The organism is Aureimonas sp. Leaf427, from assembly GCF_001425485.1.
Lineage (GTDB): Bacteria > Pseudomonadota > Alphaproteobacteria > Rhizobiales > Rhizobiaceae > Plantimonas.
The window spans coordinates 54,926-165,705 of record NZ_LMQW01000007.1 but is presented as its reverse complement, the minus strand read 5'-3'; the positions used below and the strand labels follow the sequence as shown (position 1 = coordinate 165,705).

At 68.2% G+C, this 110,780-nt stretch carries 108 protein-coding genes and 1 tRNA gene (1 of these 109 cut by a window edge); 66 read left to right on the top strand and 43 right to left on the bottom strand.

The features are described from left to right. Nucleotides 1–166 precede the first annotated feature (166 nt). Complete coding sequence (locus ASG62_RS07085) at nt 167–1,345, bottom strand: NAD-dependent epimerase/dehydratase family protein (protein WP_056695614.1); 1,179 nt, start codon at nt 1,343–1,345, stop codon at nt 167–169. 116 nt (nt 1,346–1,461) lie between these two features. On the opposite strand from ASG62_RS07085, the gene ASG62_RS07080 reads away from it, so the two are divergent. After that, nucleotides 1,462–2,481 (top strand): glycosyltransferase family 4 protein, encoded by a 1,020-nt coding sequence (locus ASG62_RS07080; RefSeq protein ID WP_056695612.1) that lies wholly within the window; start codon nt 1,462–1,464, stop codon nt 2,479–2,481. Between the two features lie 368 nt (nt 2,482–2,849). Then, nucleotides 2,850–4,496 (top strand): malate dehydrogenase (quinone), encoded by a 1,647-nt coding sequence (gene mqo / locus ASG62_RS07075; protein ID WP_056695610.1) that lies wholly within the window; start codon nt 2,850–2,852, stop codon nt 4,494–4,496. A 124-nt stretch (nt 4,497–4,620) separates the two neighbouring features. Here mqo and ASG62_RS07070 read toward each other — a convergent pair whose 3' ends face one another. Both ASG62_RS07070 and ASG62_RS07065 read right to left on the bottom strand, forming a co-directional pair. Continuing rightward, complete coding sequence (locus tag ASG62_RS07070) at nt 4,621–5,517, bottom strand: DMT family transporter (protein ID WP_056695608.1); 897 nt, start codon at nt 5,515–5,517, stop codon at nt 4,621–4,623. Then, nucleotides 5,514–7,163, bottom strand: coding sequence for an ABC-F family ATP-binding cassette domain-containing protein (locus tag ASG62_RS07065; protein WP_056695606.1), 1,650 nt, complete (start codon nt 7,161–7,163; stop codon nt 5,514–5,516). The genes ASG62_RS07070 and ASG62_RS07065 overlap by 4 nt, the downstream gene beginning before the upstream one ends. 289 nt (nt 7,164–7,452) lie before the next feature. Here ASG62_RS07065 and ASG62_RS07060 point away from each other — a divergent pair, with 289 nt between their 5' ends. From ASG62_RS07060 to ASG62_RS06995, 16 genes are all read left to right on the top strand, one after another. Beyond that, on the top strand, nt 7,453–8,310 hold the full coding sequence (locus ASG62_RS07060) for a fumarylacetoacetate hydrolase family protein (protein ID WP_056695604.1): 858 nt from the start codon (nt 7,453–7,455) through the stop codon (nt 8,308–8,310). Beyond that, nucleotides 8,307–9,044, top strand: coding sequence for an SDR family NAD(P)-dependent oxidoreductase (locus tag ASG62_RS07055; protein WP_056695603.1), 738 nt, complete (start codon nt 8,307–8,309; stop codon nt 9,042–9,044). The genes ASG62_RS07060 and ASG62_RS07055 overlap by 4 nt, the downstream gene beginning before the upstream one ends. Nucleotides 9,045–9,154: 110 nt before the next feature. Then, nucleotides 9,155–9,931, top strand: coding sequence for an SDR family oxidoreductase (locus ASG62_RS07050; protein WP_056695600.1), 777 nt, complete (start codon nt 9,155–9,157; stop codon nt 9,929–9,931). Between the two features lie 115 nt (nt 9,932–10,046). Next, on the top strand, nt 10,047–11,111 hold the full coding sequence (locus ASG62_RS07045; protein WP_056695598.1) for an ABC transporter ATP-binding protein: 1,065 nt from the start codon (nt 10,047–10,049) through the stop codon (nt 11,109–11,111). Between the two features lie 88 nt (nt 11,112–11,199). Further along, entirely contained in the window at nt 11,200–12,513 is a 1,314-nt protein-coding gene (locus ASG62_RS07040) for an ABC transporter substrate-binding protein (RefSeq protein ID WP_056695596.1), read from the top strand. A 203-nt stretch (nt 12,514–12,716) separates the two neighbouring features. Further along, the gene (locus ASG62_RS07035) at nt 12,717–13,664 is read left to right on the top strand and encodes a carbohydrate ABC transporter permease (RefSeq protein WP_056695594.1); all 948 of its coding nucleotides are present in this window, start codon (nt 12,717–12,719) and stop codon (nt 13,662–13,664) included. Next, nucleotides 13,664–14,170: a hypothetical protein gene (locus tag ASG62_RS26260; RefSeq protein WP_156381998.1), complete on the top strand. Its 507-nt coding sequence runs from the start codon at nt 13,664–13,666 to the stop codon at nt 14,168–14,170. Before ASG62_RS07035 ends, ASG62_RS26260 begins: the two co-directional genes overlap by 1 nt. After that, the gene (locus tag ASG62_RS07030; protein ID WP_056695592.1) at nt 14,167–15,066 is read left to right on the top strand and encodes a carbohydrate ABC transporter permease; all 900 of its coding nucleotides are present in this window, start codon (nt 14,167–14,169) and stop codon (nt 15,064–15,066) included. The genes ASG62_RS26260 and ASG62_RS07030 overlap by 4 nt, the downstream gene beginning before the upstream one ends. Before the next feature lie 89 nt (nt 15,067–15,155). Next, the gene (locus ASG62_RS27810; protein ID WP_274532607.1) at nt 15,156–15,284 is read left to right on the top strand and encodes a hypothetical protein; all 129 of its coding nucleotides are present in this window, start codon (nt 15,156–15,158) and stop codon (nt 15,282–15,284) included. A 94-nt stretch (nt 15,285–15,378) separates the two neighbouring features. Next, the gene (gene leuC / locus ASG62_RS07025) at nt 15,379–16,797 is read left to right on the top strand and encodes a 3-isopropylmalate dehydratase large subunit (RefSeq protein WP_056695589.1); all 1,419 of its coding nucleotides are present in this window, start codon (nt 15,379–15,381) and stop codon (nt 16,795–16,797) included. 137 nt (nt 16,798–16,934) lie between these two features. Beyond that, a complete protein-coding gene (locus ASG62_RS07020; RefSeq protein WP_056695587.1) occupies nt 16,935–17,414 on the top strand; it encodes a GNAT family N-acetyltransferase in 480 nt (159 codons plus the stop codon). 215 nt (nt 17,415–17,629) lie between these two features. Then, nucleotides 17,630–18,013 (top strand): succinate dehydrogenase, cytochrome b556 subunit, encoded by a 384-nt coding sequence (gene sdhC / locus ASG62_RS07015; protein ID WP_056695694.1) that lies wholly within the window; start codon nt 17,630–17,632, stop codon nt 18,011–18,013. 14 nt (nt 18,014–18,027) lie between these two features. Next, nucleotides 18,028–18,405 (top strand): succinate dehydrogenase, hydrophobic membrane anchor protein, encoded by a 378-nt coding sequence (gene sdhD, locus ASG62_RS07010; RefSeq protein WP_056695586.1) that lies wholly within the window; start codon nt 18,028–18,030, stop codon nt 18,403–18,405. Nucleotides 18,406–18,410: 5 nt separating this feature from the next. Further along, entirely contained in the window at nt 18,411–20,261 is a 1,851-nt protein-coding gene (gene sdhA / locus ASG62_RS07005) for a succinate dehydrogenase flavoprotein subunit (protein WP_056695584.1), read from the top strand. A 73-nt stretch (nt 20,262–20,334) separates the two neighbouring features. Beyond that, a complete protein-coding gene (locus ASG62_RS07000) occupies nt 20,335–20,661 on the top strand; it encodes a virulence factor (RefSeq protein ID WP_056695580.1) in 327 nt (108 codons plus the stop codon). Between the two features lie 212 nt (nt 20,662–20,873). Beyond that, nucleotides 20,874–21,431, top strand: coding sequence for a hypothetical protein (locus ASG62_RS06995; protein WP_056695578.1), 558 nt, complete (start codon nt 20,874–20,876; stop codon nt 21,429–21,431). 243 nt (nt 21,432–21,674) lie between these two features. Here the strand turns inward: ASG62_RS06995 and ASG62_RS06990 are convergent, their stop codons facing one another. Next, complete coding sequence (locus ASG62_RS06990; protein ID WP_056695576.1) at nt 21,675–22,982, bottom strand: PQQ-dependent sugar dehydrogenase; 1,308 nt, start codon at nt 22,980–22,982, stop codon at nt 21,675–21,677. A gap of 269 nt (nt 22,983–23,251) precedes the next feature. Here ASG62_RS06990 and ASG62_RS06985 point away from each other — a divergent pair, with 269 nt between their 5' ends. The 10 genes from ASG62_RS06985 to ASG62_RS06940 all read left to right on the top strand — a co-directional run bounded on the left by ASG62_RS06985 (nt 23,252) and on the right by ASG62_RS06940 (nt 33,192). Further along, entirely contained in the window at nt 23,252–24,031 is a 780-nt protein-coding gene (locus ASG62_RS06985; RefSeq protein WP_056695574.1) for a succinate dehydrogenase iron-sulfur subunit, read from the top strand. Between the two features lie 211 nt (nt 24,032–24,242). Then, nucleotides 24,243–24,776 carry a DNA starvation/stationary phase protection protein Dps gene (gene dps / locus ASG62_RS06980; RefSeq protein WP_056695572.1) on the top strand — a complete coding sequence of 178 codons (534 nt, stop codon included), beginning with the start codon at nt 24,243–24,245 and terminating at the stop codon, nt 24,774–24,776. A gap of 364 nt (nt 24,777–25,140) precedes the next feature. Next, nucleotides 25,141–27,372, top strand: coding sequence for a primosomal protein N' (locus ASG62_RS06975; protein ID WP_082537279.1), 2,232 nt, complete (start codon nt 25,141–25,143; stop codon nt 27,370–27,372). A 115-nt stretch (nt 27,373–27,487) separates the two neighbouring features. After that, entirely contained in the window at nt 27,488–27,883 is a 396-nt protein-coding gene (locus ASG62_RS06970) for a DUF4345 family protein (protein ID WP_056695570.1), read from the top strand. Nucleotides 27,884–28,103: 220 nt separating this feature from the next. Continuing rightward, nucleotides 28,104–28,664 carry a F0F1 ATP synthase subunit delta gene (locus tag ASG62_RS06965; RefSeq protein WP_056695569.1) on the top strand — a complete coding sequence of 187 codons (561 nt, stop codon included), beginning with the start codon at nt 28,104–28,106 and terminating at the stop codon, nt 28,662–28,664. Continuing rightward, nucleotides 28,664–30,193, top strand: a complete 1,530-nt coding sequence (gene atpA / locus ASG62_RS06960; RefSeq protein ID WP_056695567.1) for a F0F1 ATP synthase subunit alpha — start codon at nt 28,664–28,666, stop codon at nt 30,191–30,193. Before ASG62_RS06965 ends, atpA begins: the two co-directional genes overlap by 1 nt. A 47-nt stretch (nt 30,194–30,240) precedes the next feature. Further along, on the top strand, nt 30,241–31,116 hold the full coding sequence (locus tag ASG62_RS06955; protein ID WP_056695565.1) for a F0F1 ATP synthase subunit gamma: 876 nt from the start codon (nt 30,241–30,243) through the stop codon (nt 31,114–31,116). Nucleotides 31,117–31,137: 21 nt separating this feature from the next. Beyond that, a complete protein-coding gene (gene atpD / locus ASG62_RS06950; RefSeq protein ID WP_056695563.1) occupies nt 31,138–32,592 on the top strand; it encodes a F0F1 ATP synthase subunit beta in 1,455 nt (484 codons plus the stop codon). Between the two features lie 2 nt (nt 32,593–32,594). Then, nucleotides 32,595–32,795 carry a hypothetical protein gene (locus tag ASG62_RS06945; protein WP_056695561.1) on the top strand — a complete coding sequence of 67 codons (201 nt, stop codon included), beginning with the start codon at nt 32,595–32,597 and terminating at the stop codon, nt 32,793–32,795. Then, the gene (locus ASG62_RS06940; RefSeq protein WP_056695559.1) at nt 32,788–33,192 is read left to right on the top strand and encodes a F0F1 ATP synthase subunit epsilon; all 405 of its coding nucleotides are present in this window, start codon (nt 32,788–32,790) and stop codon (nt 33,190–33,192) included. Before ASG62_RS06945 ends, ASG62_RS06940 begins: the two co-directional genes overlap by 8 nt. 100 nt (nt 33,193–33,292) lie before the next feature. On the opposite strand, the gene ASG62_RS06935 is transcribed toward ASG62_RS06940, so the two are convergent. From ASG62_RS06935 to rplU, 15 genes are all read right to left on the bottom strand, one after another. Then, complete coding sequence (locus tag ASG62_RS06935; RefSeq protein WP_056695558.1) at nt 33,293–34,663, bottom strand: DUF2793 domain-containing protein; 1,371 nt, start codon at nt 34,661–34,663, stop codon at nt 33,293–33,295. Between the two features lie 83 nt (nt 34,664–34,746). Continuing rightward, a complete protein-coding gene (locus tag ASG62_RS06930) occupies nt 34,747–35,274 on the bottom strand; it encodes an RNA pyrophosphohydrolase (RefSeq protein WP_244487600.1) in 528 nt (175 codons plus the stop codon). Between the two features lie 78 nt (nt 35,275–35,352). Beyond that, complete coding sequence (locus tag ASG62_RS06925) at nt 35,353–36,534, bottom strand: divergent polysaccharide deacetylase family protein (protein WP_056695554.1); 1,182 nt, start codon at nt 36,532–36,534, stop codon at nt 35,353–35,355. Between the two features lie 126 nt (nt 36,535–36,660). After that, nucleotides 36,661–38,004 (bottom strand): S41 family peptidase, encoded by a 1,344-nt coding sequence (locus ASG62_RS06920; protein WP_056695553.1) that lies wholly within the window; start codon nt 38,002–38,004, stop codon nt 36,661–36,663. Then, nucleotides 37,994–39,559 carry a murein hydrolase activator EnvC family protein gene (locus tag ASG62_RS06915; RefSeq protein WP_056695550.1) on the bottom strand — a complete coding sequence of 522 codons (1,566 nt, stop codon included), beginning with the start codon at nt 39,557–39,559 and terminating at the stop codon, nt 37,994–37,996. The genes ASG62_RS06920 and ASG62_RS06915 overlap by 11 nt, the downstream gene beginning before the upstream one ends. A 220-nt stretch (nt 39,560–39,779) precedes the next feature. After that, on the bottom strand, nt 39,780–40,262 hold the full coding sequence (gene rlmH, locus ASG62_RS06910; RefSeq protein WP_056695548.1) for a 23S rRNA (pseudouridine(1915)-N(3))-methyltransferase RlmH: 483 nt from the start codon (nt 40,260–40,262) through the stop codon (nt 39,780–39,782). A gap of 87 nt (nt 40,263–40,349) precedes the next feature. After that, the gene (rsfS, locus tag ASG62_RS06905) at nt 40,350–40,679 is read right to left on the bottom strand and encodes a ribosome silencing factor (protein WP_413814182.1); all 330 of its coding nucleotides are present in this window, start codon (nt 40,677–40,679) and stop codon (nt 40,350–40,352) included. A gap of 167 nt (nt 40,680–40,846) precedes the next feature. Next, nucleotides 40,847–41,500 (bottom strand): nicotinate-nucleotide adenylyltransferase, encoded by a 654-nt coding sequence (locus ASG62_RS06900; RefSeq protein ID WP_056695547.1) that lies wholly within the window; start codon nt 41,498–41,500, stop codon nt 40,847–40,849. Beyond that, a complete protein-coding gene (locus ASG62_RS06895; RefSeq protein WP_056695544.1) occupies nt 41,497–42,780 on the bottom strand; it encodes a glutamate-5-semialdehyde dehydrogenase in 1,284 nt (427 codons plus the stop codon). Before ASG62_RS06895 ends, ASG62_RS06900 begins: the two co-directional genes overlap by 4 nt. Next, nucleotides 42,770–43,954 (bottom strand): glutamate 5-kinase, encoded by a 1,185-nt coding sequence (gene proB / locus ASG62_RS06890; protein WP_056695543.1) that lies wholly within the window; start codon nt 43,952–43,954, stop codon nt 42,770–42,772. Before proB ends, ASG62_RS06895 begins: the two co-directional genes overlap by 11 nt. Then, nucleotides 43,951–45,042 carry a GTPase ObgE gene (gene obgE / locus ASG62_RS06885; protein ID WP_056695540.1) on the bottom strand — a complete coding sequence of 364 codons (1,092 nt, stop codon included), beginning with the start codon at nt 45,040–45,042 and terminating at the stop codon, nt 43,951–43,953. Before obgE ends, proB begins: the two co-directional genes overlap by 4 nt. A gap of 184 nt (nt 45,043–45,226) precedes the next feature. Further along, nucleotides 45,227–45,766, bottom strand: a complete 540-nt coding sequence (locus ASG62_RS06880; RefSeq protein ID WP_056695538.1) for a DUF3833 family protein — start codon at nt 45,764–45,766, stop codon at nt 45,227–45,229. Then, the gene (locus ASG62_RS06875; protein WP_056695536.1) at nt 45,766–46,338 is read right to left on the bottom strand and encodes a GNAT family N-acetyltransferase; all 573 of its coding nucleotides are present in this window, start codon (nt 46,336–46,338) and stop codon (nt 45,766–45,768) included. The genes ASG62_RS06880 and ASG62_RS06875 overlap by 1 nt, the downstream gene beginning before the upstream one ends. A gap of 131 nt (nt 46,339–46,469) precedes the next feature. Then, nucleotides 46,470–46,739: a 50S ribosomal protein L27 gene (rpmA, locus tag ASG62_RS06870; RefSeq protein WP_056506592.1), complete on the bottom strand. Its 270-nt coding sequence runs from the start codon at nt 46,737–46,739 to the stop codon at nt 46,470–46,472. A gap of 51 nt (nt 46,740–46,790) precedes the next feature. Further along, nucleotides 46,791–47,279 (bottom strand): 50S ribosomal protein L21, encoded by a 489-nt coding sequence (gene rplU / locus ASG62_RS06865; RefSeq protein WP_056695534.1) that lies wholly within the window; start codon nt 47,277–47,279, stop codon nt 46,791–46,793. 417 nt (nt 47,280–47,696) lie between these two features. Here rplU and ASG62_RS06860 point away from each other — a divergent pair. From ASG62_RS06860 to ASG62_RS06850, 3 genes are all read left to right on the top strand, one after another. Then, nucleotides 47,697–47,786: transfer RNA gene (locus ASG62_RS06860), tRNA-Ser, on the top strand. 225 nt (nt 47,787–48,011) lie between these two features. Further along, nucleotides 48,012–48,959 carry an agmatinase gene (gene speB / locus ASG62_RS06855; protein ID WP_056695533.1) on the top strand — a complete coding sequence of 316 codons (948 nt, stop codon included), beginning with the start codon at nt 48,012–48,014 and terminating at the stop codon, nt 48,957–48,959. Between the two features lie 219 nt (nt 48,960–49,178). Continuing rightward, nucleotides 49,179–49,526, top strand: a complete 348-nt coding sequence (locus ASG62_RS06850; protein WP_056695531.1) for a hypothetical protein — start codon at nt 49,179–49,181, stop codon at nt 49,524–49,526. A 25-nt stretch (nt 49,527–49,551) separates the two neighbouring features. Here the strand turns inward: ASG62_RS06850 and ASG62_RS06845 are convergent, their stop codons facing one another. After that, on the bottom strand, nt 49,552–50,265 hold the full coding sequence (locus ASG62_RS06845) for a response regulator transcription factor (protein WP_056695529.1): 714 nt from the start codon (nt 50,263–50,265) through the stop codon (nt 49,552–49,554). Next, on the bottom strand, nt 50,262–51,563 hold the full coding sequence (locus ASG62_RS06840; RefSeq protein WP_082537278.1) for a GAF domain-containing sensor histidine kinase: 1,302 nt from the start codon (nt 51,561–51,563) through the stop codon (nt 50,262–50,264). The genes ASG62_RS06845 and ASG62_RS06840 overlap by 4 nt, the downstream gene beginning before the upstream one ends. A gap of 328 nt (nt 51,564–51,891) precedes the next feature. Here ASG62_RS06840 and ASG62_RS06835 point away from each other — a divergent pair, with 328 nt between their 5' ends. The 4 genes from ASG62_RS06835 (at nt 51,892) to ASG62_RS06820 (ending at nt 56,375) form a co-directional block, all read left to right on the top strand. After that, nucleotides 51,892–52,890 carry an ABC transporter substrate-binding protein gene (locus ASG62_RS06835; RefSeq protein ID WP_413814184.1) on the top strand — a complete coding sequence of 333 codons (999 nt, stop codon included), beginning with the start codon at nt 51,892–51,894 and terminating at the stop codon, nt 52,888–52,890. A gap of 76 nt (nt 52,891–52,966) precedes the next feature. Continuing rightward, entirely contained in the window at nt 52,967–54,469 is a 1,503-nt protein-coding gene (locus tag ASG62_RS06830; protein WP_056695524.1) for a sugar ABC transporter ATP-binding protein, read from the top strand. After that, the gene (locus ASG62_RS06825) at nt 54,469–55,410 is read left to right on the top strand and encodes an ABC transporter permease (protein ID WP_056695523.1); all 942 of its coding nucleotides are present in this window, start codon (nt 54,469–54,471) and stop codon (nt 55,408–55,410) included. The genes ASG62_RS06830 and ASG62_RS06825 overlap by 1 nt, the downstream gene beginning before the upstream one ends. Next, complete coding sequence (locus tag ASG62_RS06820) at nt 55,407–56,375, top strand: ABC transporter permease (protein ID WP_056695521.1); 969 nt, start codon at nt 55,407–55,409, stop codon at nt 56,373–56,375. Before ASG62_RS06825 ends, ASG62_RS06820 begins: the two co-directional genes overlap by 4 nt. Nucleotides 56,376–56,503: 128 nt before the next feature. On the opposite strand, the gene ASG62_RS06815 is transcribed toward ASG62_RS06820, so the two are convergent. Further along, nucleotides 56,504–57,733, bottom strand: coding sequence for an MFS transporter (locus ASG62_RS06815; protein WP_056695518.1), 1,230 nt, complete (start codon nt 57,731–57,733; stop codon nt 56,504–56,506). 79 nt (nt 57,734–57,812) lie between these two features. On the opposite strand from ASG62_RS06815, the gene ASG62_RS06810 reads away from it, so the two are divergent. Then, entirely contained in the window at nt 57,813–58,781 is a 969-nt protein-coding gene (locus ASG62_RS06810; protein ID WP_056695515.1) for an AraC family transcriptional regulator, read from the top strand. Between the two features lie 30 nt (nt 58,782–58,811). Here the strand turns inward: ASG62_RS06810 and phnF are convergent, their stop codons facing one another. Further along, entirely contained in the window at nt 58,812–59,549 is a 738-nt protein-coding gene (gene phnF / locus ASG62_RS06805; protein WP_056695514.1) for a phosphonate metabolism transcriptional regulator PhnF, read from the bottom strand. A gap of 103 nt (nt 59,550–59,652) precedes the next feature. Here phnF and phnG point away from each other — a divergent pair, with 103 nt between their 5' ends. The 15 genes from phnG (at nt 59,653) to ASG62_RS06730 (ending at nt 72,467) form a co-directional block, all read left to right on the top strand. Beyond that, nucleotides 59,653–60,120: a phosphonate C-P lyase system protein PhnG gene (gene phnG, locus ASG62_RS06800; RefSeq protein ID WP_056695685.1), complete on the top strand. Its 468-nt coding sequence runs from the start codon at nt 59,653–59,655 to the stop codon at nt 60,118–60,120. 5 nt (nt 60,121–60,125) lie between these two features. Continuing rightward, on the top strand, nt 60,126–60,728 hold the full coding sequence (gene phnH / locus ASG62_RS06795; RefSeq protein ID WP_056695683.1) for a phosphonate C-P lyase system protein PhnH: 603 nt from the start codon (nt 60,126–60,128) through the stop codon (nt 60,726–60,728). A 3-nt stretch (nt 60,729–60,731) separates the two neighbouring features. Then, nucleotides 60,732–61,835 carry a carbon-phosphorus lyase complex subunit PhnI gene (locus ASG62_RS06790; protein WP_056695512.1) on the top strand — a complete coding sequence of 368 codons (1,104 nt, stop codon included), beginning with the start codon at nt 60,732–60,734 and terminating at the stop codon, nt 61,833–61,835. Further along, nucleotides 61,832–62,737 (top strand): alpha-D-ribose 1-methylphosphonate 5-phosphate C-P-lyase PhnJ, encoded by a 906-nt coding sequence (locus tag ASG62_RS06785; protein WP_056695509.1) that lies wholly within the window; start codon nt 61,832–61,834, stop codon nt 62,735–62,737. Before ASG62_RS06790 ends, ASG62_RS06785 begins: the two co-directional genes overlap by 4 nt. Further along, complete coding sequence (gene phnK / locus ASG62_RS06780) at nt 62,734–63,513, top strand: phosphonate C-P lyase system protein PhnK (protein ID WP_056695507.1); 780 nt, start codon at nt 62,734–62,736, stop codon at nt 63,511–63,513. Before ASG62_RS06785 ends, phnK begins: the two co-directional genes overlap by 4 nt. Before the next feature lie 2 nt (nt 63,514–63,515). Beyond that, nucleotides 63,516–64,262: a phosphonate C-P lyase system protein PhnL gene (gene phnL / locus ASG62_RS06775; protein WP_056695506.1), complete on the top strand. Its 747-nt coding sequence runs from the start codon at nt 63,516–63,518 to the stop codon at nt 64,260–64,262. Next, nucleotides 64,259–64,933 (top strand): DapH/DapD/GlmU-related protein, encoded by a 675-nt coding sequence (locus ASG62_RS06770; protein WP_056695679.1) that lies wholly within the window; start codon nt 64,259–64,261, stop codon nt 64,931–64,933. Before phnL ends, ASG62_RS06770 begins: the two co-directional genes overlap by 4 nt. 156 nt (nt 64,934–65,089) lie before the next feature. Beyond that, entirely contained in the window at nt 65,090–65,962 is an 873-nt protein-coding gene (phnC, locus tag ASG62_RS06765) for a phosphonate ABC transporter ATP-binding protein (RefSeq protein WP_082537277.1), read from the top strand. A 25-nt stretch (nt 65,963–65,987) separates the two neighbouring features. Next, nucleotides 65,988–66,989, top strand: a complete 1,002-nt coding sequence (phnD, locus tag ASG62_RS06760) for a phosphonate ABC transporter substrate-binding protein (protein WP_056695504.1) — start codon at nt 65,988–65,990, stop codon at nt 66,987–66,989. An 82-nt stretch (nt 66,990–67,071) separates the two neighbouring features. Next, entirely contained in the window at nt 67,072–67,878 is an 807-nt protein-coding gene (phnE, locus tag ASG62_RS06755) for a phosphonate ABC transporter, permease protein PhnE (protein WP_056695502.1), read from the top strand. A 42-nt stretch (nt 67,879–67,920) separates the two neighbouring features. Continuing rightward, nucleotides 67,921–69,084 (top strand): alpha-D-ribose 1-methylphosphonate 5-triphosphate diphosphatase, encoded by a 1,164-nt coding sequence (locus tag ASG62_RS06750; protein WP_082537276.1) that lies wholly within the window; start codon nt 67,921–67,923, stop codon nt 69,082–69,084. Next, nucleotides 69,074–69,748 carry a phosphonate metabolism protein/1,5-bisphosphokinase (PRPP-forming) PhnN gene (gene phnN / locus ASG62_RS06745; protein WP_056695499.1) on the top strand — a complete coding sequence of 225 codons (675 nt, stop codon included), beginning with the start codon at nt 69,074–69,076 and terminating at the stop codon, nt 69,746–69,748. The genes ASG62_RS06750 and phnN overlap by 11 nt, the downstream gene beginning before the upstream one ends. Before the next feature lie 162 nt (nt 69,749–69,910). Next, nucleotides 69,911–70,816 carry a cation diffusion facilitator family transporter gene (locus ASG62_RS06740; protein ID WP_056695498.1) on the top strand — a complete coding sequence of 302 codons (906 nt, stop codon included), beginning with the start codon at nt 69,911–69,913 and terminating at the stop codon, nt 70,814–70,816. A 218-nt stretch (nt 70,817–71,034) separates the two neighbouring features. Next, a complete protein-coding gene (locus ASG62_RS06735; protein WP_056695496.1) occupies nt 71,035–71,547 on the top strand; it encodes a MarR family winged helix-turn-helix transcriptional regulator in 513 nt (170 codons plus the stop codon). Nucleotides 71,548–71,558: 11 nt separating this feature from the next. Further along, nucleotides 71,559–72,467: a DMT family transporter gene (locus ASG62_RS06730; RefSeq protein ID WP_082537282.1), complete on the top strand. Its 909-nt coding sequence runs from the start codon at nt 71,559–71,561 to the stop codon at nt 72,465–72,467. 58 nt (nt 72,468–72,525) lie between these two features. Here the strand turns inward: ASG62_RS06730 and ASG62_RS06725 are convergent, their stop codons facing one another. The 4 genes from ASG62_RS06725 to ASG62_RS06710 form a co-directional block, all read right to left on the bottom strand. Then, nucleotides 72,526–73,800 carry an NADH:flavin oxidoreductase/NADH oxidase family protein gene (locus ASG62_RS06725; RefSeq protein WP_200944710.1) on the bottom strand — a complete coding sequence of 425 codons (1,275 nt, stop codon included), beginning with the start codon at nt 73,798–73,800 and terminating at the stop codon, nt 72,526–72,528. Between the two features lie 91 nt (nt 73,801–73,891). Further along, nucleotides 73,892–74,548 carry a winged helix-turn-helix transcriptional regulator gene (locus ASG62_RS06720; RefSeq protein ID WP_200944708.1) on the bottom strand — a complete coding sequence of 219 codons (657 nt, stop codon included), beginning with the start codon at nt 74,546–74,548 and terminating at the stop codon, nt 73,892–73,894. Beyond that, complete coding sequence (locus ASG62_RS06715; RefSeq protein ID WP_056695669.1) at nt 74,545–74,955, bottom strand: hypothetical protein; 411 nt, start codon at nt 74,953–74,955, stop codon at nt 74,545–74,547. Before ASG62_RS06715 ends, ASG62_RS06720 begins: the two co-directional genes overlap by 4 nt. 41 nt (nt 74,956–74,996) lie before the next feature. After that, on the bottom strand, nt 74,997–75,842 hold the full coding sequence (locus ASG62_RS06710; RefSeq protein ID WP_056695494.1) for an alpha/beta fold hydrolase: 846 nt from the start codon (nt 75,840–75,842) through the stop codon (nt 74,997–74,999). Nucleotides 75,843–76,109: 267 nt separating this feature from the next. Between ASG62_RS06710 and ASG62_RS06705 the strand changes: the two genes are divergently transcribed. Further along, nucleotides 76,110–76,541, top strand: coding sequence for an Rrf2 family transcriptional regulator (locus ASG62_RS06705; protein ID WP_056695491.1), 432 nt, complete (start codon nt 76,110–76,112; stop codon nt 76,539–76,541). A gap of 87 nt (nt 76,542–76,628) precedes the next feature. Next, on the top strand, nt 76,629–77,492 hold the full coding sequence (locus ASG62_RS06700) for a nuclear transport factor 2 family protein (RefSeq protein WP_082537275.1): 864 nt from the start codon (nt 76,629–76,631) through the stop codon (nt 77,490–77,492). A gap of 16 nt (nt 77,493–77,508) precedes the next feature. On the opposite strand, the gene ASG62_RS06695 is transcribed toward ASG62_RS06700, so the two are convergent. The 4 genes from ASG62_RS06695 to ASG62_RS06680 all read right to left on the bottom strand — a co-directional run bounded on the left by ASG62_RS06695 (nt 77,509) and on the right by ASG62_RS06680 (nt 80,899). Further along, nucleotides 77,509–77,979 carry a PaaI family thioesterase gene (locus ASG62_RS06695; protein ID WP_056695663.1) on the bottom strand — a complete coding sequence of 157 codons (471 nt, stop codon included), beginning with the start codon at nt 77,977–77,979 and terminating at the stop codon, nt 77,509–77,511. Nucleotides 77,980–78,047: 68 nt separating this feature from the next. Further along, nucleotides 78,048–78,908 carry an alpha/beta fold hydrolase gene (locus ASG62_RS06690; protein WP_056695489.1) on the bottom strand — a complete coding sequence of 287 codons (861 nt, stop codon included), beginning with the start codon at nt 78,906–78,908 and terminating at the stop codon, nt 78,048–78,050. A 78-nt stretch (nt 78,909–78,986) separates the two neighbouring features. Continuing rightward, a complete protein-coding gene (locus tag ASG62_RS06685; RefSeq protein ID WP_056695487.1) occupies nt 78,987–79,988 on the bottom strand; it encodes an NADP-dependent oxidoreductase in 1,002 nt (333 codons plus the stop codon). A 128-nt stretch (nt 79,989–80,116) separates the two neighbouring features. Beyond that, on the bottom strand, nt 80,117–80,899 hold the full coding sequence (locus ASG62_RS06680) for an SDR family NAD(P)-dependent oxidoreductase (protein ID WP_056695486.1): 783 nt from the start codon (nt 80,897–80,899) through the stop codon (nt 80,117–80,119). Nucleotides 80,900–81,005: 106 nt separating this feature from the next. On the opposite strand from ASG62_RS06680, the gene ASG62_RS06675 reads away from it, so the two are divergent. The 4 genes from ASG62_RS06675 (at nt 81,006) to ASG62_RS06660 (ending at nt 82,855) form a co-directional block, all read left to right on the top strand. Next, nucleotides 81,006–81,569, top strand: coding sequence for a TetR/AcrR family transcriptional regulator (locus ASG62_RS06675; protein ID WP_056695660.1), 564 nt, complete (start codon nt 81,006–81,008; stop codon nt 81,567–81,569). Nucleotides 81,570–81,757: 188 nt separating this feature from the next. Continuing rightward, entirely contained in the window at nt 81,758–81,955 is a 198-nt protein-coding gene (locus ASG62_RS06670) for a hypothetical protein (protein WP_056695484.1), read from the top strand. A 123-nt stretch (nt 81,956–82,078) separates the two neighbouring features. Beyond that, nucleotides 82,079–82,282, top strand: coding sequence for a hypothetical protein (locus ASG62_RS06665; protein WP_056695482.1), 204 nt, complete (start codon nt 82,079–82,081; stop codon nt 82,280–82,282). Nucleotides 82,283–82,435: 153 nt separating this feature from the next. Beyond that, nucleotides 82,436–82,855 (top strand): thermonuclease family protein, encoded by a 420-nt coding sequence (locus tag ASG62_RS06660; protein WP_056695480.1) that lies wholly within the window; start codon nt 82,436–82,438, stop codon nt 82,853–82,855. A 452-nt stretch (nt 82,856–83,307) separates the two neighbouring features. On the opposite strand, the gene ASG62_RS06655 is transcribed toward ASG62_RS06660, so the two are convergent. Continuing rightward, entirely contained in the window at nt 83,308–84,357 is a 1,050-nt protein-coding gene (locus tag ASG62_RS06655) for an HD-GYP domain-containing protein (RefSeq protein ID WP_274532606.1), read from the bottom strand. 290 nt (nt 84,358–84,647) lie between these two features. Beyond that, entirely contained in the window at nt 84,648–85,901 is a 1,254-nt protein-coding gene (locus tag ASG62_RS06650) for a PAN domain-containing protein (protein ID WP_244487599.1), read from the bottom strand. A 338-nt stretch (nt 85,902–86,239) separates the two neighbouring features. Between ASG62_RS06650 and ASG62_RS06645 the strand changes: the two genes are divergently transcribed. The 3 genes from ASG62_RS06645 (at nt 86,240) to ASG62_RS06635 (ending at nt 88,548) form a co-directional block, all read left to right on the top strand. Beyond that, the gene (locus ASG62_RS06645) at nt 86,240–87,001 is read left to right on the top strand and encodes an amino acid ABC transporter substrate-binding protein (protein WP_056695656.1); all 762 of its coding nucleotides are present in this window, start codon (nt 86,240–86,242) and stop codon (nt 86,999–87,001) included. Between the two features lie 123 nt (nt 87,002–87,124). Continuing rightward, on the top strand, nt 87,125–87,784 hold the full coding sequence (locus ASG62_RS06640; RefSeq protein WP_056695476.1) for an ABC transporter permease subunit: 660 nt from the start codon (nt 87,125–87,127) through the stop codon (nt 87,782–87,784). Continuing rightward, on the top strand, nt 87,781–88,548 hold the full coding sequence (locus ASG62_RS06635) for an amino acid ABC transporter ATP-binding protein (RefSeq protein ID WP_056695475.1): 768 nt from the start codon (nt 87,781–87,783) through the stop codon (nt 88,546–88,548). Before ASG62_RS06640 ends, ASG62_RS06635 begins: the two co-directional genes overlap by 4 nt. Nucleotides 88,549–88,571: 23 nt before the next feature. On the opposite strand, the gene rsgA is transcribed toward ASG62_RS06635, so the two are convergent. The 6 genes from rsgA to ASG62_RS06605 all read right to left on the bottom strand — a co-directional run bounded on the left by rsgA (nt 88,572) and on the right by ASG62_RS06605 (nt 98,583). Then, a complete protein-coding gene (gene rsgA, locus ASG62_RS06630; RefSeq protein WP_056695473.1) occupies nt 88,572–89,585 on the bottom strand; it encodes a ribosome small subunit-dependent GTPase A in 1,014 nt (337 codons plus the stop codon). Nucleotides 89,586–89,754: 169 nt separating this feature from the next. Continuing rightward, nucleotides 89,755–90,657, bottom strand: a complete 903-nt coding sequence (iolE, locus tag ASG62_RS06625; RefSeq protein ID WP_056695471.1) for a myo-inosose-2 dehydratase — start codon at nt 90,655–90,657, stop codon at nt 89,755–89,757. 202 nt (nt 90,658–90,859) lie between these two features. Next, nucleotides 90,860–92,713 carry a 3D-(3,5/4)-trihydroxycyclohexane-1,2-dione acylhydrolase (decyclizing) gene (gene iolD / locus ASG62_RS06620; protein WP_056695654.1) on the bottom strand — a complete coding sequence of 618 codons (1,854 nt, stop codon included), beginning with the start codon at nt 92,711–92,713 and terminating at the stop codon, nt 90,860–90,862. Between the two features lie 119 nt (nt 92,714–92,832). Next, on the bottom strand, nt 92,833–94,755 hold the full coding sequence (locus ASG62_RS06615; RefSeq protein WP_056695651.1) for a bifunctional 5-dehydro-2-deoxygluconokinase/5-dehydro-2-deoxyphosphogluconate aldolase: 1,923 nt from the start codon (nt 94,753–94,755) through the stop codon (nt 92,833–92,835). Between the two features lie 105 nt (nt 94,756–94,860). After that, entirely contained in the window at nt 94,861–95,730 is an 870-nt protein-coding gene (locus ASG62_RS06610) for a MurR/RpiR family transcriptional regulator (protein WP_056695649.1), read from the bottom strand. A gap of 177 nt (nt 95,731–95,907) precedes the next feature. After that, nucleotides 95,908–98,583, bottom strand: a complete 2,676-nt coding sequence (locus ASG62_RS06605; RefSeq protein ID WP_056695469.1) for an MGH1-like glycoside hydrolase domain-containing protein — start codon at nt 98,581–98,583, stop codon at nt 95,908–95,910. Between the two features lie 448 nt (nt 98,584–99,031). On the opposite strand from ASG62_RS06605, the gene ASG62_RS06600 reads away from it, so the two are divergent. The 3 genes from ASG62_RS06600 to ASG62_RS06595 all read left to right on the top strand — a co-directional run bounded on the left by ASG62_RS06600 (nt 99,032) and on the right by ASG62_RS06595 (nt 102,240). Further along, the gene (locus ASG62_RS06600; RefSeq protein WP_056695467.1) at nt 99,032–100,330 is read left to right on the top strand and encodes a porin; all 1,299 of its coding nucleotides are present in this window, start codon (nt 99,032–99,034) and stop codon (nt 100,328–100,330) included. Nucleotides 100,331–100,584: 254 nt separating this feature from the next. Continuing rightward, nucleotides 100,585–100,734 carry a DUF2934 domain-containing protein gene (locus ASG62_RS25365; protein ID WP_320409364.1) on the top strand — a complete coding sequence of 50 codons (150 nt, stop codon included), beginning with the start codon at nt 100,585–100,587 and terminating at the stop codon, nt 100,732–100,734. Between the two features lie 243 nt (nt 100,735–100,977). Beyond that, a complete protein-coding gene (locus tag ASG62_RS06595; RefSeq protein WP_244487598.1) occupies nt 100,978–102,240 on the top strand; it encodes a hypothetical protein in 1,263 nt (420 codons plus the stop codon). A gap of 226 nt (nt 102,241–102,466) precedes the next feature. Here the strand turns inward: ASG62_RS06595 and chvE are convergent, their stop codons facing one another. From chvE to ASG62_RS06575, 4 genes are all read right to left on the bottom strand, one after another. Then, complete coding sequence (chvE, locus tag ASG62_RS06590; protein ID WP_056695465.1) at nt 102,467–103,531, bottom strand: multiple monosaccharide ABC transporter substrate-binding protein; 1,065 nt, start codon at nt 103,529–103,531, stop codon at nt 102,467–102,469. A gap of 180 nt (nt 103,532–103,711) precedes the next feature. Continuing rightward, nucleotides 103,712–105,028, bottom strand: coding sequence for a xylose isomerase (gene xylA, locus ASG62_RS06585; RefSeq protein ID WP_056695463.1), 1,317 nt, complete (start codon nt 105,026–105,028; stop codon nt 103,712–103,714). A gap of 93 nt (nt 105,029–105,121) precedes the next feature. After that, a complete protein-coding gene (locus ASG62_RS06580; RefSeq protein WP_056695461.1) occupies nt 105,122–106,162 on the bottom strand; it encodes a LacI family DNA-binding transcriptional regulator in 1,041 nt (346 codons plus the stop codon). Nucleotides 106,163–106,283: 121 nt separating this feature from the next. Next, nucleotides 106,284–106,529: a helix-turn-helix transcriptional regulator gene (locus tag ASG62_RS06575; RefSeq protein ID WP_056695459.1), complete on the bottom strand. Its 246-nt coding sequence runs from the start codon at nt 106,527–106,529 to the stop codon at nt 106,284–106,286. A gap of 103 nt (nt 106,530–106,632) precedes the next feature. Here ASG62_RS06575 and ASG62_RS06570 point away from each other — a divergent pair, with 103 nt between their 5' ends. The 3 genes in view from ASG62_RS06570 to ASG62_RS06560 are tightly spaced (each overlapping or abutting the next) and all read left to right on the top strand, a layout consistent with a single transcriptional unit that may run on beyond the window. Beyond that, nucleotides 106,633–109,563, top strand: coding sequence for a monovalent cation/H+ antiporter subunit A (locus ASG62_RS06570; protein WP_056695458.1), 2,931 nt, complete (start codon nt 106,633–106,635; stop codon nt 109,561–109,563). Beyond that, nucleotides 109,563–109,913, top strand: coding sequence for a Na+/H+ antiporter subunit C (locus ASG62_RS06565; protein WP_056695456.1), 351 nt, complete (start codon nt 109,563–109,565; stop codon nt 109,911–109,913). The genes ASG62_RS06570 and ASG62_RS06565 overlap by 1 nt, the downstream gene beginning before the upstream one ends. Continuing rightward, nucleotides 109,910–110,780: the 5' portion of a monovalent cation/H+ antiporter subunit D gene (locus tag ASG62_RS06560; RefSeq protein WP_156381992.1), read on the top strand. It continues 830 nt past the right edge of the window; 871 of the gene's 1,701 nt are visible here — the first part of the coding sequence; the start codon lies at nt 109,910–109,912; its stop codon lies beyond the right edge, outside the window. Before ASG62_RS06565 ends, ASG62_RS06560 begins: the two co-directional genes overlap by 4 nt.

Below are 110,780 nucleotides of genomic sequence, written 5' to 3'. Positions count from 1 at the left end.
TGCTGCACCGCGATGCAAGGGTCGAAGCCGGACAATGCGCCCAAAGAGCGCGACCATTGTCCGCTCCGCAGGCGGGACCAAGCTGGTGCGGGCGGCCCCTCTTCCGGCTGCCGTCACCGTCGCCTCGGACGGGAGAAGACCCTTCGTCTGGAACGGTCCCCTTGCTTCAGGCATCTTCGGGCGGCCGCACCCAGCGGCTCGTGGAGACGATGCGGCTTTGGTCGATCCGGTCGGCGTGACGGCGCGCGACGTCGACGACCTCCGTCAGGAGCCCGTCGGACAGGCGCGTCGGCCGGAGGCCGAGATGGAGGAGCGTGTCGTTGACGACGACGAGATCGTTTTCCGGCGCTTCCTTGCGCGGATTGTCGCGGAACTCGACGGGAACGCCGGAGAGGTCGGAGACGAGCCGGGCGAGATCGCGGACCCGGTGCGTCTCCGTCATCTGGTTGACGATGCGCACGCGCGATCCCCACTCCGGCGGTGTTGCCGCCGCCGCCTCGATGCAGCGCACGGTGTCGCGGATGTGGATGAAGGCGCGGGTCTGCCCGCCCGTGCCGTGGACGGTCAGCGGATGGCCGATGGCGGCCTGGCAGAGGAAGCGGTTCAGCACCGTGCCGTAGTCGCCGTCATAGTCGAACCGGTTGACGAGCCGCTCGTCGAGCAGCGTCTGCGGCGTCGCGGTGCCCCAGACGATGCCCTGGTGGAGATCGGTGATCGCGAGCCCGTCGTTCTTGGCGTAGAAGAGGAAGAGCAGCTGATCCAGCGTCTTCGTCATGTGGTAGATCGAGCCGGGATCGACGGGATAGAGAATGTCGGCATCGGCCGTCGCGCCGCCCGAGCGGAGCGTGGCGTCGATATAGCCTTCCGGGATCGGCATGCCCTTGGTCTTGCCGTAGCCGTAGACGCCCATCGTGCCGAGATGGACGAGATGGGCGCCCGGGCAGGCCTCGACCATGGCGCAGAGGACGGCATGGGTCGCGTTGACGTTGTTGTCGACCGTGTAGCGCTTGTGGCGCGGCGACTTCATCGAATAGGGCGCGGCGCGCTGCTCGGCGAAATGGACGATCGTATCGGGCCGGATGCTCCGAAAGAGCGCCTCCAGCGCATCGTAGTCCTCGGCGACGTCGATCTCGGCAAAGCCGATGGCGGGATGGCCGGTCGCGCTCCAGGCCTCCAGACGCTCGCCCAGCGGCCGGATCGGGGTCAGGCTCCCCGCGCCGAGCTCCTCGTCGGTTCTCCGGCGCACGAAATTGTCGACGATCGTCACCTCATGGCCGAGCGCCGAGAGATGCAGCGCGGTGGGCCAGCCGCAGAACCCGTCGCCGCCGAGCACGATGATCTTCATGGACGAACGCTCCAGCACTGCGAGACACCGCGGAATAAGGCGCCGCACGTCTTGTGGTTGCCGGACCGCTATGTAGAACGCATGACACCAGATCGTCAGCAGGTCTTTCCGATATCATGCGCATTCTGATCGCAAGCGACGCGGCGGCGCCGCAGGTGAACGGCGTCGTGCGCGTCTTCGAGACGACGCGGCGCCATCTGGAGGCGGACGGCCATGTCGTGCGCCTCGTCGGCCCCGCCGATTTCGCGCGCACCATCCCCGCGCCGGGCTATCCGGAGGTTCGCCTCGCGCTTCCCTTCGGCGGGGTGATCGAGGCCGCGATCGAGGATTTCGCGCCCGACGCGATCCACATTCCGGTGGAAGGGCCGATCGGCCTCGCCGCGCGCCATGTCTGCCGGCGCCGCAAGCTGCCCTTCACCAGTTCCTTCCACACCCGCTTCGGCGACTATCTCGCCTCGCGCATCGGCTTTGGAACGGGCCTCGCCTACGCCGCGCAGCGCTGGTTCCACAATGGCGGCGACGGCTTCATGGTGCAGACGCCGACGCTGGAGCGCCAGCTCGCCGCGCGCGGCTTTCGCAACATCCGCCGCTGGGGCCGCGCCGTGGACACGGCCGCCTTCCGGCCCCATCGCGACGATCCCGCCTTCGACGCGGATTTCCTCGGCCTGCCCCGGCCGATCCATCTCTATGTCGGCCGCGTCTCGGCGGAGAAGACCCTGGAGCGCTTCTTCGAGCTGGACCTGCCGGGCTCGAAACTCGTCGTCGGCGACGGACCCGCGCGGGCGAAGCTGGAAGCGGCTTTCCCCGCCGTCCATTTCCTCGGCTACAAGCATGGCGACGACCTCGCCCGGCACATCTCGGCCGCCGACGTCTTCGTCTTCCCCTCGCGCTTCGAGACCTTCGGGCTGGTCGTTCTGGAATCGCTCGCCTGCGGCACGCCCGTCGCGGCCTATCCCGTGCCGGGGCCGGCCGACATCCTGGGCGGCCAGCCGCACGGCGTCCTTTCGCAGGATCTGCGCGCCGCCGCTCTGAGCGCGCTCGAGATCGACCGCGCGGGCTGCCGCGCCTTCGCCGAGACCTTCTCCTGGGCGGACTGCACCCGCCAGTTCGCCGGCAACCTCGTGCCGATCCGCTGAAGCGGAACCCGGACCGTCACGGGCGCTGTACGCGCGCCGCCAGCACGCCGGATGCGCCGCCCAGAACAGCCCAGCGGAACTCAGCCTTCCTGCGTGTCTATGGCGCGACACGCGGCCGGCAAGAGCAGTCTTTTGAAGGTGGTAAACACTATTCCCGTTCCAAACCGAGCGGCCCGATCTTCGATCGACTGCCCAATCGCCCAGCGAGAACAGAAGGATGACACCGAATTCCTCGATCGACTGCGATGGACAAATTGTCCTAGCTATGTCGCCCGGAGATGGGAGACATGCTCGGAGCGCATGCTGATCGCGTTGTCATGCAGCAGATGCACGCGATAGAGCCTTGCGTCTGCAACGGAGAGCCGAACATGGCCCAGACGATCGACGAACATGCCAGTGCCAAGTCCGGCCTTCTGACCATCAACCGCCGCCAGGTGCTCGGCGGCGTCTTCGCCGGCGCGGCGGTCACGACGCTTCCGGCCTGTTCGGCGCCCGTCATCACCGCCGACCGCACGGTGGACGTCGTCCTCATCGGCGGCGGCATCATGAGCGCCACGATGGGCGTGCTCCTGCGCCAGCTCGAACCCGGCTGGACGATCGAGATGTTCGAGCGGCTCGATGGCGTGGCCAAGGAAAGCTCCAACGCCTGGAACAATGCCGGCACCGGCCATTCCGCGCTCTGCGAGCTGAACTACACGTCGGAGGGCGAAGGCGGGAAGATCGAGGTCTCGCGCGCCGTGAAGGTGAACGAGGCCTTCCAGGTCTCGCGCCAGTTCTGGACCGCCATGGTCGAGCGCGGCGTCCTGAAGGACCCGACGAGCTTCATCAACCCGACGCCGCACATGAGCTTCGTCTGGGGCGAGGAGAATGTCGACTTCCTGCGCCGCCGCCACGCCGCGCTGATCGAGCAGCCGCTCTTCACCGGCATGGAATTCTCGACCGATCCCGAGAAGATCAAGGAATGGGCGCCGCTCCTCATCGAGGGCCGCGATCTCTCCCAGCCGATCGCCGCGACCTGGTCGTCGCTCGGAACGGACGTCGATTTCGGCTCGATCACCCGCCAATATGTCGAGAACCTGAAGAGCGGCGACCATTTCGCCCTCAACCTCTCCAGCGAGGTCGAGGCGCTCGAGCGCCAGTCGGACGGCACCTGGCTCGTCACCTACCGCAATCTCGCCGACGGCACGCCGAGCCGCGCGGTGAAGTCGCGCTTCGTCTTCATCGGCGGCGGCGGCGCCTCGATCCTGCTCCTGCAGGAGAGCGAGATCGCGGAGGCCGAGACCTATGGCGGCTTCCCCGTCGGCGGCTCGTTCCTGGTGAACCGCAACCCAGCGGTCGCCGCGACCCATCTCGCCAAGGCCTACGGCAAGGCCGCCTCGGGCGCCCCGCCCATGTCCGTGCCCCATCTCGACGCGCGCATGATCGACGGCAAGCGCGTCCTCCTCTTCGGCCCCTTCGCGACCTTCTCGACCAACTTCCTGATGGAGGGCTCGAACTTCGATCTCTTCTCGTCGATCCAGACGACGAACATCAAGTCGATCCTCGACGTCGGCCTCGACGAGTTCGGACTCGTCCAGTATCTCGTCGGGCAGGTTCTCCAGTCCGACGAGGACCGGATCGCGGCGCTGCGCGAGTACTATCCCCAGGCAGCCGCCGAGGAATGGGAGCTCATCCAGGCCGGGCAGCGCGTCCAGATCATCAAGCAGGACAAGGACGGACGGGGCGACCTCCAGTTCGGCACCGAGATCGTCGTCTCGCACGACGGCTCGATCGCCGCTCTCCTCGGCGCCTCGCCGGGCGGCTCCACCTCCCCCGCGATCATGCTGGAGGCGCTGGAAGACATCTTCCCCGAGAAGTTCAAGACGCCGGAATGGCAGGCGCGGCTGCGCGAGTTCGTGCCGAGCATCGGCACCAAGCTGAACGACGATCCGGCCCGTCTCGCCGAGATTTGGGCGAAGACGAGCACCGTCCTCAACCTCGCCCCGCCGCCGGTGGCCGCTCAGACCCCGGCCTGATCCAAAACCGTCCCGACCGCGAACGCGAGACGCACCCTTCATCGACGATGGAGGGTGCGTTTTTCGTTTGGGGGATGCCGGTCGGGCCGGCGGCCGCGGGGAGCCCTTGCGAAGGCCGACGCCCTCAGCGGCGGCGCAGGCTCGACAGGAGGTGCCAGACGATCGTGCCGAAGATCAGCGCCCCGCCGAGGAAGGACGAGACGCCCGGCACCTCGCCGAAGGCGATCCAGACCCAGAGGGGCGCCAGCACGATTTCCAGCGTGATGATGAGCCCGCTCTCCGCCGCCGGGATCAGCCGCGAACCCTTGAGGAAGATGAAATAGGCGATGACGAAATTGGTGAAGCCGAAGGCCGCCAAGAGAAGCCAGTCCCGCATCTCGATCGAGGCGGGCGAGGCGAAGGGCAGGAAGAGCGCGAAGGTCGCATAGCCGCCCATCATCGAGACGGTCAGGATGTCGATATGCGGCCAGACGCGCGGCACGACGATGACGGCCGCGAAGGCCACCGTCATCGCCAGGGCCAGGAGATCGCCGACGAGCCGCCCCTCCCCCGCCGAGCCCGACACGACGACGAGGACGCCGAGGAGCACGATGGCGCTCGCCAGAAGCGTTCGCCCGTTCACCCGCTCGCCGAGGAGCCACCAAGCGAAGGCGCCCGCCAGGAAGGGCGAGGACGAGTAGATCACCGTGACGTTGGCGACGCTGGTCAAATACAGCGCGCCCACCGTCGCGGCCATGGTGACGACCTGCAGCGCGACGACGACGACGCCCGGCCAGCCCATTTCCGTGACGCGCCGCAGGCCGCTGCGGCCATGGATCCAGAGAAAGGCCGGCAGGAGGAAGGTCGCGCCGAAGAAGCAGCGAAACGCGATGGCCGAATAGATGTCGGTGCCGAGAGAGCGCGTGTAGAGCCCGCTGAAGCTCCAGGCGATCGTCGCCGCGAGCACCATGGCGATGCCGCGCGCGCGGTCGGAAAAGCGCGGCGCGGCAGGCGCCTCCCCCACGACGCCCGGCCCGCTCATCCCCGGGCGCGCTTCTTGTTGGAGCGCCGGTTCTCCTGGGCGCCGTCGCCGCGATCCTGCGCCGGGGCGCGCTGCCCGTTGCGGGCGCGGTCGAGCACGAACTTGGCGTAGTCGTCCATATCCCCGTCGAAGGGCTTCACCTTGCCGTCGGCGGCGAGCCACAGGCGGTCCGCGACGAGCTCCATCAGCGAGCGATCGTGCGTGATGAGGATGACGGCGCCCTCGTATTCGTTCAGCGCGTCGAGCAGCGCCCGGCGGGAATCGATGTCGAGATGGTTCGTCGGCTCGTCGAGGATGAGGATGTGGGGCGCGGCCATCGCGACCTGATTCAGGAGGAGGCGCGCCCGCTCGCCGCCGGAGAGCGAATCGACGATCGTCTCCTGCTTGTCGAAGTTGAAGCCGAACTGCGCGAGCTTAGAGCGCCGCTGCGCCTCGGAGCTCTCCGGCATGGTGCGCCGGATGATCTCCATCGGCGTCTCGTTCGGGTCGAGCGCCTCGATCTGGTGCTGGTGGAACCAGCCGACCTCGACGCGCCGGTCGCGCTGCATCTGACCCTTGAGCGGCTGGAGCGCCCCGGCGGCGAGCTTGGCGAAGGTCGACTTGCCCGCGCCGTTGACGCCGAGAAGCCCGATGCGATCGTCGACATCGAGGCGAAGGTTCAGATCGCGCAGGACCGCGACGCCGTCGGCATAGCCGACATCGACGCCTTCGAGCTGCATCAGCGGCGGCGCCAGCGGGCGCTTGGGTGAGGGCAGCGTGAACGGGGCGACGCGCGCCTCGATCGTCATGTGCACCGGCTCCATCTTGGCCAGCCGCTTCATGCGCGACTGCGCCTGCGCGGCCTTGGAGGCCTTGGCCTTGAAGCGGTCGACGAAGGACTGGAGATGGGCGCGCTCGGCATCCTGCTTGGACTTCGCCGAGGCCTGGAGCCGCTGCGCCTCGGCGCGCCGCTTCTCGAACTCGTCGTAGCCGCCAGTATAGAGTTCGAGCTTGCGCTCGGCGACGAGAAGGATGTGATCGACCGAATTGTTCAGGAGTTCCCGGTCGTGGCTGATGACGAGCGCGGAATGGGGATACTTCTTCAGCTTCTGCTCCAGCCAGAGCGCGCCTTCCAGATCGAGATAGTTCGTCGGCTCGTCGAGAAGCAGCATGTCGGGCGCCGAGAAGAGCGCGGCGGCGAGCGCGACGCGCATGCGCCAGCCGCCGGAGAACTCGGCCATCGGGCGCTGCAGGTCCTGCGTGGAAAAGCCGAGGCCGCCGAGGATTTCTGCCGCGCGGGAGGGCGCGCCCTCCGCGTCGATGTCGATCAGCCGGCCCCAGATCTCGCCGATCCGCTCGGGCTCCGCCGTCTCCAGCTCCGCCATCAGGCTATGGCGCTCGAGATCGGCTTCGAGGATCGTCTCGATCAGGCTGACCGGGGTCGCGGGATGCTCCTGGTCGACCGAGCCGATGCGGGCCGCCTTCGGCAGCGAGATGTCGCCGCCGTCAGGCGTGAGATGGCCGAGGATCAGCTTGAACAGCGTCGACTTGCCGATGCCGTTGCGCCCGACGAGGCCGACCTTGGCACCGACCGGCAGCAGGACGCTCGCATCGTCGAAGAACTTGCGGCCCCATCCGTTGAAGACGAGGTTGTTGATCTGGAGCATGGTCGGGTCCGGCGGACGAGAGGGGCGGCCGAACCGAGAGCGGCTCTGGCGGCGAACAAGGGCGTGGGAGGTCGGGTCGTGAAAGGTCGGGCTTCGAGAAGCGCAAGGGATTGCTGCATTGCAGCGTAGGCTTCGCGTAGCACGAAAGGGGTGCCGCTGGCGAGAGCGGGGCCTCGGGCGCCATCCGGCGGCAAAGAGGTTTGGAAACCGGACCAGACGTCTTGACCATCTGGTATATTAGGATAAGCCAGAGGAAACGCATCGGACGCCCGAGGGGAGAACCGTCGCCATGAAGCTTCTACGTCACGGGCCTGCCGGCCAGGAAAAGCCCGGCCTCATGGCCGCCGACGGGACCATCCGCGACCTTTCGGGCCACGTCGCCGACATCGGCCCCGAGGCGCTGTCGCCGGAAGGCCTCGCCAAGCTCGCCGCCATCGACGCGACCTCGCTGCCGGTCGTCGCGGAGGGAACGCGCCTCGGCTGCCCCGTCTCCCACGTCAGCAAGTTCATCGCGATCGGCCTGAACTTCTCCGACCATGCCGCGGAATCGAACCTGCCCGTGCCGGCGGAGCCGGTCGTCTTCACCAAGGCGGTCAGCTGCATCCAGGGCCCGAACGACGATGTGATGATCCCCAAGGGCTCGGTGAAGACCGACTGGGAGGTCGAACTCGGCATCGTTATCGGCTCGACCGTGCGCAACGTCTCCGAGGACAAGGCGCTGGATCATGTGGCGGGCTACGTCCTCATCCACGACGTCTCCGAGCGCGAGTTCCAGATCGAGCGCGGCGGCACCTGGGACAAGGGCAAGGGCTGCGACACGTTCGGCCCGATCGGACCCTACGTCCTCACATCCGACGAGGCGGACGAGGCCAAGTCGCTCGGCATGTGGCTCGACGTGAACGGCGTGCGAAAGCAGACCGGTACGACCGACACGATGATCTTCTCCTGCGCCCACATCGTCTCCTATCTCAGCCGCTTCATGACGCTGGTTCCCGGCGACATCATCACCACGGGCACGCCGCCCGGCGTCGGCATGGGCAAGAAGCCCCAGGAATTCCTGAAGGCCGGCGACGTGGTGGAACTCGGCATCGACAAGCTCGGCACCCAGCGCCAGCGCGTCGTCTCCTACGAGAGCGTCTACGGATGACCGCCCGCTTCGAGGGCCGGCGCGCCATCGTCACGGGCGGCGCCTCCGGCATCGGCCTGACGGTCGCGCGCCGGCTCGCGGCGGAGGGCGCCAAGGTCGCGATCTTCGACCGCGACGCGGCCAAGGCCGAGGAGGCGGCGGCCTCCGTCGGCGGGCTGGCCGTGCCGCTCGACATCACGGACTGGCCGGCCGTCGAAGCCGGCGCGAAGACGGTGGCGGAAGCCTTCGGCGGCATCGACATCCTCGTCGCCAGCGCCGGCATCACCGGCCCGAACACGACGCTCGCCGACTATCCGCCCGACGCCTGGCGGCAGGTCTTCGACGTCAACGTCCACGGTCTCTTCCACTGCAACAAGGCGGTGGTGCCATTCATGGTGTCGGGCGCCTACGGGCGCATCGTCAACATCGCGTCGGTGGCGGGCAAGGAGGGCAACCCCAACGCGTCGGCCTACTCCGCCTCCAAGGCGGCCGTCATCGGGCTCACCAAGTCGCTCGGCAAGGAACTCGCCAAGACCGGCATCACCGTGAACTGCGTGACGCCGGCGGCGGTGAAGACGGCGATCTTCGATCAGATGCAGCAGTCGCATATCGACTTCATGCTCTCCAAGATCCCGATGGGCCGCTTCGGCACGGTGGACGAGGTGACGAGCCTCGTCACCTGGCTCGCCAGCGAGGAATGCTCCTTCACGACCTCGGCCGTCTTCGACATTTCGGGCGGCCGGGCGACCTACTGACGGCGGAAGAGCTGCGCGGCGACGAGGGGGAGGCCTCGGCCTCGGCTCATCCGAAAGGCTGATATGTCAGTCTTGATTATCATGCTCTGGTGGAGAGGGAGCGGCGGATCATGGCGAACGAAAGCGGGACGGCGGCCAAGGTGGCGGTGGTGACCGGCGGCGGAACGGGCATCGGCAAGGCCATGACGCGCGCGCTGGCCGTGGCCGGCTGGACCGTCGCGATCACCGGGCGCCGACGGGAGGTGCTGGAGGCGACCGCGTCCGAGCTCTCCGCCGAGACGGGCAGAACCATCGCGGCGATATCAGCCGACATCGGCGACGACGCCTCCGTCGAGGCGCTCTTCGCAGGCGTGATCGAGCGCTTCGGGCGGCTCGATCTTCTCGTCAACAATGCCGGCGTGAACGCGCCGCCCAAGCCCCTCGAAGAGGTGACGGCGGCGGAGTGGAACACGGTCGTCGCGGCCAACCTCACCGGCGTCTTCCTCTGCACCAAGGAAGCCGTGAAGCTCTTCAAGCGCCAGTCGCCTCAGGGTGGGCGCATCATCAACAACGGCTCGATCTCGGCGACGACGCCGCGCCCGAACTCGGCGCCCTATGCGGCGACGAAGCACGGCGTCTCCGGCCTCACCAAGGCGACCTCGCTCGAGGGGCGCCGCTTCGACATCGCCTGCGGCCAGATCGACATCGGCAATGCCGCCAGCGAGATGACGACCACGATCCAGAAGGGCGTTCTCCAGGCCGACGGCTCGACCATCGCGCCGGAGGCGACCATCGATCCGAAGATCGTCGCGGACGCGGTCGTCTACATGGCCGGCCTGCCGCTGGACGCGAATGTTTTGACCATGACGGTCATGGCGAACAAGATGCCCTTCGTCGGGCGCGGATAAAGACGGCGGACGACGCGAGGGAGACCGCTCCGGGAGGAGCGCCTTCGCGGGACTTGGACAGCAGGGAGCGGGACGCGGCCAGGAGAGCCGGCGCCCGATCGGGAGGACGTGCAGCATGGCTTCGGTCGATATCGTCGATGTCCGGAAATCCTTCGGCGCCCATCCCGTCATCAAGGGGGTGAACGTCGCGATCGAGGATGGCGAGTTCGTCATCCTCGTCGGCCCGTCCGGCTGCGGAAAGTCGACGCTGCTGCGCATGCTGGCGGGGCTGGAGCACATTTCCGGCGGCGAGATCCGCATCGGCGACCGCGTCGTCAACGACCTGCCGCCGAAGGACCGGGACATCGCCATGGTGTTCCAGAACTACGCGCTCTATCCGCACATGACGGTGGCCGACAACATGGCCTTCTCGCTGAAGCTGAAGAACGCCTCGCGCGACGAGATCGAGAAGCGCGTGAAGCCGGCGGCCGAGATCCTCGGTCTGTCCGCCTATCTCGACCGCTTCCCGCGCCAGCTCTCGGGCGGCCAGCGCCAGCGCGTCGCCATGGGCCGCGCCATCGTCCGGGATCCGCAGGTCTTCCTCTTCGACGAGCCGCTGTCCAACCTCGACGCCAAGCTGCGCGTCTCCATGCGCACCGAGATCAAGAACCTCCACCAGCGCCTGACCACGACCACCGTCTACGTCACGCACGACCAGATCGAGGCCATGACCATGGCCGACAAGATCGTCGTGATGCAGGACGGGCTCGTCGAGCAGATCGGCGCGCCGCTGGAGCTCTACGACCGGCCGAACAATCTCTTCGTCGCCGGCTTCATCGGCTCGCCCGCCATGAACATGCTGCACGGCAAGCTCGACACGGGCGACGCCACGCGCTTCGTGACGGGCGACGGGCTCGTCCTGCCCGTTTCCGGCTCGCGGCCCGAGGCGCTCGGGCGCGACCTCGTCTACGGCGCGCGGCCCGAGGCCATCCACATCGGCGGCACGATCCCGCTGGAGGTGATCGTGATCGAGCCGACCGGCTCGGAAAGCCAGGTTCTCGGCCGGATCGGCAAGACCGCCGTCACCTGCGTCTTCCGCGAGCGCGTGACGGCGCGCCCGGGCGAGACGATCCACGTCTCGATCGATCCGAACGCCGTCCATCTCTTCGACGCCAAGAGCGGCCAACGCCTGTCGAACTAAGAGTCTCAACGGCCGGCAGCCTCGGGAAGGGCCCGGCCCGCGATCGCATCGCAGGATCATCATCGACCATCTCTGGGAGGAGACAGCCATGACCATCGACCGCAGAACACTGCTCGCCGGCTCCGCCGGCCTCATCGCCAGCGCGACGCTCGGCCGCTTCACCGGCCAGGCCTTCGCGCAAGCGGCGATCCCGACCTACAAGCCCGAAGAGGGCGCGACGCTCCGCCTCCTGCGCTGGGTGCCCTTCGTGCCCGCCGAAGAGGCCGCCTGGCTCGCCAACACGCAGAAGTTCACGGATGCGACGGGCGTTTCGGTCCGCATCGACAAGGAAAGCTGGGAGGACGTGCGCCCGAAGGCCGCCGTCGCCGCCAATGTCGGCTCGGGACCGGACATGGTCATGAGCTGGTTCGACGATCCGCAGCAATATCCGGACAAGCTCGTCGACCTCACCGAACTCGGCACCGCCATCGGCGCGGCGAACGGCGGCTGGTATCCGGGCCTCGAAGGCTATGCCAAGCGCGACGACAAGTTCATCGCCCTGCCCGTCTGCGCCATCGGCAACGCGATCGTCTATCGCGACAGCCACATGAAGGCCGCCGGCTTCCAGGAATTTCCCAAGGACACCGCGGGCTTCCTGGAGCTCTGCAAGGCGCTGAAGGCCAAGGGCACGCCCGCCGGCTTCCCGCACGGCAAGGCGGTCGGCGACGGCAACAACTATGCCCATTGGCTGCTCTGGAGCCATGGCGGCCAGATGGTGGACGAGAGCGGCAAGGTCGTCCTCAACAGCCCGGAGACGCTGGCGGCCGTCACTTACGCGATGGAGCTCTACAAGACCTTCATCCCCGGCACCGAGAGCTGGCAGGACGTGAACAACAACCGCGCCTTCCTGGCCGGGCAGGTCTCGCTGACCGCCAACGGCGTCTCGGTCTACTACGCCGCCAAGAAGGACCCGGCGATGAAGGAGATCATGGACGACATGCGCTCCGTCAACCTGCCGATCGGCCCCGTCGGCCAGTCGGTCGAGCTGCATCAGGCGTCCACGCTCTCGGTCTTCGCGCACACGAAATATCCCGAAGCGGCCAAGGCCTATCTCGCCTTCATGTACCAGCCCGAGAACATGAACGCCTGGATCGAGGGCGCCAGCGCCTATTGCTGCCAGCCGCTGAAGGCCTTCGAGAACAACCCGGTCTGGACCTCGAACCCGATCCACGCCGCCTATGCCCGCGCCTCCTCGACGCTGCGCCCGAACGGCTATGCCGGCCCGCTGGGCGCGGCCTCGGCCGGCGCCATGGCCGACTACGTTCTGGTCGACATGTTCGCGGAAGCGGTGACCGGCCAATCCTCGCCGGAGGACGCCATCGCCAATGCCGAGCGCCGCGCGAACCGGTATTACCGGGTTTAAGTCGAGCCGTCGGCGGGCAGGCGCCATTCTTCTCCCCTTCGGGGAGAAGGTGGCCCGAAGGGCCGGATGAGGGGCTGCCGGGCGCCGACGCTTGCGGCACGCCCCCTCATCCCCTGCCGGACCTTCTCCCCCTTGGGGAGAAGAAACGAGACCTTTGACGCTGGCGCCAGAAGGCAGGCGTGACGGAAGGGGCGAGAGGCACCATGTCCACCACCACGATCAGACGCTCCGCACCGCCGCCGCGGGTCTCCGCCTTCGAGCGGCTGTCGCAGAGCCGGAACGGGCTCGGCCTCCTCTTCATGGCGCCGGCGGCGCTGTTTCTCCTGGTCTTCCTCACCTATCCGCTCGGCCTCGGCGTCTGGCTCGGTTTCACCGACACCACGACCGGCCGGCCCGGCATCTTCATCGGGCTGGAGAACTACGAGTTCCTGATGCGCGACCGCGTCTTCTGGATGTCGGTCTTCAACACCGTCCTCTACACGTTCATCGCCTCGATCCTGAAGTTCGCGCTCGGCCTCTGGCTCGCGATCATCCTGAACGAGAACCTGCCGATGAAGAGCTTCTTCCGCGCCGTGATCCTGCTTCCCTGGGTCGTGCCGACCGTTCTCTCGGCGCTGGCCTTCTGGTGGATCTACGACAGCCAGTTCTCGATCATCTCCTGGGTCCTCATGAAATGGGGCCTCATCTCCGCGCCGATCAACTTCCTCGGCGATCCCTGGAACGCGCGCGCCTCCGTCATCGCGGCCAATGTCTGGCGCGGCATTCCCTTCGTCGCGATCTCGCTGCTCGCCGGCCTCCAGACGATCCCGGTCTCGCTGCACGAAGCGGCCGCGCTCGACGGCGCCACCTCCTGGCAGCGCTTCCGCAACATCACCCTGCCGCTGCTGACCCCGATCATCGCCGTCGTCATGACCTTCTCGGTGCTCTTCACCTTCACCGACTTCCAGCTGATCTACGTCCTGACAAAGGGCGGGCCGGTCAACGCCACGCATCTCATGGCGACGCTCTCCTTCCAGCGCGGCATCAGCGGCGGCGCGCTCGGCGAGGGCGCGGCCATCGCGGTCGCCATGATCCCCTTCCTGCTCGCCGCCATCCTGTTCAGCTTCTTCGGTCTGCAACGCCGCAAATGGCAGCAGGGAGGGTCAGATTGATGAAACAGTCAGTATATTTTGTTCATTTGATCCCTACTGGCGGCAAGTACACGGATGACGCCAACTGTATTTTCGAATTTTGCATTTCCAATAGCCTAATTGGAGTCGGATGGGCGGTTGGCGATGACTTCAAAACAACATCCGATTTTGCGGCTTACGAAAGCCAGTATCCCAAGTTTCACAGCGCATCGCTGGACTCGAGCATCCGAACAATTCGCGATATGAAAAAGGGGGATCTTGTCTGGACCCGGGACGCCGATCGCCAGTTTTATTTATCAGAAGTAAGGGGAAAATGGTTTTACCGAAACAGCGCCCTGGGAAGGGCGTTTGATATTGTGAATGTTCGCAAGGTTGAAACCTGGAAGATCGACAATAGTAATCTGCCGGTTGAGCTATCTCGGACCGCATATCGCAAGGCGGCCCAGGAGATACATGATGAGAGCATCATCGCGCATACAAAAACGATGTGGTCCCATCTCTATACGGAAGAGGCGCTGACGTCATGACCCTCACAAGCAGCGATCAGCACGGCACGCTCACCGACGACATCGTCGGCATGTCCCACCACGACACCAAGCTGCGCCGGTTCCTCGTGATCTGGCTGCCGCTGGTGGTCTTCATGTTCGTGCTGCTCTTCCCGTTCTACTGGATGGCCATCACGGCGGTGAAGCCGAACAACCAACTGACGAACTACGACGCCAACAGCCCGTTCTGGGTGGTCGGCGCGACGCTCGACCACGTCAAGTATCTGCTCTTCGAGACCTCCTATCCCGGCTGGCTCTGGAACACGGTGGTCGTGGCGACCTGCTCCACGGTCATCGCGCTCTTCGCCTCGGTCTTCGCCGCCTATGCGATCGAGCGCATCCGCTTCACCGGAGCGCGGCTGACGGGGCTCCTGATCTTCCTCGCCTATCTCGTGCCGCCCTCGATCCTCTTCATCCCCCTCGCCTATATCGTCCAGACCGTCGGCATCTTCGATTCCAAGCTCGCGCTGATCCTGACCTATCCGACCTTCCTCATCCCCTTCTGCACCTGGCTGCTGATGGGCTACTTCCGCTCCATCCCCTACGAGCTGGAGGAGAGCGCGCTCGTCGACGGCGCGACGCGCTGGCAGATCCTGACGAAGATCATCCTGCCGCTGGCCGTGCCCGGCCTCATCTCGGCCGGCATCTTCGCCTTCACGCTCGCCTGGAACGAGTTCATCTACGCGCTGACCTTCATCCAGTCCTCGGAGAACAAGACCGTCCCGGTCGGCGTCCTCACCGAACTGGTGCGCGGCGACGTCTACGAATGGGGCTCGCTCATGGCCGGTGCGCTGCTCGGCTCCCTGCCCGTCGTCATCCTCTATTCCTTCTTCGTCGACTACTACGTGTCCTCGATGACCGGCGCCGTGAAGGAATAACCCCTCCCCTTCACGCCGCGTCCCGCCTGCCCCTCCCGCCGGCCGGCCCCTCCATTGTGCGAAGGGCCGGCCGCTGCTATTTTAGAACCATGCAAGCGCTCTCGACCTCGTCCGCATCCCTGCCGACGACGCTCGGCTTCACGCCGATCGACGATCGCACGCGGCTGCCCTGGCGCTTCTTCTACCGGCTGATCGCAGGTCTCGGCCGCCTCGGCTGAGCCGATGCCGATCTTCGAGACCCCCATTTCCAGATAGCCAAGGCGATCCCGGCACCAGCGGCCGGTCGATCGCCCATACCGGGACGATCCCTCCATGACCGCCGAAACCGCCAAACCCCGCACCGTCTACGACAAGATCTGGGACGACCATCTGATCGAGGAGAAGGACGGCTCCTCCCTCCTCTATATCGACCGCCATCTCGTCCACGAGGTGACGAGCCCGCAGGCCTTCGAGGGCCTGCGCGTCGCCGGGCGCCGGGTGCGCCATCCCGAGCGCACGCTCGCCGTCGTCGATCACAACGTGCCGACCTCGCCCGACCGGGTGAACGGCATCCGCAACGACGAGAGCCGCCTCCAGGTCGAGACGCTGGAAAAGAACGTCGCCGAGTTCGGCATCGACTACTACTCCGCCGCCGACCGCCGGCAGGGCATCGTCCACATCATCGGCCCCGAGCAGGGCTTTACGCTGCCCGGCACGACGATCGTCTGCGGCGACAGCCACACCTCCACGCACGGCGCCTTCGGCGCGCTGGCGCACGGCATCGGCACGTCCGAGGTCGAGCACGTCCTCGCCACCCAGACGCTGATCCAGGCCAAGGCCAAGAACATGCTGGTCGAGGTGAACGGCACGCTTGGGCAGGGCGTCACCGCCAAGGACATCGTGCTCGCCATCATCGGCGAGATCGGCACGGCGGGCGGCACGGGCTACGTCATCGAATATGCCGGCGAGGCGATCCGCGCCCTTTCGATGGAAGGGCGCATGACGATCTGCAACATGTCGATCGAAGGCGGTGCGCGCGCCGGCCTGATCGCCGCCGACGAGACGACCTTCGCCTATGTGAAGGACCGCCCGCGCGCGCCCAAGGGCGAGGACTGGGAGAAGGCCGTCGCTTATTGGCGCACGCTCCAGACCGACGAGGGCGCCCATTTCGACAAGATCGTGCGCCTCGACGCGGCGAACCTGCCCCCGATCGTCTCCTGGGGCTCCTCGCCCGAGGACGTCGTCTCGGTCGCCAGCACCGTTCCCGACCCCGATGCGATCGAAGACGAGAACAAGCGCGCCTCCAAGAAGCGGGCCCTCGACTATATGGGCCTCGTCCCCGGCACGAAGATGACCGACATCACGATCGACCGCGTCTTCATCGGCTCTTGCACGAACGGGCGCATCGAGGACCTCCGGGCCGCCGCCAAGATCGTCGAGGGGCGGAAGGTGGCCTCCAGCGTCTCCGCCATGATCGTGCCCGGCTCCGGCCTCGTGAAGGCGGAAGCCGAAGCGGAAGGTCTCGACCGGATCTTCATCGAGGCCGGCTTCGACTGGCGCGAGCCCGGCTGCTCCATGTGCCTCGGCATGAACGAGGACAGGCTCTCGCCTTACGAGCGCTGCGCCTCCACCTCGAACCGCAATTTCGAGGGCCGCCAGGGCCACAAGGGCCGCACCCACCTCGTCTCCCCCGCCATGGCGGCCGCCGCCGCCATCGCCGGCCGCTTCGTCGACATCCGCGACTGGAAGTAGGACATCCGCCGCCGCGCCGCCCGACGGCGCGGCGGCGACGACCGAGACCGGGGTCTCGATACGCCCCGCCTCCGCTCACGTCTTCGTGGCCCGGCGGTGGCGTTGACAGGGCGCGCGTTCCATCCGACACCACGGCCATGGAACCCCACCCGCTTCCGCATCCCGATATCGACATCTCGCTGCTGCGACTGCGCGATGCACGCGATCTGGCGCCGCTGCTATCGGCCTACAATCAGGCGGTGTTTCGCGGCGCGCCCGGCGCGCCCGACAAGGTCTATGCCGAGCAGCTTCTGCAGGATCGCAGCGCCGAAATCCTCGGCGCGCGGCTGGACGGGATGCTCGTCGGCTTCCTCATCTTTTACGACCTGCCCGATCCCTGGACCGGCATGCGATCGGGCCTCGCCGACCACATCTTCGTCCACCACCAGCACCGCCGGAAGGGAATCGGCCGCGCGATGGTCGATCTTCTGGCCGACGAATCCGACACGCGCGGCTGGTCGAAGCTCGTGCTGCACGCGCCGCGCAATCCCGAGAACGGGCGCCAGCTCTACGATCGAATCGCCGAGCCGGCCGATTGGGCGAGCTATGTGCTCCGCTTCTCCGACCGCCAGCCCTGAGCCGGCGCCGGACGGCTCGTCCGGGCCGGGAGGCGCAGGCTTCCGGCGTGCGAATCGATTGGGATCAGCGGCTGATGGACGCCGGGGCTCAACACCCCTTGCTTTCGCATGTGCGATACGCCTTCTAGCCGTTTAGAACATGTCCAGACGGAGCGTGGGTTCTCCGCCTGGATCAAGATGGACAGGAGGCACCGTTGTCCGACGCCAAGACCGCCATGCGCATGAAGGAGCGGCCCCTTTCGCCGCATCTGTCGATCTATCGGTTCCGGCCGACCATGGCGATGTCGATCCTCCATCGCATCACCGGCTCCGCCCTCTATGTCGGCACGCTCCTCGTCGTCTGGTGGCTGGTCGCCGCCGCGAGCGGGCCGGAGGCCTTCTCCACCGCCTCCTGGTTCTTCGGCTCCTTCCTCGGCCGCCTCATTCTCTTCGGCTATTCCTGGGCGCTCCTGCACCACATGCTGGGCGGCATCCGCCATTTCATCTGGGACACCGGCAACGGGCTCGCCAAGGAGACCTCGACGAAGTTCGCCGTGGCGACGCTGGTCGGCTCGCTCGGGCTGACCGTCCTGCTCTGGCTCGTCGTCATCGTGCTCTAAAGGGAGATGAAACCATGAAGATGCGCACCGATCTCTCCCGCGTCCGCGGTCTCGGCTCCGCCCGCGAGGGCACCGAGCATTTCTGGAAGCAGCGCCTGTCCGGCGTCTCCAACCTCATTCTGATCACGGCCTTCGTCGTCATGCTGATCGCTTTCCACGACGACAGCTATGCCGAGATCCGCCTCGCCTTCACCCATCCGCTGGTCGGCCTCGTCATGGCGCTCACCGTCGTCTCCGCGACGATCCACATGCGCCTCGGCATGCAGACGATCATCGAGGACTACGTGCATGGCGAGCTTCGCGTGCCCCTGCAGATCCTCAACACCTTCTTCGCGATCCTCGTCGCAGCGGCCAGCGTGCTCGCGGTCGTCAAGCTGACTTTGGGAGCCTGACCGACATGGCACAGACCGAAACGCAGAACGGCCAGCCGCACCGCAGCGCGCCCGGCATCAACGGCAAGGCCTACACGTTCACCGACCACGTCTTCGACGTCGTCGTGGTGGGCGCCGGCGGCGCCGGCCTCCGCGCCACGCTCGGCGCCGCCCAGGCCGGCCTGAAGACCGCCTGCATCACCAAGGTCTTCCCCACCCGCTCGCACACGGTCGCGGCGCAGGGCGGCGTCGCCGCCTCGCTCGGCAATATGGGCGAGGACAACTGGCGCTGGCACATGTACGACACCGTCAAGGGGTCGGACTGGCTGGGCGACCAGGACGCCATCGAATATCTCGTGCGCGAGGCTCCGAAGGCCGTCTACGAGCTCGAGCATTTCGGCGTGCCCTTCAGCCGCACCGAGGACGGGCGCATCTACCAGCGGCCCTTCGGCGGCATGACCACCGATTTCGGCAACGGCCCGCCGGCCCAGCGCACCTGCGCGGCCGCCGACCGGACCGGCCACGCCATCCTGCACACGCTCTACGGCCAGTCGCTCCGCTACTCCTCGGAATTCTTCATCGAGTATTTCGCGATCGACCTCATCATGGACGAGGAAGGCGCCTGCCGCGGCGTCGTGGCGCTCTGCCTCGACGACGGCACGCTGCATCGCTTCCAGGCCAAGAAGACGATCCTCGCCACCGGCGGCTACGGCCGCGCCTATTTCTCCGCCACCTCCGCCCACACCTGCACCGGCGACGGCAACGCCATGGTGCTGCGCGCCGGCCTGCCGCTGCAGGACATGGAGTTCGTGCAGTTCCACCCGACCGGCATCTACGGCGCGGGCTGCCTCATCACGGAAGGGGCGCGCGGCGAAGGCGGCTATCTGACCAATTCGGAAGGCGAGCGCTTCATGGAGCGCTACGCCCCTTCGGCCAAGGATCTGGCCTCCCGCGACGTCGTCTCGCGCTCCATGACCATGGAGATCCGGGACGGACGCGGCGTCGGCAAGAACAAGGACCACATCTTCCTGCATCTGGATCACCTCGATCCCGCGATCCTGCACGAGCGCCTGCCCGGCATCTCGGAATCGGCGCGGATCTTCGCGGGCGTCGATGTGACGCGCGAGCCGATCCCGGTCCTGCCGACCGTCCACTACAACATGGGCGGCATCCCGACGAACTATCACGGCGAGGTCCTGACCAAGAAGAACGGCGATCCCGACAGCGTCGTGCCCGGCCTGATGGCGGTCGGCGAGGCGGCCTGCGTCTCCGTCCACGGCGCGAACCGTCTCGGCTCCAACTCGCTGATCGATCTCGTCGTCTTCGGCCGCGCCGCGGCGCTGCGCTGCGCCGAGACCGTGACGCCCGGCGAGGGCCACCAGCCGCTGCCGGAGAACGCCGGCGACAACTCGCTCTCGCGCCTCGACCGCTTCCGCTACGCCAAGGGCTCGACCTCGACGGCCGAGCTTCGCAATTCCATGCAGCAGACCATGCAGTCCAACTGCGCCGTCTTCCGCACGGGCGACGTGCTGGAGGAGGGCCACGTCAAGATCCACGACGTCTGGCGCGCCTCCGACGACGTCTCCGTGACCGACCGCTCGCTGATCTGGAACACCGATCTCATCGAGACGCTGGAATACGACAACCTGATCAGCCAGGCCGTCGTCACCATGGACTCCGCGAGGGCCCGCCTGGAGTCGCGCGGCGCCCATGCCCGCGAGGACTATCCGGACCGCGACGACCAGAACTGGATGAAGCACACGCTGAGCTTCTGCGACACGGTCGGCAAGACGGTCAGCCTGGAGGACCGCCCGGTCCACACCTACACGCTGTCGAACCAGATCGAGTACATTCAGCCGAAGAAGCGGGTGTATTGATCGCAGTTGCGAGGAAACGACATTGAGTCTTTCCCCATCCATTGGACATAACAGACCGCCGGGTGGGGGACGCGTGTACGCCATCGCCTTCGATTTCGACACGGAACTGCTGGAGCAGCTCTACCCGAACTCCTCCTCGAGAAACGCCTACGCCGATGTGCGAACGTTTCTCGAGGAAAACGGGTTCGAGCACCGGCAGGTATCGGTCTATTTCGGGGAGCCGAATCTCACGGCGACCGAATGTATCGCGATCGTCGAGGACATGGCGGACGAGTTCTCCTGGTTCACGCCGTCGTTGAAGGACATACGGATGCTGAGGATCGAGGAGAACAACGATCTGATGGTCGTCCTCGACCGAAAGCGCCGGCGTGCTCGAAGGCGCTCGCGAACAGGCAACTGATACCCGGCGGAGTCGGCGCTCATGCGGCAATGGTGACGGAGCTTTGATGCTCGTCGCAGCGCGGTGTCCGTGAGATCGGAAAGTCCTGCCGGCTACGGTTCGAGCGCCACCGCATCGCGCGAAGCCTGCCATATTGTGGCCCAGGCGCTAGGTGCTCTACTCGGGCACGGCGACCGCCCGGGAAACGGGCTGCGCCACAGCGGAGGAAATTCATGAGACAGATCACGCGGACCGGACTGGCCGGACTTCTCGCTCTTGCTTTGGCCGGTTCCGCCATGGCGCAGACCGCGCCCGCAGCGCCCGCCGGCGCTCCGACCGCGACCGAACCCGCCGCCACCGAAACGCCGAAGGCGCCGGCCGCCGCGGGCGGCGATGCCAGCGATGCGACCGCGTCGGGCCAGCCGGCCGGGTCGGCACCCCCGACGGACGCATCCGGCACGGCACCGGCGACCGGGGCTGCCGCCGAGAAGACGTTTCCCATTCCGAAAGCCGGCGACAAGGCCAATCAGGTCGAGCTGATCACCGGCCTCTGCGGCGTGCAGATGAAGGACATGAAGCCGGAAAGCTGCAAGTGCCTCGCCGAGCAGGCGCTGACCAACCTCAGCGATCCCCAGCGCGACTACCTCATCGCCACCGTCGTCTCGCCCCCCGTCGCGGACCGCATGCTCGGCGACGGCCGCGTCGGACAGCCGGACCAGCAGGTCATCGCGAGTTTCATCGACAAGACGACGGATGCCTGCGCGACGGGCACGTTCAAGCCGACGAAGTAGACGAGACCGGGCCGGCCTTACCAGACCAGGTTCTTCTCCCCTTGCGGGGAGAAGGTCCCGGCAGGGGGATAAGGGGCCTCTGTACCCTGACGGCCAATCGATCGATGTGCCGTCGTGCTTCGATGCGTTGGCGGGCGGCACCCCTCATCCGGCTGCCGCCACCTTCTCCCCATGAGGGGAGAAGAACATCTTCTGGAATCCTCGGTGCTTCTGACAGCACTGAGGATTCTCGTTTCGTCGCTGTCACTCCTTCGCAGGCACCACACGCCAGACGATCCCGCCGGCATCGTCCGCGACGAGCAGCGCGCCATCCGCCGCCGAGAGCACGCCGACCGGGCGGCCATAGGTCTCGCCCTTGGCAGGGTCCGGCATGAAGCCGGTCAGGAAGTCCTCGATCGCGCCGGAGGGCTTGCCGCCCTCGAAGGGCACGAAGGCGACGCGATAGCCCGAGAAGTCCGAGCGGTTCCAGGAGCCGCGCTGGCCGACGAAGGCGCCGCCACGATACTTTTCCGGAAAGCTCGTGCCCTCGTAAAAAGCGAGCCCCAGCGAGGCCGTGTGGGCGCCGACCGCGAAGTCCGGCGTGATCGACGTGTCGATCAGGCCGGGTTTAGCCTTGTCCGCGATACGCGGGTCCGGCGTCTTGCCGTAATAGCTATAGGGCCAGCCGTAGAATCCGTCCTGCTTCACCGAGGTGATGTAGTCGGGCACGAGGGCGTCGCCGATCATGTCGCGCTCGTTGACGGCGGTCCAGAGCGTCGAGGTTCCCGGCAGGAAGTCCATGCCGACGGGGTTGCGAAGGCCCGCGGCATAGATGCGCTCGTTCTTCCCGTCGGGATCGACGGCGAGGATGTTGGCGCGGCGCGTCTCCTCCGCCAGCCCGTATTCGGCGACGTTGCTGGCCGAGCCGACGGAGACGAAAAGGGTCGAGCCGTCCTCCGAGGCGAGGAGATTGCGCGTCCAGTGGTTGTTGTAGCCGCCGGCCGGGAGGTCGAGGATCTTCTCCCCGGCCTCGGTGATCTCGGTCGCGCCGGTCTTGTAGGGGAAGGCCATCACGCCGTCGGTGTTGGCGACGTAGAGCCGCTCGCCGATGAGCGCCATGCCGAAGGGCTGGTTCAGGTCCTTCAGGAGGACGGACTTCGTTTCCGGCGTGCCGTCGCCGTCGGTGTCGCGCAGGAGCGTGATGCGGTTGGCGCTCTCCTTCACGGTGCCCGACTGTTTCTGGAGCTCCTGCTTCTTGCGCTCCTCCTCGTCCTTCGGGGGCTTGGGCGCCGTCGCGGCTTCGGCCACGAGCACGTCGCCGTTCGGCAGCTGATAGAGCCAGCGCGGGCCGTCCAGCTCTTCGGCGAAGCGCGTGACCGTGAAACCGGCCGGCGCGGTCGGCGCGGCGCCGTCCGGCCAGCCCACCTGCGTGTTGTAGTTCTGGACCTCGTGGGAGAGGTCGGGCGCGGGCAGGTCGAGCTTGGCGGGAGCGCCGGAGCCGGAGGTGACGGCCACCTGCGCCGCTGCGGGAAGCGCGACGAGCGCGGTGGAGAGGCAGAGAAGGGAAAGCATTCGCAAGGCGGGTTCGCTCCGGACAGGATCAGGGTTCTGGGAGGACGAATGCGGAGCTTCGAATCTCCGTTCCGCTTTTCCGGCTCACCGCGACCCAACACTTCCGTCAGACGGGCGAGAGGGCGCTGCAGGAAGCCGATCGGCACCACGCCGGAAACGATCCGGTTTTCAACCGATTCGCGCCGCTTTGCGTGCTCATTCGCCGCTGGCGTTTCGCACCGCACGCTTCTATGTTTCGAGCCGTTCCAAACAGGCACCGGACATTCGCAATGGTCGAACTGACGCTTCCCAAGAACTCCCGAATCGAGAAGGGCAAGGTCTGGCCGAAGCCGTCCGGGGCGAAATCGGTCCGCGAGTTCGGCATCTATCGCTGGTCGCCCGACGACGACCGCAACCCGCGGCTCGACACCTATTACGTCGACACCGACGATTGCGGCCCGATGGTGCTCGACGCGCTGCTCTGGATCAAGAACAAGGTCGACGCGACGCTGACGCTGCGCCGCTCCTGCCGCGAGGGCATCTGCGGCTCCTGCGCGATGAACATCGACGGCTCCAACACGCTGGCCTGCACCAAGGGCATGGACGAGGTGAAGGGCGCCATCAAGGTCTATCCCCTGCCCCACATGCCGGTGATCAAGGACCTTGTGCCCGATCTCTCGGTGCCCTACGCCCAGCTTCGCTCGATCGAGCCCTGGCTCCAGACCGAGACGCCCGAGCCCGAGAAGGAATGGCGCCAGAGCCACGACGACCGCGCCAAGCTCGACGGTCTCTACGAGTGCATCCTCTGCTTCTGCTGCCAGACCTCCTGCCCCTCCTATTGGTGGAACGGCGAGCGCTATCTCGGCCCCGCCGTGCTGCTCCAGGCCTATCGCTGGCTGATCGACAGCCGCGACGAGGCGACGGGCAACCGGCTGGACGAGCTGGAAGATCCGTTCAAGCTCTATCGCTGCCACACGATCATGAACTGCACGCAGGCCTGCCCCAAGGGGCTGAACCCCGCCAAGGCCATCGCCGAGATCAAGAAGATGATGGTCGAGCGCCGCGTCTGAGCGAAAGCCCCACGCCCGCCGCGGCGCGGCTCCCGTTCGAAGCCTGAAAAGGGCTCGGCCGTTTCCGGACGGCCGGGCCCTTTGTCGTTGGGATACCGACCGCCCGGGAACCGGAGGCGCGGTGGTCGATTAGGGATGCGAGATCGAGACGTGGAGGACGGGCGGATCGCCGCCACCCCGCGCTCGACCGCACTTCCTGAAGGAACGGACCATGGCCAAGACCCCGGAAAAGAAGAACCCCGACGTCCTGCTGCACGCGACCAAGAACCCGCAGAAGGAGAACGTGCGCGGCGCGATGGTGCCCCTGCTCCAGAAGCATCTGGGCACGGCGATCGACCTCTCCTATCAGGCCAAGCAGGCCCATTGGAACGTCAAGGGCATGAACTTCATCGCCGTTCACAAGCTCTTCGACGAGCTGCACGAACAGGCGGAAGGCTATGTCGATCTCATCGCCGAGCGCCTGACGGGCATGGGCGGACAGGCGCAGGGCACCGTGCAGGCCTCCGCCGCCAACTCCATCCTCCAGCCCTATGCGCTCGACATCGTGCATGCCGAAGATCACCTGCGCCGCCTCTCCGACAGCTACGCCGCCTGGAGCGAGGCCCTGATGGAAGGCATCGAGGAAGCCGACGACGCGGGCGACGACCTGACCGCCGATCTCCTCACCGAAGTCGGCCGCGGCATCAACACCAGCCTCTACTTCCTGGAAAGCCACTTCCAGGTCAAGCCGGGCCGCGCGATCTGATCGACTCGCGTTGAGGGGGGGCGCTTTCATAGAAAGTTCGGTACGGCAGACGTTTGCGTGGACTGATCGCGGACGGCAGACGTTCGCGGAAAGCCACCTGTGACGTCAAGCATCTGCGGGAGGCACCCCCCTCTGGCCTGCCGGCCATCTCCCCCGCAAGGAGGGAGATCGGCAGCGTCGGTGGTCGATCGAAATCTGAACCGTCTGCGACAAGCCTGATCTCCCTCCTTGCGGGGGAGATGCCGGCAGGCAGAGGGGGGTGCCTCCCGCCCGCATGACAGATATCCCCTTCCAGATCGCGATCGCGACGCACCTCGCGCCACCCCGCTTGCGGCAGCGCCCCCGGCCCGCGATATGAAGCGGCATGACGCGGACGCCCGGCCTTCTTGACCACCTCTTTCCCGATGAAGGCCAGCCGCAAGCCCAAAGCGGTCCGGCCGTCGTGCCGGTTCTCGTGCCCCTCCCGGCGGCCCGCCCCTATTCCTACGCCGTGCCCGAGGGCATGGTCGTTTCGCCCGGCTCGATCGTGCAGGTTCCGCTCGGGCCTCGGCAGGTCGCCGGCATCGTCTGGGACGGCGAGACCGACGGCGTCGATCCGAAGAAGCTGCGCCCGATCACCAAGGCCTTCGACTGCCCGCCGATCGACGCCGGCATGCGCCGCTTCATCGACTGGGTCGCCGACTACACGCTCTCGCCGCCCGGCCTCGTCGCGCGCATGGCGCTTCGCGCACCCGCCGCCTTCGATCCCGAACCCTTCATCGACGGGCTCAGGCGGACCGCCCACGAGCCGGACCGGCTCACCGGCGCGCGCCGCCGCGTGCTGGATGCGGCGGCGGATTCGCCGGCCTGGTCGCGCTCGGGCCTCGCCCATGCCGCCGGCGTCTCGGTCTCGGTGGTGGATGGGCTGGTGAAGCTCGGCGCCTTCGAAACGGTGCGCCTGCCGCCCGTTCCGGTCGTCGCCGCGCCCGACCCGGCCTTCGGCCGCGCCGATCTCAGCCCGGATCAGCGCGGCGTCGGCGAAGAGCTGGCCGAGAAGGTGCGCGAGGGCGTCTTCTCCGCGACGCTTCTCGAAGGCGTCACGGGCTCCGGCAAGACGGAGGTCTATTTCGAGGCGGTCGCGGCGGCGCTGGAAGCGGGCGGTCAGGTCCTCATCCTCCTGCCCGAGATCGCGCTGACGCAGGCCTTCATCGATCGCTTCCATGCCCGGTTCGGCGCGCCGCCTGCCGAGTGGCATTCCGATCTCGCGCCCCGCATCCGCGAAAAGGTCTGGCGGCAGGTGGCAGAGGGCGGTGTGCGGGTCGTGGCCGGCGCGCGCTCGGCCCTCTTCCTGCCCTTTCCCGATCTGAAGCTCGTCATCGTCGACGAGGAACACGACCCCGCCTACAAGCAGGAGGACCGCACCTTCTACCACGCCCGCGACATGGCGGTGGTGCGCGCCTCGCTCGGCGGCTTTCCCGCCATCCTCGCCTCCGCCACGCCCTCGATCGAAAGCCGCGTCAACGCCTCCGCCGGGCGCTACGGCCATGTCCGGCTGGCCGGGCGCTATGCCGAGGCCGCCATGCCGAGCCTCGGCCTCGTCGATCTCCGGCGCCATCCGCCGGCGCGCGGCCGCTTCATCTCGCCCATTCTGCAGACCGCCATCGCCGAAACCGTGGCGCGCGGCGAACAGGCGCTGCTCTTTCTCAACCGGCGCGGCTACGCTCCGCTGACGCTCTGCCGCGTCTGCGGCCATCGCTTCCAGTGCTCGGAATGCTCGACCTGGCTGGTGGACCACCGGCTGCGCGGCCAGCTCCAGTGCCACCATTGCGGCTTCTCCATGCGCCGCCCCGAATACTGCCCGGATTGCGGCACGTTCGATCATCTCGTCGCCTGCGGCCCGGGCGTCGAGCGAATCGCCGAGGAGATGCTGGAAACCTTCCCGGAGGCGCGCACGATCCTCCTCTCCTCCGACATGGCGGGCGGACCGCGCCGCCTGCGCCGGGAGCTCGAAGCCATTGCGGATGGCGAGGCCGACATCGTCATCGGCACGCAGCTCGTCGCCAAGGGGCACCATTTCCCCCTGATGACGCTCGTCGGCGCGGTCGACGCCGATCTCGGCCTCTCCAACGGCGATCCGCGCGCGGCCGAGCGCACCTTCCAGCTCCTCCATCAGGTGACGGGCCGGGCCGGGCGCACGGGCCTTGCCAGCCGCGGTCTCATCCAGACCTTCCAGCCCGAGCATCCCGTGATGCAGGCCATCGCCAGCGGCGAGCCCGAGCGATTCTACGACCGGGAGATCGCCGAGCGCGAGCGGGCGGGCCTGCCGCCCTTCGGCCGCCTCGCCGCCATCGTCGTCTCGGCCGCGACACGCAAGGAGGCCGAAGACCATGCGCGGGCGCTGAAGGGCGCAGCGGCCGAGGACGGCGCGATCGAGGTGCTCGGCCCCGCCGAGGCGCCGCTCGCGGTGCTGCGCGGCCGCCACCGGTTCCGCCTTCTCTTCCAGGGCCATCGGCGCGCGCCGATGCAGGCCTATCTGCGCGCCACCATCGCCGCGGCCCCCCGCCCGCGCGGCACGGTCGAGGTGCAGATCGACATCGATCCGCAGAGCTTTCTCTGACGCGATACCGCGCGGGTGACACGCCGCCGAATCTGCCGAACATGAAGTGATATCCGGGCGGGCCTGTGATACCGGCTGCGCGTCGACGAGGACCGCGAAGGACGAGAGACGCCCGATGGAGATCCAGCTCCCCCAGACGACCGCCGAGCTCCTGCCCTTCTCGGCGGCGGCCGCGACGCTTCTCTTCGGCCTCTTCGCCATGTTCACGCCGCGCCTCATGCTGCGGGCCTTCACGATCCACGCGATGAACCAGCAGCCGCAGGGCGTCGCCGAAATGCGCGCCACGCTCGGCGGCTTCTATGTCGGGATCGGGCTCCTCTCGCTGCTTCTCTTCGACCAGCAGAACATCCAGCTTCTGCTCGGCGGCGCCTGGACCTTCGCCACCTTCGGCCGCCTCGTCGCGCTTCTGTCGGACGGCGTGTCGCGCTGGGCGAACACGGTTCTGCTCTTTCTCAGCCTCGCCATCGCGGCCGCATCGCTCGCCAGCGGCTTCGGCATGGTCCATTCCTGAACGGCGACCGGCAAAAACGGCGAGACCGAGGCGAAATCCTTTCCCATCCGGCGTTGTGGCGGGGAAACCGCTATGCTAGAGGGACCTTGCCTCTCGCTCGAGAGCCTCTCGACCGAGAGGGTCCAGCGGAAAATAATCTGAACGGCTTCAAGGCGTTGGCACGACCCACAAGGGGACGGACCGGGTGCTTGACCATCAAGGAAGAGAGAAGCGGTCGTCCGTGGCAACATCATCCTCTCCCGTCTCGGGAGTCGCAGAACGCTACGCTCTGTCCCTGTTCGAACTCGCACGCGATGAGGGTTCGGTCGACGCCGTCGAATCCGAACTCGCCGCGTTCGGGGGCCTTATCGAAGACAATGCCGATTTCCGGCGCCTCGTCCTCAGTCCCTCCTTCACCTCCGAGGAGCAGCTCGCCGCCATCACCGGCGTCGTGGCGGAGACGCGGCCGGGCGCCCTCACCGGCAATTTCCTGAAGGTGATCGCAGCCAATCGGCGCCTCTTCGCGCTGCCGGCGATGATCCGCTCCTTCAAGGCCATGGCATCGGCCCATCGCGGCGAGATCCAGGCCGACGTGACGAGCGCCCAGGCGCTGAACGACGCGCAGCGGACGGAATTGCGCGAGGCGCTCGGCGCCTATGCCGGCAAGTCCGTGACGATGCACGAAAGCGTCGATCCCTCCATTCTCGGCGGTCTCGTCGTCAAGATCGGCTCGCGCCAGATCGACACGTCGCTCCGCACAAAACTGAATTCGCTCAAGCTTGCGCTGAAAGAGGTCGGCTGATGGACATCCGGGCCGCGGAAATTTCCGCAATTCTGAAGAACCAGATCAAGAACTTCGGCAACGAGGCCGAAGTTTCCGAGGTCGGACAGGTGCTCTCGGTCGGTGACGGCATCGCGCGCGTCTACGGCCTCGACAACTGCCAGGCCGGCGAGATGGTCGAGTTCCCCGGCGGCATCCGCGGCATGGCGCTGAACCTCGAGTCGGACAATGTCGGCGTCGTCATCTTCGGCTCCGACCGCGACATCAAGGAAGGCGACACCGTCAAGCGCACGGGCTCGATCGTGGACGTGCCGGTCGGCATGGGCCTGCTCGGCCGCGTGGTCGACGGTCTCGGCAATCCGATCGACGGCAAGGGTCCGATCGAGAACGCCGTGCGCCGCCGCGTCGACGTCAAGGCGCCCGGCATCATCCCGCGCAAGTCCGTGCACGAGCCGATGTCCACGGGCATCAAGGCCATCGACGCGCTGATCCCGATCGGCCGCGGCCAGCGCGAGCTGGTCATCGGCGATCGCCAGACCGGCAAGACCGCCATCCTGCTCGACACGTTCCTCAATCAGAAGCCGGCGCACGACGCGGGCAACGACAAGGAAAAGCTCTACTGCGTCTACGTTGCGATCGGGCAGAAGCGCTCGACCGTCGCGCAGTTCGTCCGCACACTCGAAGAGCGCGGCGCGATGCAGTATTCCATCGTCGTCGCCGCCACCGCCTCGGACCCCGCGCCGATGCAGTACATCGCGCCCTTCGCCGGCTGCGCCATGGGCGAGTACTTCCGCGACAACGGCATGCACGCCGTGATCGCCTATGACGATCTGTCCAAGCAGGCCGTCTCCTACCGCCAGATGTCGCTTCTCCTGCGCCGTCCGCCGGGCCGCGAAGCCTATCCCGGCGACGTCTTCTACCTGCACTCGCGTCTCCTCGAGCGCGCCGCCAAGCTGAACGACTCGCTCGGCGCCGGCTCGCTGACCGCGCTTCCCGTCATCGAGACGCAGGCGAACGACGTGTCCGCCTACATCCCGACCAACGTGATCTCGATCACCGACGGCCAGATCTTCCTCGAGACCAACCTCTTCTACCAGGGCATCCGCCCGGCGGTGAACGTCGGCCTCTCGGTCAGCCGCGTCGGCTCGGCCGCGCAGATCAAGGCGATGAAGCAGGTCGCCGGCTCGATCAAGGGCGAGCTCGCCCAGTATCGCGAGATGGCCGCCTTCGCGCAGTTCGGCTCCGATCTCGACGCCTCGACCCAGCGTCTCCTCAACCGCGGCGCGCGCCTGACCGAACTCCTGAAGCAGCCGCAGTTCTCGCCGCTGAAGACGGAAGAGCAGGTCGCGGTCATCTTCGCGGGAACGCAGGGCTATCTCGACAAGCTGAAGGTCTCCGACGTCGGACCGTTCGAGCAGGGGCTCCTGTCCTCGCTCCGCACCGAGCACAAGGATCTTCTGGAGACGATCGCCCGCGAGAAGGCTCTCTCGGACGACAGCCGCGCCAAGCTCAAGTCGGCTCTCGACAGCTTCGCCAAGTCCTTCGCCTGAACCCGCCTCGCGGCTCACGACACTATTGCCGGAGATGATGCGGCCCTATGGCTTCGCTTAAGGATCTCAGAAACCGCATCGCCTCCGTCAAGGCGACGCAGAAGATCACCAAGGCCATGCAGATGGTCGCGGCGGCCAAGCTCCGTCGCGCCCAGGAAGCAGCCGAGGCCGCACGCCCCTATTCGGAGCGCATGGCCGCGGTTCTCGCCAACATCGCCGGTGCGATGGAGGGCGATGCGCCTGCTCTCATGACCGGAACCGGCAAGGACGACGTGCATCTGCTCGTCGTCTTCTCGTCCGACCGCGGCCTCGCCGGCGGCTTCAACGCGCAGATCGTGCGTCTGGTGCGCGAACATGCCCGCAAGCTCGTTGCCTCCGGCAAGACGGTCAAGATCATGTCCGTCGGCCGCAAGGGCACGGACATGATGCGCCGCGATCTCGGCGACCGGATCGTCGAGCGCCGCGAGCTTCGCGACGTGAAGAAGATCGGCTTCGTCAACGCCGACGAGATCGGCTCGAAGGTCATTTCGATGTTCGAGGCTGGCGAGTTCGACGTCGCCACGATCTTCTTCTCCGAATTCCGGAACGTGATCACGCAGATCCCGACCGCCCGGCAGATCATTCCCTCCTCGATCGAGGGCGCGGGCGCAGCGGCTTCCGAAGGCGGCGCGGTCTACGAATACGAGCCCGACCCGGCCGAGATCCTCGCCGATCTCATCCCCCGGAACATCAAGATCCAGGTCTTCCGCGCGCTTCTCGAGAACGCGGCTTCCGAACAGGGCGCCCGCATGAGCGCCATGGACAACGCCACGCGCAATGCCGGCGACATGATCAAGAAGCTGTCGATCTCCTACAACCGGCAGCGTCAGGCGCAGATCACCACCGAACTCATCGAAATCATCGCAGGCGCCGAGGCGCTCTGACGTTTGCGAAAGGAGGCCGTGATGGCTGACACGAACTTTAACGGAGCGGCGACCGGCCGCGTTGCTCAGGTCATCGGACCCGTCGTCGACGTCCAGTTCGACGGCGAACTGCCCGCGATCCTGAACGCGCTCGAGACGACGAACAACGGCAGCCGCCTCGTCCTCGAGGTCGCCCAGCATCTCGGCGAGAACACCGTGCGCACGATCGCCATGGATCTCACCGAAGGCCTCGTGCGCGGCCAGCCCGTGACCGACACCGGCGAGCCGATCCAGGTTCCCGTCGGCGACGGCACGCTCGGCCGCATCATGAACGTCATCGGCGAGCCGATCGACGAGGTCGGCCCGATCCAGTACGAATCCAAGCGCGGCATCCACCAGCTCGCGCCTCCCTATGTCGAGCAGTCCCCCGAGAGCCAGATCCTGGTCACCGGCATCAAGGTCATCGACCTCCTCGCGCCCTATGCGCGCGGCGGCAAGATCGGCCTCTTCGGCGGCGCCGGCGTCGGCAAGACCGTTCTGATCCAGGAACTGATCAACAACGTCGCCAAGGCGCACGGCGGCTACTCCGTCTTCGCCGGTGTCGGCGAGCGCACCCGCGAAGGCAACGATCTCTACTACGAGATGATCGAGTCCGGCGTGAACAAGGACCCCCACGAGAACGGCGGCTCGACCGCCGGCTCGAAGGCGGCACTCGTCTACGGCCAGATGAACGAGCCGCCGGGCGCCCGTGCCCGCGTCGCGCTGACCGGCCTCACCATCGCCGAGCACTTCCGCGACCAGGGCCAGGACGTTCTGTTCTTCGTCGACAACATCTTCCGCTTCACGCAGGCGGGTTCGGAAGTGTCGGCTCTCCTCGGCCGCATCCCGTCCGCCGTGGGCTATCAGCCGACGCTCGCGACCGACATGGGCATGATGCAGGAGCGCATAACGACCACGACCAAGGGTTCGATCACTTCGGTGCAGGCCATCTACGTGCCTGCCGACGATCTGACCGACCCGGCGCCTGCCACCTCCTTCGCGCACTTGGACGCGACGACGGTTCTGAACCGCGCGATCTCCGAGAAGGGCATCTACCCGGCGGTGGATCCGCTCGACTCGACCTCGCGCATGCTCTCCCCGATGATTCTGGGCGAAGAGCACTACACGGTCGCCCGTAAGGTGCAGGAGACGCTGCAGCGCTACAAGTCGCTACAGGACATCATCGCCATTCTCGGCATGGACGAGCTCTCCGAAGAGGACAAGCTGACGGTCGCCCGCGCCCGCAAGGTCGAGCGCTTCCTGTCCCAGCCCTTCTTCGTCGCGGAGGTCTTCACCGGCTCGCCCGGCCAGCTCGTTCCGCTGGAAGACACGATCAAGAGCTTCAAGGGCCTCGTCAACGGCGAGTACGACCACCTGCCCGAGGCCGCCTTCTACATGGTCGGCGGCATCGACATGGCCGTCGCCAAGGCGCAGAAGCTCGCGGCCGAGGCCGCCTGAGCATGAACGGGGACGGCGCGCTTCGCTTCGAGGATGCCGTCAACGACACATGCCCTTGGTCGGGGAAGCCGGTTTCGCCGGACTCCCTGACGCTCTACAACGGCGCGGTGGTGGGGTTCTGCAATCCCGGCTGCCGCGACAAGTTCCAGACGGCCGTCGAGCATTTCGAGGCCGCACGAAACGGGTCGACCCACCATGGCTGAGAGCTTCCAGTTCGAACTCGTGTCGCCCGAGCGGCTCCTCGTTTCCGAGGCCGTGACGGCGGTGCTGGCGCCCGGCACCGAAGGCTACATGACCGTCATGGCGCGCCACGCGCCGCTCATGACGACGCTGAAGGCCGGCGTCGTGGTCGCCACGCTCGCCAGCGGCCAGGAGCGTCGCTTCTTCGTTCGCGGCGGTTTCGCCGACGTCTCCAATGCCGGCTTCACGCTGCTCGCCGAGCGCGCCGTTCCGGTCGAGGAGCTGAACGCCGCCGACCTCGACGCCCAGATCCGCGACGCGGAAGAGGACGTGACGGACGCCAAGACGCCCGAGAGCAAGACGCGCGCGGAAAACCTTCTCGCCGAGCTGCGCGATTCCCGGGCCGCCGTCGGTCTCTGAGATCGCAGGCATTTCAAGACGGATCGACGAGCGGCCGCCCCTTCCCGGGCGGCCGTTTTCGTTCGTGCGCCGAAGTGTGATCCCCCGCCGCATATCGGTATCAGAGTGCCGGCGCCTGCTCGGCTCCACCGGCCTTCAACGCCGCAAGCTCCCGCCTCGTCTCCCGCAGGGCCTCCCACAGGAGCGGGATCATCTGATCCGGTCGCAGCCACTGCCGACTTGCCGCATCGGCCCCGTCGTCCAGTCCCCAGACGCCGAGTTCAGTCCCAGCCGCATCGAGCGCGGCGCGCACCTCCTGCGCTAGGAAGCCAGCATGGCGCCCGGCCGCATGGGGCGCCGTCACGACCTTTGCCTCGTCCCCCTCGCCCCGTCCGCCACGGTCATCCCTCTCCTCCGGCTCCCTCCAGCGGAACGTGACCGGCTCGATCGCATCGAGAAGCGCCAGAGCCAGCTTGGGCCCGACAGGCGCGACGTCCACCTTGTCCCGCCGGTCGGAGGTCTGGATCGTCCCGGTCGTCGCATAGACCGCCGAGAAGCGCTTTCCGGCCTCGCCGAGCGTCACGGCGTTGTCGGCACCGGGCAGGATGTTGCCGGTGGGGCCGACGACGAGCCGCGCTCCGCTGGTCTGATCGGCAATGGAGAAGGCACCCGCGCCGGACGCCGAGAGGAGATAGCCGCCATGCGCCCCGCTCTGCGTGTTGGAAAGATGCAGGCCGACGCCGACGGCCGAAGCGGCCTCCACCGTCATCCGGTCCGCCGACACGCGCACCTGCCCGTTCAGCTGGATAGGCTGCGCCAGGGCGGTGTCGACCGCTCCTCTCAGCGCGACCTTGCCGCCGGGATCGGCTGCCAGAACCGGCGAATAGGCGCTGCCGTCCGGCGAGACCCGCAGCGTGAAGGCATCGGAGCCGAAGGTGCCGAGAAGCGCGCGGGTGGAATAGCCGGTCTGGAAGGCGATCCCCCCATCGCGCGCGGATGCGCTCTTGTTGAGCGTGACCCGCAGATGGCCAGTCCCCGGCGTCACGTCGTCATGAGAGAGAAGCACGGCGTCCGATTTGACGGCCAGCCGGTTCGCAGCGTCCGGCGCCGTTCCGACTCCGAGGGCCGCCACCTGGACCTCGGAGTCGGCATCGAGGTTGATCGGCGTCCAGGCGCCGCCGGTGTGGACGAGAAGCCGCCCCTCGTCGGCGACCCAGCAGCGCCATCCCTCGTCCGGCGCGTGAAAGCGCCAGGCCCCGCCGTCGAAGGCCGCGATCGCGCCGGCCCGGCCGAGAAAGTCGCCGCTGGGATGGGCCGCGACGAGATAGCGCGCGCCTTCCGCGGGGGCCGGCGGCGGGGATGCCAGCTGGCGCGTCGCCACGCCGAGATGGACCAGCGCATCCGCGGCCAGCAGCGCCTCGTTGTGCGTCACATGCTTCTGCGCCTGCGCCGCCATGATGAAGGGCAGCTTCAATCGGGTCGTCTCGCTCATGCCGCATCTCCGTTCGGATCAAACCGGCGGCGAGTATGGCGAGAGCGGACGGCGCGGGGATAAGCCCGCGCCCGTCCGAAGCCTCAGACGAGTTCGTGAGCGCGGAAGTTGGCGACGACCTGCTCGTAGACCCCGCGCTTGAAGGGCACGACGGAGGCGAGGACCTCGTCCATCGGCTTCCAGCCCCAGTCGTCGAACTCCGCGCTGTGGCCGCCCGGCGGCGGGGCGATCTGGACCTCGCTCTCCTCGCCCTCGAAGCGGAAGGCGAACCACTTCTGCCGCTGGCCGCGGAACCGTCCCTTCAGCGCGATGCCGACGAGGTGCGGCGGCAGGTCGTAGGTGATCCAGTCGGGGCTTTCGCCGAGCAGCGTGACCGAGCGGATGCCGGTCTCCTCGTAGAGCTCGCGGCGCGCGGCCTCGAGCGGGTCCTCGCCCTCGTCGATCCCGCCCTGCGGCATCTGCCAGAGCGCAGTTGCGCCCTCCATCTCGCCCTTCTCTCCCACGAGGCGGCGGCCGACCCAGACGAGCCCCTTCGCGTTCAGCACCATGATGCCGACGCAGGGACGGTAGGGCAGGACTTCGAAGTCGATCGGCTTCGTCATGGGGCGCATCCAAGCTGTGGCGGTCGCCCGATGTCTATCGCAAAGCGCCGCGCGCCGGAACGCCTTTCGCCGTCGCTTCCATCGGCTTCAGCGCGCTTCGGGATCGAAGGCGAGAGCGGAGATCGGAACGACCGTGATGCCGCGCTGCTCGGCGGCCTTGACCCAGGTCGAGATCGTGGCGACCGAGACGTCGAAGGCCGAGGCCGTGCCGATCGCCGTGCCGTTGGCGCGCGCCGCGCGCTCGAGCGTGTCGAGCTTGGCTGTGATCGAGCCCGCGTCCTGCTCGCCGTCGAGAAGGACATCGGCGCGGGCATGGACGGTGCCGGCCGAGCGCGCGGCATTGTCGGAGACGCTGCGCACGGAACTGCCGTCGTCGAGGAACATGAGGCCGCGTCGCGACAGCTCGCTCATGAAGGCGGTCATGGCGGCGGGATCGGCGGTCAGCCGCGCGCCCATGAAATTGGCGACGCCGACATAGTTGGTGAGCCGTCCCAGCGAACGCGACAGCGCGCCGAAATAGCCGGCGGAGATCTCGGCCGTCGTCACCGTGTCGTCGCCGGGCGAGGTCGCGGGATAGCCGAAGGGCTCCATCGGGACCTGCAGCAGCAGCTCGTGGCCGCTCCGCCGCGCCTCCTTCATCCAGCGATCGAGACTGTTGCCCATGGGCGCGAAGCCGAGCGTGACGCCGGACGGAAGAGCCTCGATCGCGGCCTGCGTGCCGGTCTGGCTGATGCCGAGCCCACCGACGACGATCGCGATCCGCGCGCCGGCCTCGCTGGCCGGGGCCATGGAATAGACGTCGAAGGGCCGGCGCCCGTCGGCCGCGCGGATCGGCAGGGGCCCGTCGTCGGAAACCTCGATCAGCGCATCGTCCGGCCGGTCGGCGAAGCTCGGCGCCTGCCGGATCGAGCCGGGATCGCTGACATCGACCACCGCACCGGAAAGGCCCGCGGTGCCCGGCGGATAGGTGACGGTCGGCAGCGAGGGATCGGCAAGCGCCGCCCGCTCGACGCGGGTCGCCGGCGGCAGCGGCTGAAGCGGCGCGGCCGCGATCTCCGCCTTGGCGGCCGCTGCGGCCTTTTGCGCCGCGAGATCGGCGATGAGATCGCCCTGCCGGAATTCGGGCTGCAGGAGAACGGTCGCGGCTGAGCCTGCCAGAAGCGCGACGAAGACGCCCGCGCCGAGAATCTGGCGGGAGGTCGGCCCTTTGCGCCGGGCGGGCGCCCGCGTGAGATCGCGGCCAAGAGGGCGTCGGAGATCGTCGAGCATGGCTCCTGCTAGCAGGCCAAGCTGGACCGGGCCTCACCCGCCGAAAGACCCGCCGTGCCGACGAAAAGGGCCCCGGCTCCCATGGGAGCCGAGGCCTCGATCGAACGGTCGGTGACGACGCGCCGGTTAGTTGGCGGCGCGCTTGTCGGCCTTGGGCGGGAAGGACGCATCGGTCTTCACGCCGCGCAGGAGATCCATCGCGTAGATCAGCTGAAGGTCGTCCTTCTGCTCCGGGGGAACGTAATCGAGCGAGCCGGAGCCCTCGTCGTTCTCCTCGTTGCCGGTGATGTGGCCGCGCAGCGACGACTCGCCGCGCACGACCTCGTCCTCGCTGTCGAGACCCATCTGCTTCTTGATGTCGTCCGGCAGCGGCTGCTCGACCTTCACGTCGGGATCGATGCCGCGGCCCTGGATGGAGCGGCCCGACGGCGTGTAGTAGAGCGCGGTCGTCAGGCGCAGGGCGCCGTTCGCGCCGAGCGGGATGATGGTCTGCACCGAGCCCTTGCCGAAGGAGCGCGAACCGACGACGGTCGCGCGGCGCTGGTCCTGCAGCGCGCCGGCGACGATCTCGGAGGCCGAGGCCGAACCGCCGTTGACGAGCACGACCAGCGGCTTGCCCTGGATGTCGTCGCCCGAACGGGCGTTGTAACGGCGCGTCTCCTCGGCATTGCGGCCGCGCGTGGAGACGATCTCGCCCGATTCCAGGAAGGCGTCGGAAACGCTGACCGCTTCGTCGAGCAGGCCGCCGGGATTGCGGCGCAGGTCGAGGACGAAGCCCTTCAGCTTGTCGGCCGGGATCTTCTTCTCGATGTCGGCGATCGCCTCTTCGAGGCCGACCGTCGTCTGCTCGTTAAACTTCAGGAGCTTGATGTAGCCGACATCGTTTTCGACCGAGTGGCGGACGGAGGGAACCTTGATCTCGTCGCGCTTCAGCGTGAGCTTGACGGGCTTGGTTGCGCCCTCGCGCACGATGGTCAGCGTGACGGAGGTGCCGATGTCGCCCTTCATCTTCTCCACGGCTTCGCCGAGGGTGAGGCCGCGCACCTGATCGCCGTTGATCTCCGCGATCAGGTCGCCGGCCAGAACGCCCGCCTTGTCGGCCGGGGTGCCTTCGAAGGGCGAGATGACCTTGACGAGCTCGTTCTCCATCGTGACCTCGATGCCGAGGCCGCCGAACTGGCCGCGCGTCTCCGTGCGCATGTCCGCCGCTTCCTTGGCGTTCATGTAGCTGGAATGCGGGTCGAGCTGGGTGAGCATGCCGTTGATGGCGGTCTCGATCAGCTTCTGGTCGTCCGGCTTCTCGACATACTGGGCGCGCACGCGCTCGAACACGTCGCCGAAGATCGCGAGCTGGCGATAGGTGTCGGACCCGGCGGCGTTGGCGACGCCGGCCTGCTGTCCGACGACGACGGTCATCGCGGTCGCTCCCATGAGCGCTCCGGCGAAGAGTATCGAGAGCTTACGAATCATTCCTCGTCCTTCCAGAAGGTCTGGCCGCCCACCAGGGAGACGGATCGACCGGTTTCCCGTCCTTACGAAATTCGACGTAGAGCGAAGTTTCGACCGGAGCCACGTCCGCCGCTGCGGCACTGGCCACCCTCTGCGCTCCCATCACGGCGACGGGCTCTCCCGAAAGCACGAACTGTCCGACGGCGACGTCGATCTCGCTCATACCTGCAAGCACGACATGATAGCCGTCGCCCGCATTCAGGATCAAGAGCTGTCCGTAGGACCGAAACGGTCCCGAGTACAAGACCTGACCATCCGCCGGGGCCGTCACGACATCGCCGGGCCGGGCCTCCAGCGTCACGCCGGACGACGGCCGCCCTATGCCGTCGCTCTGCCCGTACCCGACGCGAAGCGCGCCGGCCACCGGTTTCGACAGACGGCCTTTCATTGTCGAAAATGGGGCGCCGGGTTCGAGCCGATTCATGTCACGGCGAAGTGACGCGATATCGTAGGTGTCCTCGGCGGGTGCGGAGGCTTCGGGGGGCGGCGTCAGCGCGGCCACCTGCGGCTCCGCCGCGGGCGGTGTCGGCGCTGCCGCATCCGGCCCCGGCTGGCCTGCGGCGGCGATCCGCGCGTCCTCCTCGGCTTTCTTGGCTGCCGCCTGCTCGCGCTCGGCCTCGGCCTTGATCGCGGCCTCCCGGCGCTGCGCCGCTTCCTTCGCCTCGGCGGCCTCCGCGATGCGCGCTTTGGCCGCTTCGCCTTCCAGTGTCTCGATGAGGTCCTGCAGGCTCGTCGCCTTGGCCGCGAGATCGGCGACGCGGCGGGCCTCCGCCGCGCGGCGCTCGCGATGGTCGGCCTCGAGCGTCTCCTTCTCGGCGAAGAGGCGGGCGAGGCGCGCCTCCTCCTCCCGCTGGCGGGTCAGCCCCTCGACGAAGCGGGTCTTCTCGGCGACGATGTCCTGGCGCACCTTGGACAGCCGGGCGAGATCGGCCACCAGCGTCTCGGTCTCCTTGCGGATGCCGGGCACGACGGCGCCGAGCAGGATGGCGCTGCGCACCGAGCCCAGCGCGTCGTCGGGCCGCACGAGCAGCGCCGGCGGCGGCTTGCGGCCCATGCGCTCGAGCGCGCCGATGACCTCGGCGAGGAGCCCGCGCCGCTCGCGCAGCGAGGCCTTGATGCCGGCTTCGTCGTCGCCGAGCTTGCCGATGCGCGTCTCGGTCGCCGCGATCTCCTCGGAAGCCTGCTTCTGGCGCGCGGCCGCCTCGATCATCGCCGTGCGGATGCCCTCGCGGTCGGATTTCAGCGTTCCGATCTCGGTGTCGAGATTGCGGATCGCCTCCTCGGTCAGTTGGATCTGGTCGGCGAGATTGGCGAGATCGAGCGCGGTCTTCTGCCGTTCGGCGTCGAGCGTCACGACGCGATCGACGCTGCCGACCGTTTCCAGCGAAACCGGCGGCTCTGGCTCGGCGCGCGCGGACGGGGCGGCATGAAGGAGAAGGCCGAGGCCCCCGGCAAGGAGCGCAGCCTTCGCGCGGCAGGGAAGGCCCCGCCGGTCTCGTGCGGCTCGAAATGCCACGGTGCCCTGTCCCTGCCTGCTCGCCCCCGCCGCATCCGCGCCTTACGGCGGAGGCGGCCTCCAGAATCAGGATTTTAATCTGCCAAACCTTAACAAGGCATCAACCATATCGAAGCGGCGTCAAGATGGCGGGCGCCTAAAAGCGCACGAGACACGCCCGTTCGAGCGTCCCAGGGGCGACGCGAGAGCCACTTTGGCGACGTCCTGCGGCAGGGCGACATTACACGCGGTGATAGGGGTGGCCGGAGAGGATCGTCGTCGCCCGGTAGAGCTGCTCGGCGAGAAGGATCCGGGCGATCTGGTGCGGCCAGGTCATGCGGCCGAGCGAGAGAACCAGCCGCGCCCGTCCGCGAAGCTCGGGCTCGATGCCGTCGGGCCCGCCGATCAGAAGCGCCAGATCGCGCAGGCCTTCGTCGCGCAGACGCCCGATCGTCTCGGCGAAATCTTCGGAAGAGAGGATCTTGCCGGTCTCGTCGAGCACGACGAAGGCGGTCTTGTCGGGAAGGCCGGCGGTCAGCCGCGCCGCCTCGTCCCGCTTGCGCTCGGGCGCGGTTCCGGCGCGCGATTCCGGCTGCTCGATCAGCCCGGCATAGTCGAGCCCGAGAGGACCGCCGGATTTCGCCAGACGGTCGAGGTAGCGCGCGGCCAGATCACGCTCGGGACCGGCCTTCATGCGGCCGATCGCGGCGATGGTCAGGCGCATGGGTGCCCACCCCGCACGATGGGCGAAGGTCGGGCAATCGACAGCGGCCGGGCCCGGCCCGGCCGAAGAGAAGGCTGCGTCACGCGGTCAGTGGACCGTCGTGTCGCTGGCCTCCGCGACGGACCACATCTTCTCGATGTTGTAGAAGGTGCGGACCTCCGGGCGGAAGATGTGCACGATGACGTCGCCGGCATCGATCAGCACCCAGTCGCCGTTCTGAAGGCCCTCGACCTTGCAGGACCCGAAGCCACCTTCCTTGATGTCGCTGAGGAGATGTTCGGCGACGGCGGTGACGTGACGGTTGGAACGGCCCGAGACGATCACCATGTGATCGGCGAGCGCCGACTTTCCGCGAAGGTCGATCGAGAAGATGTCCTCGCCCTTGGAGTCGTCGACGCTGGCGAGGACGATATCCACGAGGTCCCGGCCCGACGCAGGCGTCTTGGCGGGCGCATCGGTAGGAGCTGCGATGATCGCGTCCTCCGGCTGTGTGGCATTTCTCAGTTTCGTCGTTCCTTGTTGTGGTGCTGCCCTGGCGGAAAGCTTGGGCGCACCTTGAAGATAGGCACCGATCGGTGTCGGTTTCAAGACGTCGGTCGAAGCCCCGCCCGCAGCGCGGACGAGGAAAAAGATGAACGCGGCCCGTGCAGAAACACCCAGGCCGGCGGTTTTCGGTGCTTCAGGCGGCCCGCTTCGCTTTCGCGAATCCGGCTTCGCGCAAGCGTCAGGGCCGCTGGCGAGGAAAGAAGCGAGAGCGTCGCACCCGGCCTGTCCACCACCGCGATCGGGGTCGTCGCGGCGATGCCGCGCCAATCCTGCCAGCGATGGAAGCTCGCCAGACTGTCCGCGCCCATGATCCAGACGAAGGTGACATCCGGCCGAAGGCGATGAAGCAGCGCCAACGTGTCGGCCGTGTAGCGGACCCTATAGCGCGCTTCGAAGGCCGTGACAAATATGCGCGGGTCCTTCGCGATCACCCGCGACGCCGCCACCCGTTCGGCGAGCGGCCGGAGCGACCCGTGGTCCTTCAGCGGATTGCCGGGCGTCACCATCCACCAGACCTGGTCGAGCTCCAGGCGTCGGAGCGCGAGCTCGGCGACGAGGCGGTGCCCGGGATGGGGCGGATTGAACGAGCCGCCGAGCAGCCCGACCGCCATGCCGGGTTCGACATGGGGAAGAACGAGGGCGGCGCGGTCGAGATCCTCCGCCCCCGATCCCGGAACGAGCCGGGATGTCACGGCCTGATCTGGCCGGTCCCGCGGACCCGGTAGTTGAAGCTCGTCAGCTGTTCGACGCCGACCGGCCCGCGCGCGTGCATCTTGCCGGTCGCGATGCCGATCTCGCCGCCGAAGCCGAACTCACCGCCGTCGGCGAACTGCGTCGAGGCGTTGTGGAGCAGGATCGCCGAATCGATCGAGCCGAGGAAGGTCTCCGCCGTCCCGGCATCCTCGGTCACGATCGCCTCCGTGTGATGCGAGGAGTAGCGCTCGATATGGGCGATCGCGCCCTCGACGCCGGACACCGCCGCGACGGAGACGATCGCGTCGAGATACTCGGTCTCCCAGTCCTCCGCGCTCGCCGGCAGGGCCGCCGGCCAGACGGCGCGCACCCGCTCGTCGCCCCGGATCTCGCAGCCGGCGGCAGCGAGCGCGTCGAGGATGGGCGCAAGATGCGTGCCGAGCACCGCTTCGTCCACGAGCAGCGTCTCCGCCGAGCCGCAGACGCCGGTGCGCCGCATCTTGGCGTTGACCGCGATCCGGACGGCCATATCGAGATCGGCGGCCTTGTCGATGTAGAGATGGCAGAGGCCTTCCAGATGCGCGAAGACCGGCACGCGCGCCTCCTCCTGCACCCGGGCGACGAGCGAGCGCCCGCCCCGCGGCACGATCACGTCGATCGCCCCATTGAGCCCGGTCAGCATCGCGCCCACCGCCGCCCGGTCCGGCACCGGCACGAACTGCACGGCCTCGGCGGGAAGCCCGGCCGCCTCCAGCCCCTCGACCAACGCCGCGTGGATCGCGCCCGAGGAGGCCGAAGAGTCCGACCCGCCGCGCAGGATCACCGCATTGCCCGCCTTGAGGCAGAGGACCGCCGCATCCGCCGTCACGTTCGGCCGGCTCTCGTAGATGACGCCGATCACGCCGAGCGGCGTGCGGACGCGCGAGATCACGAGCCCGTTCGGCCGCTCCCATTGCGACACGAGCGAGCCGACGGGATCGGCGAGCGCCGCCACCTCCCGGATCGCCGAGGCGATGCCGGCGACGCGCGCCTCGTCGAGAAGCAGCCGGTCGAGGAGAGCGGGCGAGAGCCCCGCGGCCCGCGCGCGCTCCATGTCCGAAGCGTTAGCGGAGAGGATCGCGGGCGCCGCCCGTTCCACCGCGTCGGCCATGGCGCGGAGCGCGCGGTCCTTCACCTCGGTCGGCGCGAGCGCCAGCCGGCGCGCCGCGACCTTCGCCTTGGCGCCCATGGCCTTCATCAGGGCGGCGGTGTCGTCCGCCTCGGCCGTCTTATCCAGCATGGGTGCTCTCCTGCGCGACGGTGCCCGCCGTCTCCTCGGCCCCGCTCCACCGGTGCCGCTCCATCACGAGATCGTCGCGGTGGATCATCGCCGCGCGCGGCTCGTAGCCGAGCGCGGCCTCGATCGCCGCCGAGCGCAGCCCCGCCACGATGCGCGCTTCGGAAGCGTCGTAGGCGACGAGGCCGCGCGCGACCTCCCGCCCCGACTCGTCGGCGACGACGATCGTATCGCCCCGGCCGAACTCGCCATGCACGGCCCGGACGCCGGCCGGCAGCAGGCTCTTGCCCGATTGCAGCGCGCGCACGGCGCCCGCATCGACCACGAGCCGGCCGGCGGCGTTCAGATGCCCGGCGATCCAGCGCTTGCGCGCGGTCACGGGATTGGCCGTCGCGTGAAACAGCGTCGCCCGCTCGCCCGCCTCGATGGCCGAGAGCGGAGACAGCCGGTCGCCGCGCGTGATGATCATCTCCGCGCCCGCGGCGGTCGCGATCTTGCCGGCGTCGATCTTGGTCTTCATGCCGCCGCGCGAGAAGATGGAGGCCGCGCCCCCTGCCATCGCCTCGATCTCCGGCGTGATCGCCGGCACGGTCTCGATATGGCGCGCGTTCGGATCGCTCGCGGGCGGCGCCGTGTAGAGCCCGTCGATATCGGAGAGAAGCACGAGAAGATCGGCCGACATCATCGTCGCCACCCGCGCCGCCAGCCGGTCGTTGTCGCCGTAGCGGATCTCCGTCGTTGCAACCGTGTCGTTCTCGTTGATCACCGGGATCGCGCCGAAGGAGAGAAGCGTGCCGACCGTGGCGCGCGCGTTCAGGTAGCGCCGCCGCTCCTCCGTGTCGCCGAGCGTCAGGAGGATCTGCCCGGCCTTCAGGCCGTGGGCGCCGAGAAGCTCGCCATAGGCATGGGCGAGCGCGATCTGCCCGACCGCCGCCGCCGCCTGGCTTTCCTCGAGCTTCAGAGCCCCATGCGGCAGGTTCAGGATCTTGCGCCCGAGCGCGATGGCGCCGGAGGAGACGACGAGAACGTCCTTGCCGGCGGCGCTGAGGCGCGCGACGTCGGCGACGAGCGTCTCCAGCCACTCCCGGCGAAGGCCGCTCGCGCGGTCGACGAGCAGCGCCGAGCCGATCTTGACGACGATGCGGCTGGCGCGGCCGAGGGTCCGGGCGGCGCTCACCCTCGCCGGCCTCCGCGCTCCGCGTCCGGGTTCTCGTCGGAAGGCGGGTTCGCCCAGCGCTTGGCCTCGATCTCCTCGGCCTGCGCCGCCTCTTCGCTCCCCATGCCGGCGATCTGGCGGCGCAGCTGGCGCAGCACCTCCGTCATGCCCTCGCGGCTGACGGCGGAGATCGCGAGCGGGCGCTGGCCGGAGGCCTTGGCAAGCGCCTTCAGCTTCTTGGCCTTCTCGTCGGCGTCGAGCGTGTCGATCTTGGAGAGCGCGACGATCTCGGGCTTCTCGCCGAGCAACTCGTCATAGGCCTCGAGCTCGGCCCTGACGATGCGATAGGCCTCCGCCACGTCCTCCTCGGTCGCGGAGACGAGGTGGAGCAGCACCCGCGTGCGCTCGACATGGCCGAGGAAGCGGTCGCCGATGCCGACGCCCTCATGCGCGCCTTCGATGAGGCCGGGAATGTCGGCCAGCACGAATTCGTGGCTGTCGACCGTGGCGACGCCGAGATTGGGATGAAGCGTCGTGAAGGGATAATCCGCGATCTTCGGCCGGGCCGCCGTGACCGAGGCGAGGAAGGTGGACTTGCCGGCATTGGGCAGGCCGACGACGCCGGCATCGGCGATCAGCTTCAGCCGCAGCCAGATCGTCATCTCCTCGCCTTCGAGGCCGGCATTGGCGCGCCGGGGCGCCTGGTTCACCGAGGTCTTGAAATAATGGTTGCCGAAGCCGCCATTGCCGCCCGCCGCGATCCGGTGGCGCTGGCCGATCTCGGTGAAGTCGAAGAGCAGCGTCTCGTTGTCCTCGGCATAGACCTGCGTTCCCGCCGGCACCTTCAGGACGACGTCCTCGCCCTTGGCGCCCGTCCGGTTGCGGCCCATCCCGTGCGTGCCGGTCTTGCCGCGGAAATGCTGCTGGTAGCGGTAGTCGATCAGCGTGTTGAGGCCCTCGACGGCCTCGATGAACACGTCGCCGCCGCGCCCGCCGTCGCCGCCGTCCGGCCCGCCGAACTCTATGAACTTCTCGCGCCGGAACGAGACGGAACCGGCCCCGCCATCGCCGGAGCGGATATAGACCTTGGCCTGATCGAGGAACTTCATCGCCGTTCTTTCCATCCGCGCCCCGAACCGCCACCCAGGGAAGCCGGACCCGTTCGTCTCTTCTTTACCGCCTCGCGCCGAGAGCGCGAAGACTTAATGCACAAGCGCCGCAGACGCCGCCGCGCCCTGTCGAGGCTTCCGTGTCCGACCTGACAGTGGCAGGACGACCCGGCCCCGGCCGGGCTCAGCCTCCCGGCGCCGGCTTCGAGAAGACGACATCCGCCGATGCCAGCGGCAGGCCGAACTTCGAGATCGCGACAAGGTTCGATACCGAACCGTCGCCCTGCCGTTCCATCACATGCCGGAACCGCAGCCGCGTCGCCCCGCCGCCCGGCGCGAACCCGTCATAGGTCATGACGAAGCCGCGCGCCGTGCGATATCCCTCGACGGGCAGAGGCCGCGCGAGGCGCCCCTCCCCGTCCTCCGTCTCGACCGTGCCCTCGTAGCGCCCATGCTCCACCGGCCGAAGGCGCCAGCGCTGCAGCCGGTCCCCGTCCGCGAAGTGGAAATGCTCGTCGAGCACGAACGCGCCCTCGGTCTCCCGTCCCTCGAAATCCGCCGTGAAAGGCTCGGCGAAGACGAAAGCCGTGCGGATGTCGCCGCGACTGACGCTGGCTCCTCGGAAGAAGAGCTCCGGCCGAAACGCGCCCGCGGCATCGGGTGCCGGCAGACGCGCACAGCCGGCCAGCATCGCAAGCGCCGCGAGGGCGGCCAGCCCTCGCATCAGTCCCGCCCCCAGGCCTTCAGCGATTCCCAGGCCCGCCGATCCAGCGTGAAGTCCTCGCTCGCCACGCGCCCGGCCACCATGGACAGGAACGTGCCGGTGCCCCGGTGCTGGAAGCCGCACTTTTCGAGGACGCGCCGCGAGGCGAGGTTGATCGCCCGGCAATTGGCGGTCACGCGCTCGACGCCGAGCCGGGTGAAGGAGAGATCGATCAGCGCCTGCGCGGCCTCGGTCGTGTAGCCCTTGCCCCAATAGGGGCGGCCGAGCCAGTAGCCGAGATCGACGAGGCTGGGCTTGGGCGTCGCGCGCACGCCGCAGAGCCCCATGAAGGCACCGTCGTCCCGGCAGGTCACGGCATAGACGAGCTCCTGGTCGCAGGTCTCCAGGAAGGCTTCGGCATGCTCGCGCTCGTAGGGGTGCGGCAGGCGCGCCATCATCGTGGCGATGCCGCGGTCATTGGCGAGCTGCGCCATCGCGTCGGCATCGGCCAGCTGCGGCCGCCGCAGCACGAGCCGCCGCGTGGCGATCGGTTCGAGAGGGTCTGCGAGAAGGGAGTCGAAGTCCTGTTCCACGGCGGGAATCCTAAAACGCGAAGGGGGAGATGGTGCCCCATCTCCCCTCCAAGTCTCGCGTCAGGCCGCCCGCTCTGGGCCGGATCGATGCGCCGGGGGTCTCTGGGACACCGGCGCTCGATCTGCTCCGGTCACTCTGCTGCGATGGCCTTCGGGGTCACGGAAATGTACGCTCGGCCTCGGGCCTTGGTCTGGAAGGTGACGACGCCCTCGGCCGTCGCGAAAATCGTGTGATCCTTGCCCATGCCGACATTGGCACCCGGATGCCACTGGGTGCCGCGCTGGCGCACGATGATATTGCCCGGGATGACCGCTTGGCCGCCCGATTTCTTGACGCCGAGGCGCTGGCCGGCGGAATCGCGGCCGTTGCGGGAAGAACCGCCTGCTTTCTTATGTGCCATCGTAAAGTCTCCTGATCTCTATGAAGCGCTGACCCGAAGGCCGCTGAACCCTTAGGCCTCGGAACCCGTCTCGCCCTCGGCAGCCTTCGGCTTGCGGGGCGCGCGGGGCTTCTTGGCGGCGGTTTCGGCCGAAGCGGACGACGTGTCCTCGGAAGCGGCGACGGCCGGCGCGGACGCGGCGGCAGCGGCCGAAGCCTCGGTCTTGGCGGCGGCCGGAGCCTTCTCGGACGGCGCCTTGCCGTCGGTCAGGATCTCGCCGATGCGGATCAGCGTCAGGTCCTGACGATGGCCGCGGGTGCGCTTGGAATTCTGGCGACGGCGCTTCTTGAAGGAGATGACCTTCGGGCCGCGCGTCTGCTCGACGATCTCGGCGGCGACGGAAGCGCCCGCGACGAAGGGCGCGCCGATCGTCGTGCCGACCATCAGAACTTCGGCGAAGGACACGGCGTCGCCGGCCTCTCCGGGAATGCGCTCGATCGTGAACTCGTCGTTGGCGACGACACGATACTGCTTGCCCCCGGTCTTGATGACTGCAAACATGAAAAACCTCTTTGGACTTCGCGCCGGCTCTCGGGAAAACCCGGGCCGTCTTCTTGTTGTTCTTGGCGGCCCCGGCCAACCGACCGAACCGCCCTCGTCCGCCAAGCCCGAAGGCTCCGCGCCGACGCCCGCTCTCGCAAGCAGCCGCCATCGATCGACGCAGGTCACCCCACGCCCATCCTGCGTTTTCCTAGCGTCACAAACCCCGCAGGTCAATCCGCCCCCACACATTCGCACCTCTGGCGAACACGCCCAAGCGGGCCCGTGCCAGCCACTCGCGCATCGGGGCGCACCCTGGGTGCCGCGCGGCGCGGTAGCCCCGCGGCGACAGCGCGAAACGACAAATCACGGCAAACCTCGAAAAAAGCCACCGCCCCATCTGGACAGATCGATCACTTTCAAAGATATGTCCGCCCCGGAAAGGTGGCAGAGTGGTCGAATGCACCGCACTCGAAATGCGGCATACGGGCAACCGTATCGGGGGTTCGAATCCCCCCCTTTCCGCCAGAACCACTCACGACAACGGACATTGAACAGCTCGCCACGCTAACGGTCGCATCGTGTCGTTCTGCGACGTCGTCGCGGATACGAGATCGGCACGACGGGCGGCAGAACCGATGATCACCCGCTTCGTTCTCCGTCGTTGACGCACGCAGCTCGCCTTTTTCCTCCACGTCCCGTTCGTTTCGCTTAAGGTCGAAACGAAACGGTCGGCAGAAGGACAGGGCCGCGATGACGCCAAGCGAACAGATGCGGTTCAAGCCGTTGGACTCCGGCGCCGTTCCGCGCTTTGCCGGTCCCGCGACCTTCATGCGCTTGCCGCAGGCGCGGCCCGGCGAGGTCGACGTCGCCCTTGTCGGCGTGCCCTTCGACGGCGGCGCCACCAACCGGACGGGTGCGCGCCATGGCCCGCGCGAGATCCGCAACCAGTCGAGCCTCGTCCGCCCGGTTCACCACGTCACAGGCCGCTCGCCCTTCGACGAGCTGCGCGTGGCCGATTGCGGCGATGCGCCGGTCAACCCGCTCGACCTGATGGAGAGCTTCGCCTCGATCGAGGCCTTCTTCCGAGAGATCGCCGATGCCGGCGCCCGGCCGCTCACCGCCGGCGGCGATCATTCGATCACGCTGCCGATCCTGCGCGGTCTCCATCGCGGCGAGCCCGTCGGCCTTATCCATTTCGACGCGCATTCCGACACGTTCGACGACTTTTTCGGTCAGCGCTACAACCACGCGACGCCCTTTCGGCGGGCGATCGAGGAGGGCCTGATCGACCCAAGGCGCTCGATCCAGATCGGCATCCGCGGCGCGATCTCCGGCGCCGCGAACTTCGACTACGCGCAGGAGACCGGGATTCGCATCGTCTTCATCGAGGAGTTCGCCGAGCGCGGGCCGGCCTCCGTGATGGACGAGGCGCGGGCGATCGTCGGCGAGAGGCCGCTCTACGTGTCCTTCGACATCGACGGGATCGACCCCTCCTTCGCGCCCGGCACGGGGACGCCGGAGATCGGCGGCTTCACGACACGGGAGGCGCAGGCGATGGTGCGGCGTCTCGCCGGGCTCGACATCGTCGGCGCCGATCTCGTGGAAGTGTCGCCGCCGCTCGACCCCAGCGGACTGACGGCGCTGACGGGCGCCACGATGATGTTCGAACTTCTCTGCGCGATGAGCCAGCGCCGGTGACGCGATCGCGGTGCCGGAACGTTCGGCGGCCATCTCCGATGCACCGAAGGAAGCCCCCTTCGCGGTCGCCGTCTTTGGCTGCGATGACGTCCGAGATCGGCCGAGGCCTCGCCGCGCGGGTGCCGATGCCGTCGTGATGTGGCCAGGGGAGTTGACGCCGGGCCGCAAGCGGGGCGACGAAGGGAAGCGTGCGGGGATGAGCGGCGAGCGAGGGCGACGATGCTGAATGCGTTCAAACGAGCGATCCGGTCCAAGGAACGCGACGACGAGACGGATGCCAAGCGCTTCGATCGAATGGTCGCGGTGCTGGAGGAGGTGTCGGCCGAGACGTCCCGCGAGTACGAGGGACTGGTGAAGCGGATGCGGGAGCTGAGCTCGCGCGGCGTCAACGAAACCCTCTATGCCATCAAGCAGCCGACCCCGGAGCAGCTGGCGGCCAGCCAGGCCGACGTCGCCAAACAGCTGGAGCACGCCGTCGCGCGAACGGAGAAGCTCCTCGAACAGGTCAAGGTGCAACGGGCCTTCGTCGAGGGGCTTCGCGAGGCGCGCGACAAGGGCGTTCTCTGATCGTTCGCAGCGGCGCCATGCGCGCCTATCGGGGGCGCGCGAGCCAGAGGTCGAGTTCGGCATTGGCCTGTTCCAGGCTGCCGCGGTTGAGGAGCTTTCGCAGGAAGGCGAGCGTCACCGCGCGCATGCGCAGGTTGAAGGCGTCCGATCCGCCCCCGGATTCGTAGACGCCGAGCTTGTCGTAGATCTGCTGCAGCCGGTTCTGGACGCTGCGGAGCGAGACGCTCCGGCGTTCGGCGATCAGCCGATCGGTCAGTCCGAGCGCGAGGTCGAGCAGGATCTCGTATTCGACGTCGCTGAAACTGTCGGACCGCTCGGCCGTCGTCTGCTGGACCGTGCGGATCTCGCGGTCGATCACGCACTGGCCCTCCAGGAACACGCCGCGCAACGCGAGGCCGAGCCGCTCTTCCGAGGCCGATTTGAGGACGTAGCCATAGGCCGCGCCCGCCGGCACGATGCGCGAGACGCCGCGCACATAGGCTTCGTCCGCATAGTTCGACCAGAACATGATCGACGTCGCGGGCCGTTCGCGCCAGAGCGTGCGCGCCATCTCGACGCCGGTCCGCTGCGGCATCTGGAGATCGACGACCACGTTGGTCGAGCCGTGCTCGCGCGCCAGCTTCTCGCCCACGAGGCCGTTCTCCGCCTCCAGAAGCTCGCAGCCGGGAAAGGTGCCGACGAGAACGTCGCGAAGGAACGAGCGATGCACCGCGTCGTCTTCGACGATCAGCACCTTCATGGCCGGTCTCCGGTCGTCTCGCCGAGGCTGGGAAGCCTCAGCGACAGGGCGACGAGCGTGCCCCGCGCGTCCGTCCGCCGCGCGATCTGAAACGACGCCCCGACGAGACGGGCGCGCGTCTGCATGTTGCGGATGCCGCCGACGCGCTTGCGCTGCTGGAGGGAGGCGAAACCGATCCCGTCGTCGCGGATCTCGATCGTCAGATGGGCGTCGCCGCCGCGTGCCTCGCGCCGGATGTCCACCTCGATCAGCGACGGCTCGGCGTGATGGGCGGCATTGTTGACGGCCTCCTGCACGATGCGGAAGAGCGCGACGCGCAGCGAATCCTCCAGCCTGTCGACGCAGCCCTCGCTCTCGTCCCGAAAGCGCCAGGCGATGTTGGCGCCGCCGGCGTCGAGCGCCCGTTCCAGGAAATCCTCGATGCCGTCGGCAAGGCCGAAGAGCTGCAGGACGTTGGGCCGCGCGTCGTCGATGATCTCGCGCAGCTCCCGAATGCAACGGTCGAGCCCGGCGGCGATCGGCTCCAGCACGTCCGGCTCCAGGCTCTCGGCCGCGCGCAGTCTCTCGACGCGGCGCGAGATGCGCGTGAGATCGGCGAGGGTCATGTCGTGCAGGTCCATGCCGATGCGCTGGCGCTCGCGCTCCAGCTCCTCCGTCAGCCGCAGCGCGCCCTCGCGCAGGCCCTCCTCCCGCGCCCGGCCCTCCGCCTCTTCGATGGCGAGAAGCCGCGTGTCCTCGGCAACGCGCAGGGCGAAGAAATAGGGAGCCAGCATATCGGCCACGTGCTGCGCGAAGGGCACGTCGCCCGTCTCGTAGAAATCCGCCTCGCGGCTCGAACAGGAAAAGGCGCCGATGATCTCGCCGCGCACGAGAAGCGGCACATGGATGCGGCTGCGCAGCGCCTCCTCGAAGATCGGATGCGAGAAGGCGCCCTCGAAATGGAAGCGCGGATCGGCCATCGCGTCCCCCGTCAGGAGAAACGGCGCCTCGCCGAGAAGCACGAGGCGGATCGGGCTTCCCGTCACCGGCAGCGGCCGTTCGTTAAGGCTCCAGGCCGTGTGCGCGCCCGCCTCGTAGGCGACATGCTCGTCGCGGCGCAGAATGCACACGTCGAGATGATCGTGCGGCAGGATGTGCGCGAGCTCTTCGGAGACGGCCTGGATGGCGGTCTGGAAGTCGAGCTGGCCGGCCAGCGCCTTCGAGACGTGGAGAAGCCGGCGAAAGACCGCCTCCGCGCCGAGGCGGGGCCGGAGCGATCGTCGGGGAGCCTGGTCGAACGGGAGAGCCGCGTGCGTCATGGCGCGAGACGACCATGTTCAGGCGGCGCCCGCCAGAGGGAAGGCGTTCCTTCGGCGGCGCGATCCGGCATCTTCAATGCGGGTTCCCGCAAAAGAGGTGCGGATCGGGCCTTGGACAGAGCCATCGGCCTCCCGCAGATTGCCGCCCGACGGCCGCCGGACGACGCGCGGCACGAAACCGGCTGGGAGGCCGGTAGCGACCGGCGCCGGACGAAACCGGCGGCGGGACAGACCGGGCCCGAGCAGCGCATGAGCATCCCGCCGGAATTCTTCCGGCGCAGACGTGTATCCTGGGGAGGATTTCTTGAAGACCAAACTCGCAACGACCCTGTCGGTCGCAGCCCTCGCTCTCGGCCTCGCCGGCGGCGCCAGCGCCGAAACGGCCGACAAGTCCATCGCCCTGTCCAACAACTACGCCGGCAATTCCTGGCGCCAGGCCATGCTGACCAGCTGGGAGACGATCACCAAGAAGGCGGTCGCGGACGGCATCGTGAAGAGCGCGGACGCCTTCACGACCGCCGAGAACCAGGCGACCGAGCAGGCCGCGCAGATCCAGAACATGATCCTGCAGGGCTATAGCGCCATCGTCGTCAACTCGGCATCGCCGACCGCCCTCAACGGCGCGGTGAAGGAAGCCTGCGACGCCGGCATCGTCGTCGTCTCCTTCGACGGCATCGTCACCGAGCCCTGCGCCTGGCGCGTCGCGGTCGACTTCAAGAAGATGGGGTCCGGCCAGCTCGACTATCTGGCCAAGCGCTATCCGGACGGCGGCAATCTCCTGGAACTGCGCGGCCTCGCCGGAACCTCGGTCGACACCGAGATCCACGAGGGCATCGCGGCCGGCGTCGCGGCCAATCCGAAGTTCAAGATCGTCAGCGCCGTGCAGGGCGACTGGACGCAAACCGTCGCGCAGAAGTCGGTCGCCGGCGTCCTGCCGAGCCTGCCCGAGATCGTCGGCGTCGTGACGCAGGGCGGCGACGGCTTCGGCGCCGCCGAGGCCTTCAAGGCCGCCGGCCGCCCGACGCCGACCATCATCCTCGGCAATCGCGACGACGAGCTGCGCTGGTGGAAGGCGCAGAAGGACGCCTCGAGCTACGAGACCATGTCCGTCTCCATCGCGCCCGGCGTCTCGACGCTCGCCTTCTGGGTCGCCCAGCAGATCCTCGACGGCCAGGACGTGCCGAAGGATCTCGTCGTGCCCTTCCTCGCCATCGATCAGGCCGGCCTCGAGACCTCGCTCGAAACCACCCAGGCGGGCGGCGTCGCCAATGTCGAATATTCGCTCGACGACGCCAAGAAGGTGATCGCGGACGCGGCCAAGAAGTAAGCCGGCACGCATCGATCCGGACCGCCGAGCCTCGGCGGTCCGGCCCCTGACCCAGCATCCAAGGATCGGCATCGCCATGTCCGTCACCGCCGAGGGGCCCGACATCGGGCGCCGCGACAGTTCCCTCGTGCGCCTTGCCGGAATCGCCAAGAGCTTCGGCGCCGTCCGGGCGCTTCGGGGCATCGATCTCGACATCCGGGCCGGCGAATGTCTCGGGCTCGCCGGCCACAACGGCGCGGGCAAGTCGACCCTCATGCAGGTTCTGGCCGGCAACGTCGTGCCGGACGAGGGGCGTCTGGAGATCATGGGCGAGGACGCGACCAGCGCATACGATGTTCTGCGCGCCCATCGCGCGGGCGTCGCCTGCGTGTTCCAGGAACTCTCGCTCTGCCCCAATCTCAGCGTCGTCGAGAACACGCGCGTGCGGCACGGTGCCCTGAAGGGCTGGGGCTGGCGCAGACGCGCGGCCGCGCTGATCCTCGACAAGCTCGACGAGATCTTCCCCGGTCACGGGATCGGGGCGAACGAACTCGTCGGCGATCTGGCGCTCGGCCAGCGCCAGATGGTGGAGATCGCCAGCGTCTTCGCCTCGACGGGCGAGCCGCTGCGGCTCGTCATCCTCGACGAGCCGACCTCGTCTCTCGACGCCACGATCGCCGCGCAGCTTCTCGCCTTCGTGCGCCGCTTCGTCGCCAAGGGCGGCAGCATCATTCTCATCTCGCATATTCTCGGCGAGATCCTCTCGACCTGCGACCGGATCGCGGTGATGAGCGACGGGCGCGTCGTCGATCTGCGTCCCGCCGGCGCCTTCGACCGCGCATCGCTGGTGGCCTGCATGGGCCACGTCGTGGCCGAGGAGGCAGCGTCCGACGGCGAGGCGGCACACAGGCCGCGTTCGACGGGCGCGATCGTCGCGACGGCCCGCACGCCGAAGGGCGGAAGCCTCGCGCTCGAGGCCCGGCGCGGCGAGATCGTCGGCCTCGCCGGTCTTGCCGGACACGGGCAGACCGGGCTCCTCGTCCTCCTCCACAACGCCGTCCACCGGCGCTCGCGCTTCGCGCGCCTCGACGGCCGGGTCGCCTTCGTCGCAGGGGACCGCCAGACCGACGGGGTCTTCCCGCTCTGGTCGATCGGCGAGAACGTCACCATCCGCTCGCTCGGCGGCCTCCAGCGCTTCGGCCTCGTCGATGCCGAAAAGGCCCGCGCGGTGGAGGACGAATGGCAGAAGCGCATCGCGATCCGCACGCCCGACATGGGCAACAACATCCTGACCCTCTCCGGCGGCAACCAGCAGAAGGCGCTGTTCGCGCGGGCGCTGGCGTCGGATGCGCAGATCATCCTGATGGACGACCCGATGCGCGGCGTCGACATCGGCACCAAGCAGGAGGTCTATGCCCTCGTGCGGGCGGAAGCCGACAAGGGCCGCACCTTCATCTGGTACACGACCGAGTTCGACGAATTGAAAAGCTGCGACCACATCTACGTCTTCCGCTCCGGGGCGATCGTGGCGGACCTGCCGCGCCACGAGCTTTCCGAACAGCGCATCCTGCAATCCTCCTTCGAGGGGGAGGCGGCGTGATGGGCGGCCTTGCGACCCCGCGCCTTCTCCGGGCGCTCCTGCCGCCGGTCTCCTTCATCCTGATCCTCAGCGTCATCTTCATCATCCAGCCGAGGGCCATGAGCTATCTCGGGCTGAACCTCATGCTCAATCTCGCGCTGCCGATCGCGCTCGCGACGATCGCGCAGCTCTGCGTCATCACGGTCAACGATCTCGACCTGTCGATCGGCGGCTTCGTCAGCCTCGTCGCCTGCATCGGAGCGACGATCCTGCCGGTGAACCCCGTTCTCGGCGTCGCCGCGCTTCTCGCCGGCATCGCGGTCTATGCCGCGCTCGGCGCGCTCATCCACTGGCGCAACCTGCCGTCCATCGTCGTGACGCTCGGCATGAGCTTCGTCTGGCTGGGAGCCGCCGTGCTCCTCCTCCCCTCGCCCGGCGGCAGCGCGCCGGCCTGGCTCTCCGCCCTCGTCAAGCTGAAGACGCCGCTCGTGCCCTTCGCCATCATCGCGAGCGCGGTGCTGGCCGTCGGCGTGCATCTCTTCCTGATGCGTTCCTCGGCGGGCGCGGTCCTGCGCGGAGCCGGCGGCAGCCCGCAGGCGGTGCAGCGGGCGGGCTGGTCGCTCCTGCGCGCCAAGATGACCATGTACGCGCTCTGCGGCACCTTCGGCACGCTGAGCGGCCTCACCCTCGTCGGTCTCACCACCTCGGCCGACGCCAATATCGCCCTGCGCTACACGCTTCTGTCCATCGCCGGCGTGATCCTGGGCGGCGGCGAGTTCACGGGCGGGCGCGTCTCGCCCATCGGCGCGGTGATCGGCGCCCTGACGCTGACGCTCGCCGGCTCGCTCCTGTCCTTCCTGCGCATCTCGCCGGACTGGCAGATCGGCGCGCAAGGGGCGATCCTCATCCTCGTGCTCGCGCTGCGGGCTCTGGTGAACCAGACCGAACGGAGAGCCGCATGACCGCCGTCCGCGCGGGGCGCTCGCCCGGTCTCCTGGCCGGCCGCCCGTGGCTCTTCTCCTTCATCGGCGCCGCCCTGATCTTCCTCGCCACCATCGCCTTCACCGGCGGCATGGGCGCGACCGACATCCTGACGACGGCCCTCACCTTCGCGACCATGTACGTCATCGTCGGCCTCGGACAGATGTTCGTCGTCACGACCGGCCCCGGCAATGTCGATCTGTCGATCCCGGCGACGATCGCGCTGGCCGGGGCCGTGGCGATGGTCGTCATGGACGGCAGCGACGCGCGCATCGCGCTCGGGCTCGCCGCGGCGATCGGAACGGGCGTCCTCGTCGGCTGCTTCAACTTCGCGTTGATCCGCCTCCTCTCGATCCCGCCGATCATCGCGACGCTTTCGGCGAGCTTCCTCATCCAGTCGGTGGCGATCGTCTACGGGCGGGGCCTGCGCGTGCGCCCGCCCGAAAGCTTCGCCTCCTTCACCACGGGCCGCATCCTCGGCATTCCCTATCTCGCCATCGCGACGCTTCTTCTCTGCATCGTCATGGCCGTCGTCCTGCACCGGACGGTCTACGGGCGCTCGGTCTCCGCGATCGGGCAGAACACGCGCGCGGCGGGTCTTGCCGGCATCCGGGTCGACCGCGTGCGGTTCTTCACCTACGTGCTCTCGGCGATGCTCGCGAGCCTTTGCGGCGCCGTGCTCGCGGGCTTTTCCGGCGGCTCGTCGCTGAACATGGGCGAGGAGTATCTTCTCGCCTCGATCGCGGTCGTCGTGGTCGGCGGCTCGCTCGTCTCGGGCGGCCAGTCGAACGTCGCGGGGCTCTGGGGCGCCTCCCTCTTCCTCTATCTTCTCGTCACCATGCTGAACACGTTCGGCGTCGGCGCGGGCTTACGCCTTCTCCTCACCGGCCTCATCATCATCGCCATCATCACGATCGCCGGCGGCCCGAAATCCGGCCGGTCCTGACGCCCGCGGCCCCTCGCCGGCCGGCGAAGAGCGGCGTCCGGCCCCTGTCGCCCGCGTGAACGAACAAGGCCGCCGGAGCCTCTTGCCCCGGCGGCCTTTCGTTCTTCCGAAGGGAACGGCGAGCGCCGTCAGCTCGGCGGCAGGAGCCGCTCCATCGGCCGGCCGAGCACCAGCATGACGGCCGCGCCGGCAAGGACGGCGAGCGCCGAGTAGACGATGACGCCGACGGGGCCGACCCCGTCGATCAGGAGACCGCCGATCACCGCGCCGCTCGCGATCGCGACCTGGAAGGCGGAGGTGAGGAGAGCGCCGGCGCTTTCGGCCAGATCCGGCGCGGCGCGCGCGTTCCAGATCGAGATCGAAGCGGGGAAGCCGCCGAAGGCGAAGCCCCAGAGCGCCGTCGCCGCGAAGGCCACGGATGCGTTCGCCCCGAAGAGGATCAGCGCCAGCGCGGCCCCCGTGATCAGAAGCGAGACGATGCCGACGGCAAGGGCCGGGCTCCGCGCGGCGATGGCCCCGCCTGCGATGTTACCGAGAAAACCGCCGGCCCCGAAGGCGAAGAGCGCCAGCGAGATCGTCGCCACGTCGAGGCGCGGCACGTCCTCCAGGAAGGGACGGATGAAGGTGAAGCCGGCGAAATGGCCCGAGATCACCAGAAGCACGGTGCCGATGCCGATCAACACGGCGCGCTGCGACAGCGCCTCGCGAAACGCCGCGAGCCCGGGCGCGGAGGCCGAGGGCATCCGGGGCAGCGTCACGAGCTGGACGCAGAACGCGACGGCGCCGAGCGCTGCGGCGGCGAGGAAGGTCGCGCGCCATCCCCACAGGTCGCCGAGAAAGGCGCCGAGCGGCGCCGCGAAGACCGTGGCGACGGAAACGCCCATGATGATGGTCGAGATGGCGCGCGGCACGTCGGCGGAGGGCACGAGGCGGATCGCCAGCGCGATCATCATCGCCCAGAAGCCGCCGAGCGCGAAGCCGAGCACGGCCCGCGCCAGGAGAAGCGTCGTGATGTCGGTCGCAAAAGCCGACAGGACGCTGGAGACGACCAGCATCGCCATCAGCACCCAGACGATCGAGCGCCGATCGAGCCGGCCGGAGCCGAGAACGAGAAGCGGCCCCGCGAAGGCCGCGACGACGGCGGTCGCCGTGATCGCCTGGCCGGCAGCGCCCGTCGATGCGCCGAGTTCGGCCGCCATCGGCGTGAGAAGGCTGACGGGCAGGAATTCGGCGGTGACGAGGCCGAAGACGCCGAAGGACAGCGAGAACACCGCCGGCCAGTGCGCACGCTCGGAAACGGCGGCCGGCGGCGGCGCGGCGGGATCGGCGAAATCGGTGGGGCAGCTGATGTCGGTCATGGGGCAGCGTCCAGATGGTGCAGTGCAGGGCAAGAAGCTAGGCTCGTTTCCCTGGCGTTTCCATGCTAGAAACGCCTCCATGCTTGACAGATCGTCCAAAACACTCGGCTCGAACGGCTCCGACCCGCTCACCGACATGCTGCGCGGGCTGCGGCTCGACGGCGTCGAGTATCATCGCAGCCGCATCGTCGGCGACTGGAGCTTCCACTATCCGGCGCAGGCCCACGCCCATTTCCACTTCGTCGCCGGCCATGGCTGCTGGCTGCTCGGGCCCGACGGGCAGTGGAGTTCGCTGAGGACGGGCGACGCCGTGCTGGTGCCGCGGGGCGCGGCCCATACGCTGGCGAGCCGCCCAGATATCCCGCCGCGCCCGTTCCCGCGAAACGACCGGCTCGCCATCTGCGAGACCGTCTACGACTATGCCGGCGCCGAGGCGCGTGCCGAGACCGGCGACGTGACGGTCCTCTTCTGCGGCTCCATGCGCTTCAATCTGGACGGCCTCCATCCGCTGATGCGGCTGATGCCGGATCTGATGCGCGCGCAGGAACTGATGGTGAGCGATCCGGCGATCCCGCATCTCCTGGAGGCGATGGTCTCGGAATGCACGATGAGCCGCGTCGGGGCGAGCGGCATTCTCGCGCGCCTCGCCGACGTGATGGCGGCGCAGATCATCCGCTCCTGGGTGGAGAACGGCTGCGGCAACTCCGCCGGCTGGATCGCGGCCATGCGCGATCCCGATGTCGGCCGGGTGCTCGCCGCGATCCATGCCGAGCCGGAACACGACTGGACGGTGGCCGAACTCGCCAAGCGGATGGGCATCTCCCGCTCCGGCTTTGCGGCGAAGTTCACCGCGATCGTCGGCGAGACGCCGGCGCGCTACGTCGCCGAAGTGCGGATGCACCAGGCCCGGCAATGGATCTTGCGCGACCGGATGCGCATCGCCGAAGCCGCCCATCGCCTCGGCTACGATTCGGAAGCCTCCTTCAGCCGCGCCTTCAAGCGCATCATCGGCACCGCCCCCGGCAAGGTCAGAGCGCTCGCCGCCTGATCGGCGCCCGGCTCGCGCCGACCGCCGCCGTCACGACGGCTCCGACCCCGTCTCGACCAGAAGCTCCATGCGATCGGCGGCAAAGCGCGTGCGGATGGCCTGGATGGGGCGGTTCTCCAGATCGACGTCGATCGCCACCGCGAGGAGAATGATCGCATCGGGGCCGAGGCCGAAATGCTCGGCGTCGGAGGGCGAGATGCGGCCGGCGGAGATGCGCGTCTCGCGCCGCCGGTAGTCCGCGCAGCCCTCGCGCTTCAGCGCCTCGGTGATCGACCCCGTCTCGGCATAGGCGGCGACGATGCCGGGAAAGCGCTCGGCGGAGAAATGGCACGTCGCGACCGAGAGCGGCACGCCGTCGGCGACATGCAGCGTCTCCAGCCGGTGCAGCGGCGCGCCGGGGCGGCAGCCGAGCGCGGCCGAGAGCGGCCCGTCCGCCGCCACGCGGTCGGCCCGGATCAGGCGGCCGGCGGGCGAGCGGGCCTGACGGGCGAGGTTTTCGGAGAACCGCGTGCGCGCGGTGATCGGATAGGAAAGGCGCGGCGCCTGCGGGTTCACGAACGTGCCCTTGCCCCGCTCGGTCCGCAGCAGCCCCTCCGCGTTCAGCACGGACAGCGCCCGGCGCACCGTGTGGCGGTTCACGCCGTAGCGCTCGGCCAGCTCGCTCTCGGCGGGCGCGCGATCCCGGATCGTTCCATCGGCGATCGCCCGCTTCAGATCGTCGGCGATCCGGCGCCACCGCGCGATCCCGCTATCGGGCTCATCGAGCATGATTGCACCGTCTCCTTCGCCTCTCGTCATCATGTCGTCACAGGCCACCGGCTAAGACGGACGTCAAGACGACTCGTATAGATAACTAGACAGGTTGGCGGCCATGGCGGATGCGATCCCCGACGACAGGACGGCAGGCCGGCGCCGCGCCATCGGCGCCTTCGCGATCGCCTCGCCCGAGCTTCTGGCCGAGCGCTACGCCGCCATCGCGGCACAGGCGCCCGCCGCCATGCCGGTGCGCGGGCCGGAGATCGGCCTCGTCATGCTGCGCGGCCGGGCCGGCGGCGGCGGGGCCGCCTTCAATCTCGGCGAGGCCAGCGTCTCGCGCGCCAGCGTCCGCCTCGACAGCGGCGAGGTCGGCCATGCCATGATCCTCGGCCGCCATGCCGAGAAGGCCCGGATGGCCGCCCATCTCGACGCGCTTTGGCAGGTGCCGTCCTGGCAGGACCGCATCGAGGCCGAGATCGTCGCGCCGGCGCTGGCCGAGGATGAAGCGCTTGCCGCCGACCGCGCCGAAGAGGTCGAGGCGACGCGCGTCGATTTCTTCACGCTCGTCCGAGGGGAGGATTGATCGCCATGGCCGCACTCTCGCAGGACGCCGTTCTCGGCGGCTTCGCCGATCCCGTCTTCGACGCCCAGACCGTGTTTCGCCGGATCATGGATGCCATGGCCCGCCCCGGCACGATCGCCGATCTTAGCGGCTACGCCACGGGCCCGGCTCCCCTGTCGCCGGCAACGGCCGCGATTCTGGCGACGCTCGCGGACGCCGATGCGCCGGTCTTCATCGAAGGCGAAAGGGCGGACGAAGCGGCCGCCTGGATCGCCTTCCAGACCGGCGCCGCCGTGCTGGACGATCCCGAGGACGCCGCCTTCGCCGTGCTCGGCCATGGCTCGGACCCCGCGCTCTGGCGCCGGCTGCCCCTCGGCGACGAAGCCTATCCCGACCGCTCGGCGACGCTGATCCTCTCCGTCGATGCGCTGGAGGGCGGCCCGCCGCTGGTCCTGACCGGTCCCGGCATCGAGACGTCGCGCACCGTCGCGCCGCTCGGCCTGCCCGAAGGGTTCGTGACCGCGCGCGCGGCCAACGCGGCGCTCTTCCCGCGCGGGCAGGATCTCGTCCTCGTCGCGGGGTCTGCGATGATGGCCCTGCCCCGCACCACCCGGATCGAGGAGGCCTGATCCATGTATGTCGCGGTGAAGGGCGGCGAGGCCGCCATCTCGAATGCGCACAAGTTGCTGGCCGACCGCCGGCGCGGCGACCGCAGCCTGCCCTCGGTCACGATCGCGCAGATCGCCGAGCAGCTGGCGCTCGGCGTCGACCGGGTCATGGCGGAGGGCTCGCTCTACGATCCCGAGCTGGCCGCGCTCGCGGTGAAGCAGGCGCGCGGCGATCTCATCGAGGCGATCTTCCTCCTGCGCGCCTATCGCACGACGCTGCCGCGCTTCCGGACGGCCCTCCCGATCGACACCGCCGCCATGCGCATCGAGCGCCGCGTTTCGGCGACCTACAAGGACCTGCCGGGCGGGCAACTGCTCGGCGCGACCTTCGACTACACGCACCGCCTGCTCGACCCGACCCTTGCCGGGGAGGCCGAGGTCGCGGGGCCCGAACGCCGCGAGACGGAGCCCGCGCCGAGCATTCCGCGCGTCACCGATCTTCTGGGCGCCGAAGGCCTGATCGAGGCGGACGGCGCGGCGGACGGCGAGCCCGGCGACATCACGCGCGATCCGCTCGACTTTCCCGCCGGCCGCGACCTTCGCCTTCAGGCGCTCGCGCGCGGCGACGAGGGCTTTCTCCTCGCGCTCGGCTATTCCACCCAGCGCGGCTACGGGCGCACCCATCCGTTCGTCGGCGAGATCCGGATCGGGCTCGTCGAGGTCGAGGTCGAGTTGCCCGAGCTCGGCTTCTCCGTCCCGATCGGGCGCGTGCGCGTCACCGAATGCCAGATGGTGGCGCAGTTCACGGGCGGGCCGGACGAGCCCGCGCGCTTCTCGCGCGGCTACGGCCTCGTCTTCGGCCAGTCCGAGCGCAAGGCCATGGCGATGAGCCTGGTCGATCGGGCGCTCCGGGCCGACGAGTTCGGCGAGGAGCGCCGCTCGCCCGCGCAGGACGAGGAGTTCGTTCTGGAGCATTGCGACAACGTCGCGGCGACGGGCTTCGTGGAGCATCTGAAACTGCCCCATTACGTCGACTTCCAGGCCGAGCTCGACCTCGTGCGCCGGCTGAACCGCGAGCGCTTCGGCCAGACCGCGCGGGACGAAGACCTCTCGGAGGCTGCGCAATGACCGCGAACCTGCCCGCCTACAACTTCGCCTATCTCGACGAATCGACCAAGCGGATGATCCGTCGCGCGATCCTGAAGGGCATCGCGATCCCCGGCTATCAGGTCCCCTTCGCCTCGCGCGAAATGCCGATGCCCTATGGCTGGGGCACGGGCGGCGTGCAGGTGACGGCGGCCGTGATCGGGCCGGACGACGTGTTGAAGGTCATCGACCAGGGCTCGGACGACACGACGAACGCGGTCTCGATCCGCGCCTTCTTCGAGACCGTGGCCAGGGTCGCGACCACCACGAAGACGGCGGAGGCGACGATGATCCAGACCCGCCACCGCATTCCCGAGGCGCCGCTCTGCGAGGGCCAGATCCTCGTCTACCAGGTCCCGATCCCCGAGCCGCTGCGCTTTCTCGAACCGCGCGAGACCGAGACGCGCACCCTCCACGCGCTGGAGGAATACGGGCTGATGCATGTGAAGCTCTACGAGGACATCGCCCGCCACGGCGAGATCGCGACGACCTACGCCTATCCCGTCATGGTGGAGGGCCGCTACGTGATGGACCCCTCGCCCATCCCCAAATTCGACAATCCGAAGATGGACCGCTCGCCGGCACTCCAGCTCTTCGGCGCGGGGCGCGAGAAGCGCATCTACGCTCTGCCGCCCTATACGAAGGTGCGCAGCCTCGACTTCGAGGACCATCCCTTCGCCGTCCAGCATTTCGACCGCCCCTGCGCCATCTGCGGCTCGACGGGCGTCTATCTCGACGAGGTCGTGACGGACGACCGGGGCGGGCGCATGTTCGTCTGCTCCGACACCGATCATTGTGCGACCCAGGGCGCGACGAAAAGCGGGGGCGCGACGCAGAGCGAGAGCGCCGCGACGCCTCTCGCCGGGCCGGAGACCGCGCGATGAGCGAGGCGCTTCCCCTTCTCTCCGCTCGCGGCCTCGAAAAGCGCTACGGCGCGCGGATCGGCTGCACCGGCATTTCCTTCGATCTCTGGCCGGGCGAGGTCCTCGCCATCGTCGGCGAGTCCGGCTCCGGCAAGACGACGCTCCTCTCCTGTCTGTCCGCGCGTCTGGCGCCCAGCGCCGGCTCGGTCTCCTACCGCATGCGCGACGGCGAGATGCGCGATCTCGCCGGTCTCGGCGAGGCCGAGCGGCGCTTCCTGATGCGCACCGACTGGGGCTTCGTCCACCAGAACCCGGCCGACGGCCTGCGCATGCGCGTCTCGGCCGGCGCCAATGTCGGCGAGCGGCTGATGGCGGTCGGCGAGCGCCATTACGGCCGGCTGCGGGCGGCGGCCGACGACTGGCTCGGCCGCGTCGAGATCGATGCCGGCCGGATCGACGACCGCCCGACGGAGTTCTCCGGCGGCATGCGCCAGCGGCTGCAGATCGCGCGCAATCTCGTCACCCATCCCCGGCTCGTCTTCATGGACGAGCCGACCGGCGGGCTCGACGTCTCCGTGCAGGCGCGGGTGCTCGATCTTCTGCGCGGCCTCGTCGCCGATCTCGGCCTCTCCGTCATCATCGTCACGCACGATCTGGCCGTCGCGCGCCTCCTCTCGCAGCGCATGATCGTGATGAAGGAGGGGCGCGTCGTCGAGGAGGGTCTGACGGACCGCGTGCTCGACGATCCGCACCATCCCTATACGCAGCTCCTCGTCGCCTCGATCCCGGAGTCCTGACGATGCCGGCCTCTCCCTTCCCGCTTCGTCCGCACGACGACGCCCCGCTGCTCCGCGTGCGCGACGTCGCGAAATCCTTCACCGTGCATCTGCGCGGCGGCCTTCGCCTTCCCGTCGTCCGGGATGTCGGCTTCTTTGTCCATCCCGGCGAATGCGTCGTGCTCGGCGGCCCGTCCGGCGTCGGCAAGTCCTCGATCCTGCGCATGGTCTACGGCAATTATGCCGTGGATCGCGGGGAGATCCTGGTGCGCGAGCGGGAGACGGGCGAAATGCGCGATCTCGCCACCGGCGACCCGCGCCTCGTCCTGAAGCTGCGCGAAGGCAGCATCGCCTATGTCAGCCAGTTCCTGCGCGCGGTGCCCCGCGCCTCCGCGCTCGACGTCGTCGCCGATTCGCTCGTTCGCTCCGGCACCCCGCGCGAGGAGGCCCGCGCGGCCGCGGCCGCGATGCTGCGCCGGCTGCATCTGCCGGACGCGCTCTTCGAGGTTCCGCCCGCGACCTTCTCGGGCGGCGAGAAGCAGCGGGTGAACATCGCGCGCGGCTTCCTGACGGCCCATCCGATCCTCCTCCTCGACGAGCCGACCGCCTCGCTCGACGCGGTCAACCGGGCCGTCGTGGTGGAGATGATCCGCGAGAAGCTCCGGCAGGGCGTCGGCATTCTCGGCATCTTCCACGACGAGACCGTGCGCGACGCGGTGGCGACGCGCATTCTCGACATCTCCTCCTTCTCCGCCCGAAAGGCCGCCTGATGCGCAAGCTCAGCGAGACCGTGCCGCTCGTCCATCCGAGCGCCGAGGTCGAGACCTCCACGCTCGGCCGCTACACCGAGGTCGAGGCGCGCTCGCGCCTCTCGGAGAGCGTGCTCGGCGACTATTCCTACCTGATGCAGGACTGCGCGGTCTGGGCGACCACGATCGGCAAGTTCGCCAACATCGCCTCCATGGTGCGCCTCAACGCCACCAACCATCCGACCGAGCGCCCGACGCTCCACCACTTCACCTACCGGGCCGGCGACTATTTCGAGGGCGCCGGGGACGAAGCGGCGTTCTTCGCGCAGCGGCGGGCGAAGCGGGTCACGATCGGCCACGACGTCTGGATCGGCCATGGCGCGACGGTGCTGCCCGGCGTCACCATCGGCGACGGCGCGGTGGTCGGCTCGGGCGCCGTCGTCTCGCGCGACGTCGCGCCCTACACGATCGTCGGCGGCGTTCCGGCGCGCGTCATCCGTCCGCGCTTCGAGCCCGAAACCGCGGCGCGGATGCAGGCGCTCGCCTGGTGGGACTGGTCGCACGAGGCGCTCTTCGCCGCGCTCGACGACTTTCGCAACCTCGATGCCGAGGCCTTTCTGCAGGCCTATGAAACCGGCGGCCCCGACAAGGGATCGCCGGTATCCCGCGCCAACCGGCGCGGCGGCGGCTGATGCCGCCGTCTCAGCCTGATCTTCGACGTGTCGAAGATCGGGGTCACCGGCATGAAACCGTCATCGAACCTTCATCGGACGGTCACCCAGGGCACATGGCACCGTGAAATTGTCGATGGAATTTCAACAGTTCGACGCTGAACAGGGACGACCGGAATGACCGCGATCTCCGTCGCTCACCTTTCCAAACGCTTCGGCGGGACGCAGGCTCTCGCCGATGTCGGGCTCACCATCGAGCCCGGCGAGATGGTCGCGCTGATCGGCGCGTCCGGCTCGGGCAAGTCCACCCTCATCCGTCACGTCGCCGGCCTCGAGCGCGGCGACGGCGCGGCGGGCCGCATCGAGATCTTCGGCACGCCGACGCAGGCCGGAGGCCGGTTTTCCCAAGGCCTGCGGCGCATGCGCGGCGACGTCTCGGTGATCTTCCAGCAGTTCAACCTCGTGAACCGACTCTCGGTGCTGACCAACGTCCTCATCGGCAAGCTCGGCCGCATTCCCCGGTGGCGCGGAACCTTCGCGATCTTCAACGCCGCCGAGCGCATGGAGGCCCGCGCGGCGCTCGCCCGCGTCGGCATTCCCGATGTCGGCGCGCAGCGGGCCTCCACCCTGTCGGGCGGGCAGCAGCAGCGCGCGGCCATCGCCCGAACGCTCGTCCAGCGGGCGCGCATCCTCATCGCCGACGAGCCCATCGCCTCGCTGGATCCGGCCTCCGCCCGGCGCGTGATGGACGTTCTCGCCGACATCAACCGGACGGACGGGATCACCGTCTTCGTCTCCCTCCATCAGGTCGAATATGCGCGGCGCTACTTCGCCCGCACGATCGCCATGCGCGAGGGGCGGATCGTCTTCGACGGCCCCTCGAGCGAGCTCACCAACGCATTCCTGTCCGAGCTCTACGGCTCGGCCTCGGAAGAACTGGTTCTGCCGGACACGCCGGCGGTTCCCACCGCGAACGGCCCGGAGTTCGAGCCCCTGCCCGAGCCCCTGCCCGTGCCGACGAAACGGCGCGGCGCCCTTCAGCCCGCCTGACCCTTCCCCAACCTCGGAGACGACAATGAACGCGATCCTTTCCGGCATGGCGGCGATCCTGCTCGCCTCGACCATTGCCAGCGCCACCTCGGCGCACTCGGCCGAGACCGTCAATTTCGGCATCATCTCGACCGAGTCCCAGCAGAACCTTCGCAACAAATGGGAGCCCTTCATCGCCGACATGGAGAAGGAGACCGGCCTCGACATCGAGCCCTTCTTCGCCTCCGACTATGCGGGCGTGATCGAGGGCATGCGCTTCGGCAAGGTGCAGATGGGCTGGTTCGGCAACAAGTCGGCCATGGAAGCGGTCGACCGCGCCAAGGGCGAAGTCTTCGCGCAGACCGTGCCCGAGAGCGGCGAGGCCGGCTATTACGGCCTGATCCTGGCGCCGAAGGATTCGGCCCTGACCAGCGTCGACGACCTCCTCAAATGCGACAAGTCGGTCAATTTCGGCCTCGGCGATCCCAACTCGACGTCGGGCTACCTCGTGCCGATGACCTTCGTCTTCGCGGCCAGGGGCATTGATCCCAAGGCCTGCTTCAAGAACGTCACCAACGCCAATCACGAGACCAACGCGATGGGCGTCGCCAACAAGCAGCTCGACGCCGCGGCGAACAACACCGAGAACCTCGCGCTGATCGAGAAGAACCAGCCGGCCGCCTTCGAGAAGATCAAGATCATCTGGAAGTCGCCGCTGATCCCGTCGGACCCGCTGGTCTGGTCGAAGGAGCTCTCCGCCGAGACCAAGGACAAGATCCGCAGCTTCGTCCTCGCCTACGGCACCGACAAGACCAAGGGCGACAAGGCGGAAGAGATCAAGGTTCTCTCCGGCCTCGAATGGGCGCCCTTCCGCGCCTCGACGGACGACCAGCTCCTGCCGATCCGGATGATGGAGGTCGCCAAGTCGATGGCGCAGGTGACGGGCGACGCCAAGCTCTCCAGCGACGAAAAGGCCGCCAAGCTGAAGGAGCTGACCGAGAAGAAGGCCGCTCTCGAAGCCAAGCTCGCGAGCGCCCCGCAGGGCTGATCCGACACGCCGGAGGCACGGGGACAGTCGAGGCGACCGTCCCCGTGCCTCCATCGCATTCCGACAGAGGCAGCCCATCCCCATGAGCGACGTCACCGAACTGTCCCGCCTGCGCGAGGCCGGCGCGACGACCAGCGGCCGCTCCGGCAATCTCCTGGTGCTGGCGGGCGCGATCGGCGTCCTTGCCTGGAGCTGGGGCCCGGCGGACATGAGCCGCTGGACCCATCTCTTCACCGATGCCGGCAATATGGGCGAATATGCCAAGGGCTTTCTGCGCCCGGACTTCTCCGACTGGCAGTTCTACCTGACCGAGATGGTGACGACGGTCCAGATCGCGATCTGGGGCACCTTCCTCGCCGTTCTCCTGTCGATTCCCTTCGGCATCCTGTCCGCCGCCAACCTGACGCCCGTCTGGGTGAATCAGCCGGCCCGGCGCCTCATGGACTTCTTCCGGGCGATCCACGAGGTCGTCTTCGCCGTGCTCTTCGTCGTCGCGGTCGGGCTCGGGCCCTTCGCCGGCGTCATGGCGCTCTTCATCCACACGACCGGCATCCTCGCCAAGCTCTTCTCCGAGGCCGTGGAGGCGATCGACCCGCGCCCGGTCGAGGCCATCCGCACGACGGGCGCCTCGCGCCTGCAGGAGATCATCTTCGGGGTGATCCCGCAGGTCCTGCCGCTCTGGATTTCCTTCTCGCTCTATCGGCTGGAATCCAACATCCGCGCGGCCACCGTGCTCGGCGTGATCGGCGCCGGCGGCATCGGCCAGGTTCTCTTCGAAACCATCCGCGGTTTCTACTATCCTCAGGCCTCCGCGATCCTCATCATCGTGGTGGCGACCGTCACGATCATGGACGTCCTCTCCCAGCAGCTGCGCAAGCGCGTGATCTGACGAGCGGCTCCTTCGACGGACGCAAGACGAGACGACAAGCGCATGGATACGATCGACATGACCACGAACACGACCGAGATGGTCTTCACCAATGCCCGCATCGTCCTCCCCGACGAGGTCGTGGAGGGCAGTCTCCTCGTGCGCGGCGGGCGGATCGCGGACATTTCCGCGTCGAAGGCCAGCGGCGGAATCGACTGCGAGGGCGATCACATCGTACCCGGCCTCGTGGAGCTTCACACCGACCATATCGAGGGACATTTCGTGCCCCGCCCGAAGGTGCGCTGGAACCGGCACGCCGCGCTCCAGGCGCACGACGCGCAGATCGCGTCCTCCGGCATCACCACCGTCTTCGACGCGCTGCGCGTCGGGATCGACGAGGATGCCGCGCTCGGCTCGGCCGACATGACCGCGATGGGCGAGGCGATCGCCTCCGCCACGAGCGAGGGCCGGCTGCGGGCCGAGCACTTCATCCACCTGCGCTGCGAGGTCTCGGCGGCCGACGTGATGGAGAGCTTCGAGGCTTTGGTCGAGAACCCGCGCGTCCGCCTCGCCTCGCTGATGGACCACGCGCCCGGCCAGCGCCAGTTCGTCGATCTGGCGGTCTACCGCACCTACTACCAGGGCAAGACGGGCATGTCGGACGAGGTCTTCGACGCCTTCTGCGCCCGCCGCGTGCGCGAGTCCGAGGACTACGCGCCGGGTCACCGGCTCGCCATCGCGAAGGCCTGCCGCGAGCGCGGCGTGACGCTTGCCTCCCACGACGACGCGACGCCCGAGCACGTCGCGGAAGGCCTGGAGCTCGGCGTCGCCATCGCCGAATTCCCGACGACGATCGAGGCGGCCCGGCTCGCCGGAGAGGCCGGCCTGTCCGTCCTCATGGGCGCGCCGAACGTCGTGCGCGGCGGCTCCCATTCCGGCAACGTCTCGGCGGCCGACCTCATCGACATCGAGGCGCTCGACATCCTGTCCTCGGACTACGTGCCCTTCAGCCTGATCCAGGCGGTCTTTCTCCTCGCGCCGAAGATCGGCCTCCCCCGCGCCCTCCGGCTCGTGACGCTGGCGCCCGCGCGCGCCGCAGATCTTAGCGACAGAGGCGCCATCCTCCCCGGTCTTCGCGCCGATCTCGTCCGCGTGCGTGCGGGGCAGGCGGACGAAGTGCCGCCGGTGGTGCGCGGCGTCTGGCGGGAAGGCGAGCGTGTCGCCTGACGCGCCGCGCGCCCGCGGCCTCCTCGTCGCGATCGTCGGCCCCAGCGGCGCCGGCAAGGACACGGTCACGCGGCTCGCGCTCGAACGTCTCGGCGACCATGCCGAGCCGATCCGCCTCGCGCGGCGCGTCGTCACCCGCACGGCCGACGGCGCCTCAGAGGATCACGACACGCTCGACGAGGCCGCCTTCGCGCACGCGGAAGCCGCCGGCGCCTTCTGCCTGACCTGGCGGGCGAACGGCCTTGCCTACGGCCTTCCCGCCGACATCCGGGCGCGGATCGACGCAGGCGAGATCGTCGTCGCCAATCTCTCCCGGCGCTCGCTCTCGGAGGCGGCCGCCCGCTTCGGCCGCATCGCGATCGTCGAGATCGTCGCCCGGCGCGAGCTGCTGCTCGCCCGCATCACCGCGCGCGGCCGCGAGACGTCGCCGGAAATCGAGGCCCGCCTCGCCCGGACCGTCCCGACCGAGGCGCCGCCGAGAACCCTCGCCCTTCTGCGCATCGACAATTCCGGCGCCCCGGACGACGCCGCCGCCGAACTCGAGCGCTTCCTTCAAGGCCTGCTCCACACCCTTGCCCAGGAGGCTCCGGGAACGGACGAGCCTTCGTCCGGGGGAACGCCCTCCGCGTCCTCGCATCCAAACAACGCTCGCGCCGCCGAGTAGAGGGCCCCGAGGAGAGGAAGGACGGCCGTCCGACGCCGATGAGGCGCGACGGCCGACCGCCGGCCCCTCTCGGAAAAGCCTTCCGCGACGGCGGCGTCGAAGCCCGCGGCCGGACGACCACGACGCCTTGCGGCGGAAACGGCGCCTGCTACATCGTCCGCCATGACCGATCGCGCCGAAGAGACCTTCCTCAAACACTCCATCGCCATGACCGTCGTCGTCGGCGCGTCCGGCGTCGCCTTCGGCGTCCTGTCCGGCTCGCTCTCGATCGCCTTCGACGGCGTCTTCTCGGCCGTCGATGCCGCCATGACGGGACTGGCGCTTCTGGTGACGAGGCTGATCGCGCGCGATGCCAGCCGCAGGTTCCAGATGGGCTTCTGGCACCTGGAGCCGATGGTGCTCGCCTTCAACGGAGCGCTGCTGACGCTTCTGTCCTTCTACGCCTTCGTCAACGCGGTCATGACGATCCTGGAGGGCGGGCGGGCGTTCGAGTTCGGCTGGGCCATCGGCTACGCCCTCTTCGTCGTCGCCATCTGCCTCGGCATGGTTCTCTACGGCCGCCGCGCCAACCGGCGGATCGGCTCGCAGTTCGTGGCGCTCGACATCAAGGGCTGGACCATGTCGGGCGCGATCACCAGCGCCCTCCTCCTCGCCTTCGCCGCCGCCTTCCTTTTGGAGGGAACGCGCCATGAATGGCTGACCCCCTATGTCGATCCGGCCGTCCTCGCCGTCCTGACGGTCTGCCTCATCCCGGTGCCCCTGCGCACCGTCGCCGCGGCCCTGAAGGACGTCTTCCTCGTCGCCCCCGCCAGCCTCGATCTGCAGGTCCGCGCGGCCGTCGATGCCGCGGTCGCCCGCCACGGCTTCCTCGACGCCCGAACCTACGTCGCCAAAGCCGGACGCTCCCGTCTCATCGAGGTGCATTTCGTCGTGCCGCCGACCTTTTCGATCGACACGATCTCGGTCCTCGACGCCATCCGCGAAGAGGTCGGCGAGGCCATCGGCGACGCCGGAAGCGACCGCTGGCTGACGATCGCCTTCACCGGCGACCCGAAATGGACACGCTGACGGACCCATGCCCCGGTCCCAAGCCGGCTTCGGCTGCGGTACGGCGATGATGTCGGCCCAAGCGCGGTCCGGCGACGTGCCGGGGCGTGCCGGGCCTCCGATGAGACGATCCACGATCCCACATATGCGTCATGCATTCTAGGGATATCGGCTACTAGCCAAAGCGGCGATGGGTCTTCGTGTTTTACATATGCGGATCGCATATGTAGACTTGTCGTATGAGCAAGGCTGTGAACGTTCTCGGTGCGCTGTCTCTGGTTCTCGGTGACGAGATCCGAGCGGCGGTGAACGAAACGATCGGAACGTCGGGAGAGGCGGGTGCGGCGATCGTCATGCTGGGCGCTCACCCCGGGCTTTCGGTCGGGCAGGTGGCCGCAGCGCTCGACATGTCCCACAGCGGCTGCGTCCGCGTCGTCGACCGACTGGAGGCGGACGGCCTCCTGGTTCGAAAAGCCGGAGCGACCCACCGCCTCGTCAGCCTGGAGCTTACGCCGGAAGGCCGAAGACGGCGTCTGATCGCGCTCAAGCATCGCGACAGGGTCCTGCGTCAGGCGGCAGCCGGCCTGTCGCAGGACGAAACGGAGATGCTCGAAGCGCTGGCGAGCAAGATGCTGAAGAGCGTCCTGACCGACAAGGGCCAGAGCTACCGCTTCTGCCGGATGTGCAATGAGGGGGAATGCGTTCCCAGCGGCTGCCCGGTGGAAGAACGCTGGGCGGAACTGACGGGATGAGCGAAGAGAACATGAGCCTCACGGCAGACCGTCCGAGCCGAGCCAAACTCGTCGCGACCCTGGCCATGATCGCGTCGGCCGCTTGCTGGGGCTTTGCCACCGTGATGTCGCGAAATCTCCTCGACGCCATGCCGCCGACGACCCTGCTGGTGATCCAGTTGACGGCGAGCGTCGCGGCTCTGCTCGTCATGGCGGCTCCGAATTTCCCCCACCGGTACGAAGGCAAGGGGATCGGCCGCGCGGCCGCCATCGGGCTTCTGGAGCCCGGCCTCACCTATGCGGTCGGCCTTGCGGGCCTTTCGCTGACGACGGCGGGCAAGGCCTCCGTTATCAGCGCCAGCGAACCGGTTCTGATCGTCCTCATGTCGTGGATTCTTTTCAGCCAGCGCCCTTCGCGAAGGTTGCTCGTGTGTATCGCTCTTGCGGTGGTGGGCGTCCTGATGGTTTCGGGCGTCGGCGACCTCGACGCAGGGGATTCCGAACGGCTCGGAGACGGACTCATCGTTCTGGCGACCTTGTTCGCGGCCACTTACGTCGTCCTGTCGGCTCGCGTCGCCGGCGACTTTCCGCCAGCGACCCTGGCTTCCTCGCAACAGCTTGTCGGGTTGGCCTTTGCTCTCGCGCTTTATGCCGTGGAGCGCCTGGCGACGGCCGACCCCGTTTCGATCACCGACATGCCCCCTCGGGTGATCGTCTACGCCGCCCTCTCCGGCGTGGTGCAATATGCGGCCGCGTTCTGGCTCTACCTGATCGGTCTTCGTCATCTGTCCGCGGGGGCCGCGGGGCTGTGGCTCACGCTGGTCCCGGTCTTCGGCCTGTTCGGCGCCTATGTCTGGCTGGGCGAGGTTCCAACGATCATCATGCTTCTCGGAGCCTCGTTCATCCTCGCGGCCGTCCTTGCGGGGCGGAGCGAAAGCTGACCGCGAACGCCGCTCTCGCCAGCCGGCAGCGCCCAGACGGCCCCCCCCCCGGCACCCGTCAGTCCCGTGCGCGGGCGCGGCGGGTGCGGTAGGTGGCCCAGCCGCTTCGGGCGGCCGACTTCAGGAAGGACCAGAGCCCGCTCTCGCGGGGTCTGGGATCTCGGCCCCTCGCGATGCGCTTGATCTGCGCGGTGTACCAGAGGACCTCCATGAGCCCCAGGCGATCGACCGCCTTGATGCCGGTGACGATCGGGCGGACCATCTCCCGGCTGTCGCGGCCCGCCAGAAGGCCGGAGGCCGCGTCGGGGTCGATGGCGAGAAGGCGCGCGAGGCCGACGACGTCGAGCCCGCCCGAGCCAAGGGCCGCGTTCATGCCGGCAGCGGTGCGAAAGCCGCCGGTGACCATCAGCGGCACGTCCACGCTCGCGCGGACCTTTTCGGCGAAGTCGAGGAAGTAGGCCTCGCGGGCGAGCGTCGAGGGCCGCTTCTGCTCCTCGGTCCCGCCGCTCATCGCGGGCGCCTCGTAGGTGCCGCCGGAAATCTCGATCAGGTCCACGCCCGCCTCGGCCAGAGCCCGGATCGTGTCCATCGACTCCTCCTGCGTGAACCCGCCGCGCTGGAAGTCGGCCGAGTTCAGCTTGATGGCGACCGGGAAGTCGGGCCCGACCTGCCGGCGGATCTCGTGATAGACCGACAGGACGAAGCGGCGGCGGTTCTCCGCGCTGCCGCCCCATCGGTCGGTGCGGCGGTTGTGATGCGGGGAGAGGAACTGGTTGACGAGATAGCCATGCGCGCCGTGGATCTCGACGCCGCTGAAGCCCGCCTTCCGGCAGATGGCGGCGCTGCGCCCGAAACGCGCCACGATGTCGAGGATCTCGGCCTCGGTCGCCTCGCGCGGTGTGGCGAAGAAGGCCGCCATGTCCTCCCGGAACGGCACGGCGGAGGGCGCGATATTGTAGGCGTTCAGCCCCTTGGAGGACTGCTTGCCGGGATGGTTGAGCTGAACGAAGATCGCCGCGCCCTCGGCGGTGGCCGCCTGCGCCCACTCGCGCAGAAGCGGCAGGTCCGCCTCGTCCTCGATCGCGACATTGCCCGGCTCGCCCAGCGCCCGGCGGTCGATCATCACGTTGCCGGTGACGATCAGCCCGAGGCCGGAGGCGGCCCAGCGCCGGTAGAGCTGGACGAGATCGGGGAGAGGGCGGTTGTCGTCGGTGCCGAGCGTCTCGCTCATCGCCGCCTTGGCGAGCCGGTTGCGCAGAACGAGACCGTTCTTCAGCACCAAAGGCTGGTTCAGGAGATGGGTCGCGGGTATGTCCTGGGGCATCGCGTTCATGGATTTCCGTCTCCTTTGTGTGGTGGCGCGGATACGGCCGATCCGGTCGTCGATCCCCGCAGCCTCTCGCTCCGGCCGCGGCCGCGAAGCCCTACGGCCTGTATTCCAGCACGTCGAACGCCTGCAGAAACGCCTCCCGCTGCCCTTCGAGAAGGCGCGCGCGCCCCTCGTCGAGCGCGGCCGAGGGCGTCAGCCGACGCAGCGCCAGCGCCATGAACGTGGCGAGATCGCAGCCGACGACGATGTCGGCCCGCTCGGGCACCGGGCCCGAACGGGCCAGCACCTCGCCGTCGTCGACCCGGACATGGAAGACGTCCGACCCGACATGGAACTCGTAGAAGGCCCGCAGGCCCGCGCTCGCGGCGGGATCGCTCGCTCCGGCGAGGCTCAGCGCGATCAGCTCGGCCCGCGACGTCGACGGATCGATCCGCTCGTCCACGGGCAGTTGCAGCCCCCAGAGCCCGAGCCCGAGCAGCGGCTTGCGCAGCCCTTCGCCGAGCTCCGTCAGCTCATAGGCCGGCCCCGACGGCTGCACCGGGCGCACGATGCCGTTCTCCGTCAGCGCCTTCAGCCGGTCCGACAGGCGGTTGGTGCCCATCGCCGGCAGAACGGCGAGCAGGTCCTTGAAGCGTTTGGGGCCGAGGAGAAGCTCGCGGATCACCAGCAGCGTCCATCGCTCGCCGAGAAGATCGAGGGCGCGCGCGATCGGGCAGAGCTGGCCGTAGGTCTTGGTCGGCGCGGCGCTCACGACGCCTCGCCGAAGACGGTGCGGTCGCGGGGCGCAACGCTTGCGGGGGGCTGCAGAAAGCCGGTCAGCCCCTGAAACCACATCGCGTCGAGCACGCTGCCGGAGACCACCAGATCCTTTCGCCCGAGCGCGGCGAGAAACGCGCCCTGGCTGTCCTTGGCCGAGAGGACCGAGAAGCCGGTCGCGCCGTCCTTGAAGGTCAGCGTGAAGGCGGGCGTGCCGAGCGGCTTGGCGCGCGAGGAGACGCGGCCGTTGCGGATCGCGAAGGTCCGCCCCTCGCCCGATCGCGTCTCGATGCGCAGGGTCAGCGTCTTGCCCGCGATAAAGCGGGCGGCGGCCGGATCGGAGCGGACCTTGCGCTTCAGAAGCAGCGCAAGTGTCAGGAGCAGGAACTTGAACTTCAGCATGGGAACGGCCTTTCCTTCGATCTGTCGGGCGGCGGGTTCGATCACTCGCTCAGGAAGCGGCCGACGTGATGGAGAAAACGGTCCGGGCACTGGAATTGGGCGCCGTGGCCGCAGTCGGGATAGATGAAGAGCTGCGCGTTCGGAATGTTGCGGGCCATGTAGAAGGAGTTGACGGTCGGGATCATCACGTCGTGCACCCCGTTCAGGATGAACGTCGGCTGGCGGATGGCGCGCAGATAGGCGAACGGATCTTCCTCGGACACGGGCGGCAGGTAATAGAGATTTGCCTCCATCTGCGCGGCGGTCACGGCTTGCGCGGCCGGCGGGTCCTGGTCGACGCGCTGGTGGCGCCGCTCCCAGAAGGCGCGGGCGGCCGCGACGGCGGTCTCGGACCGGCCGAAGAACAGATAGGCGAAGTCCTCGAAGACCGGGACCGGACGCGGCGCCGTCTCCAGGACACCGGGCTCGAAGTCGGGATCGCCGCCGCGCGGGCCGGTGCCGAGCAGCATCAGCTTGCGCACGAGGTCCGGATGGCGAACGGTCAGGTCCAGCGCCTGGAACCCGCCGAGCGAGAAGCCGAGCACGTCGATCGTCTCCAGCCCGAGCGCCCGGACGAAGGCGGCCGCGTCGTCGGCCATGTCCTCGATCCGGTTGCGCGGCGTGCCGGTCGAGGAGGCAATGCCCCGCCCGTTGTAGAGGATCACCTCCCGGCCCTCGGCCAGACCATCCGTCATCAACGGGTCCCAGTGATCCATGCCGCCCCGGAAATGCTGAAGAAGGAGCAGCGGCGGCTGCCCTGCATCGGCCTGGCCCCAGCGGCGATAGGCGAAGCGCGCACCGTCGCGCTCCAGAAACCGGGTCGGGGCCGTCAGATGGCTTTCAGTCATGGCTTGTCCTGCAAATCACCGGCTCGGTCGTCCGCCGCGTCCTCATCCGAGGACCACGGCCAATCACTATATGAAATATATAGTGTCGTCAACATCACGACTGGCGCGGACGGGAGAGCCGGTCGGATCGCCGAGGAAGGCGAGCCGTCCGAACGAGCCGCACGGACATTTGCGCGAGCCCGGCGAAGCGGCCGCGCAAGCCCGTCCATTGCGCGCGCACGGCTCTGAGCCTAGAATGGATACAGATTTTTCCCGAGCGAACTCGACATGAACACGCGTCTGGCCGTTGCCACCCATATCCTCACGTTCCTGGAGACGCAGAACGGGAAGGCGGCGACGTCCGACCTCATCGCCTTGAGCGTCAACACCAACCCGTCCTTCATCCGGCGCCTTCTCGCCCAGCTCGCAAGGGCGGGGCTCACGACCTCGCAGCTCGGAGCCGGCGGCGGGGCACTGCTCGCCCGGCCGGGCGAGACGATCAGCCTGCTCGACATCTACGACTCGGTGAACGAGGAGGGCGACGCGCTGCTGCCGGTTCACGAGGACACGAGCCAGCGCTGCGAGGTGGGCCGCAGCATCTCGGGCGTCCTGAAAACCCGCCTCACGGCCGCCGAAGTCGCGTTGCGCGAGGAACTGGCGCGCACCACCATCAAGGACATGGCGGCGGGCGTCGCCGAGGCGAACCGGGTCGTCCCGTAACGGCGCCTTGGGCGGCGGGAGGGGCCTTTACACACATCTGTATTCATGGCACGTACACTTAAAGTGTCACCAGAATGGATACAGAAAATGCAAGCGATCGACCGCCGCCGTCTCCTGACCGCCGCCGCCATGACCCTCGCGGTCTTCGCGCAGCCCGTCCTCGCAGCCGCGTCCGCCGAGACGGGAACGCCGGAGACGAACAAGCAGAAGGTCACGGCGCTTCTGAAGGCGATCGAGACGGGTGAGAGCGCGCCGGTCTCGGTCATCGATCCCGACACGTATATCCAGCACAATCTTGCCGCCGCCGACGGGTTGAAGGGCTTCGGCGAACTCCTCGCCGCGCTCCCCAAAGGGTCCGCGCGCGTCGAGACCGTCCGGGTGTTCCAGGACGGCGACTTCGTCTTCGCGCACACGGACTACGACTTCTTCGGCCCGAAGGTCGGCTTCGACATCTTCCGCTTCGCGAACGGCCGGATCGTCGAGCATTGGGACAATCTGCAGGAAACGGCCGGCCCCAATCCCAGCGGGCACACGATGACCGACGGCCCGACGAAGGCCGTGGATCTCGGCGAGACCGCCGCCAACAAGGCGCTGGTGAAGGGGCTCGTCACCGACATTCTCATCGACGGCAAGATGGACAAGCTCGCCGGCTATTTCGACGGCGACAGCTACATCCAGCACAATCCGCAGATCGCCGACGGCCTTTCCGGGCTCGGCGCGGCGCTTCAGGCGATGGCCAAGGCCGGCGTCACGATGAAGTACGACCGCATCCACAAGGTGCTCGGCGAAGGCAACTTCGTCCTCACCGTGTCCGAAGGCAGCTTTGCCGGCAAACATACGTCCTTCTACGACCTGTTCCGGGTCGAGAACGGCAAGATCGCCGAGCATTGGGACACGATCGAGACCATCCCGGAACAGTCGGACTGGAAGAACGCGAACGGCAAGTTCTGATCGGGGCCGAGCGGGATCAGGACGCGGCGGGCGGGCGCTCGACCGGGAAGACCAGGAGGGTCGACGTCGCGGTCGCACAGAGGCGGCCGTGACGGTCGGTCAGCCGGCCCTCCGCGAAGGCGGTGCGCCGGCCCATCGACACGATGCGGCCCTCCGCCCGGACGGGGCCGCTCTCCTCGGTCAGCGGCCGGTGATAGGCGACCTTCAGCTCCAGCGTCGTGTAGCCCTGTTCGGGGCTCAGCCGCGAATGGACCGCGCAGCCGCAGGCGCTGTCGAGCAGCGTCGCGGCATAGCCGCCATGCACCGATCCGATCGGATTGTAGACGCTGCGGCCCGGATGGCCTTCGAACACGACGCGGCCCTCCTCCAGCTCGACGAGGGCGAAGCCGAGGGTCGCGTTGATCGGAGGCGGCGTGTCGGCCGCCACGATCGCCCGCAGCTGCTCGATGCCGGACAGACCGGCCGCGTTGTTTCGAACGATATCCATGAAAGCGCCCTCGTCGCGTCGGCTCGACAACACCCGGCGGGCCTTCGAAAAGGCCCGCACCGCCCGGTTCAGTCTGCCAGGAACGCCGTGGCGCGCTCGAGAAACGGCCCGTGATACTGGAAGATGCCGCCATGGCCGGCGTCGGGATAGAGAACGAGCTCGGCGCCGGGAATGCGCCTTGCCAGATCCCGCGAGTTCTCGGTCGGCACCATGATGTCGTGATCGCCATTGGCCACGAGAACGGGGCTGACGATCTTGGAAAGGTCCTGGGGCGCCTGCCGTCCCCAGGCACCGATCGCCTTCAGCTGGCGCAGGAAGACCCGCGGCGTGACGGCCTTGTCGCGGTCGGCTCGGCGCTCCTTCAGCCGGGCGATGAAGGCCGCGGCCGCTTGGCGCCCGTTCCTCGTGGAGGTGAAGAAGAGATAGGTCTTGGGGTCCTTGAACGTCGCGAGGCCCTTGAGGATCAGCGGCCAGGACACCGGCCCGACCTTCTCGATCCCGTCGCCGCCGGCCGGCCCGGTGCCGGCCAGGACGACCCTGCGGATGAGGTCCGGCGCGGCGAGCACGACCTCCTGCGCGACGAAGCCGCCGAGCGAGAAGCCGATGAGATCGACCTGCCGGAGGCCGAGCGCGCGCAGGACCGCGACGATGTCGGCGGCCATCGCCCGGATGGTCAGCGGCGCCGTGCCGCCGGATGCGCCGACCCCGCGGTAGTTCAGCGCATAGACCGGCCGATGCGCCGCCAGCCCGTCCACGATCCGCGGATCGAAATTGTCGAGATTGGCGCCCCAATGGTTGAGCAGCACGATCGGCACGCCCTCGGCCGGGCCGAGCCGGCGATAGGCGAACCGGACGCCCGCCGCCTCGACGAAGCGGGTCGGCGTCTCTGTCCAGGGACCTGAAGCGGCCGTGAGTTTGGGGTTCGTCATGGCATCTGCCTTTCGTTGCAATCGGGGGACCGCGCCGGCCGGCACGTCCGTGGCGGCGGCGTGTGCGAGGGGACGCCGTCAGCGCAGCTTGACGACGACCTTGCCCTTCGCGCGGCCGGTATCGAGGTAGTCCAGCGCCTCGTTGAGCTTCTCGAAGGGGAAGACCCCGTCGATGACGGGGCGGATGGCTCCGCTTTCGATCAGCGTCGTGATCTCCTCCAGCTGCTTGCCGTTCGCGCGCATGAAGAGGAAGGAATAGCCGACGCCCTGCCGCTTGGCCTTGCGGCGGATGCCGAGGCTGAGAAGCCTCATCACCTGGCGCACGGGCCAGCCGACGCCGGCCTCCTTGGCGAAGGCGGGATCGGGCGGACCGGAGATCGAGATCAGCTGGCCGCCCGGCTTCAGAACCTTCACCGACTTTGCCAGCGTCTTGCCGTCGAGGCTGTTGACGGCGACGTCGTAGCCGGACAGGACCTCGGAGAAATCCTCCTTCCTGTAGTCCACGACCGTTTCGGCCCCCAGATCGCGCACCAGGGCGAGATTGCTCGTGCCGGCCGTCGTCGCGACATGGGCGCCGAGATGACGGGCGAGCTGGATGGCGAAGGTGCCGACGCCGCCCGAACCGGCATGGATCAGCACCTTCTGACCCCGCCCGACCCTCGCGCGCTCCACCAGCGCCTGCCAGGCGGTCAGGCCGACGAGCGGCAGGGAGGCCGCCTCCTCCATCGAGAGATTGGTGGGCTTCTTGGCGACATCCGCCTCGTTCACGGCGAGATGGTCCGCGAAGGCGCCGATCCGTCCGTCGCGGGGCCGCGCATAGACGGCGTCGCCGACCTGGAAGCGTCTGACATTCGCGCCGACCCGGGTCACGATGCCGGCAAGGTCGTGGCCGAGGACGAAGGGCGGCTTGTAGGGCAGGAGGAGCTTGAACTCGCCGCTGCGGATCTTCGAGTCCAGCACGTTGAGGCCGGCCGCGTGGATCTCGATCAGGACGTCGTCGGGTCCGACCGCCGGCTCCGGCATGTCGCCGAGGCGCAGCGCGGCGCCCTTGCGATAGGCATCGAGGAAATAGGCCTTCATGGGACGCGGGCTCCGCTGGTCGTGGCTCGATCGACACCCCGAACGGGGATCGATGCGGCGGGTGTCGTGATGACGGCTCGAGCCTTCCGCGGACGCGGCGGCTCGGGTCGTTCCTGTCGTCGGCCGGGTCAGGCGGCCGTGTAGCGGTCGGCGCGCTTCAGCTGCCGGAAGCGCGGCACCATGGCCTTGCGGGCGGCGTCGAAGCTCTCCCACAGCTCGCCCTCGTGCAGGGTCGGGATGGTCACGCTTTCGCGGCGGTCGAAGCCGACCAGCGCGGCGTCGACGAGCTCGTTCACATCCATCATCGGCGGCAGCGAGGCTTCGTCGGCGCCCGCGCGTCCCCACAGTTCCGTCAGCGTGGCGGCGGGCAGCACGGCCTGGACATGGACGCCCCGGGGACCGAGCTCGAGGGCGAGCCCCTGCGACAGGAAGAGGACGAAGGCCTTGGTCGCGCCATAGACGGTCATGTTGAACTCGGGCGCAAGTCCGACCACCGAGCCGATATTGACGATCGCCCCCTCCCCGGCCTCTGCGAGGCGGGGCGCGATCGCGCCGGCCAGGCGGACGACCGCGTTCGTGTTGAGCGCGACGAGGTTCGCCATGGCGGTCGTGGACTGATCGGTGAAGCTCCCACCGAGTCCGGCCCCGGCATTGTTGACGAGGATCCGGATCGAGGCGTCGTCGCGCAGCCGCGCCTCGACCGCCTCGATCTCCTTCTCGACGGTGAGATCGGCCGGCAGGATGTCGATCTCCACGCCCGTCTCCTCCGTCAGGCGGGCGGCGAGCTTGGCCATCCGCCCCGCATCCCGCGCGACGAGGACGAGGTCGTGGCCCCTTCGCGCGAAGCGATCGGCATAGGTCGCGCCGATGCCTGTGGAGGCGCCGGTGATGAGAACGGTGGAAAGACCCATGGGGATTGCCCTCTTCTAACGAACGCCCATATTGATGATGGACATCATGATAGTCTAAATATGATAGCCATCATGAAAGTCAACGGTGGCGCTGGAGAATCTGAAAATGAAGGTCAGTCGCGAGCAAATGGCCGAGAACCGCATCCGCATCCTCGACGCCGCCGGCCGCCTGTTCCGCGACCGCGGCTTCGAGGTGGTCACGGTCTCCGAGGTGATGAAGGCGGCGGGGATGACGCATGGCGGCTTCTACGGCCACTTCGCCTCCAAGGACGACCTGATCGCTCAGGCCGTCGCGCATTCGCTGACGGCGGGGTCCGCCGGCGAGCCCGGCGACGTCGATGCCTGGATGGACACCTATCTGTCGCCCCATCATCGCGACCGCGCGGCGACGGGCTGTTCGAGCGCCGGCTTCGCCGGCCTCCTTCACCACCAGTCGCCCGAGGCTCGCAGCGCCATGACGAACGGCCTCAAGAGCCAGATCGAGCGGCTGGCCGCGGTCATTCCCGCGCCGGAGGGAACCGATCCGCGCACGGCCGCCATGGGCAGCTGGGCGGCCATGGTCGGCGCGATGATCCTCGCCCGCGCCGTCGACGATCCGACGCTCTCCGACGAGATGCTGAAGCGGACGCGGGCCTGGATCGATCAGCGAAACGCGAACCCCGCACCATAGGCGCATTCGCCGCCGATACCCTGCGGGACAGGAGATCACGGGTTCCCGATTCCGACCGTTTGAGCTAAGTTCTTAACGAATTGTTAAGGATCTCATGCATGCCGGACTTCGCTCGCCACCTTGCCCCCTATGCCGCGACGGCGGTCTATCTCGTCGGCGCGCTCTGGATGAACGGGCAGTTCTAGGCGATGGCGAACCTCGTCCTTGCCCCCTTCCGACGCACGCCCCGCTTCGGCGAGCGGCCCGCCAGGCCGATCGGCCTTCGAGCCGCCGTTCTCCTGCAATGCGGCCTGATTGGGGGATGCATAGCCCTTGCCGGCTTCCTCTCCGTCGAGGCGCTCCACCTTGTGCAGTTGGTGGCCGAGCAGCTCGTCGCCAGCCTCTGACGCGAGAGGCGAGCGGTTCGTTAACGGTGCGGCGAGGTGGCAGGAGTTCGCAACTGGCCGAATGCGAAATCCGGTGCGAAAGTCCTAAGCCTATCTGTTGATCGTGGGCGCGAGGGTCGTTGGATGAAAGTGGCGTTCGTGCTGCTCTACCTGTCGTTTGGCTCCTCCGGCACGGAGCAGGTGCCCATGCGCTTCTCCTCGATGGAGGAATGCCAGGCGACCTTCGATTCCATCCGCCTGAAGGGCGCGGGGTCGGACGCCACCTGGGCCAAGCGCACGGTCGGGTTTCCCACCGGAACCTGCGTCCCCGTCCTGATCGGCAAGTAGCGGCCCCCGCTTGAGCATCCGCCGGCGTTCCGACCGGAGAAGCCGCGCCGTGCCTCGGACCGGGGCTCGGTCCGCGGCTCCGATCGGGGGATTGCAAGGTCGAAGGCCTGTCTATCTATAGGGCGGGTCGATCGTGACCGGGAGCAGAAGTCCATGGTCATCAAACGCGCGGCCCTCGCCGCCGTGCTTTTTGCCTGCCTGCCGGCGGCGGCCGAAGAGATCGTCGGGCCCGCGCGGGCCATCGAGGGCGACAGCCTCGTCGTCGGCGAGACCTTCCTTCGACTGTGCGGCGTGGTGAGCCTCGACGTGGGCGAAGCGCGATATCGCCGCGAGAGCACGGCCCTCAGTGCGCTCGTCGCCGGCAAGACCGTGCGATGCGTTCCCCTCGGCGAAGGCACGCCCTGCGACGGCATCGCGAATGGCGAGATCTACAAGCGCCGCATCGCCCAGTGCTTCGTCGAGGACAAGGACCTCGCGGCCGAGATGATCCGCTCCAAGAGCGCCTGCGCCTGGAAGGCGGAAAGCGGCGAGGCCTACACCGGCCTCGGCTGCGTCAGCGACCGCCGACAGTAGCCCTGCCGGCCCGCATGGGGCCTCCCTCGGCCGCCTCGCCTCTTGCGGGTCGCGCAACCGATTTTCCCGCGAAGCGGACAGAGGCTTAGAGCGTCGGACGGTCAATAGGACCCAGTTCTGCTGGCCCCCTCTCGGCCAAGGTCAAGGTGGGTGGCAAGGCCGTAGCGGGGCTACGGCCGCAGACGCACGCCGCTGGAATTGGCCGATAGGGGGCCAGCCCTTCGGGTTTGTCGGCCAAGGTCAAGGTGGGTGGCAAGGCCGTAGCGGGGCTACGGCCGCAGACGCACGCCGCTGGAATTGGCCGATAGGGGGCCAGCCCTTCGGGTTTGTCGTGGCCGCCCGCCCACTTTGTCGGCTTGCTAGGCCGTGGCCCCGCCACGGCCGTCGCAACCCTTCGCGTGGATCGGGCGGCCACGGCAAACAGAACTGGGTCCTATTGACCGTCCGATGCTCTAGCCCCGCGGCTTCACGGCGATGGACGGATCGGAATAGCCGTTCATCGAGAAGGGGGCGTCCGGGCGCCCGTGCTCGGCGATGGTCAGGGCGTCGCATCCGAGCCAGCTGGTGAACCGACCGAGATAGTCGGGGTCGAAATGCCCCTTCCACTGCGCCATCTGCGACAGCGCCTCGACGGGCGTCCAGGGCCGCTTGTACGGCCGGACCGACGTCACGGCATCGAAGACGTCGCAGATGGCGGCGATCCGGGCGTGGGAACTGATGTCCGCCCCCAGGCGGTCGGGATAGCCGCTCCCGTCCATCTTCTCGTGGTGATGACGCGCGACGTCGAGCACGACGGGCGGAAAGTCGCTTCGTTCGAGAATGGCATGCCCTGCGGCAGGATGCCGGCGGATGGCTTCCAGTTCCTCGTTGTCCAAGGCGCCGGTCTTCACCAGAATGGCGGGATCGATCGACACTTTGCCGATGTCGTGCATCAGGCCGGCCAGCCCCATCACCTGCACGGTCTCGTCGTCGAGCTCCAGGTGCCGACAGAAGCCGATCATGAGCGCGCTCACGGAAATGGAATGCAGGTACGTGTAGCTGTCGATCGATTTCAGCTGTGTCAGATTCAACAGGGCGTGCGGATTTTGATCGAGGGCGCTCGCGATCTCGGAGCTGACCCGTTCCGCGCTCTTGCGGTCGATCGTGCGCCCCATCCTCGCCTCCGCGAAGAATCGCTGGGTGGCCCGGCGGCAGGCTTGAACCATAGCCTGCGCCTGCCGACGCTGGATCTGGGCCGCCGAGAGTTTGGCGCTCGGCGCACCGATGCTTTTCCGTCCCGCCTCACGCAACGGCTCGAAGGATGCATCGCGGTCGAAGCCGACACCCTTGGCGTCGTCGATGATCACGCCGTCGACGTCACTCTCCACCAATTTCTCGAAGTCGGACGGACTGGAAAGTAGAAAACCGCCCCGCCAGAAGGGATGGCTCAACCAGTCGCCCTCCAATCGAACGACGAACATTCCGAGCCGCACGTCTTGTCGACCAATTTTCCTTAATGCCACGCCACCCCTGCTGATGATACTTCTGGAAATTTACTGAATAATATTATTGCACAGATGCCGAAATAAATCAATGTCATTTCATACGCAATTGTATTACGCGCCTGTTAACACTCTGTTAATTATGACCTTTGGCCATAGTATTGATTATATACAATATACGGATGTGAATATAGTTGGGATCACCTGAATAGCCGACCTGGATCCCGATGCGGGACGCCTCGCAAGAGGCTCTTGTCGAGCCCCTTTGTCTCGCTCCCCAAAGAGACGCGGATGAACCTGTGCCCTCTGCCTCATTCGAGAGAGATCACCGACATCGGCGAGAAATGGGCCACCGTCTTGCCGCCGCTGACCATGCCCGGCTTGTAGCGCGGCTCGCCGATACTGGCTTTCAACCAGCATTCCTTCTTGCGCTTGATGAAGGTGAAGGCCTGGCATTGATCGTTGGTGACGCAGGCGAGCCGGCATTGCGGACCGGTTTTGGCGGTCGGGTGGGCCTTTGAGGAAAGATCGCGGCCGGGAAGATCGACATCCTCGATCATGCCCTGGTTCGGATCGATGACGCCCATCGAGAACGGCGCCGGGTCGCTCTCCGCCCGATGGAGCAGGAGACCCGAGATCGCCACGGCGTTGCCGTCCATGGCGCCGCTCCCGGCCTTCAGGAAACAGTTCGGGCCCCGGGTGATGCGCGTGTCGGCATTGTAGGTGAACGCCTTGCACTGCGAGCCGATCTCGAGACAACGGCGCGCACAGAGGCTGGCCTCGCCGACCCGCGTCGCTTCGATATCCTGGCCGTTGAAGTCGAGGCCGCTATAGAGCGCCATCCGCGTGGGGCGGCTTGCATAGGCCTCCAGCTCCGAAAGATCGGGCGACGCAAGGGCGGCGGCAGCCGGCGCCTGCAGCCCCGTCGGAGCGCCGGGCGGGGGAGAGGGGCTCGGCTCCGGCGCCGCGGAGGGCGCGGCGGCCGAGATGTCCGACCCCGTCCTGTTGATCCCGTAGCGCGCGACTTCCTCCGCGGAAAAGAAGTGCATGTCGTTCGCCGGCGTCTTGAACATGATCGTCAGGACGGGAACCGGCGTTCGGAACCGGTCGAGGACATCGATGATGTCGGCGATGGAAACCTGGGCCGATTCCAGGTCTCCCGCCTCGTTCGCGATCTGATGGACGCCCAACCGGCCATCGGCACGGCGCTCGGCGCCCGCCAGGAAGACGAAGGCGCAGGCCGAGGCGCAGGTCGATTCCGCCGGAATGACGGTCGCCATCTTCCGGCTGTGGACGTCGTCGGCGATCAGAAGGCCCATGGCGACGAGCCCGCCCGGACTGTCGAGGACAAGCCTCCGGGCATCGGGCGCGGCGCCGAGGGCGCGGCGGAAGTTGAGCGCCGATCCTGCATCCAGTGTCCCGTCCATCCGGATCGTCCCGGGATCTCGATCGTCGAGGCTGAAGAGACCGAAACGCACCTCCGCAGCCTTCGCGGCGGGAGCCGAAAGCGGCTGGAACAGCGCCATGACCGACAGGATGGCGAGGGCACGAAGAAGAGACGACATGGGCACCGATCGACGGATGGCTCGACCGGCGCACTGGACGATGAACGCCGATCGAGTGCAAGCGGGACGTCATCCACCTGTCATGGTTGTTCCTCGATCCGGCGAGGCGACGGGGCCCTATCCCCAACCTTCCCGCATGTTGCTCTCCGAACCGTTTCCACCCCCGCTCGACGTCCGCGCGGAACCGGGCCCCGGATGGAACATCCTCGATCCATGGCAAGGACGGAAATGCGTTCCTTGAGATGATCCTCGCGCCTTCCCATTCTTGACGGGGCCATTCTTGACGGGCCCATTCTTGACGGCACCACCAGACCGTCGGATCCGAAGGACGAAACATGATGAAGCGTGCACTTGCGACCGTTGCGATCCTGGCCGGCCTCGCCGGCGCGGCGTCGGCCGGCAGCCTTGCCGATATCCAGGCCGCCAAGACCTTCCGCATCGGGACCGAAGGCACCTATGCACCCTTCACCTACCACGATCCGTCGGGCGCCCTCGTCGGGTTCGACGTCGAGATCGGCCGCGAGGTCGCCAAGCGTCTCGGCGTCGAGCCGGTCTTCGTGGAGGGCAAGTGGGACGGGCTGATCGCGGGCCTCGCAGCCAACCGCTACGACGCGGTCATCAACCAGGTCGGCATCACCGAGGAGCGCAAGGCCCGCTTCGACTTCTCCGATCCCTACATCGTGTCCAAGGCCGTTCTGATCGTCAAGGAGGGCAATGCCGAGATCAAGTCCTTCGCCGATCTGAAGGGCAAGCGGGCGGCCCAGTCGCTGACCTCGAACTACGGCAAGATCGCGGAAGCCGCGGGCGCCGAGCTGGTGGGCACGGAAGGCTTCGACCAGTCGATCCAGCTGGTCCTCACCGGCCGCGCGGACGCGACCATCAACGACAATCTGTCCTTCCTCGACTTCCACAAGCAGAAGCCCGATGCGCCCGTGGCGATCGTCGCTGCGCAGGACGACGCCTCCGCCTCCGGCATCATCGTCCAGAAGGACAATCCCGATCTCGTCGCCGCCATCAACAAGGCCCTGGCCGAGCTGAAGGCCGACGGCACCTACGAGACGATCTCGCAGAAGTATTTCGGCGCCGACGTCTCGCGCTGAGCGGGGCTGGCACGGAGCGGGGCTGGCGCGACGGCGCCTTCGCCCTTTATTCGAAGGTGTGGGGCCGGCACGCCCCTCGCCTCCTGACCGGATCGGACCATCTTGAACCCCACCCTGCAACTGATGCTGGATTCGCTCTGGCCGCTCCTGCGGGCGGGGCTGGTCTTCACGGTGCCGTTGGCGCTCCTGTCCTTCCTGTTCGGCCTGTCGATCGGCTTCGGCGTGGCGGTCCTGCGCCTCTTCGCGCCCTGGCCGATCGCCGCCGTCGCGCGGTTCTACGTCTGGTTCATCCGCGGCACGCCGCTTCTCGTGCAGCTCTTCGTCATCTTCTACGGCCTGCCGAGTCTGGGCATCCTGATCGACGCCTTTCCCGCCGCGCTGATCGGCTTCTCGCTCAGCGTCGGCGCCTACACGTCCGAGATCATCCGCTCGGCCCTCTCGGCCATCCCCAAGGGGCAGTGGGAGGCGGCCGCCTCGATCGGCATGACGCGCCGGCAGGCGATGACGCGCACGATCGTGCCGCAGGCGATCCGCGTCGCCGTCCCGCCTCTGTCGAACTCCTTCATCTCGCTGGTGAAGGACACCTCGCTCGCCGCCGCCATCACCGTGCCCGAGCTGTTCCAGCAGGCGCAGCGCATCGTCGCCGCCACCTACGAGCCGCTGATCCTCTATATCGAGGCCGCGCTCCTCTATCTCGTCTTCTCCTCCGTCCTCTCGGCCCTGCAGAGCCGTCTGGAGCGCCACTTCGCCACCTATGGCGGCTATCTGGAGAGCCGCTCGTGATCCGCCTCTCCGGCATCCGCAAGACCTTCGGGACGAACACGGTCCTGAACGGGGTGGACCTCACCATCGCCGAGGGCCGCGTCACCGCGCTGATCGGCCCGTCCGGCGGCGGCAAGAGCACGCTCCTGCGCTGCGTCAACCTTCTGGAAGTGCCGGAATCGGGACGGCTGGAGCTCGGCGATCTCGCCGTGACCTTCGAGCCCGGCCGCCGCCTCGTCCAGCGCGACGTCCTCGCGGTGCGCCGGAGCACAGGCATGGTCTTCCAGAACTTCCAGCTCTTCCCCCACCGCTCGGTCGTCGACAATGTCCAGGAAGGGCTCCTCACCGTCCTGAAATGGCCGGCCGAGAAGGCGCGCGCCCGGGCCGAGGAGCTTCTCGGCCTCGTCGGCATGGCCGAAAAGGCGAATGCCTATCCCGCCACGCTCTCGGGCGGCCAGCAGCAGCGCGTGGCGATCGCGCGCGCCATCGCGGCCTCGCCGAAGCTGCTCCTCTGCGACGAGCCGACATCGGCCCTCGATCCGGAACTCGCGACGGAGGTGGTCGAGGTCCTGAGCAAGCTTGCCGAGGGCGGAATGACCATGCTCATGGCGACGCACGACCTGCGCCTCGCCGGCCGCATCTCGCACCACGTCGCCTTTCTCCAGGGCGGCGACATCGTGGAGGAAGGCCCGCCCGAGGCGGTCCTGCGCGCGCCGTCCGATCCGCGCACGTCGCGCTTCGTGCGCACCCTGACGGGCGGCGACACGGCCTCGATTCCGGTCTGATACCGACGAGCCTGCGGTCGAGATCAACGCTTCCGGCGATGTCCCGCGCCGGGGCTTTTGGTCTTCGGCGCGGCATTGGCGGCGTTTTCCGCGCGCAGCTTGCGCCAGCGCTCCAGACGCAGCGGGTCGACCCGCCCGTCCGCCACCGCCGCCTGCACCGCGCAGCCCGGCTCGTGCGCATGGGTGCAGTCGCGGAAACGGCAGAGCGGGGCGAGCTCGGTGATCTCCGCGAAGAGCGTGTCGAGACCCTCGCCGACCTCGCTGACCTGCAGGCTGCGCATGCCGGGCGTGTCGATGATCCAGCCGCCGCCCGCCATCCTGTGCAGCGAGCGCGCCGTCGTCGTGTGGCGGCCCTTGGCGTCCTGCTCGCGAATGGCGCCGGTCTCCTGCGGCGCGCCCTCGCCGCCGAGCAGCGTGTTGACGAGCGTGGACTTGCCGACGCCGGACGAGCCGACGAGCGCCACGGTCCGCCCGGCGCCGCACCACGGGGCGAGATCGAGGATCGAGCGGTCGGATTTGGGATGAAGCGTGACGACCTCCAGCCCCCGCTGCAGCGCGCGCGCCGCGCTCTGGTAGGAGGCGACGTCGTCGGTGAGGTCGGCCTTGGTCAGGAGAATGACCGGCACCGTCTCCGCCTGGTTGGCGAGCGCCAGATAGCGCTCCAGGCGCGCCGGGTTGAAGTCGGCATTGCAGGAGGTCACGATGAAGAGCGTGTCGATATTGGCGCCGGCGAGCTGCGGTATGGTCGAGCCGACGACCCGCCGCTCCACCACCGACCGGCGGTCGAGACGGCGCAGGATCAGGTGCGTCTCCGCCTCCAGGAGCACGAAGTCCCCGACGGCGAATTCGCTGGTCCGAGCCTGATGCGCCAGGACCGGCTCGACCGGCCCTTCCGCCGTGAGGGCCGCGACGCGCGCCCGGTGCACCGAGGTGATCCGCGCGGGGAGCGTGCCGTCCTCCTCCGGCCCGATCTGCTCGGCGAAGAAGGGCGACCAGCCGAGATCGGCGAGGCGCCGGGAATGATCGTCGGGGTCCATCGGGAGCGTCCTGTTCAGCGGGATGGCGCAAGGCTCGCCGAGCCCCCTATAGCGCAACGCAAACCCCGATGACGACATGGATCGCGGCCCCGCACCCGGCAAGGGCGGGACGGGACCGCGATATCAGCCGATCGGCCGCGCTCCCCGCGGCCGAGACCGCGCGCCTCGCTCAGCCCCGATCGAGCCCGGCTTCCCGGGCGAAGCGCCTCAGCGAGGTGTGGCCGAGGGTCTGGTACTCCAGCGGGTTGCGGACGGCGGAATCCTGCTCGGCCTCGATGACCAGCCAGCCCTCGTAGCCGTGCTCGGCGGCGATCTCGAGGACGGCCGGGAAATCGACGGCACCCTCGGTATCGCCGGGCACGGTGAAGACGCCGCGGCGCACGCCTTCGAGGAAGGAGAGGTTCTCCGCCTCGACTTGGCTGGCGATCTCGGGGCGCACGTTCTTGCAGTGAATGTGCCGCACGCGGCCCATGTGCTTGCGCGCGACCTCGGCGGGGTCCGAGCCGCCGAACCAGGCATGGCCGGTGTCGAGCAGGAGCTTGGTCGCCGGTCCCGTGTTCGCCATCAGGAGATCGATCTCCTCGCCTGTCTGCACGATCGAGCCCATGTGGTGGTGGTAGACGAGCGCGATGTCCTGGATGGCGCAGTAGGCGGCGAGCTGTTCGAGCTTGGCGCCGAACTCGGCGAATTGCTCGGGGCTCAGCTTCGGCCGGTCGCGCAGCACGGCCTTGGTGTCGTCGCCATGGATCGTGTTGGAGCACTCGCAGACGATGCAGACCTTGGAGCCGTTGGCGGCGAGGAGATCGAGATGGGGCTGGATCGCGGCCTTCTCGGTCTCGATGTCGTTGACGAGAAGATTGGTCGAATGCCAGCCGGAGACGAAGACGAGACCGTATTCGGCGAGCTTGACCTTCAGCGCCTCGGGATCGGCGGGCATGAGATGGCCCTTCTCGATGCCGTCGAAGCCGATCGTCCGGCAGTCGGACAGGCAGTCCTCCAGCGTGAGATGGCCGCCGATGGAGAAATCGTCGTCATTGGTCCAGGCGATGGGGTTCGTGCCGTAGCGGATCATGCGGTCACCTTCGAAAACAGGGAGAAGAAAGAAGAGGGGTGAGACGGTAACGCCGCGTTCTTCTCCCCCACGGGGAGAAGTGCCGGCAGGCGATGAGGGGGACGGCCGCAGCGCATGGCAGGTTGCCGCTCCGCGGCGCCCCCTCATCCGGCTGATCGCGCCACCTTCTCCCTCATTGGAAGAAGAGTGGCGCCGGGTTTTGTCATCCGATGCGCTGGGCGGCCCGCGCCTTCTCGTAGCCGCGCCGCGCTTCGAGCACCTGTTCGCGCTCGGAGACCTCGGGCACCGCGACGTCCCACCAATGGCCGCCGGCCTCGGTGGTGGCGAGGTGGTCGGTGTCGATCTCGATGAGGACGGTGCGCGGCTCGTCCTTCATCTCCACGAGCGCCCGTTCCAGCTCGGCGATCGAGGCGACCTTGCGCGTCGCGGCGCCCATGGCCTTCGCATGGGCGGCGAAGTCGATCTTGGGCAGGTCGACATGATGGCTGTCGGCCAGCATGTTGTTGAAGTTGGCGCCGCCGCAGGCCATCTGCAGCCGGTTGATGCAGGCATAGCCGCCATTGTCGAGAAGGACGATGGTGAAGCGCGCGCCCGCCATGACCGAGGAGTAGATCTCCGAGTTCAGCATCATGTAGGACCCGTCGCCGACCATCACGATGACGTCCGCCTCCGGGCGCGCGAGCTTGACGCCGAAGCCGCCGGCGACCTCGTAGCCCATGGTCGAGAAGCCGTATTCCATGTGGTAGCCGCCGGGCGCCTCGGCCTGCCAGAGCTTGTGCAGCTCGCCCGGCAACCCGCCGGCGGCGCAGACGAGCACGGTGTCGGGCGAATTGCGCGCGCGATGCACCGCGCCGATCACCTGCGCGTCCGTCGGCAGCGGCGCGTTGGTCGGCGCGATCGCGGCCTCGGTGGCCTTCATCCACTCGGCCTTTGCGGCCTTGGCCTTGTCGGTCCAGGCCGCATCGACCCTGTGCCCGCCGAGCCCGGCCGACAGCGCCTCGATGCCGACCGCCGCATCCGCCACGAGCGCCAGCGCATCGTGCTTGCCCGCGTCGAAGGGCTGGACGTTCAGCCCGACGAGCTTCAGGCCCGCATCCTGGAAGAGCGCCCAGGAGCCGGTGGTGAAATCGGCGAGCCGCGTGCCGACGGCGAGCACGAGATCGGCCTCGGTGGCGAGCGCGTTCGACGCGGACGAGCCGGTGACGCCGACCGCGCCCATGTTCAGCGGATGGGAATGGGGCATCGATGACTTGCCGCCATGCGTCTCGGTGACGGGAATGCCGTGCGTCTCGGCGAAGCTTTGCAGCGCCGCGGCCGCGCCGGAATAGAGAACGCCACCCCCGGCGACGACGATCGGGCGCCGCGCCGCCTTCAACGCGGCGATGGCGGCGGCCAGCTCGTCCTCGTCCGGCCGCACGCGGCGGGGCGTCCAGACCGTTTCGGCGAAGAAGCTTTCCGGATAGTCGTAGGCTTCCGCCTGCACGTCCTGGCAGAGCGCGAGCGTGACCGGGCCGCACTCGGCGGGATCGGTCAGAACCTGCATGGCGCGGCGCAGGGCCGGCACGATCTGCTCGGGGCGCGTGATGCGGTCGAAATAGCGCGAGACCGGCTTGAAGCAGTCGGTCGCCGAGACCGTCCCGTCGCCGAAATCCTCCACCTGCTGGAGCACCGGATCGGGCTGCCGTCCGGCGAAGACGTCGCCGGGCAGAAGCAGCATGGGCAGGCGGTTGGCATGGGCCATGGCCGCCGACGTCACCATGTTCAGCGCGCCCGGGCCGATCGAGGTCGTGCAGGCCATGAAGCGGCGGCGGAAGCTCGCCTTGGCGAAGGCGGCGGCCGCGTTCGCCATGCCCTGCTCGTTCTGCGCCCGAAAGGTCGTGATCTCCTCCCGGACGCCATGCAGCGCCTCGCCGATGCCCGCGACGTTGCCATGGCCGAAGATCGCGAAGACGCCGCCGAAGATCGGCTGTTTCACCCCGTCGATCACCGTCATCTGCCGCGTCAGAAACCGCGCCACGGCCTGCGCCATGGTCAGGCGCACCACTGTCGTCGTCATGAAATCCATCCTCCCCGCGGCCGCCTCGTCCGCACCCGCTTTGGCGGCGGCCCTTCGGCCGGTCCCGCCCCTTCCCATACACGCCCGCAGAAACCCCGCCCTCGCCGACGGCGTTCCGGTCAGGCCGCGATCGTCTGCCGTGCCGAGACCCAGGCCTCGCAGAGCGCGCGAAACCGCGCCTCCATGTCGGCGACGGCCGCCGCGTCGTCGATCTCGCCGGCGAACCAGCGCCGGGCCGCCTCCACCCAGATCGTGCGCCCCACCGCGAAGCCGCGTACGCTGCGCGAGGTGCGTGCGGCCGCAAAACCCTGGCGCAGCGCCTCCACCGGCGCCTCCAGCCCGAGCAGGAGCACGCCCCGGCAATAGGGATCGCGCGCCTCGATCACCGCGTCGATCGCCCTCCAGGCGGCCACGCTCGCCTGCGGCTCCAGCTTCCACCAGTCGGGCGTCAAACCCTCGTCGTAGAGTTCGCCGAGCGCCCGCGCGATCGTGTCCGCGCCGAGCGGGCCGTTCTTGCCCGCGATGATCTCGATCAGGATTTCGCGCCCGACCTTGCGCGCGGCCTCGAAGGCCGAGCGCAGCTTCAGGATCTGCTCGGCCTTCAGATCGCTCTGGTCGTCGGGATGATAGAAGCACAGGACCTTGATGCAGTGGTCGACCGGCCAGTCGATCAGGCGCGAGCCGAGATCCTGGCTGAACTCGAAGCGCAGCGGGCGCGAGCCCGGCAGCTCGATCGGCTTGCCGACCCAGAAGCCCGGCTCGCGCGCGGCGGCGAACAGGGCCTCGCGGCCGTATTTGTCGTCGAGCAGCATGCCGAAGCCCGGCCGCTTGTCGGCCACCCGGGCGGCCGCCTCGACCGCCAGGACCTTGAAGGCGGGAATGCGATTCAGCCGCTCGGCGTCGCCGGCCGCCAGATCCTCCAGCTGCGAGCGATGGTCGATGGCGAACGCCATGAGATCAGGGATCGCCCGGCGCCGGGTCGTCGCCCAGTGGATGTGGTTGATCGCGGCATCCTTGCGCAGCGCGCGTTCCTTGGAGCCGTGCTTCAGGAAGAACTGCAGCTCCGCCCAAGTCGGGATTTCCGGCGCGCAGAGGAGGCGCGAGACGGCGAAGGCACCGCAGGCATTCGCCCAGGTCGCCGAGGTCGCATGCGGCTCGCCGCGCAGCCAGCCGCGCAGGAAGCCCGACAGGAAGGCGTCGCCCGCGCCGAGCACGTTGTAGACCTCGATCGGGAAGCCCCGGCCGACGATGCCCTCTTCGAGGTCGGCCGGAATGGCGCCCTCGTAGACGATGCAGCCCATGGGCCCGCGCTTGAGGACGATGGTCGCCTGCGAATGGGCCCGGATCGTCCTCAGCGCCGAGACGAGGTCGCTCTCGCCCGAGGCGATCAGCACCTCCTCCTCCGTGCCGACAATGAGATCGCAGTCGGCGAGCACGGTGCGCAGGTGCGCCGAGACGGCTTCGGAGGCGATGTAGCGGTTGTCGCCGGCATCGTGGCCGGCCAGACCCCAGAGGTTCGGGCGGTAGTCGATGTCGAGCACGACGCGCGCGCCGTTGGCCTTGGCGATGCGCATGGCCTTGCGCTGGGCCGCGTCGGTGCCGGGCTTGGCGAAATGCGTGCCGGTCACGAGCACGGCCTTCGCCCGCCGGACGAAGGCCTCGTCCACGTCGTCCTCGCAGAGCGCGATATCGGCGCAGTCATGGCGGTAGAAGAGGAGCGGAAAGGACGTGTCGCTTTCCACCGACAGGATGGCGAGCGCCGTCAGCCGCTCGGGATCGGTCGTGATGCCGGCGGTCTCCACGCCCTCGCGCACGAGCTGCTCGCGGATGAAGCGACCGAACGGCTCGTCGCCGACCCGCGTCAGGAGCGCCGATGTCAGGCCGAGCCGCGCCGTGCCGACCGCGATATTGGTCGGGCACCCGCCGACGGACTTGGCGAAGCTCCCCACGTCCTCCAGCCGCGCGCCGATCTGCTGGCCGTAGAGATCCACCGAAGCACGGCCGATCGTCACGAGATCCAGTCGCGCGCCCTCGTCAACCATCGTCGTCTCCCTCAAGAATGCATGCGCAGCGGACCATCGGCCGAGGCGCAGCGCGCCTTGCATGAAACATAGAGGCGACGTCATCGTCAATATGGAATTTTCGTTCTATTCTTTGTTTTCCGCCATCGCCTGCCGCTCTTCGGCGATGGCCACCGTCAGCGCCATGGCGAAGGCCATGGAGGCGGAGAGGAGACGGAAGCCGGCATGGTCGGCCTCCGCCAGCTCGAACCATTCGCTCGAGGATTCCACGAGCGGCGAGAAGGCCGAGTCGGTCAAAGAGACGACGGGAATGTCGCGCGCCGAAAGGCTTCTCGCCTGCGCCACGGATTCAGAGGCATAAGGCGAGAAGCTTGCCGCGAAGGCCGCGTCCTTCGGGCCGGCGAGGCGCAGGATGTCGTCGTCGATTCCCGCCGCCGTGCCGACGATCTGAGATCGTATGCCAAGCTTTCCAAAGGCATAGGCCATGTAGCTGCCGATCGGATAGGAGCGGCGCTTGGCGATGATGTAGATCGTCTCGGCCCCTGCCAGGATCTTCACCGAGCGCTCGAAGGCGCCGGGATCGACGGCGCCCGCCAGCTTGTCCAACGAGCGGCGGGCCGCCGCCAGAAACCCGTGCAGGATCGCCTGCGAGCCGTGCTCCTGCGTGTCGCGCAGCGCGTTGAGGCGCTCCTCGTAATCGGGCTTCCTCTCGCGCAGCCGGTCGCGAAACAGCGCCTGCAGGCTGGAAAAGCCTTCGAAACCGAGGCTTTGCGCGAAGCGCACCAGCGCGGAGGGCTGCACCTGCGAGGCCGCCGCGATCGTCGCCACCGTGCCGAAGGCGACGTCGTCGGGATGGTCGAGCGCGAAGACCGCCACCTGCCGCAGGCGCTTGGGCAGCGTTCCCTTGCGCTTGAGAATGAGGGATTTCAGCTCGTCGAACGTCGTTGGCAGGGAGGGGGCCAGGGACGGGGGCAGGGAGGTGGACTCGTCGGTCATCGTCGCGGCGCTCAAAGCTTCAGGAACGAGGGACCGTGCCCCTTCGCGGAATTCGGCTCTCCAAAATGGAATATTCGTTTCTTCTCTCGCTTTCCATCGCCGAAACCCGCCCGGCCCGAAAAACCCGCACCGGGCGCACTCCGGATGAAGACCCCGCCGGACGCGGGACGGGCTACCTCACGCCGTCGGCACGGCCAGAGCCTGTCCGCGCACGGCGCAGCGCGGCTGGAGGAGGAGCGCGACGAGCGCCGTCCAGCCCGTCTGGTGCGAGGCGCCGAGGCCCTGCCCGGTCTCCCCGTGGAAGAACTCGTGGAAGAGAACGAGATCCTCGCCCTCCGGCCCCGGCTCCTCGGCCGGTCCCGCCGCCTGCGACGGACGGCGCCCGTCCGGCCCTTTCAGGAAGAGCGCGGACAGCCGCCGCGACAGCTCCTCGGCAATGCCGGACAGGGGCTTCGTCACGCCCGATCCGGTCGGGCACTCCACCTGGAAATCGGTGCCGTAGAAGCGCTCGAACTCCAGCAGCGCCTCGATCAGCATGACGTTGAGCGGCATCCAGACGGGACCGCGCCAGTTGGAATTGCCGCCGAACATCCTGGCGCTCGACGTGCCCGGCTCGTAGCGCACTTCGAGGCGCGTGCCGTTGTGGTCGAAGGCGAAGGGCTCGGCGCCATGCGCCTTGGACAGGGAGCGCAGGCCGTAGGGCGAGAGGAACTCCGTCTCGTCGAGAAGGCGCGTCAGGAGCGCCGTCATGCGATGGCGGCGCAGGAGCGAGAGCAGAAGCCGCGCCTTCTGGCCGGGCTCGGCGAAGCGCGAGACTTCGCTCGTGAGATCGGGGCGATGGCGCAGCATCCAGGAGAGCCGCGCGGCAAAGCCGGGATGGCGCTCGGCCAGGCCGGGATCGAGCACCTCCACCGCGCAGAGCGGGATGAGCCCGACCAGCGAGCGCACGCGCAGGCTCGTCTGCGTGCCGTCGGGCAGGACGAGCGCGTCGTAGAAGAACCCGTCCGCCTCGTCCCAGAGGCCCCGTCCGTCCCGGTCCTTCTCCGCCTCCGAGCCGCCGATATGCGTCATGGCGGAGGCGATGGCGAGGAAGTGCTCGAAGAACTTCGTCGCCACGTCCTCGTAGACCGGATTGTCCTCGGACAGGATCAGCGCCATGCGCATGAGGTTCAGCGCATACATGGCCATCCAGGCGGTGCCGTCGGCCTGCTCGATGAAGCCGCCGCCCGGTATGGGCGCGGAACGGTCGAAGGCGCCGATATTGTCGAGCCCGAGAAACCCGCCCTGGAAGAGATTGCGCCCGGCCGCGTCGCGGCGGTTCACCCACCAGGTGAAGTTGATCATCAGCTTGTGGAACATGCGCTCCAGGAAGGCGCGGTCCGCCCGGCCCGTCATCGCCTCGTCCATCCGGTAGACGCGCAGCGCCGCAAAGGCGTGGATCGGCGGATTGGCGTCGCCGAAGGACCATTCGTAGGCTGGAAGCTGGCCGCTCGGATGCATGTACCATTCGCGCGTCAGGATGAGGAGCTGCGCCTTGGCGAAGGCCGGGTCGATCAGTGCCATCGGCAGCGCGTGGAAGGCGAGGTCCCAGGAGGCGTACCAGGGATATTCCCAGGTGTCCGGCATGAGCACGACGTCGGCATTGTCGAGATGCGTCCAATCGGCATTGCGGCCGGCCCGGCGCTCCGGCGGCGGCGGCGGGCCGCCCGGATCGCCGTCGAGCCAGCGCTTCACGTCGTAGCGGTAGACCTGCTTCGACCAGAGAAGGCCCGCCAGCGCCCGGCGCTGCACGAGGCGCGCATCGCCGTCCTCGATATCCCTCTGGAGCGCGGCGTAGAAGGCGTCGGCCTCCGCGATCCGGGCCTCGAACACGGCGTCGAACCCGGCCGGATCGATCGGCCCCGCCTCGGCCGGCGCGAAGCGGTAGCGCAGGGTCACGCCCTCGCCGGCCGTCAGATCGTGCCGGGAATGGGCGCCGAGCTTGGTGCCCTCCTCAGGCAGCGGGTCGGCCCGGCCCCCCGTGACGTGGTCGGCGATCGCGTCCTTGAACGCGCCATCCGGTCCCTCGCCGAAGATGCGGCGGCGGTTCGTCTCGTTCTCGCAGAAGAGCATTCGGGCCGGCTGCAACGCCTCGAAGCGCATCGGCGGCGCGGAAGGGTGAAGCGCGAGGACGCGCCCGTCGCCGGCGGGCGCGATGCGCGGCCGTTTGGCGCCCGGCCGCCCGCTCCAGATGTTGCGCGCCACGAGCTGTGGCAGGATGTCGAGCCGCGCGGCCTCGGGCCCGCGATTGACGATCCGCACGCGCATCAGGATGTCGTCCGGCCCGGCCTTGGCATAATCGACCGTGACGTCGAAATAGCGCCTGCCGTCGAGGGCGCCGGTATCGGCGAGCCCATAATCCGGCGCGTCGGTGCCCTGGCGGCGCGCGTTCTCCGCCACGAGATCGGCATAGGGGAAGGCTGCCTGCGGATAGCGGTAGAGCATCTTCTGGTAGGAATGGGTGGGCGTGCCGTCGAGGTGCCACCAGAGCTCCTTGACGTCCTCGCCGTGCGGGCCCTCCGCATTGGTCAGCCCGAACAGGCGCTCCTTGAGGATCGCGTCCGCCCCGTTCCAGAGCCCGAGCGAGAGGCACCAGTGCTGGTGCTCGTCGCTGAAGCCGGCCAGACCGTCCTCGCCCCAGCGATAGGCGCGCGAGCGGGCGTGATCGTGCGGAAAGGAGGCCCAGGCATCGCCGTCGGCGCTGTAGTCCTCGCGCACCGTCCCCCATTGCCGCTCCGCCAAATAAGGCCCCCAGCGCCGCCAGCCGCCGGCGTCGGCCTCCGCGAGACGGCGTCCCTCCGCCGTGTCGAACATCCCCTGCGGCTCAGCCAAGACAGGCACCGGCGAACGGCTCGATCCTGCAGAAAATCCTTGCAGATCCGGAACAGCCGCCCCGGGGCCGGCGGCAGCGCGGCTCCCGGTCGACATGGCAAACGGCGCCGTCGAAGCCTCCTGCCGCCGCCGGGACCAGCACCCGCCGAAGCCTCCACCCGGCAGATACGCGAAAGAACAGACGGAGAGTTTCCAAGCCGCGCAGGCCTCTTCGTGACAGTTTCAAGACAAGATGTCCGTGATCATTAGGTCTTCGAGAGATGTGTTGCGCCGGAGGAACGGGGCTCGTGTCACACTTCGTCACAATCGCGAGGCCGGTTGTTTTCGGCGCCGCCTTTGGCCACAGGCAAGGTGCTGGGGCGAGAATGGTTTCGCCTCGATCCCGCAATGCGCACAGCATTCGCCTCTCGACCTCCCGGAGCGTCTTTCCATGACCTTGAAGAGCCTTCTCTTCGCATCGGCAGCCGCCCTCGTCGGCGCCACCGCGGCACAGGCCGCCGACGCCGTTACCCTCGTGGAAGCCGAGCCGGCCGACTATGTCCGCGTCTGCGACGTCTACGGCAAGGGCTTCTTCTACATTCCCGGCACCGAGACCTGCCTGAAGATGGGCGGCTACATCCGCATGCGCGTCCAGGGCGCCGACCAGGAATACAACGACGACATCGACCTCGACCGCCGCAACGCCGCAGGCACGCCGGTCGGCGAGGACTACACGGTCGGCACGCGCACCCGCGCCCGTCTCGAATTCGACGCTCGCGAGGAGACCGAACTCGGCACCCTGCGCTCCAAGGCGCGTCTCGAGGCGACCAACACCTTCGGCGCCGACACCGCCTTCAACTTGGACGAGGGCTTCATCCAGCTGGGCGGCCTGACCGTCGGCTATCTCGACACGCTGTGGACCAACAACGAGAACGGCGTCGAGGACGGCCTCCTCCTCGACGAGTTCGAGTTCTCCGCGGGCGATCTCAACGCCAACCGCATCTCCTACACGCTGGCCGCCAAGGGCTTCACGGGCACCGTCTCGCTCGAGGACGACGGCACCGGCGACTTCCTTCCCGACGTCGTCGGCAAGCTATCCTACAAGGGCGACTGGGGCGGCGCCTACCTCCTCGGCGTCTACGACGAGGACTCCGTGGAGGAGACCAATTCGCGTCGCGGCTTCACGCCGGCCGGCATCCGCTCGGTCTTCGCGCTCGCGACCGACGAATATCCGGGTGCCGCCTTCGATCAGGGCAAGGACGGCGCCTTCGCGGTGAAGGGCGGCCTCCTCCTCAACGATCTCGTCGCCAAGAAGTCGGTGCTGAAGGTCGAGGGCCACTATGCGTTCGATCCCACGATCTACGCCCGCGTCGACGATATCGGCCGCTTCTCGACCCGCGGCACCAACGACTTCAACCAGCCGAGCCTGACCAGCCTCAACGGCGGCCGGATGAACTTCTCCAGCCGCTGGCAGGCAGGCGCCGCCTATCGCCAGGACATCGGCAAGCTCTTCCTGATCGCCAACGGCATGGTCGGCGAAACCTTCGACCTCTCGGCGACCTCGCTCGGCGTCAATTACGGCAATGTCGGCGCGATCGACTATTGGGGCGCCGGCGGCGACATCGGCTACAAGCTGACCTCGAACTTCACCGTGAAGGCCGAAGTCTCCTATGTCGATCTCGACATGCCCGCCCGCATCGACGACTTCGACCAGACCCGCGGCTTCCTGGAATTCCGCCGCGACTTCTGATCCCGACCAAGGCGGCCGGATGGAAACCCCATCCGGCCGTCATGCCTTCGGCCGTCCTACCGGTCCGGCCCGATCCGGCAAGACCTCGCCCTCCGCTCGTTCAAACCGGCGGGAGGATCGCGCGAGGCGTCTGGCCAAACCGCGCAAGCGCCTCACATAACATCGTGTAACAGAACGCGAGGCGGGCCTGACCCCGGCTTCGCGGTCACGGTCGGGGCGCGAAGACGATGGCTTACGAAGACACAACCCCCCTGGTGCGCGAACGCGCCTATCTCCTTTGGGAGAAGGCCGGGCGCCCCTATGGCCGGGAGTTCGAGTTCTGGGCCCAGGCGGCACGGGAGATCGAGACCGACGTGCACGCCCAGCGCGAGCAGGTGCAGGCCCAGCGGATCGTCGCCCGCTAAGGCAAGACTCTCGCCGTAGGACGAAGACGCTCGATCGGCGGGTCCCCCGCTCGCCGAAGCGGTCCTCGCAAACCTCACGATCACCGCCGGCCGATTTTTCTCGCGCGCGAACCATGCTAGAGACGCCGTGAGAGCCTGAGAGCGGCTCGACGGCCGGACGAGCCGACGATCCCGAGGGATCGGACGGCCCACGGAACGAGGCGCGGTCGAGTTCGGCGGAACGAGAGTGAGCGCGATCGACCCATGACGTCCGTCGAACGCCGACTGGTGCTTCACTTTCCCGGCTTCGAGCCCCTGGACGCCCATGCCCATTGGGTCCGTTTCGCGCGGTCCTGCCGGCAGAGCGGTGCCCATTGGGGGCTGGATGTCGAGGTCGGCGCGCTCGAAGACGGCACGGTCGCCCGCGCGTTCGACGCCACCGGCCGCATAGACGGCTTGACGACGCAAAGCCGCATCCATCTCTTCGACTACGATCCGCTGATCGGCCGCCTGAACGGCCGGCCGACGCCGATCCGCATCGCCACGGGATTTGCCAGCGCCGCGCGCGTCCTCTGGGAGGGCGGGCTCTTCGGCTATCTGCGGCATGGCTGGCGGTTCGCGCTCTTCTTCCTCTTCCCCTTCCTCGCCATCTCCGTGGCGCTTCTCGTCTCCCTCCTGATCGCCGCCCTGCCCCTTCTCGTCGGCTGGACGCCCTGGCATCTCCTCTGGAGCCTGCCGCTCGCGGCGCTTTTCTTCGCCCGCGTCTTCCTGCCGGCGAGCGGCCGGTGGCATATGCTGCATCTCCTGGGGGACTGGGATCTGGCGGTGGAACTTGCCCGGATGCGCGATCCCGCGCTCCTCGTCTGGCTCGACGCGGCGACGGAGGCGACGCGCGCCGCCCTTCGAAAGGAGGCCGACGAGATCGTCGTCACCTCCCACAGCATGGGATCGGGCATGGCCGCTCTCGTGCTCGGCGCGGTCCTGGAAGCCGATCCCGGCGCCCTTCGCGGCCGGCGCGTCGTGTTCCTGACGCTCGGCGGGGCGATCCTGCAATCGGCGCTGCTGCGGTCGGCCAAGACGCTACGCGCCCATGTCGGCCGCATCGCCCGCGCGCCGGAGATCGACTGGATCGAGATCCAGTGCCTCAACGACGTCGTCCACTTCTACCGCTCGAACGTGGTCGCGGCCTGCGGCCATCGCGATGCGCCGTCCGCCCGGATCGTCTTCATCCGCGTCAAGCAGATGCTGACGGCCGAACATTACCGCCGCATCCGGCGCGACGCGCTGCGCGTACACCGCCAATATGTGCTCGGCTCCGACAAGCGGTCGAGCTACGACTTCGCCCTCGTCACGACGGGACCGGCGCCGGTCGCGCTCCTCGCCGAGAAGGAGCCGAGCCCGGCCGAGGAGCTTCGCACCGCCCCGCCGACCGCCCTGCCGCCGATCGATGCGGGTCTGCCGGCTTCGGCGAAAGACGCCTTCCTGCCCTCGTCCGCCGAGAACCGGGCGCCGCTCCACTCCGCTTGAAACGAGAGTTCTGTCGGGTTCATGCCGAACCGGACAGACTCTCGATTCCTTTGTCGTCGTTCGTCTTTTCGGGACAGCCGGTTCCCACTTGGTCCTGACAAACTCCAGGCCAAGCCTCGATCGGCAGGCCCCTCGCCTGCCCCGCTCGCGCCGACCAGGCCCCCAAACGAAAACGCCGGCCCGAGGAGACCCCGGGCCGGCGCTGTCGTGAAGAAGATCGTCGAGCTTACTTCAGCTGGTCTTCGGTGTAGTAGCCGCTGTCGACGAGAACCTGCTTGTAGTTCTCCTTGGTGACGAGAACCGGCTTCAGGAGCTGCGAGGGGACGACCTTGACGCCGTTGTCGTAGGTCTTGGTGTCGTTGACCTTGACCTCGGTGCCGGCCGCCATCGCGTCCACCATGTCGACGGTCACGGCCGCGAGCTCGCGCGTGTCCTTGAAGACGGTCGAGGTCTGGTCGCCCGCGATGATCGACTTGATCGAGGGGACTTCCGCGTCCTGGCCGGTGATGACCGGCATCTTGAGATCGCCCGAGCCGTAGCCGACGCCCTTCAGCGAGGAGATGACGCCGCGCGCGATGACGTCGTTCGGCGCCAGGATCGCGTCGACCTTCTTGTCGCTGTAGAAAGCGGAGAGGACGTTGTCCATGCGCGACTGCGCGGTCGCCGCGTCCCAGCGCAGCGTGCCGACCTTGTCCATGCCGGTCTGGCCGGAGGAGACGACGAGCTTGCCGCTGTCGATGTAAGGCTGAAGCACGCTCAGCGCGCCGTTGTAGAAGAAGAAGGCGTTGTTGTCGTCGGGCGAGCCGCCGAAGAGCTCGATGTTGAACGGGCCCTTACCCTCCTTCAGGCCGAGCGCCTGCTCGATCGACGTGCCCTGGATGACGCCGACCTGGAAATTGTCGAAGGTCGCGTAATAGTCGACGTTCGGCGAGTTCTTGATCAGGCGGTCGTAGGCGATGACCTTGATGCCGGCGCTCGCGGCCTGGGAGAGAACGTCGGTCAGCGTCGTGCCGTCGATCGAGGCGATGACGAGGACCTTGGCGCCCTTCGTGACCATGTTCTCGACCTGGCTGAGCTGGGTCGGAATGTCGTCGTCGGCATATTGCAGGTCGGCCTTGTAGCCCTTGGCCTCCAGCGCCTTGACGATGTTGTTGCCGTCGTCGATCCAGCGCGCCACGGTCTTGTCGGGCATGGCGACGGCGATGGTGCCCTTGTCCTGCGCGAAGGCAGCGGGCGTGGCGAGGGCGAGGCCGAGTGCGGCGCCCGCGAGCAGCATCCTGATCGATGTCATGTCGAGTTTCTCCTCCCGATAAGGCGCAGGCTAGCCTCTGCGCCGAAGGCCGTCCGACCGGGACGACCCGGCCGTATCACGTTTCGTCGCGGCAGACCCGCCTCCCTCCCGGAGGCTTCCAGACCCGCCTGCGACGGGAACCGGCCGCTCGCGCAGCCGGTCCGAGATTCTGCCGTCCGGTCAGACGTAGCGGTTGACCACGCCTTCGAGATATTCCTGGCGGCCCGAACGGGGCTGCGGGTTGAGGGCGCGGCCGCGCTCGGCCACCGCCTCGAGGCTCACCGAGCCGGCGAGGATCGCCTGGTTCTCGGCCTTGTCCCAGCCGGCATAGCGCTCCGCGAGCGGCGTCTCCAGCGCGCCGTCCTCGAGCATCCGGTCGGCGGCGATGAGCGCCCGCGCGCAGGCATCCATCGAGGCGACATGCGCGATGACGAGGTCCTGCGGGTCGATCGACTGGCGGCGGATCTTGGCGTCGAAGTTCAATCCGCCCGTGGTGAAGCCGCCATGCTTCAGCATCTCGTGGAAGACGAGCGTCATCTCCTTCACGTCCATCGCGAACTGGTCGGTGTCCCAGCCGAGCAGATCGTCGCCGCGATTGATGTCGAGCGAGCCGAAGAGATCGCAGGCATAGGCGAGCTTGACCTCGTGGTCGAAGGAATGACCGGCGAGAATGGCGTGGTTCTGCTCCAGATTGAGCTTCACGTCCTTCACCAGATCGTACTTCTGGAGGAAGCCGAAGACCGTCGCCGTGTCGAAGTCGTACTGGTGCTTGGAGGGCTCCTTGGGCTTGGGCTCGATCAGGATCGGGCCCTTGAAGCCGATCTTGTGCTTGTAGTCGACGAGCATGGAGAGGAAGCGGCCGAGCTGGTCGAGCTCGCGGCCCATGTCGGTGTTGAGAAGCGTCTCGTAGCCCTCGCGCCCGCCCCAGCAGACGTAGTTCTCGCCGCCGAGCGCCAGCGTCGCGTCGATGGCGGCCTTCACCTGCCCGCAGGCATAGGCGAAGACCTCCGGGTCCGGATTGGTCGCCGCGCCCGCCATGTAGCGGCGGTTCGAGAAGAGGTTCGCCGTGCCCCAGAGGAGCTTGACCTTGGCGGTCTCCATCTTCTTGGCGAAGATGTCGGTGATGGCTTTCAGATTGTCGATCGAGCCCTGGAGGCTGTCGCCTTCCGGCGCCACGTCCACGTCGTGGAAGGAGAAGAAGGGCGCATCGAGGATCTCGAAGAGATCGAAGGCGACGTCGGCCTTCTGCTTGGCGAGCGTCAGCGGATCGGCGCCGTGCATCCAGGGGCGGTTGAACGTCTCGCCGCCGAAGGGATCGCTGCCCGGCCAGGTGAAGGAGTGCCAGTAGCAGACGGCGAAGCGAAGCTGCTCCTCCATCGTCTTGCCGCGCACGACACGGTTCTTGTCGTAGAAGCGGAAGGCCAGCGGGTCGGTCGAGGACTCGCCCTTGAAGGAGACGGCGGAGTTCAGATCGAAGAAATTGTCGGTGCCGGCCATGCCGCGCCTCCCAGGAACGTCAAGTTTTGAGCTACGTACCTCATTCGTGCGGCCGATGGCAATGGCGGCCTGGATAGGGCTTTCGTCGAAGGGTCATTTCGGCAGGTTGTCGGGCAGAAGGATCTCGATGCGGATGCGCTCCTGATCCTCGCTGACGGCCCCGCCGGTCAAAGCGGCCATCAGCACCCGCACGGCCGAGCGCGCCTCGTGGCCGGGGTCCTGCACGATGAGCGCGTCGAGCGCGCCGGAGAGGAGCAGCGGGCGCGTCTCGCAGGTCAGCTCGTGCGCGACGACCGCCGCCTCGACGCCCGTCGCCGCCAGCGCCGCGACGAGGCCGGATGCGCCGGCGCCCGCGCTGTAGACCGCGGCGGGCGCGGGGCCGGTCCGCAGCACGGCCGCGACGGCGGCCTCCGCCCGCTCCGCATCGTCGTGGCCCTCGACGATCCAACGCACGGCGAGATCGGGAAAGCGCTCGCCCAGCGCCTCGCGAAACCCGTCGAGCCGGTCGCGATGGTCGCTGAGGGAGAGCGAGCCGAGAAGCACCAATACCTCGCCCGGCCCGGCCTTGGCGAAGCGGCCGAGAAGCGAGGCGGCGACGCGGCCCGCCGCGCGGTTGTCGATGCCGACATAATGGCGCCGCCCGGAGCCCGGCACGTCGGAGACGAGCGTCACGACGGGAAGGCCGGCCTCGGCCGCCGCGTCGATCGCGGCGAGGACGGCGGGATCGTCGAGCCCGACCGCGATGACGCCGCGCCCCTCCGCCGCCGCCGCGCGGATCGCCGAGGCGAGGCTTTCGGGATCGAACCTCTCGGCGCGCCGCACGGCGAGGTCGAGCCGGCGCAGGCCTTCGAGCCGCGCGGCCGCCACGAGTTCGTCGGCGAGGCGCTCGATGAACGGGTTCGTGCCGAGCGGCAGGAGCGCGACGGCGCGGAAGCTCTCGCGGCGCGCTAGGGCCGCCGCGCCCGCATGGCGCTCGAAGCCGAGCGCGCGCACGGCCGCCTCCACCCGCTTGATCGTGGCCGGACGAACGCCGGGACGCCGGTTCACCACGCGATCGGCCGTCGCGAGGCTGACCTCGGCGTGGCGCGCGACGTCGCGCAGCGTCGGCAGGACGGGAGAGAACGTCTCGCTCAAGGACGGGTCCTTCGGCACGGGCGCACGGCGCGCGCGCCATGATGCGCAGCCCCGGCCGCTCTCTTCAAGACGCCCGGGATGCGCCGCGACCCGTCCGAACCTCCGGCGCCCGGGCCCCGGCTCAAAGTCCGCAGGCCGAGGGAACCAGCCGCACGCCGAGACCGTCCTCGTCGAGGGAGATCAGTCGGACCCCCGCCTTTGCGAAGGCCTCGATCATCAGCTCCTCGGACGCGCGGTTGAGGTGGTGACGCTGCTTCTCGAAATCGCGCACCGTGCTGCGCGAGACGCCGGCCTCCTGCGCGAGGTGTTCCTGCGTCCAATCGAGGAGGCCGCGGGCCGCCCGGCACTGTTCAGGGGTCAAAATCATTCGAAGAGACCTTGAAGTTCTCCCGAAAATGTCAACCATAAAGGGCGAAACCTGACAAGAGAGCAGACCCGGCGCCTTCTCCATAGAAAGACATATTGACAGTATGCCGAACGGCTTCCTGCTCCTCCTCCTTCTGGTGCTGCCCTTCGTCGGCAGCGTCGCGGCCTTCGTCCTTCCGACCGACGCGCGGCGGGTGAACGCGATCCTGGCCGGCGGCGTCGCGCTGGTCGGCCTTCTCGCCACGCTCGCGCTCTATCCGAGCGTCACCGACGGCGGCGTGGTGCGCAGCGAGATCGCCTGGATGCCCAGTCTCGGCCTCGGCCTGTCCCTGCGCATGGACGGGCTCGCCTGGCTCTTCGCTTTCCTCGTCACGGGCATCGGCCTGCTCGTCGTGGTCTACGCGCGCTACTACATGTCGCCGGAGGACCCGGTCGCGCGCTTCTTCGCCTTCTTCCTCGCCTTCATGGGCGCCATGCTCGGCGTCGTCCTCTCCGGCAACCTCATCCAGATCGTCTTCTTCTGGGAGCTGACGAGCCTCTTCTCTTTCCTCCTCATCGGCTACTGGCACCACAACGTCGCCGCGCGCGACGGGGCACGCATGGCGCTGACGGTGACGAGTCTCGGCGGCCTCGCCCTTCTCGGCGGCGTTCTGGTGCTCGGGCACATCGTGGGGAGCTACGATCTCGACGCGGTTCTGGCGGCCGGCGCCCGGGTCCAGGCCCATCCGCTCTACACGACCGCGCTGATCCTCATCCTCCTCGGCGCGCTGACCAAGAGCGCCCAGTTTCCCTTCCACTTTTGGCTTCCCCAGGCCATGGCGGCGCCGACGCCCGTCTCGGCCTATCTCCACTCCGCCACGATGGTGAAGGCCGGCGTCTTCCTCCTGGCGCGCCTCTGGCCGACGCTCGCCGAGACCGAGACCTGGTTCTACATCGTCTGCTCCAGCGGGCTGATCACGCTTCTCGTCGGCGCCTGGGTGGCGATCTTCCAGCAGGACCTGAAGGGCCTCCTCGCCTATTCCACGATCAGCCATCTCGGCCTCATCACGCTTCTCTTCGGCCTCGGCAGCCCGCTCGGCGCCGTGGCGGCGACCTTCCACATCCTGAACCACGCGACCTTCAAGGCCTCGCTCTTCATGGCGGCCGGCATCATCGACCACGAGACCGGCACGCGCGACATGCGCCGCCTGTCCGGCCTCTTCCGCTTCATGCCGATCACCGCGACGCTCGCCATGGTGGCCAGCGCCGCCATGGCCGGCGTGCCGCTTCTCAACGGCTTCCTCTCCAAGGAAATGTTCTTCGCCGAGGCCGTCGAGTTCCATCAGGATTCGCTGCTCGACCAGTACCTGCCCTATGCCGCGACGCTCGCCGGCGTCTTCTCCGTCACCTATTCGATCGGCTTCGTGCACCGCGTCTTCTTCGGCCCGCCGCCGGTGGACGTGCCGCGCCAGCCGCACGAGCCGCCGCGCCTGATGCGCTTTCCCGTCGAGTTCCTCGTCGTCGCCTGCCTCGTCGTCGGCATCTTCCCCGCCTTCGTCGCCGGCGGCGTGCTGGACACGGCGGCGCGCGCGGTCGTCGGCCGGGAGCTGCCCTATTACAGCCTCGCCGTCTGGCACGGCTTCAACGAGCCGCTCGTCATGAGCATCATCGCGCTTGTCGGCGGCTCGCTTCTCTACCTTCTCCTCAAGAACAGGCTCGCCCGGGGCGAGGACGGCCCGCCGCTGCTGCGCCGCGTGGATTCCACACGCATCTTCGAGCGCGTTCTCGTCACCGTGTCCTGGCGCTGGGCGCGCACGCTGGAGGCCGTGCTCGAGACGCGGCGCCTGCAGCCGCAGCTGCGCCTGATCGTCGGCCTTTCGCTGCTGGCGGGCCTTGCCCCCATCGCCTGGCACGGGCTCGGCTCGCGCCGGGAATGGCCGCTCGATCTCGACGCGCCCTTCGCCCTTCTCTGGACGATCGGCATCGTCTGCGCGGTCGGCGCCGCCTATTCGGCGAAGTACCACCGGCTGGCCGCGCTCGTGCTGCTCGGCGGCGCGGGGCTCGTGACCTGCCTCACCTTCGTCTGGCTCTCCGCGCCCGATCTCGCCATCACCCAGCTTCTGGTCGAGGTCGTCACCACCGTCCTCATCCTTCTCGGCCTGCGCTGGCTGCCCAAGCGCGTGCGCGGCCTCGACGGCGAGGAGGGCACGTCTTTCACCGCCCGCTACCGCCGCGGGCGCGATCTGGTGCTCGCCGTCGCGGCGGGGCTCGGCACGGGCATCGTCGCCTATGCCGTGATGAACCGGCCGCTGACCGATTCCATCGCCGCCTTCTTCCTGGAGCGCGCCTATTCGGAGGGCGGCGGCACGAATGTCGTCAACGTCATCCTGGTCGATTTCCGCGGCTTCGACACGCTGGGCGAGATCGTCGTTCTCGGCGCGGTCAGCCTCACCGTCTTCGCGCTTCTCCTGCGCTTCCGCCCCGCCGCCGACAGCCTGGAACTGCCCGAGCAGCAGCGCATCCAGAACGCCTTCGACGAGGCCGCAGAGCATCGCCGGCCCGGCGACACGATCGCGGACTATCTTCTCGTGCCGAGCGTCATCATGCGCCTCATGTTCCCGCTGATCGGCACGCTCGCCGTCTATCTCTTCCTGCGCGGCCACGATCTGCCGGGCGGCGGCTTCGCGGCCGGCGTCACCATGTCGATCGCCTTCATCCTGCAATACATGGCGGGCGGCACGCGCTGGGTGGAGTCGCGCCTGCGCATCCGCCCCGTGCGCTGGATCGGCATCGGCCTGCTTCTCGCCGCCCTCACGGGCGCGGGGTCCTGGCTCTTCGGCCGGCCGTTCCTCACGACCTTCTTCCAGTATACCGAGATCCCGCTGATCGGCAGCGTGCCGACGGCCTCGGCGCTTCTCTTCGATCTCGGCGTCTTCGCCCTCGTCGTCGGCTCGACCGTCCTGATGCTGATCGCCATCGGCCACCAGTCGCTGCGTCGTCCCAAGCCCGCGCCGGCGCCCATCGCGGAAGCCGATCTCGTCGAGGGAGGCATCTGATGGAACTCGTCCTCGCCATCGCCATCGCCTTTCTCGTCGGCTCCGGGGTCTGGCTCCTGCTGCGCCCCCGCACCTATCAGGTCATCATCGGCATCAATCTCGTGTCCTACGGCGTGAACCTCTTCATCTTCTCCATGGGCATGGGCAAGCCGCGGCTCGGCCTGCCGCCGATCCTGGAGAAGGGCGAGGCCGGCACGCTCGCCACCTATGCCGATCCCCTGCCCCAGGCGCTCGTCCTCACCGCCATCGTCATCGGCTTCGCCATGACGGCCCTCTTCCTCGTCGTCCTCCTCGCCTCGCGGGGCCTGACCGGCACCGACCATGTGGACGGACGGGAGAGCAATTTCTGATGCGCGCCATCGACCACCTGACGATCCTGCCGGTGCTCCTGCCGCTGGCGACGGCCGCCATCATCATGCTCATCGAGGAGCGGCGGCGCACGCTGAAGGCCGGGCTCAACGTCGGCGCGACGGCGCTTCTCCTCGTTCTCTCGATCGCCCTCCTGGCGCGTTCGGGCATGACCGGCACGGAGACCAGCGTCTACCGGCTCGGCGACTGGCCGGCGCCCTTCGCGATCGTCCTCGTCGCCGACCGCCTCTCGGCCCTGATGATCCTCCTGACGAGCGTCCTCGGCCTTGCCACGCTCCTCTTCTCGCTCGCCCGCTGGCACCGGGCGGGGGCGCATTTCCACTCGCTCTTCCAGATCCTCCTCATGGGGCTGAACGGCGCCTTCCTGACGGGCGATCTCTTCAACCTCTTCGTCTTCTTCGAGGTCATGCTGGCCGCCTCCTTCGGCCTCCTCCTCCATGGCTCCGGCCCGGCGCGCATCCGTGCGGGGCTGCAGTACATCGCGGTCAACCTCACCGCCTCGATGCTCTTCCTGCTCGGCGTCAGCCTCGTCTACGGCGTCACCGGCACGCTCAACATGGCGGATCTGGCGACCCGCGTACCGATCATCCCGCCGGGCGACCGCACGCTTCTGGAAGCCGGCGCCGCGCTGCTCGGCCTCTCCTTCCTGATCAAGGCCGGCATGTGGCCCCTCTGCTTCTGGCTGCCGCAGGCCTATTCGGTGGCGAGCGCCCCGGTCGCGGCGGTCTTCGTCGTCACCAGCAAGGTCGGCATCTACATCCTCCTGCGCCTCTCGCTCCTCGTCTTCGGGCCGGGCAGCGGGGCGGAAGGGTTCGGCACGCAGGTGCTCGTCGTCGGCGGCCTCGCCA

Bases quoted from the DNA above. Each gene is read 5' to 3' on its own strand.
- ASG62_RS06595 (WP_244487598.1), top strand. From the start codon at position 100,978: ATGACGTCCGTCGAACGCCGACTGGTGCTTCACTTTCCCGGCTTCGAG.
- ASG62_RS06935 (WP_056695558.1), bottom strand. From the start codon at position 34,663: ATGAGCGAGACGACCCGATTGAAGCTGCCCTTCATCATGGCGGCGCAG.
- ASG62_RS07080 (WP_056695612.1), top strand. From the start codon at position 1,462: ATGCGCATTCTGATCGCAAGCGACGCGGCGGCGCCGCAGGTGAACGGC.
- ASG62_RS06845 (WP_056695529.1), bottom strand. From the start codon at position 50,265: ATGAAGGTGCTGATCGTCGAAGACGACGCGGTGCATCGCTCGTTCCTT.
- xylA (WP_056695463.1), bottom strand. From the start codon at position 105,028: ATGGCCGGCACCGACAATTTCTTCGATCTGAACTCCGCCGTCTCCTTC.
- dps (WP_056695572.1), top strand. From the start codon at position 24,243: ATGGCCAAGACCCCGGAAAAGAAGAACCCCGACGTCCTGCTGCACGCG.
- ASG62_RS06920 (WP_056695553.1), bottom strand. From the start codon at position 38,004: ATGATTCGTAAGCTCTCGATACTCTTCGCCGGAGCGCTCATGGGAGCG.
- ASG62_RS06940 (WP_056695559.1), top strand. From the start codon at position 32,788: ATGGCTGAGAGCTTCCAGTTCGAACTCGTGTCGCCCGAGCGGCTCCTC.
- ASG62_RS06570 (WP_056695458.1), top strand. From the start codon at position 106,633: ATGCCGAACGGCTTCCTGCTCCTCCTCCTTCTGGTGCTGCCCTTCGTC.
- ASG62_RS06665 (WP_056695482.1), top strand. From the start codon at position 82,079: ATGAAAGTGGCGTTCGTGCTGCTCTACCTGTCGTTTGGCTCCTCCGGC.
- mqo (WP_056695610.1), top strand. From the start codon at position 2,850: ATGGCCCAGACGATCGACGAACATGCCAGTGCCAAGTCCGGCCTTCTG.
- ASG62_RS06640 (WP_056695476.1), top strand. From the start codon at position 87,125: ATGCTGGATTCGCTCTGGCCGCTCCTGCGGGCGGGGCTGGTCTTCACG.
- ASG62_RS06750 (WP_082537276.1), top strand. From the start codon at position 67,921: ATGGATACGATCGACATGACCACGAACACGACCGAGATGGTCTTCACC.
- ASG62_RS06565 (WP_056695456.1), top strand. From the start codon at position 109,563: ATGGAACTCGTCCTCGCCATCGCCATCGCCTTTCTCGTCGGCTCCGGG.
- ASG62_RS07020 (WP_056695587.1), top strand. From the start codon at position 16,935: ATGGAACCCCACCCGCTTCCGCATCCCGATATCGACATCTCGCTGCTG.
- ASG62_RS06840 (WP_082537278.1), bottom strand. From the start codon at position 51,563: ATGACGCACGCGGCTCTCCCGTTCGACCAGGCTCCCCGACGATCGCTC.
- ASG62_RS07030 (WP_056695592.1), top strand. From the start codon at position 14,167: ATGACCCTCACAAGCAGCGATCAGCACGGCACGCTCACCGACGACATC.
- ASG62_RS06605 (WP_056695469.1), bottom strand. From the start codon at position 98,583: ATGTTCGACACGGCGGAGGGACGCCGTCTCGCGGAGGCCGACGCCGGC.
- ASG62_RS07085 (WP_056695614.1), bottom strand. From the start codon at position 1,345: ATGAAGATCATCGTGCTCGGCGGCGACGGGTTCTGCGGCTGGCCCACC.
- ASG62_RS06735 (WP_056695496.1), top strand. From the start codon at position 71,035: ATGAGCAAGGCTGTGAACGTTCTCGGTGCGCTGTCTCTGGTTCTCGGT.
- ASG62_RS06955 (WP_056695565.1), top strand. From the start codon at position 30,241: ATGGCTTCGCTTAAGGATCTCAGAAACCGCATCGCCTCCGTCAAGGCG.
- ASG62_RS06670 (WP_056695484.1), top strand. From the start codon at position 81,758: ATGGCGAACCTCGTCCTTGCCCCCTTCCGACGCACGCCCCGCTTCGGC.
- ASG62_RS06710 (WP_056695494.1), bottom strand. From the start codon at position 75,842: ATGACTGAAAGCCATCTGACGGCCCCGACCCGGTTTCTGGAGCGCGAC.
- ASG62_RS06675 (WP_056695660.1), top strand. From the start codon at position 81,006: ATGAAGGTCAGTCGCGAGCAAATGGCCGAGAACCGCATCCGCATCCTC.
- ASG62_RS06790 (WP_056695512.1), top strand. From the start codon at position 60,732: ATGTATGTCGCGGTGAAGGGCGGCGAGGCCGCCATCTCGAATGCGCAC.
- phnE (WP_056695502.1), top strand. From the start codon at position 67,072: ATGAGCGACGTCACCGAACTGTCCCGCCTGCGCGAGGCCGGCGCGACG.
- ASG62_RS06990 (WP_056695576.1), bottom strand. From the start codon at position 22,982: ATGCTTTCCCTTCTCTGCCTCTCCACCGCGCTCGTCGCGCTTCCCGCA.
- phnL (WP_056695506.1), top strand. From the start codon at position 63,516: ATGCCGGCCTCTCCCTTCCCGCTTCGTCCGCACGACGACGCCCCGCTG.
- ASG62_RS06970 (WP_056695570.1), top strand. From the start codon at position 27,488: ATGGAGATCCAGCTCCCCCAGACGACCGCCGAGCTCCTGCCCTTCTCG.
- ASG62_RS06615 (WP_056695651.1), bottom strand. From the start codon at position 94,755: ATGGTTGACGAGGGCGCGCGACTGGATCTCGTGACGATCGGCCGTGCT.
- ASG62_RS06740 (WP_056695498.1), top strand. From the start codon at position 69,911: ATGACCGATCGCGCCGAAGAGACCTTCCTCAAACACTCCATCGCCATG.
- ASG62_RS06600 (WP_056695467.1), top strand. From the start codon at position 99,032: ATGACCTTGAAGAGCCTTCTCTTCGCATCGGCAGCCGCCCTCGTCGGC.
- ASG62_RS07050 (WP_056695600.1), top strand. From the start codon at position 9,155: ATGGCGAACGAAAGCGGGACGGCGGCCAAGGTGGCGGTGGTGACCGGC.
- ASG62_RS06850 (WP_056695531.1), top strand. From the start codon at position 49,179: ATGCTGAATGCGTTCAAACGAGCGATCCGGTCCAAGGAACGCGACGAC.
- ASG62_RS07070 (WP_056695608.1), bottom strand. From the start codon at position 5,517: ATGAGCGGGCCGGGCGTCGTGGGGGAGGCGCCTGCCGCGCCGCGCTTT.
- ASG62_RS06645 (WP_056695656.1), top strand. From the start codon at position 86,240: ATGAAGCGTGCACTTGCGACCGTTGCGATCCTGGCCGGCCTCGCCGGC.
- ASG62_RS06895 (WP_056695544.1), bottom strand. From the start codon at position 42,780: ATGCTGGATAAGACGGCCGAGGCGGACGACACCGCCGCCCTGATGAAG.
- speB (WP_056695533.1), top strand. From the start codon at position 48,012: ATGACGCCAAGCGAACAGATGCGGTTCAAGCCGTTGGACTCCGGCGCC.
- rlmH (WP_056695548.1), bottom strand. From the start codon at position 40,262: ATGCGCCTGACCATCGCCGCGATCGGCCGCATGAAGGCCGGTCCCGAG.
- ASG62_RS06730 (WP_082537282.1), top strand. From the start codon at position 71,559: ATGAGCCTCACGGCAGACCGTCCGAGCCGAGCCAAACTCGTCGCGACC.
- iolD (WP_056695654.1), bottom strand. From the start codon at position 92,713: ATGACGACGACAGTGGTGCGCCTGACCATGGCGCAGGCCGTGGCGCGG.
- ASG62_RS06785 (WP_056695509.1), top strand. From the start codon at position 61,832: ATGACCGCGAACCTGCCCGCCTACAACTTCGCCTATCTCGACGAATCG.
- sdhD (WP_056695586.1), top strand. From the start codon at position 18,028: ATGAAGATGCGCACCGATCTCTCCCGCGTCCGCGGTCTCGGCTCCGCC.
- obgE (WP_056695540.1), bottom strand. From the start codon at position 45,042: ATGAAGTTCCTCGATCAGGCCAAGGTCTATATCCGCTCCGGCGATGGC.
- phnF (WP_056695514.1), bottom strand. From the start codon at position 59,549: ATGCTCGATGAGCCCGATAGCGGGATCGCGCGGTGGCGCCGGATCGCC.
- ASG62_RS06925 (WP_056695554.1), bottom strand. From the start codon at position 36,534: ATGCTCGACGATCTCCGACGCCCTCTTGGCCGCGATCTCACGCGGGCG.
- phnH (WP_056695683.1), top strand. From the start codon at position 60,126: ATGGCCGCACTCTCGCAGGACGCCGTTCTCGGCGGCTTCGCCGATCCC.
- leuC (WP_056695589.1), top strand. From the start codon at position 15,379: ATGACCGCCGAAACCGCCAAACCCCGCACCGTCTACGACAAGATCTGG.
- ASG62_RS06930 (WP_244487600.1), bottom strand. From the start codon at position 35,274: ATGCGCCCCATGACGAAGCCGATCGACTTCGAAGTCCTGCCCTACCGT.
- sdhA (WP_056695584.1), top strand. From the start codon at position 18,411: ATGGCACAGACCGAAACGCAGAACGGCCAGCCGCACCGCAGCGCGCCC.
- atpA (WP_056695567.1), top strand. From the start codon at position 28,664: ATGGACATCCGGGCCGCGGAAATTTCCGCAATTCTGAAGAACCAGATC.
- ASG62_RS07040 (WP_056695596.1), top strand. From the start codon at position 11,200: ATGACCATCGACCGCAGAACACTGCTCGCCGGCTCCGCCGGCCTCATC.
- ASG62_RS07065 (WP_056695606.1), bottom strand. From the start codon at position 7,163: ATGCTCCAGATCAACAACCTCGTCTTCAACGGATGGGGCCGCAAGTTC.
- ASG62_RS06830 (WP_056695524.1), top strand. From the start codon at position 52,967: ATGTCCGTCACCGCCGAGGGGCCCGACATCGGGCGCCGCGACAGTTCC.
- ASG62_RS06880 (WP_056695538.1), bottom strand. From the start codon at position 45,766: ATGCGAGGGCTGGCCGCCCTCGCGGCGCTTGCGATGCTGGCCGGCTGT.
- ASG62_RS06685 (WP_056695487.1), bottom strand. From the start codon at position 79,988: ATGAAGGCCTATTTCCTCGATGCCTATCGCAAGGGCGCCGCGCTGCGC.
- ASG62_RS06680 (WP_056695486.1), bottom strand. From the start codon at position 80,899: ATGGGTCTTTCCACCGTTCTCATCACCGGCGCCTCCACAGGCATCGGC.
- rpmA (WP_056506592.1), bottom strand. From the start codon at position 46,739: ATGGCACATAAGAAAGCAGGCGGTTCTTCCCGCAACGGCCGCGATTCC.
- ASG62_RS06975 (WP_082537279.1), top strand. From the start codon at position 25,141: ATGACGCGGACGCCCGGCCTTCTTGACCACCTCTTTCCCGATGAAGGC.
- atpD (WP_056695563.1), top strand. From the start codon at position 31,138: ATGGCTGACACGAACTTTAACGGAGCGGCGACCGGCCGCGTTGCTCAG.
- rplU (WP_056695534.1), bottom strand. From the start codon at position 47,279: ATGTTTGCAGTCATCAAGACCGGGGGCAAGCAGTATCGTGTCGTCGCC.
- ASG62_RS26260 (WP_156381998.1), top strand. From the start codon at position 13,664: ATGAAACAGTCAGTATATTTTGTTCATTTGATCCCTACTGGCGGCAAG.
- ASG62_RS06610 (WP_056695649.1), bottom strand. From the start codon at position 95,730: ATGACCGACGAGTCCACCTCCCTGCCCCCGTCCCTGGCCCCCTCCCTG.
- ASG62_RS06575 (WP_056695459.1), bottom strand. From the start codon at position 106,529: ATGATTTTGACCCCTGAACAGTGCCGGGCGGCCCGCGGCCTCCTCGAT.
- ASG62_RS07055 (WP_056695603.1), top strand. From the start codon at position 8,307: ATGACCGCCCGCTTCGAGGGCCGGCGCGCCATCGTCACGGGCGGCGCC.
- phnC (WP_082537277.1), top strand. From the start codon at position 65,090: ATGACCGCGATCTCCGTCGCTCACCTTTCCAAACGCTTCGGCGGGACG.
- phnD (WP_056695504.1), top strand. From the start codon at position 65,988: ATGAACGCGATCCTTTCCGGCATGGCGGCGATCCTGCTCGCCTCGACC.
- ASG62_RS06820 (WP_056695521.1), top strand. From the start codon at position 55,407: ATGACCGCCGTCCGCGCGGGGCGCTCGCCCGGTCTCCTGGCCGGCCGC.
- ASG62_RS06690 (WP_056695489.1), bottom strand. From the start codon at position 78,908: ATGACGAACCCCAAACTCACGGCCGCTTCAGGTCCCTGGACAGAGACG.
- phnK (WP_056695507.1), top strand. From the start codon at position 62,734: ATGAGCGAGGCGCTTCCCCTTCTCTCCGCTCGCGGCCTCGAAAAGCGC.
- ASG62_RS06945 (WP_056695561.1), top strand. From the start codon at position 32,595: ATGAACGGGGACGGCGCGCTTCGCTTCGAGGATGCCGTCAACGACACA.
- chvE (WP_056695465.1), bottom strand. From the start codon at position 103,531: ATGACATCGATCAGGATGCTGCTCGCGGGCGCCGCACTCGGCCTCGCC.
- ASG62_RS06985 (WP_056695574.1), top strand. From the start codon at position 23,252: ATGGTCGAACTGACGCTTCCCAAGAACTCCCGAATCGAGAAGGGCAAG.
- ASG62_RS07045 (WP_056695598.1), top strand. From the start codon at position 10,047: ATGGCTTCGGTCGATATCGTCGATGTCCGGAAATCCTTCGGCGCCCAT.
- ASG62_RS06825 (WP_056695523.1), top strand. From the start codon at position 54,469: ATGGGCGGCCTTGCGACCCCGCGCCTTCTCCGGGCGCTCCTGCCGCCG.
- ASG62_RS06700 (WP_082537275.1), top strand. From the start codon at position 76,629: ATGCAAGCGATCGACCGCCGCCGTCTCCTGACCGCCGCCGCCATGACC.
- ASG62_RS06660 (WP_056695480.1), top strand. From the start codon at position 82,436: ATGGTCATCAAACGCGCGGCCCTCGCCGCCGTGCTTTTTGCCTGCCTG.
- ASG62_RS06650 (WP_244487599.1), bottom strand. From the start codon at position 85,901: ATGTCGTCTCTTCTTCGTGCCCTCGCCATCCTGTCGGTCATGGCGCTG.
- ASG62_RS06705 (WP_056695491.1), top strand. From the start codon at position 76,110: ATGAACACGCGTCTGGCCGTTGCCACCCATATCCTCACGTTCCTGGAG.
- ASG62_RS07035 (WP_056695594.1), top strand. From the start codon at position 12,717: ATGTCCACCACCACGATCAGACGCTCCGCACCGCCGCCGCGGGTCTCC.
- iolE (WP_056695471.1), bottom strand. From the start codon at position 90,657: ATGATCCGCTACGGCACGAACCCCATCGCCTGGACCAATGACGACGAT.
- rsgA (WP_056695473.1), bottom strand. From the start codon at position 89,585: ATGGACCCCGACGATCATTCCCGGCGCCTCGCCGATCTCGGCTGGTCG.
- phnG (WP_056695685.1), top strand. From the start codon at position 59,653: ATGGCGGATGCGATCCCCGACGACAGGACGGCAGGCCGGCGCCGCGCC.
- ASG62_RS06715 (WP_056695669.1), bottom strand. From the start codon at position 74,955: ATGCTGAAGTTCAAGTTCCTGCTCCTGACACTTGCGCTGCTTCTGAAG.
- sdhC (WP_056695694.1), top strand. From the start codon at position 17,630: ATGCGCATGAAGGAGCGGCCCCTTTCGCCGCATCTGTCGATCTATCGG.
- ASG62_RS07060 (WP_056695604.1), top strand. From the start codon at position 7,453: ATGAAGCTTCTACGTCACGGGCCTGCCGGCCAGGAAAAGCCCGGCCTC.
- ASG62_RS06815 (WP_056695518.1), bottom strand. From the start codon at position 57,733: ATGACCGACATCAGCTGCCCCACCGATTTCGCCGATCCCGCCGCGCCG.
- ASG62_RS06810 (WP_056695515.1), top strand. From the start codon at position 57,813: ATGCTTGACAGATCGTCCAAAACACTCGGCTCGAACGGCTCCGACCCG.
- ASG62_RS06725 (WP_200944710.1), bottom strand. From the start codon at position 73,800: ATGAACGCGATGCCCCAGGACATACCCGCGACCCATCTCCTGAACCAG.
- ASG62_RS27810 (WP_274532607.1), top strand. From the start codon at position 15,156: ATGCAAGCGCTCTCGACCTCGTCCGCATCCCTGCCGACGACGCTCGGC.
- ASG62_RS06995 (WP_056695578.1), top strand. From the start codon at position 20,874: ATGAGACAGATCACGCGGACCGGACTGGCCGGACTTCTCGCTCTTGCT.
- ASG62_RS06695 (WP_056695663.1), bottom strand. From the start codon at position 77,979: ATGGATATCGTTCGAAACAACGCGGCCGGTCTGTCCGGCATCGAGCAG.